Source organism: Rhizobium sp. SG2393 (genome assembly GCF_042610495.1).
Classification (GTDB): Bacteria; Pseudomonadota; Alphaproteobacteria; order Rhizobiales; family Rhizobiaceae; genus RU20A.
In genome coordinates this window covers 1-112937 of record NZ_JBHGAP010000001.1, presented here as the reverse complement: position 1 = coordinate 112937, position 112937 = coordinate 1, and the positions used below count along the sequence as shown (strand labels likewise).

105 protein-coding genes, 1 tRNA gene and 3 pseudogenes (1 of these 109 running past the window's edge) are annotated in these 112937 nt (G+C 65.3%); 41 read left to right on the top strand and 68 right to left on the bottom strand.

Translation table 11 applies throughout. From position 1 onward, the window contains the following. The 6 genes from pip to cysS form a co-directional block, all read right to left on the bottom strand. Positions 1–361, bottom strand: partial view of a prolyl aminopeptidase gene (gene pip, locus ACED18_RS00545; protein ID WP_377287983.1) — the start only. 599 nt of this gene lie to the left of the window's left edge; the window shows 361 of its 960 coding nt (coding positions 1–361); its start codon is at positions 359–361; its stop codon lies beyond the left edge, outside the window. 27 nt (positions 362–388) lie between these two features. Continuing rightward, entirely contained in the window at positions 389–898 is a 510-nt protein-coding gene (locus ACED18_RS00540; protein ID WP_377287981.1) for a GFA family protein, read from the bottom strand. Next, positions 895–1431: a GFA family protein gene (locus ACED18_RS00535; protein WP_377287979.1), complete on the bottom strand. Its 537-nt coding sequence runs from the start codon at positions 1429–1431 to the stop codon at positions 895–897. The genes ACED18_RS00540 and ACED18_RS00535 overlap by 4 nt, the downstream gene beginning before the upstream one ends. After that, positions 1428–1958 (bottom strand): GFA family protein, encoded by a 531-nt coding sequence (locus ACED18_RS00530; RefSeq protein ID WP_377287977.1) that lies wholly within the window; start codon positions 1956–1958, stop codon positions 1428–1430. The genes ACED18_RS00535 and ACED18_RS00530 overlap by 4 nt, the downstream gene beginning before the upstream one ends. Then, a complete protein-coding gene (locus ACED18_RS00525; protein ID WP_377287975.1) occupies positions 1955–2350 on the bottom strand; it encodes an endonuclease domain-containing protein in 396 nt (131 codons plus the stop codon). The genes ACED18_RS00530 and ACED18_RS00525 overlap by 4 nt, the downstream gene beginning before the upstream one ends. Before the next feature lie 605 nt (positions 2351–2955). After that, entirely contained in the window at positions 2956–4368 is a 1413-nt protein-coding gene (gene cysS, locus ACED18_RS00520) for a cysteine--tRNA ligase (RefSeq protein WP_377287973.1), read from the bottom strand. A gap of 421 nt (positions 4369–4789) precedes the next feature. Here cysS and ACED18_RS00515 point away from each other — a divergent pair, with 421 nt between their 5' ends. Beyond that, the gene (locus ACED18_RS00515) at positions 4790–4927 is read left to right on the top strand and encodes a hypothetical protein (protein WP_377287971.1); all 138 of its coding nucleotides are present in this window, start codon (positions 4790–4792) and stop codon (positions 4925–4927) included. A 137-nt stretch (positions 4928–5064) separates the two neighbouring features. Here ACED18_RS00515 and ACED18_RS00510 read toward each other — a convergent pair whose 3' ends face one another. After that, a complete protein-coding gene (locus ACED18_RS00510; protein WP_377287969.1) occupies positions 5065–5856 on the bottom strand; it encodes an SOS response-associated peptidase in 792 nt (263 codons plus the stop codon). 36 nt (positions 5857–5892) lie between these two features. On the opposite strand from ACED18_RS00510, the gene ACED18_RS00505 reads away from it, so the two are divergent. The 9 genes from ACED18_RS00505 (at position 5893) to ACED18_RS00465 (ending at position 13738) form a co-directional block, all read left to right on the top strand. Further along, positions 5893–6336 carry an NUDIX hydrolase gene (locus ACED18_RS00505; protein WP_377287967.1) on the top strand — a complete coding sequence of 148 codons (444 nt, stop codon included), beginning with the start codon at positions 5893–5895 and terminating at the stop codon, positions 6334–6336. Between the two features lie 38 nt (positions 6337–6374). Further along, positions 6375–6818: a TIGR02301 family protein gene (locus ACED18_RS00500; RefSeq protein WP_377287965.1), complete on the top strand. Its 444-nt coding sequence runs from the start codon at positions 6375–6377 to the stop codon at positions 6816–6818. 197 nt (positions 6819–7015) lie between these two features. Next, positions 7016–7285 carry a hypothetical protein gene (locus ACED18_RS00495; RefSeq protein WP_377290957.1) on the top strand — a complete coding sequence of 90 codons (270 nt, stop codon included), beginning with the start codon at positions 7016–7018 and terminating at the stop codon, positions 7283–7285. A gap of 142 nt (positions 7286–7427) precedes the next feature. Further along, complete coding sequence (locus tag ACED18_RS00490) at positions 7428–8129, top strand: hypothetical protein (protein WP_377290955.1); 702 nt, start codon at positions 7428–7430, stop codon at positions 8127–8129. Positions 8130–8674: 545 nt separating this feature from the next. Beyond that, complete coding sequence (locus tag ACED18_RS00485) at positions 8675–10516, top strand: methyl-accepting chemotaxis protein (protein ID WP_377287963.1); 1842 nt, start codon at positions 8675–8677, stop codon at positions 10514–10516. 172 nt (positions 10517–10688) lie between these two features. Next, positions 10689–11564 carry a YgfZ/GcvT domain-containing protein gene (locus ACED18_RS00480; protein WP_377287961.1) on the top strand — a complete coding sequence of 292 codons (876 nt, stop codon included), beginning with the start codon at positions 10689–10691 and terminating at the stop codon, positions 11562–11564. After that, positions 11561–12184, top strand: coding sequence for a hydrolase (locus ACED18_RS00475; RefSeq protein ID WP_377287959.1), 624 nt, complete (start codon positions 11561–11563; stop codon positions 12182–12184). Before ACED18_RS00480 ends, ACED18_RS00475 begins: the two co-directional genes overlap by 4 nt. Position 12185: 1 nt before the next feature. Continuing rightward, positions 12186–12728: a tyrosine phosphatase family protein gene (locus tag ACED18_RS00470; RefSeq protein ID WP_377287957.1), complete on the top strand. Its 543-nt coding sequence runs from the start codon at positions 12186–12188 to the stop codon at positions 12726–12728. Continuing rightward, a complete protein-coding gene (locus ACED18_RS00465) occupies positions 12725–13738 on the top strand; it encodes an NAD regulator (RefSeq protein WP_377287955.1) in 1014 nt (337 codons plus the stop codon). Before ACED18_RS00470 ends, ACED18_RS00465 begins: the two co-directional genes overlap by 4 nt. A 34-nt stretch (positions 13739–13772) precedes the next feature. On the opposite strand, the gene ACED18_RS00460 is transcribed toward ACED18_RS00465, so the two are convergent. The 9 genes from ACED18_RS00460 to recO all read right to left on the bottom strand — a co-directional run bounded on the left by ACED18_RS00460 (position 13773) and on the right by recO (position 26758). Then, positions 13773–15590: a hypothetical protein gene (locus ACED18_RS00460; protein WP_377287953.1), complete on the bottom strand. Its 1818-nt coding sequence runs from the start codon at positions 15588–15590 to the stop codon at positions 13773–13775. Between the two features lie 247 nt (positions 15591–15837). Then, on the bottom strand, positions 15838–16752 hold the full coding sequence (gene nadC, locus ACED18_RS00455; RefSeq protein ID WP_377287951.1) for a carboxylating nicotinate-nucleotide diphosphorylase: 915 nt from the start codon (positions 16750–16752) through the stop codon (positions 15838–15840). Positions 16753–16777: 25 nt separating this feature from the next. Continuing rightward, positions 16778–18376, bottom strand: coding sequence for an L-aspartate oxidase (locus tag ACED18_RS00450; RefSeq protein WP_377287949.1), 1599 nt, complete (start codon positions 18374–18376; stop codon positions 16778–16780). A gap of 88 nt (positions 18377–18464) precedes the next feature. Further along, positions 18465–19541 (bottom strand): quinolinate synthase NadA, encoded by a 1077-nt coding sequence (gene nadA, locus ACED18_RS00445; protein ID WP_377287947.1) that lies wholly within the window; start codon positions 19539–19541, stop codon positions 18465–18467. Positions 19542–19707: 166 nt separating this feature from the next. Next, positions 19708–20949 (bottom strand): MFS transporter, encoded by a 1242-nt coding sequence (locus ACED18_RS00440; RefSeq protein ID WP_377287945.1) that lies wholly within the window; start codon positions 20947–20949, stop codon positions 19708–19710. 180 nt (positions 20950–21129) lie between these two features. Continuing rightward, positions 21130–21975 carry an MOSC domain-containing protein gene (locus ACED18_RS00435; protein ID WP_377287943.1) on the bottom strand — a complete coding sequence of 282 codons (846 nt, stop codon included), beginning with the start codon at positions 21973–21975 and terminating at the stop codon, positions 21130–21132. A 77-nt stretch (positions 21976–22052) separates the two neighbouring features. Continuing rightward, positions 22053–22715 carry an HD domain-containing protein gene (locus ACED18_RS00430; protein WP_377287941.1) on the bottom strand — a complete coding sequence of 221 codons (663 nt, stop codon included), beginning with the start codon at positions 22713–22715 and terminating at the stop codon, positions 22053–22055. Then, positions 22708–25680 (bottom strand): DUF2339 domain-containing protein, encoded by a 2973-nt coding sequence (locus tag ACED18_RS00425; protein WP_377287939.1) that lies wholly within the window; start codon positions 25678–25680, stop codon positions 22708–22710. The genes ACED18_RS00430 and ACED18_RS00425 overlap by 8 nt, the downstream gene beginning before the upstream one ends. Positions 25681–25990: 310 nt before the next feature. Beyond that, positions 25991–26758, bottom strand: a complete 768-nt coding sequence (recO, locus tag ACED18_RS00420; RefSeq protein WP_377287937.1) for a DNA repair protein RecO — start codon at positions 26756–26758, stop codon at positions 25991–25993. A gap of 172 nt (positions 26759–26930) precedes the next feature. Between recO and ACED18_RS00415 the strand changes: the two genes are divergently transcribed. After that, the gene (locus ACED18_RS00415; RefSeq protein ID WP_377287935.1) at positions 26931–27941 is read left to right on the top strand and encodes an NAD-dependent epimerase/dehydratase family protein; all 1011 of its coding nucleotides are present in this window, start codon (positions 26931–26933) and stop codon (positions 27939–27941) included. 229 nt (positions 27942–28170) lie between these two features. Here ACED18_RS00415 and ACED18_RS00410 read toward each other — a convergent pair whose 3' ends face one another. The 11 genes from ACED18_RS00410 to rpoZ form a co-directional block, all read right to left on the bottom strand. Next, positions 28171–30498 (bottom strand): Tex family protein, encoded by a 2328-nt coding sequence (locus ACED18_RS00410; RefSeq protein ID WP_377287933.1) that lies wholly within the window; start codon positions 30496–30498, stop codon positions 28171–28173. Positions 30499–30820: 322 nt separating this feature from the next. Beyond that, positions 30821–31876, bottom strand: a complete 1056-nt coding sequence (locus ACED18_RS00405; protein WP_377287931.1) for an NAD(P)-dependent alcohol dehydrogenase — start codon at positions 31874–31876, stop codon at positions 30821–30823. A 119-nt stretch (positions 31877–31995) separates the two neighbouring features. Continuing rightward, positions 31996–33000, bottom strand: coding sequence for a glutathione S-transferase family protein (locus tag ACED18_RS00400; RefSeq protein ID WP_377287929.1), 1005 nt, complete (start codon positions 32998–33000; stop codon positions 31996–31998). A 303-nt stretch (positions 33001–33303) separates the two neighbouring features. Beyond that, on the bottom strand, positions 33304–34245 hold the full coding sequence (gene era, locus ACED18_RS00395; RefSeq protein ID WP_377287927.1) for a GTPase Era: 942 nt from the start codon (positions 34243–34245) through the stop codon (positions 33304–33306). Positions 34246–34320: 75 nt separating this feature from the next. Then, positions 34321–35031 (bottom strand): ribonuclease III, encoded by a 711-nt coding sequence (gene rnc, locus ACED18_RS00390; protein ID WP_377287925.1) that lies wholly within the window; start codon positions 35029–35031, stop codon positions 34321–34323. After that, entirely contained in the window at positions 35028–35771 is a 744-nt protein-coding gene (gene lepB / locus ACED18_RS00385; RefSeq protein WP_377287923.1) for a signal peptidase I, read from the bottom strand. Before lepB ends, rnc begins: the two co-directional genes overlap by 4 nt. A gap of 95 nt (positions 35772–35866) precedes the next feature. Continuing rightward, complete coding sequence (gene acpS / locus ACED18_RS00380; RefSeq protein WP_377287921.1) at positions 35867–36286, bottom strand: holo-ACP synthase; 420 nt, start codon at positions 36284–36286, stop codon at positions 35867–35869. 326 nt (positions 36287–36612) lie between these two features. Further along, positions 36613–36765, bottom strand: a complete 153-nt coding sequence (locus tag ACED18_RS00375; protein ID WP_149736559.1) for a DUF3563 family protein — start codon at positions 36763–36765, stop codon at positions 36613–36615. A gap of 166 nt (positions 36766–36931) precedes the next feature. Then, positions 36932–37525 (bottom strand): hypothetical protein, encoded by a 594-nt coding sequence (locus ACED18_RS00370; RefSeq protein WP_377287918.1) that lies wholly within the window; start codon positions 37523–37525, stop codon positions 36932–36934. 182 nt (positions 37526–37707) lie between these two features. Continuing rightward, positions 37708–39921 carry a RelA/SpoT family protein gene (locus ACED18_RS00365; RefSeq protein ID WP_377287916.1) on the bottom strand — a complete coding sequence of 738 codons (2214 nt, stop codon included), beginning with the start codon at positions 39919–39921 and terminating at the stop codon, positions 37708–37710. Between the two features lie 196 nt (positions 39922–40117). Further along, complete coding sequence (gene rpoZ, locus ACED18_RS00360) at positions 40118–40519, bottom strand: DNA-directed RNA polymerase subunit omega (protein ID WP_377287914.1); 402 nt, start codon at positions 40517–40519, stop codon at positions 40118–40120. 384 nt (positions 40520–40903) lie between these two features. Between rpoZ and ACED18_RS00355 the strand changes: the two genes are divergently transcribed. After that, entirely contained in the window at positions 40904–41482 is a 579-nt protein-coding gene (locus ACED18_RS00355; protein ID WP_377287912.1) for an NYN domain-containing protein, read from the top strand. Between the two features lie 150 nt (positions 41483–41632). Here the strand turns inward: ACED18_RS00355 and smpB are convergent, their stop codons facing one another. Together smpB and dapA are read right to left on the bottom strand one after the other, a co-directional pair. Continuing rightward, on the bottom strand, positions 41633–42112 hold the full coding sequence (smpB, locus tag ACED18_RS00350; protein WP_377287910.1) for an SsrA-binding protein SmpB: 480 nt from the start codon (positions 42110–42112) through the stop codon (positions 41633–41635). Continuing rightward, complete coding sequence (dapA, locus tag ACED18_RS00345; RefSeq protein ID WP_377287908.1) at positions 42112–42996, bottom strand: 4-hydroxy-tetrahydrodipicolinate synthase; 885 nt, start codon at positions 42994–42996, stop codon at positions 42112–42114. The genes smpB and dapA overlap by 1 nt, the downstream gene beginning before the upstream one ends. Positions 42997–43264: 268 nt before the next feature. On the opposite strand from dapA, the gene ACED18_RS00340 reads away from it, so the two are divergent. Together ACED18_RS00340 and ACED18_RS00335 are read left to right on the top strand one after the other, a co-directional pair. Beyond that, positions 43265–45361, top strand: a complete 2097-nt coding sequence (locus ACED18_RS00340; protein WP_377287906.1) for a transglycosylase SLT domain-containing protein — start codon at positions 43265–43267, stop codon at positions 45359–45361. Between the two features lie 72 nt (positions 45362–45433). Beyond that, complete coding sequence (locus ACED18_RS00335; RefSeq protein WP_377287904.1) at positions 45434–46333, top strand: alpha/beta fold hydrolase; 900 nt, start codon at positions 45434–45436, stop codon at positions 46331–46333. Between the two features lie 270 nt (positions 46334–46603). Here the strand turns inward: ACED18_RS00335 and ACED18_RS00330 are convergent, their stop codons facing one another. After that, on the bottom strand, positions 46604–47596 hold the full coding sequence (locus ACED18_RS00330; RefSeq protein ID WP_377287902.1) for a porin: 993 nt from the start codon (positions 47594–47596) through the stop codon (positions 46604–46606). Positions 47597–48173: 577 nt separating this feature from the next. Between ACED18_RS00330 and ACED18_RS00325 the strand changes: the two genes are divergently transcribed. Together ACED18_RS00325 and ACED18_RS00320 are read left to right on the top strand one after the other, a co-directional pair. After that, positions 48174–49181 carry a porin gene (locus ACED18_RS00325; protein WP_377287900.1) on the top strand — a complete coding sequence of 336 codons (1008 nt, stop codon included), beginning with the start codon at positions 48174–48176 and terminating at the stop codon, positions 49179–49181. A 343-nt stretch (positions 49182–49524) separates the two neighbouring features. Next, positions 49525–50409 (top strand): tyrosine-type recombinase/integrase, encoded by an 885-nt coding sequence (locus ACED18_RS00320; RefSeq protein WP_377287898.1) that lies wholly within the window; start codon positions 49525–49527, stop codon positions 50407–50409. A gap of 223 nt (positions 50410–50632) precedes the next feature. On the opposite strand, the gene ACED18_RS00315 is transcribed toward ACED18_RS00320, so the two are convergent. The 3 genes from ACED18_RS00315 to ACED18_RS00305 all read right to left on the bottom strand — a co-directional run bounded on the left by ACED18_RS00315 (position 50633) and on the right by ACED18_RS00305 (position 53970). Further along, entirely contained in the window at positions 50633–51424 is a 792-nt protein-coding gene (locus tag ACED18_RS00315; protein ID WP_377287896.1) for a pyrroline-5-carboxylate reductase, read from the bottom strand. A 104-nt stretch (positions 51425–51528) separates the two neighbouring features. After that, positions 51529–51618 (bottom strand) — tRNA-Ser (locus tag ACED18_RS00310). A 132-nt stretch (positions 51619–51750) separates the two neighbouring features. Next, on the bottom strand, positions 51751–53970 hold the full coding sequence (locus tag ACED18_RS00305) for a caspase family protein (RefSeq protein ID WP_377287894.1): 2220 nt from the start codon (positions 53968–53970) through the stop codon (positions 51751–51753). Positions 53971–54260: 290 nt separating this feature from the next. On the opposite strand from ACED18_RS00305, the gene ACED18_RS00300 reads away from it, so the two are divergent. The 4 genes from ACED18_RS00300 to ACED18_RS00285 all read left to right on the top strand — a co-directional run bounded on the left by ACED18_RS00300 (position 54261) and on the right by ACED18_RS00285 (position 57260). Then, complete coding sequence (locus ACED18_RS00300) at positions 54261–54611, top strand: PilZ domain-containing protein (protein ID WP_377287892.1); 351 nt, start codon at positions 54261–54263, stop codon at positions 54609–54611. A gap of 366 nt (positions 54612–54977) precedes the next feature. Then, positions 54978–55379 carry a DUF2177 family protein gene (locus ACED18_RS00295; RefSeq protein WP_377287890.1) on the top strand — a complete coding sequence of 134 codons (402 nt, stop codon included), beginning with the start codon at positions 54978–54980 and terminating at the stop codon, positions 55377–55379. Between the two features lie 203 nt (positions 55380–55582). After that, on the top strand, positions 55583–56023 hold the full coding sequence (locus ACED18_RS00290) for a PilZ domain-containing protein (RefSeq protein ID WP_377287888.1): 441 nt from the start codon (positions 55583–55585) through the stop codon (positions 56021–56023). Between the two features lie 112 nt (positions 56024–56135). Then, complete coding sequence (locus ACED18_RS00285; protein ID WP_377287886.1) at positions 56136–57260, top strand: pyridoxal phosphate-dependent aminotransferase; 1125 nt, start codon at positions 56136–56138, stop codon at positions 57258–57260. A 98-nt stretch (positions 57261–57358) separates the two neighbouring features. Here ACED18_RS00285 and ACED18_RS00280 read toward each other — a convergent pair whose 3' ends face one another. Beyond that, on the bottom strand, positions 57359–57625 hold the full coding sequence (locus ACED18_RS00280) for a sel1 repeat family protein (RefSeq protein WP_377287884.1): 267 nt from the start codon (positions 57623–57625) through the stop codon (positions 57359–57361). A gap of 526 nt (positions 57626–58151) precedes the next feature. Between ACED18_RS00280 and ACED18_RS00275 the strand changes: the two genes are divergently transcribed. The 7 genes from ACED18_RS00275 to ACED18_RS00245 all read left to right on the top strand — a co-directional run bounded on the left by ACED18_RS00275 (position 58152) and on the right by ACED18_RS00245 (position 61844). Further along, positions 58152–58493 carry a DUF2147 domain-containing protein gene (locus ACED18_RS00275; protein WP_377287882.1) on the top strand — a complete coding sequence of 114 codons (342 nt, stop codon included), beginning with the start codon at positions 58152–58154 and terminating at the stop codon, positions 58491–58493. A gap of 186 nt (positions 58494–58679) precedes the next feature. Beyond that, positions 58680–58850: a hypothetical protein gene (locus ACED18_RS00270; RefSeq protein ID WP_377287880.1), complete on the top strand. Its 171-nt coding sequence runs from the start codon at positions 58680–58682 to the stop codon at positions 58848–58850. A gap of 32 nt (positions 58851–58882) precedes the next feature. Continuing rightward, positions 58883–59029, top strand: coding sequence for a hypothetical protein (locus ACED18_RS00265; RefSeq protein ID WP_377287878.1), 147 nt, complete (start codon positions 58883–58885; stop codon positions 59027–59029). An 88-nt stretch (positions 59030–59117) separates the two neighbouring features. After that, positions 59118–59438: a YnfA family protein gene (locus ACED18_RS00260; protein ID WP_377287876.1), complete on the top strand. Its 321-nt coding sequence runs from the start codon at positions 59118–59120 to the stop codon at positions 59436–59438. A 66-nt stretch (positions 59439–59504) separates the two neighbouring features. Next, positions 59505–61007, top strand: a complete 1503-nt coding sequence (locus tag ACED18_RS00255) for an AMP nucleosidase (protein WP_377287874.1) — start codon at positions 59505–59507, stop codon at positions 61005–61007. 121 nt (positions 61008–61128) lie between these two features. Continuing rightward, positions 61129–61383: a hypothetical protein gene (locus ACED18_RS00250; protein WP_377287872.1), complete on the top strand. Its 255-nt coding sequence runs from the start codon at positions 61129–61131 to the stop codon at positions 61381–61383. Further along, positions 61380–61844 carry a type II toxin-antitoxin system VapC family toxin gene (locus ACED18_RS00245; RefSeq protein WP_377287870.1) on the top strand — a complete coding sequence of 155 codons (465 nt, stop codon included), beginning with the start codon at positions 61380–61382 and terminating at the stop codon, positions 61842–61844. The genes ACED18_RS00250 and ACED18_RS00245 overlap by 4 nt, the downstream gene beginning before the upstream one ends. A gap of 4 nt (positions 61845–61848) precedes the next feature. Here the strand turns inward: ACED18_RS00245 and ACED18_RS00240 are convergent, their stop codons facing one another. Then, the gene (locus ACED18_RS00240) at positions 61849–63222 is read right to left on the bottom strand and encodes an aspartate aminotransferase family protein (RefSeq protein WP_377287868.1); all 1374 of its coding nucleotides are present in this window, start codon (positions 63220–63222) and stop codon (positions 61849–61851) included. Positions 63223–63377: 155 nt separating this feature from the next. Here ACED18_RS00240 and ACED18_RS00235 point away from each other — a divergent pair, with 155 nt between their 5' ends. Further along, positions 63378–64727 carry a glutamine synthetase family protein gene (locus tag ACED18_RS00235; RefSeq protein WP_377287866.1) on the top strand — a complete coding sequence of 450 codons (1350 nt, stop codon included), beginning with the start codon at positions 63378–63380 and terminating at the stop codon, positions 64725–64727. 13 nt (positions 64728–64740) lie between these two features. Here the strand turns inward: ACED18_RS00235 and ACED18_RS00230 are convergent, their stop codons facing one another. Beyond that, on the bottom strand, positions 64741–65664 hold the full coding sequence (locus tag ACED18_RS00230; RefSeq protein WP_377290953.1) for a diacylglycerol/lipid kinase family protein: 924 nt from the start codon (positions 65662–65664) through the stop codon (positions 64741–64743). Between the two features lie 215 nt (positions 65665–65879). On the opposite strand from ACED18_RS00230, the gene ACED18_RS00225 reads away from it, so the two are divergent. Beyond that, positions 65880–66287, top strand: a complete 408-nt coding sequence (locus tag ACED18_RS00225; RefSeq protein WP_377287864.1) for a DoxX family protein — start codon at positions 65880–65882, stop codon at positions 66285–66287. Positions 66288–66732: 445 nt separating this feature from the next. Continuing rightward, a complete protein-coding gene (locus tag ACED18_RS00220) occupies positions 66733–67989 on the top strand; it encodes an MFS transporter (protein WP_377287861.1) in 1257 nt (418 codons plus the stop codon). A 14-nt stretch (positions 67990–68003) separates the two neighbouring features. Here ACED18_RS00220 and ACED18_RS00215 read toward each other — a convergent pair whose 3' ends face one another. After that, positions 68004–68411, bottom strand: coding sequence for a winged helix-turn-helix transcriptional regulator (locus ACED18_RS00215; RefSeq protein ID WP_377287859.1), 408 nt, complete (start codon positions 68409–68411; stop codon positions 68004–68006). A 107-nt stretch (positions 68412–68518) separates the two neighbouring features. On the opposite strand from ACED18_RS00215, the gene ACED18_RS00210 reads away from it, so the two are divergent. After that, positions 68519–69532, top strand: coding sequence for a zinc-binding alcohol dehydrogenase family protein (locus ACED18_RS00210; RefSeq protein ID WP_377287857.1), 1014 nt, complete (start codon positions 68519–68521; stop codon positions 69530–69532). Positions 69533–69719: 187 nt separating this feature from the next. Here the strand turns inward: ACED18_RS00210 and ACED18_RS00205 are convergent, their stop codons facing one another. After that, on the bottom strand, positions 69720–70334 hold the full coding sequence (locus ACED18_RS00205; RefSeq protein ID WP_377287855.1) for a L,D-transpeptidase: 615 nt from the start codon (positions 70332–70334) through the stop codon (positions 69720–69722). A 359-nt stretch (positions 70335–70693) separates the two neighbouring features. Here ACED18_RS00205 and mgtE point away from each other — a divergent pair, with 359 nt between their 5' ends. Next, positions 70694–72073: a magnesium transporter gene (gene mgtE / locus ACED18_RS00200; protein WP_377287853.1), complete on the top strand. Its 1380-nt coding sequence runs from the start codon at positions 70694–70696 to the stop codon at positions 72071–72073. Positions 72074–72246: 173 nt separating this feature from the next. Here mgtE and ACED18_RS00195 read toward each other — a convergent pair whose 3' ends face one another. Together ACED18_RS00195 and ACED18_RS00190 are read right to left on the bottom strand one after the other, a co-directional pair. After that, positions 72247–73908, bottom strand: a complete 1662-nt coding sequence (locus tag ACED18_RS00195) for an electron transfer flavoprotein-ubiquinone oxidoreductase (protein ID WP_377287851.1) — start codon at positions 73906–73908, stop codon at positions 72247–72249. Positions 73909–74192: 284 nt separating this feature from the next. After that, complete coding sequence (locus ACED18_RS00190) at positions 74193–76250, bottom strand: FIST N-terminal domain-containing protein (protein WP_377287849.1); 2058 nt, start codon at positions 76248–76250, stop codon at positions 74193–74195. A gap of 241 nt (positions 76251–76491) precedes the next feature. On the opposite strand from ACED18_RS00190, the gene ACED18_RS00185 reads away from it, so the two are divergent. The 4 genes from ACED18_RS00185 (at position 76492) to ACED18_RS00170 (ending at position 79571) form a co-directional block, all read left to right on the top strand. Then, positions 76492–77379 carry a uracil-DNA glycosylase gene (locus ACED18_RS00185; RefSeq protein ID WP_377287847.1) on the top strand — a complete coding sequence of 296 codons (888 nt, stop codon included), beginning with the start codon at positions 76492–76494 and terminating at the stop codon, positions 77377–77379. Positions 77380–77528: 149 nt separating this feature from the next. After that, positions 77529–77705, top strand: coding sequence for a hypothetical protein (locus tag ACED18_RS00180; RefSeq protein WP_377287845.1), 177 nt, complete (start codon positions 77529–77531; stop codon positions 77703–77705). 92 nt (positions 77706–77797) lie between these two features. Continuing rightward, entirely contained in the window at positions 77798–77944 is a 147-nt protein-coding gene (locus ACED18_RS00175; protein WP_377287843.1) for a hypothetical protein, read from the top strand. A 343-nt stretch (positions 77945–78287) separates the two neighbouring features. Beyond that, entirely contained in the window at positions 78288–79571 is a 1284-nt protein-coding gene (locus ACED18_RS00170; RefSeq protein ID WP_377287841.1) for an MFS transporter, read from the top strand. 3 nt (positions 79572–79574) lie between these two features. On the opposite strand, the gene ACED18_RS00165 is transcribed toward ACED18_RS00170, so the two are convergent. Beyond that, positions 79575–80513: a DMT family transporter gene (locus ACED18_RS00165; protein WP_377287839.1), complete on the bottom strand. Its 939-nt coding sequence runs from the start codon at positions 80511–80513 to the stop codon at positions 79575–79577. 367 nt (positions 80514–80880) lie between these two features. Here ACED18_RS00165 and pepN point away from each other — a divergent pair, with 367 nt between their 5' ends. Beyond that, the gene (pepN, locus tag ACED18_RS00160) at positions 80881–83529 is read left to right on the top strand and encodes an aminopeptidase N (protein WP_377287837.1); all 2649 of its coding nucleotides are present in this window, start codon (positions 80881–80883) and stop codon (positions 83527–83529) included. A gap of 300 nt (positions 83530–83829) precedes the next feature. Then, positions 83830–86190, top strand: coding sequence for a PAS domain-containing sensor histidine kinase (locus tag ACED18_RS00155; protein WP_377287835.1), 2361 nt, complete (start codon positions 83830–83832; stop codon positions 86188–86190). Between the two features lie 6 nt (positions 86191–86196). Here ACED18_RS00155 and ACED18_RS00150 read toward each other — a convergent pair whose 3' ends face one another. The 26 genes and pseudogenes from ACED18_RS00150 to ACED18_RS00025 form a co-directional block, all read right to left on the bottom strand. Further along, positions 86197–89175 (bottom strand): bifunctional [glutamine synthetase] adenylyltransferase/[glutamine synthetase]-adenylyl-L-tyrosine phosphorylase, encoded by a 2979-nt coding sequence (locus ACED18_RS00150; RefSeq protein ID WP_377287833.1) that lies wholly within the window; start codon positions 89173–89175, stop codon positions 86197–86199. Positions 89176–89321: 146 nt separating this feature from the next. Then, complete coding sequence (locus ACED18_RS00145; RefSeq protein ID WP_377287831.1) at positions 89322–90716, bottom strand: sensor histidine kinase; 1395 nt, start codon at positions 90714–90716, stop codon at positions 89322–89324. Positions 90717–90747: 31 nt separating this feature from the next. After that, positions 90748–91443 (bottom strand): response regulator transcription factor, encoded by a 696-nt coding sequence (locus ACED18_RS00140; RefSeq protein WP_377287829.1) that lies wholly within the window; start codon positions 91441–91443, stop codon positions 90748–90750. Between the two features lie 176 nt (positions 91444–91619). Then, positions 91620–93197: a Do family serine endopeptidase gene (locus ACED18_RS00135; protein ID WP_377287827.1), complete on the bottom strand. Its 1578-nt coding sequence runs from the start codon at positions 93195–93197 to the stop codon at positions 91620–91622. Between the two features lie 149 nt (positions 93198–93346). Continuing rightward, positions 93347–93817: a cytochrome c-type biogenesis protein CcmH gene (locus ACED18_RS00130; protein WP_377287825.1), complete on the bottom strand. Its 471-nt coding sequence runs from the start codon at positions 93815–93817 to the stop codon at positions 93347–93349. Then, complete coding sequence (locus ACED18_RS00125; protein WP_377287823.1) at positions 93814–95805, bottom strand: heme lyase CcmF/NrfE family subunit; 1992 nt, start codon at positions 95803–95805, stop codon at positions 93814–93816. Before ACED18_RS00125 ends, ACED18_RS00130 begins: the two co-directional genes overlap by 4 nt. Next, positions 95802–96314 carry a cytochrome c maturation protein CcmE gene (gene ccmE, locus ACED18_RS00120; RefSeq protein WP_377287821.1) on the bottom strand — a complete coding sequence of 171 codons (513 nt, stop codon included), beginning with the start codon at positions 96312–96314 and terminating at the stop codon, positions 95802–95804. The genes ACED18_RS00125 and ccmE overlap by 4 nt, the downstream gene beginning before the upstream one ends. Beyond that, entirely contained in the window at positions 96311–97495 is a 1185-nt protein-coding gene (ccmI, locus tag ACED18_RS00115) for a c-type cytochrome biogenesis protein CcmI (protein ID WP_377290951.1), read from the bottom strand. Before ccmI ends, ccmE begins: the two co-directional genes overlap by 4 nt. Before the next feature lie 106 nt (positions 97496–97601). Beyond that, positions 97602–98042, bottom strand: coding sequence for a hypothetical protein (locus ACED18_RS00110; RefSeq protein ID WP_377287819.1), 441 nt, complete (start codon positions 98040–98042; stop codon positions 97602–97604). A 137-nt stretch (positions 98043–98179) separates the two neighbouring features. Beyond that, positions 98180–99568, bottom strand: a complete 1389-nt coding sequence (locus ACED18_RS00105; protein WP_377287817.1) for an ATP-binding protein — start codon at positions 99566–99568, stop codon at positions 98180–98182. Next, entirely contained in the window at positions 99558–100229 is a 672-nt protein-coding gene (gene feuP, locus ACED18_RS00100) for a two-component system response regulator FeuP (protein WP_377287815.1), read from the bottom strand. Before feuP ends, ACED18_RS00105 begins: the two co-directional genes overlap by 11 nt. 98 nt (positions 100230–100327) lie before the next feature. Continuing rightward, complete coding sequence (locus tag ACED18_RS00095) at positions 100328–100579, bottom strand: hypothetical protein (RefSeq protein WP_377287813.1); 252 nt, start codon at positions 100577–100579, stop codon at positions 100328–100330. A gap of 102 nt (positions 100580–100681) precedes the next feature. Then, the gene (locus ACED18_RS00090) at positions 100682–100888 is read right to left on the bottom strand and encodes a hypothetical protein (protein WP_377287811.1); all 207 of its coding nucleotides are present in this window, start codon (positions 100886–100888) and stop codon (positions 100682–100684) included. Between the two features lie 36 nt (positions 100889–100924). After that, positions 100925–104797, bottom strand: coding sequence for a glycoside hydrolase/phage tail family protein (locus tag ACED18_RS00085; RefSeq protein WP_377287809.1), 3873 nt, complete (start codon positions 104795–104797; stop codon positions 100925–100927). A 36-nt stretch (positions 104798–104833) separates the two neighbouring features. Next, positions 104834–105289, bottom strand: a complete 456-nt coding sequence (locus tag ACED18_RS00080) for an NlpC/P60 family protein (protein ID WP_377287807.1) — start codon at positions 105287–105289, stop codon at positions 104834–104836. Then, positions 105279–106172, bottom strand: a complete 894-nt coding sequence (locus tag ACED18_RS00075; RefSeq protein WP_377287805.1) for a DUF2163 domain-containing protein — start codon at positions 106170–106172, stop codon at positions 105279–105281. The genes ACED18_RS00080 and ACED18_RS00075 overlap by 11 nt, the downstream gene beginning before the upstream one ends. After that, complete coding sequence (locus ACED18_RS00070) at positions 106169–106810, bottom strand: TIGR02217 family protein (RefSeq protein WP_377287803.1); 642 nt, start codon at positions 106808–106810, stop codon at positions 106169–106171. Before ACED18_RS00070 ends, ACED18_RS00075 begins: the two co-directional genes overlap by 4 nt. A gap of 336 nt (positions 106811–107146) precedes the next feature. Then, a complete protein-coding gene (locus ACED18_RS00065) occupies positions 107147–107722 on the bottom strand; it encodes a phage tail tape measure protein (protein ID WP_377287801.1) in 576 nt (191 codons plus the stop codon). 96 nt (positions 107723–107818) lie between these two features. Further along, on the bottom strand, positions 107819–108043 hold the full coding sequence (locus ACED18_RS00060; protein WP_377287799.1) for a rcc01693 family protein: 225 nt from the start codon (positions 108041–108043) through the stop codon (positions 107819–107821). A gap of 125 nt (positions 108044–108168) precedes the next feature. Further along, positions 108169–108546 (bottom strand): annotated as a pseudogene (locus ACED18_RS00055) (gene transfer agent family protein); the annotation flags it as partial. Continuing rightward, positions 108546–108953, bottom strand: coding sequence for a phage major tail protein, TP901-1 family (locus tag ACED18_RS00050; RefSeq protein WP_377287797.1), 408 nt, complete (start codon positions 108951–108953; stop codon positions 108546–108548). The pseudogene ACED18_RS00055 and the gene ACED18_RS00050, both read right to left, overlap by 1 nt. 116 nt (positions 108954–109069) lie before the next feature. Then, positions 109070–109417, bottom strand: coding sequence for a BrnA antitoxin family protein (locus ACED18_RS00045; protein ID WP_377287795.1), 348 nt, complete (start codon positions 109415–109417; stop codon positions 109070–109072). After that, complete coding sequence (locus ACED18_RS00040; RefSeq protein ID WP_377287793.1) at positions 109401–109733, bottom strand: BrnT family toxin; 333 nt, start codon at positions 109731–109733, stop codon at positions 109401–109403. The genes ACED18_RS00045 and ACED18_RS00040 overlap by 17 nt, the downstream gene beginning before the upstream one ends. 91 nt (positions 109734–109824) lie before the next feature. Beyond that, positions 109825–110223, bottom strand: coding sequence for a DUF3168 domain-containing protein (locus ACED18_RS00035; RefSeq protein ID WP_377290949.1), 399 nt, complete (start codon positions 110221–110223; stop codon positions 109825–109827). Next, on the bottom strand, positions 110220–110540 hold the full coding sequence (locus ACED18_RS00030) for a phage head closure protein (protein ID WP_377290947.1): 321 nt from the start codon (positions 110538–110540) through the stop codon (positions 110220–110222). The genes ACED18_RS00035 and ACED18_RS00030 overlap by 4 nt, the downstream gene beginning before the upstream one ends. Further along, positions 110524–111069 (bottom strand): annotated as a pseudogene (locus ACED18_RS00025) (phage head-tail connector protein); the annotation flags it as partial. The gene ACED18_RS00030 and the pseudogene ACED18_RS00025, both read right to left, overlap by 17 nt. A gap of 96 nt (positions 111070–111165) precedes the next feature. Here ACED18_RS00025 and ACED18_RS00020 point away from each other — a divergent pair. Together ACED18_RS00020 and ACED18_RS00015 are read left to right on the top strand one after the other, a co-directional pair. After that, entirely contained in the window at positions 111166–111486 is a 321-nt protein-coding gene (locus tag ACED18_RS00020) for a nucleotidyltransferase domain-containing protein (RefSeq protein ID WP_377287791.1), read from the top strand. Then, complete coding sequence (locus tag ACED18_RS00015) at positions 111473–111979, top strand: hypothetical protein (RefSeq protein ID WP_377287789.1); 507 nt, start codon at positions 111473–111475, stop codon at positions 111977–111979. Before ACED18_RS00020 ends, ACED18_RS00015 begins: the two co-directional genes overlap by 14 nt. Positions 111980–112114: 135 nt before the next feature. Here ACED18_RS00015 and ACED18_RS00010 read toward each other — a convergent pair. Then, positions 112115–112612: pseudogene (locus ACED18_RS00010) on the bottom strand (phage major capsid protein); the annotation flags it as partial. Positions 112613–112684: 72 nt separating this feature from the next. On the opposite strand from ACED18_RS00010, the gene ACED18_RS00005 reads away from it, so the two are divergent. Further along, positions 112685–112843, top strand: a complete 159-nt coding sequence (locus ACED18_RS00005) for a hypothetical protein (protein ID WP_377287787.1) — start codon at positions 112685–112687, stop codon at positions 112841–112843. The last annotated feature ends 94 nt before the right edge of the window (positions 112844–112937 follow it).

The window sequence follows — 112937 nt, the reverse complement described above, 5'->3', positions numbered from 1 at the left end:
GCGCCAGCGTCGAGCCCCAAGAGCCGCCAAAGACCAGCCATTTTTCGGCACCGGCCATTTCGCGCAGACGCTCGATATCGGCCACGAGGTGCCAGGTGGTGTTGGCCTCAAGCGCCGCATGCGGCGTGGACTTGCCGCAGCCGCGCTGGTCGAAGAGCATCACGTCGTAAAGGGCGGGATCGAAGAGACGGCGGTGGCTGGGCGAGATCGTGCCGCCCGGACCGCCATGCAGGAAGACGGCCGGCTTGGCGCCCGGCGTGCCGACGCGCTCCCAATAGATGACATGGCCATCGCCGACATCCAGGTGGCCGGAGGCGTAGGGCTCGATTTCCGGATAGAGGGTGCGAAGCGTCTCGGTCATGCTCGTGTCTTTCAAGGCTTGCCTGTCTCAGGACTTGTGCGGCGATGGCGGGAGGGACCAGTGGTCCGTCTCGTAATCGGGGTGCTGGCGATTGCTTTCGAAGATCGCGCCGCGGCGTGCATCGGGGTCGGCACTGTCGGCATTGCTGTCCTCGGCCGGCAGCGCGGCGAGCCGATTGAACCAAATGACGCGCGATTCCATGCCGGACTGGCGCACGGGCCTGACATCGTCAGGGGCATCCAGCGCGCCCAGCACGATGCCGATGATCGCCTCGCCCGGCATGTCGTAGAAGAGCGGCGTGCCGCAGGCGGCACAGAAGCCGCGCCGGGCAACGGCCGAGGAGGCAAACCAGGCGGGGTTGCCGCGAGTCAGTTCCAGCTTTTCCCGCGCCACCGTGGCGACGGGCATGAAGTAGTTGCCGGTTGCCTTCTGGCACATGCGGCAGTGGCACAGATGCGGATCGGCAAGCTCGCCTTCGACGCGGTAGCGCACCGCGCCGCACTGGCAGCCGCCGGTGTAAAGACGCTGGTAGCTCATCCCTCCACCCCCTCTCCCGACCCATGCCGGCCATGGCGGCGGCGCGGTGCCGGTTCACCATCGTCTTCCGGGGGCCAGACGGTCGTGTCGTGGTCGGGGTGCTGGTGCGAGACGATCGTGGCGAAGAAGGCGTCCGCCTCAGCGCTTTGCAGCACGGGCTTTTCAAAGAGACGGTCGATCCAGGGCAGGCGCTTGTCGTGATTGACCTGGATGGCCGGCTCCAGCTTTTCCGGGTGATCGAAGGCACCGATGGCGAGCTCGACGCCGCCGGGATGGTGATAGGTCAGCGGCGTGCCGCAGCGATTGCAAAAGCCGCGCAGGCACTGGTCGGAGGAGCGCCACAGCGTCGGCTGGCCGCGCGTCCACTCCAGATGCGCCCGATCGGCGGTCACGAAGGCGCCGAAGAAGGAACCGAAATGCTTCTGGCACATGCGGCAGTGGCAGATGGAGGGACGGCCGAGATGGCCGGCGCGAAAGCGCACCGCGCCGCACTGGCAGCCGCCGGACATCGTTTCGGGATGTGACGCACTCATACGCCTTGCTCCTTCGGGCGCCAGTGCTCGCGCTCCGCCTCGATCTTCGGGGTCCAGTCATCGGTATCGTGGTCGGGATGCTGGTAGGAGACGAGCGTTGCGAGAAAGGCGGCGGCACCTTCATCGGCCATGGTGTTCTCTTCCGGCAGCGTCGGCACCGCGTCGACGTAGGGCAGCTTCGCCTCGACGCCCCACTGCACCCCTGGGCGAAGTGCGCGCGGATCATCGAAGGTGCCGATCGCCAGCGCCACGCCATCCGGCGCCTCATAGGTCAGCGGCGTCCCGCAATCGGCGCAGAAACCGCGCCGCGCCGCATTGGACGACTGAAAATGCCGGACGCGCCCGCGCGTCCACATCAGCCGCGCCGTACCCAGCGAGACGAGCGGCATATAGAAGCCGCCGGACGCCTTCTGGCACATGCGGCAATGGCAGACGGAGGCATCGCCGAGGACGCCTTCGACACGAAACCGGATCGCACCGCACTGGCAGCCGCCGGCATGAAGGGCGTGGGGGGTGGGGGCGGTCATGGGGCGGGTTCCAGCATGTCCGTTGCCTGAACGGCGCGGGCATCGATCGTGCGAATGATATGCATGCAGACATCATCGAGATGACGGAGCACGTCGTCATTCCAGAAGCGCAGGACGATCCACCCCGCCGCCTGAAGGCGCGCGTCCCTCACGCGATCGCGGATGGCCTCCGCGTCGGCATGCTGGGATCCATCTATCTCGACGATGAGCCGATGGGTCGGGCAGGCAAAATCAACGATATAGCCGGAGATTGGCATCTGTCGGCGGAAGCCGAGCCCCATCAGGCGGTGAGCGCGCACCGCATTCCAGAAGGCCAGCTCCGCTTCGGTCAGGCTTTTGCGCATGCGCCGCGCGTTGCGCCGGTGACTTGGCGGAACGGGCGTGTGCGGCATGCGGACACTCCTCTCGATCGGGGACGCCCTGCGTGCTGCGGCCGGCGCATACCCCCCTCTGTCACTGCGTGACATCTCCCCCGCAAGGGGGGAGATCGTGGGAGTTTGCCGCATCGGATACGCAGAAGGCAACAGCCTCGAGTCGGAAAGCCTTCTCGTCAGCTTGATGCCTTGCGGACGGCTTTCGCGAGCGCTGCCATTGGAAACAGGCCGTGAGGCACCACCGATCTCCCCCCTTGCGGGGGAGATGTCACGAAGTGACAGAGGGGGGTGCTGCGGTGCGGCTTCACGAAGGCGAGCGAAACTTGATGGTGGCGACGCATTTTCATCGCAAGAGAGGCGAAACGCTCCGAGCGGTATGACCGTTGCATACCCCCCTCTGTCACTGCGTGACATCTCCCCCGCAAGGGGGGAGATCAGGGGCGTTCGCGGCACCGGCATGGCGAAAGGCAAGCTCCGTACTTGGATCATGCATCCGCCGCTGGCTGGTGAAACCGATCGATGCGCACGGCGAGCAAAACACAACGCGGACGACGAGGCACCACCGATCTCCCACCTTGCGGGGGAGATGTCACGAAGTGACAGAAGGGGGTGCCCCGCCACCCTCACCGCTTCACCTCCCAGGTCGTCACGCGCTCACCCGTTGCCGGGTCCTTGCCATCCTTCAGCTGCACGCCACGGGCCAGGAGGTCGTCGCGCAGGCGGTCGGCTTCGGCGAAGTTTTTCGCCTTCAGGAAGCCAAGGCGCTGTTCCACAATCGATTCAATCTCGGCCTGCAAGTCCCCGGAAACCTCCGCTTTTTCCCGCCTGATGCCGAGAAGCGCGGCGGTCGCCTGAAAGCTGGCGAGCGCATGGCTGTCGCTTGCCGCGCGGGCGGCGAGCGCGTGAAGGGCCTGCACGGCGGCGACCGTGTTGAGGTCATCGGAGAGGGCAGCGAGCACGGCCGGATCGACGGTCCCCTCGCCTGCGCCGTCTTCCGTTATCGGCCATTTGGCAATGAGCCGCTCCGCCTCCTCCAGCCGCTTCACGCTGAAGTCGATCGGTTCGCGGTAGTGGGTCATCAGCATGGCAAGGCGCAGCACCTCGCCCGGCCATTTGCGGCCGCCGAAGGTTTCGGTGTGGAGCAGGTCGTGGATGGTGACGAAGTTGCCGTCGGACTTCGACATCTTGCGGCCCTCGACCTGCACGAAGCCGTTGTGCATCCAGACATTCGCCATCACCTTTGTGCCGTGAGCGCAGCGCGACTGGGCGATCTCGTTTTCATGGTGCGGGAAGATGAGATCGAGGCCGCCGCCGTGGATGTCGAAGGTTTCTCCGAGGAAGGCGGCCGACATGGCGGAGCACTCGATGTGCCAGCCGGGCCGGCCGCGGCCCCAGGGGCTTTCCCAGCCGGGCTCTTCCGGCGAGGACAGTTTCCACAGTACGAAGTCGCCCGGATGCTTCTTGTGGGCATCGACCGCGATGCGGGCGCCGGCCTGCTGGTCTTCCAGGTTGCGCTTGGAAAGCTCCCCATATTCGGACCATGACGTATCGAACAGCACCTCGCCGGCGGCAGCGTAGGCGCGGCCATTGGCGATCAGCTTCTCGATGATCGCGATCATGCCGGCAATGTGCTCGGTGGCGCGCGGCTCGTGGCTCGGCGGCAGGGTGCCGAGCGCCGCGACATCAGCGTGGAACTGGTCGGCGGTCTTTTCGGTCACGCGGCGGATCGCCTCGTTGAGCGTCAGGCGGCCGGCCTCGATCTCGGCACCGAAATCGCGCAGCGCCCGGGCGTTGATCTTGTCATCCACGTCGGTGATGTTGCGGACATAGGTGACGTGATCCGCCCCGTAGATATGGGCGAGCAGGCGGAAGAGCACGTCGAAGACGATGACGGGCCTCGCATTGCCGATATGGGCGAAGTCGTAGACCGTCGGGCCGCAGACATACATCCTGACATGTTGCGCATCGATCGGCTGGAACGGCGTCTTGGCGCGCGTCAGCGTGTTGTAGAAGGTCAGGACCGGCTGGTCGGCCATTGCAGGAAATCTCCCAGAACGAAAATGCCAAAGACGGATCGTCCGGCGGCCGGGTCGTTTGTCATCTGGGGATGTCAGGAGACGAAAACGGCCAGGCCAGCGCGAACTAGCGAATAATGTTCCGGCAAAGGCAGGCGGCGGTTTTCATGGCTCACCTTATTGCGCGTCGTCCCATGGCGGTCAAGGGGTGCGTCGGGGCCTGCCTTTGCGCGCGATGCCATTGCCGCAGCGCAGCAACGCGGGCGCAACCATGGCTATTGCACCGCACCCTCACGAAAGCTTTCGCGCGACGACCATGCGTTACTTCCAAATAGTAATTATTTAGGCATATTATTCGATTTAATTGCCCATATTCGGACATGATTCCGCCTATGAGAGGCAACACACTAGGTTCAATCGGAAACATTGAGGAGCCCCCGCCGTGACCCCCGCAGATGCCGCCAAGCAAGCCAAGAAGCCGCTGTGCGACCTGATCACCCAGTATCGTCCGGTTGGCCTAAAGGCCGTGCTTGCTGCGGCCCTCCAGGCCAAGGCCAAGCCGGTGAAGCGCCCGGCCTAAGGATGGCCGCGGGCATGGCCGGCCGCGTCCGGTTGCCGTTGCTCCGCTGATCCGCCGCGCGACGACATTGCGAAAGGCCCTGCACGAGACCGTGCGGGGCCTTTCGCCGTTCCTGGACCGGCATGCCATGCTTGAGATCAAAACAGCGAGAGCTGGCCCCCGCCCTCACCACCCCTTTCGGGGTCGGCCTTGCGGCGCGCAGGCCTGGCGGCAGGCACGGCAGGAGCGTCGGTCATCGGTGCCTGGAGATCCGGACCGGTATTGGCCACCTTGTTGACGCGGTCGGAGACGGCGATGGCCTCGAACAGGTCTTCGGGCGGCGCGACCATGAGGTCGGCGACATGGCGCGGCTCGCCGGCGCGGCAGTCCAGCCAGCGGTCGAAATCCCCGGACTCGATGACGACGGGAGTTCGGTCGTGAATGCCGGCGATGACGCCGGTGGATGCCGTGGTGAGGATGGCGGCCGTATCGACCTCCGAGCCATCGGCGGACGCCCAGGTCTCCATGAGGCCGGCGAAGGCGACGATGCCGCCGCGCTTCGGGCGGATCCAGTAGGCCTGCGATTTCTCGCCGCTCTCCTTGGGCGGGCGATGCCACTCGTAGAAACCGGAGGCCGGCACGAGGATGCGGCGATGGCGCATGGCGGCGCGGAAGGAGGCCTTTTCGGCTGCCGTTTCGGCGCGGGCATTGATCAGCAGCGGAAAATCGCGGGGATCCTTGACCCAGGATGGCGTGAAGCCCCAGCGGACAAGCTGCGCACGACGGCGCGGCAGGTTGCTGCCGGGCGGCCCCTGCTCTCCCGCCACGATGACGAGGATCGGCTGGGTCGGGGCAATGTTGAAGCGCGGCGGAAAATCGTCGGCCTCGATGAGGCCGAACATTTCCAGCAATTCTTCCGGGGTTGCCGTCAGGGCGAAACGTCCGCACATGACAATGCAATCGCATCTGCCGTAGAGTGGGTCAACATGACGAGCGAATCTCCTCCCTCTCCCCGCCTGCGTTTCAAGCCTGCCTCCTCCGCGATCGTGGAGAAGGATGGTCGCTATCTGCTGATCCGCCGCGCCAATCCGCCGTCGGCAGATATGTATGCCTTTCCGGGCGGACGCGGCGAGCCGGGCGAAACGGCGGCAGAGACGGCGGTCCGCGAGCTTTTGGAGGAAACCGGGATCCGCGCCGGTTCGCCGGTGCTGTTTGCGACCTATGACCTGCCGGCACCGGGCGGACAGGTCGGAGGCTTCTTTCTCTCGGTGTTTCGGGTCACGGCAGACGAGGCGAGCTTTGCGGCTGCCGCCGCAGCCGACGATGCGGCCGAGATGGGCTGGTACACGGTGGAGGAAGCCTTGCAGTTGAATGCGCCCGAGAGCGTCTACGAGTGCCTTCGCCGGCTGGCGGCTGAGGCGCGCGAATAATGGCGCCGCAATGGACAAAGAGGGGCAGCAGGATGCGCATGGCGGCGCTCAGCGGCGCGATGGTCGCCGGTCTGTCTGCTCTGCCGGCCGGCGAACTCGCAGCCCAGACCGAAAAACAGGCCACCCCCGGGAGCGAGGCCGCGGTCACGGCGCCTGTCGAGGCACCGGCCGAGAAGGAAGCGCCGTACGACAAGCGGCTGCTGCGGTTTGCCGAGGTGGTCGGCGCGGTCGACTATCTGAGAACACTGTGCAAATCGTCTGACGGCGGCGACTGGCGAGGGCTGTTCCAGACGTTGATCGAAGCCGATGCCGGCAAGGAACCGCAGAGAAAGGCGCGCCTGACGGCCGCTTTCAACCGCGGTTACCGCAGTTTTGCTGCGGTGCATCGCAGTTGCACCCCGGCAGCGGCGGTGGCCGAGCAGCGCTACCGTGCCGAAGGCGCAACACTCGCCACAGAAATTACCGCCCGTTTTGGAAATTAGCGGGAAATTAACCTCTTTCGCCATGACCCCGTGTCGTTTCGGTAAAAGGCTGCTAAGCTTGTTAACGAAATGATCAGGAAGTGGCATCGGAGCGGGGCCTGCCCCGTGATGGACAGACCGGAATCCCGCTGCCCTCGGGTTTCGGTGCGGTGCACATGAAGGCGTAAAGCAGGGCAGGAATGAAGCGTACAAGCCGCATGGAACGTATGATGGAACCGAGCCTCACCGATATCGATGACATGATCGTCCACGAGAAGATGCAGGCGGCCCTCGAACACCAGACCGAGGCCTGGGCCGACGGGATGGCTGACGGGATCGAGCCCGAGATCATCGCGGATGCGGCGATCGCCTTTGCCATGCGCGAAACGATCCGCCTGCAAGGCGAAGACGGGGCCGAGGCCATGCTGACCTCGCTGCGCGAGCGCATGCTTGCGGGCGAATTCTCTCCGGCCCGGACGCTGCAGTAAGCGTGCAGGCTGGGCGGTCCTCGCTTCTCGTTGCTCGCCTGCCGCTCGTTTTGTCCGACGCCGTTCCTCAATGATGGAGCCGCCCCTGGCGGCCGACCTGCCCATGGCCCCTCACCGCTTGCGCCCGACAGCCCGTCTTGCCATGTTCCCGATTGCCGTGGCCAGCCTTGCCGCCGCTTTTGCGCAGCCGGCGATGGCACTCAACGAATCGCGCATCGACAGCAACCAGACGGTGGGCACGCGCCCCGGCCAGACCAATGTCTCGCCGCCGGATGACCGCGCCCCGATCCCCATGCCGGATGCGCTGATCGACAAGCCCCGCCCTGAACAGCCGGAGAGCACCGCGCCCGCCGGCGAGGATGCCAAGGCGCCGGCAATCGAGATCATCCGCGACCCCGCGCAATTGCCGGAACCAGTGCGGCGCATGCGCCAGCTGATCATGGATGCGGCGCTGACGGGCGATATCGAGAAGCTGCGCCCCCTGCTTGGAAAGGGCGACACGGCTACGCAGGTTTCCTCCTACGAGGAGGACCCGGCCGATCCGGTGGCAACGTTGAAGGGCATGTCCGGCGACCAGCAGGGCGCCGAGGTGCTGGCGATCATGCTCGACCTGCTTTCAACCGGCACGGCGCTGGTGGACAAGGGTACGGATGAGGCCGTCTACATCTGGCCCTACGTGGCCATGAAGCCCATCGACAGCCTGACGAAGCCGGAAGTGGTCGACCTGCTGCGTATCGTGACGGCCGGCGACATGGCCGAGATGCAGGAAGTGGGCGGCTACAATTTCTACCGCCTGGGCATTGCGCCCGATGGCCAGTGGAAGTTCTTCCTGACCGGTGACTGAGGCGCTGGCGGTTGCGGGCATTCGCTTTCGTCCCGCGCCTCCTCCCACACTCGCGCGTCGAAGAAGAGAATACAACCCGTCTCCTGACATTCGTCATTTCCACTTTGGCGGCCCCGCTTGCAGGTGCGGTTGGTGCGCCCGATGTCGTTTTCTTCGAAATTCCTGATATTAAATTTCTTTTTCCGCCTGTGGCTTTCCGGCGCCTTCTGAAAGATAGCTCGGCCGGTCGCTTGATAAGTCTGTCCTCACTCAATCAAAAATTAACTTCACACAGTCAATTCTTCGAATGTATCTGCATCTTGCATAGTGCCGGCCCTTGGTGGGGGCCAAGGCTGCGACGGGGGTCGCGGCAACGCTCGGTCCATGCAAACCCGGATGTCGCCGCAACGCCGATATGACATCGCGCGCTTCATACGCCTGATCCTTCCGCCGCTCCGGCAATCCCTGCTCGATCCCCTCGCAGAGGCGCCGGCCACCCCCTCCCAAAACCGCGCCCCGCCAACGGGCCCAATCCGCCAAGGGACCCACTGATGAGATTGCTCTCCATGAAAATCGGTACGAAGCTGACGATTGCTTTCACACTTCTCGTCGGAACGATGCTTGCAACTGCGGCCGCGAACTGGAACCAGGTCGGCACAGCCGACGAGGCAGCCGATGCCGCGCTTGCCGGCGCGGCCACGTTGCGCAAGGTCGATGGCCTGCTTTCCGCCAAGATCGACCAGGAAACGGGCCTGCGCGGCTATCTGATTTCCGCTGACCCGGCCTTTCTCGGGCCCTATGAGCAGGGTCGCAAGGCGCTTGAGAACACGATGAACACGCTGCGGCAGGAATGGGCGGGCCGTCCCGAGCATCTCGCCCGCCTCGACGCCTTCCAGGTCGCTTCCGAGGAATGGACCCGCACGATCGCCGAACGCGAGATCGCGCTGATGAAGGATCCGGCCACCCAGGCCGAAGCGCGGCGGATCGAGGCCAGCGGTACCGGCAAGGCGAGCATGGACGCCATGCGCCGCACCATTGGCGAGATGAACACGGCCGCGACCGCCGAGATGCAGAGTGGCTGGGACGCGCAGGACAATGCGATCTACGCAACCTATCGCATCCTTGGCAGCGCCAGCGCGCTCAGCATTCTGCTCGCCTTCGGCGCGGCACTCTCGCTGATCGTGTCGATCGCCCGTCCGATCCGTCTGATGACGGGCTATATGGACAAGCTTGCGACCGGCGACACCGCCGGCGACGTACCGGCCAAGGAACGCGGCGACGAAATCGGCGCCATGGCCAACGCCGTCGAGGTCTTCCGCCAGGCGGCCATCACCAACAAGCGCCTGGAAACGGAAGCCGAAGCATCCCGCCGCCAGGCAGAGGCCGACCGCATTCGCCTCGCCGCAGAAGCGGAAGCGGCCGCGCAGCAGCGCCTGACCGAAGCCACCTCGGGACTGGCCGCGGGCCTGAAGCGGCTGGCGGCCGGTGACCTCAGCGTGCAGATCGAGCAGCCGTTCGCGGCCGAATTCGAGGCGCTGCGCCACGATCTCAACAACGCCGTCACCCAGCTTGCGAGCACGATGGGCGACGTCGCGCAGGCGGCCGGCACGATCGACAACGGCTCGCGCGAGATCAGCTCCAGCGCCGACGATCTCTCCAAGCGCACGGAGCAGCAGGCGGCGTCGCTGGAAGAGACGGCAGCCGCGCTCGACCAGATCACGGCCAATGTCGCCAACTCCACGAAGCGCGCCATGGAAGCCCGCGAGGTTGCCGTGCAGGCCAATTCGAGCGCGATCGAATCGGGCAAGGTGGTGGCCAATGCCGTGGAGGCCATGCAGAAGATCGAGGCCTCGTCCGACCAGGTCGCCAACATTATCGGCGTGATCGACGAGATCGCTTTCCAGACCAACCTGCTGGCGCTGAACGCCGGCGTGGAAGCCGCACGCGCCGGCGAAGCGGGCAAGGGCTTTGCGGTCGTTGCCCAGGAAGTGCGCGAGCTGGCCCAGCGCTCCGCGACGGCTGCGAAGGAAATCAAGGATCTGATCCGCAACTCCTCCGTCGAGGTGAAGAACGGCGTCGAGCTGGTGGAACAGACCGGCAAGGCGCTGAAGACGATCGAGACCTACATCGTCACCTTCAACCATCACATGGACGCCATCGCAACCTCCTCGCGCGAGCAGGCCACCGGCCTTGCCGAGGTCAACACGGCCGTCAACCAGATGGATCAGGTAACCCAGCAGAATGCCGCCATGGTGGAGGAGACCAATGCGGCCGGCGCCTCGCTCGCCATCGAAAGCGCGCGCCTGCGCGAGCTGATGTCTCAGTTCCAGCTGGCGACACAGGCGGGACATGGCACGGGACACGGCGCCGGGCACGGGGCGCAGCGCGCCTACAGCCGCGCTGCCTGATGCCGGACGAAGTCCGAGAAAGACGGTGACTAACCGGGCCCGGACATCGGCTGCGATGTCCGGGCCTTTGTCTTGCGGGGCGCCATGCCTGCGTCCTGTCCCCCGGCGCTTTGGCCTTGCCCGCGGGCGGCAATGATCCTACCTGTTTGCGATCACATCCGGGGTCATCATCATGCCGCTCTACGCCCTTTCCGACCGTAGTCTCATCACGCTTCACGGCGCCGATGCCGCAAGCTTCCTGCACGGTCTCATCACAACGGACGTCGAGGGGATCGAGGCGGGCGTGGCGGAGGCCGGGGCGCTTTTGACGCCGCAGGGCAAGATCCTGTTCGACTTCCTGATTTCGCGTGATGACGCGGGTTTTACGATCGAGGTCGCGACAAGCGAGGCGGAGGCGCTCGCCAAGCGGCTGGCCATGTACAAGCTGCGCGCGGCCGTGACGCTCTCGCTGCCGGAGCCTGTCGCCGTCGTGCTCGGCCATGACGTGGCGGCGCCGGCGGGCGCGGTGATCGACGGTCGCTTCCGCCGTGCGGGTCTTGGCGTCTGGCGTGCGCGCGGCACCGTTGCCGAGACCATCGATGATCGCGCCAGCATCATCGAGGATTCGGACGCGCTCGATGCGCTGCACATCGCCGCCGGTATCGCGCGCGCCGGCTCGGATTACGCGCTGTCGGATGCCTTCCCTCATGATGTGCTCCTGGACCGCAATGGCGGGCTCTCCTTCCGCAAGGGCTGCTATGTCGGGCAGGAGGTCGTCTCGCGCATGCAGCACCGCTCGACAGCGCGGCGGCGGGTGGTGATCCTGTCGGCCGATGTTGCCCTTCCCGAAAGCGGAACGCCGGTGACGGCGGGCGGAAAGCCGCTCGGCACGCTCGGGACGGTTGCCGGCAACCGCGCGCTTGCCATCCTGCGCATCGACAAGGTGGCAGACGCCGTGGCAGACGGTGTTCCGATCCTCGCCGGCGAGGTGCCCGTTACCGCCGACCTTCCGGGCTGGACGGGCCTTGCCTTTCCGGCACCGAGCGAGGCCGGAGCGGAGGCGCCATGAGCGGACGCCTTGCCACGGCGCGCGCCTGGCAGCGCATGCTGTCCGGCCGGCGGCTCGATCTTCTGGACCCCTCGCCGCTCGACGTTGAGCTCTCCGACATCGCCCACGGGCTGGCGCGGGTGGCGCGCTGGAACGGCCAGACTTTCGGCGACCACGCCTTTTCCGTCGCGCAGCACAGTCTCTGCGTCGAGGAGATCTTCCGTCGGCAGAACAAATGCGGGCCGGAGGAATGCATGCTGGCGCTGCTGCACGACGCACCCGAATATGTGATCGGAGACATGATCTCGCCCTTCAAGGCCGTGGTCGGCGGAGGATACAAGACCGTGGAACGGCGGCTGGAGGGTGCGGTGAACCTGCGCTTCGGCCTGCCGCCCGTGCCGCCGGAAACGCTGAAGGCGAAGATCAAGAAGGCGGACAATACCGCCGCCTATTTCGAGGCGACGCTGCTTGCCGGCTTTTCTTCCGAGGAGGCGAAGAAGTTTTTCGGCCTGCCCCGCGGCATCACGCGCGAGATGCTGTTTCTCGATCCCGTGCCGGCGCACGAGGCGCAGGCGCGCTTCCAGGCCCGCTTCGACGCAATCGAGGCGGAGCGGCAGGCCGCACGGACCCGGAGCGCGTAAGATGCCGCTAATCGTCGTTTCCCCTCTTGCCCGGATTGCGGAACTTGCCGTGCGCCACGGGGCGCGCGACATGCTGAGCCTGCTTGCCAAGGGACAGGACTTTCATCGGCCGGGGGTTATCGCCGCCGACCGGCACCTGACCATCGACATGAACGACATCACGTTTGCGGCGAAGAACGAGCCGGGCTTGATCGCGCCGGACGCAGCCCATGTGGACCGCATCATCGACTTCGCCGATCGCTGGACGCGGGAGACGCCGCTGCTCGTTCACTGCTGGATGGGCGTATCACGCTCGCCGGCGGCCGCCGTGATCGCAGCGTTGACGGTGGCGCCCGACCAGGACGAGGGGGCGCTGGCCGAGCGGCTGCGGGCCGCCTCGCCCTTTGCGACACCCAATCCGCGGCTGATCGAACTCGGCGATGCCGCACTCGGACGCGGCGGACGGCTCGTGAAGGCCATCAAGGCGATCGGGCGTGGGGCGGATGCGGATGGTAACGCGCCCTTCGTCTTCTCCCCCTTTCCCGATGACGAGGGAACCCGATGACAACCGCAGGTGGCGTCGGACCGAGCGCGGGCGGCGCCGGGGCGACCGCGGGCGGCGCCGAGATCGTCGAAATCGGGCTGAATGCGGCGATCGTGGCGGTCGCCGGCGGATCGCCGCTGATCCTTGTCGTCAGCGCCGAGGGATCGCTGCAACGTGACGGCCTGCCCTTCGGTCCCTTCGACCCCGCGCGGCACCGCACCTTCGAAACGAGCCTGCGCGACAGCGTGGAAAAGCAGACGGCGCTGTCGCTCGGCTATATCGAGCAGCTTTACACCTTCGGCGATCGCGGCCGGCACCGGCTGCCGGGCGAAACCGCCAAGCACATGGTGTCCGTCGGCTATCTCGCGCTGACGCGCTCGGAGGCGGAAGACGGCGGACGGCTGGCGGCGCAGGGGGCGGCCTTCCGCGACTGGTATCGCTACCTGCCCTGGGAAGACTGGCGGACCGGACGGCCGAAGCTGATCGACGAGATCATCGTGCCAGCCCTGTCGCGCTGGGAGCAATCGGCCGCCGCGGGAGACCGCGCTGCGGCCCGCGCGGCCCGCATCCGGCTTGCCTTCGGCACCGGCGACCTGCCCTGGGACGAGGAACGCGTGCTGGAGCGCTACGAACTGCTCTACGAGGCGGGGCTTGTGGCCGAAGCCGCAGAGGACGGGCATGTGGCTGCGCGGCCGGACGTGGCGCTGGGGCAGACCATGCGCCACGACCATCGCCGCATCTTCGCCACCGCCGTCGCGCGGCTGCGCGGCAAGATCAAGTACCGCCCCGTGATCTTCGAGCTCATGCCGCCCGATTTTACGCTGACGGCGCTGCAGACGACGGTGGAGGCGATTTCCGGCCGGCACCTGCACAAGCAGAATTTTCGTCGGCTGGTGGAGGCCAACGCGCTGGTGGAGCCGACCGGCGACATGTCGATCGCCACCGGCGGCCGCCCCGCCGCCCTCTTCCGCTTCCGCCGCCAGGTCCTGGCGGAAAGGCCGTCGGCGGGTTTGAAGCTGGGCGGGCGGTGAGCGACCAGAAGCCGACCGCTTTTGACGTACCCGCTCAAAGGTTGGCGTGATCGATGCGGTAGAGCTTCAATGACGGGCTCTGCGTGTCTGCTTCGCGGACAAGACCCGGAACGACCCGACTATCGAGAAGGGCGGCGAAAAAGGATGCAGGATCAACGCTGATCTCGGCCTTCAAGGCCGCAGGGTAATCGCAAAATGCGATGTAATCGAAGGGAGCTAGCGCTGAGCGGCGAGCTTGCGGATCTGTGAAGTAGAGCGCATCGAACATGCGGCGCATGCCTGGTGCCCCCCGATGGAAATAGAGCACGCCCATCTCGGCCATTTCAGGTGCAGCATCGAGCATGTCGAGGCTGACCGTCGGTGTCACCATGTAACGTCCGGGCGGCAACTCGGCCATGGCTGCCCTGTCGGCCTCAGTGCAGAAATCCACCGTCATCAGATCTGCCGAGTTTGGACGCAGAAGACCTGGATCGAAGGGAGCGGCAGAACCGGCACCGATATAGCCGGCTGTCACGCACAAGGCAGCCAGACTCGTTCCGACGGCCACTTTCTTCTGGCCGCCGGGCTCCAGCGCCGAGAAGCGCGTCAAAAGGCATGGAATGAAAATCACCAGCAGAACCGTCGGGAATGGCGCAAAGCGGGACGCGGAGAACTGGCAGAGGAAGGCCATCAGACCCATGCCCAGCACGAGGGTCGGCGCGATGCGGCCTGCACCGGCCTCGTCCCGGCAATAGCGGAGCGACGCGAAGATCACCACGGTCTCAACCACGAGCGCCGGCAGATTGGACCAATCGCCGGCATGCAAGAGAAGAAGAATCGACCGCTCCTGATAAATTCGATCAAGCCACAGTGCACGCGACGTCGCGTCAATCATTGCGAACGGGCCAGAAATCACCGCAGGCATCGTTACTACAACCAGGCCGATAATACTGATACCAGTAGCGAAAAGAGCGAAGAATCGCGCAAAACGTGTTCCGGATGATGACATGATGAAGGTCAGCAACGACGAGCAAAATGCAAAGCCGGTGAAGAGCGCAACATAAGGCGCAGAGAAGATGTCGTTTTCGACGGAGAAGAGAACGTCCTGCCCCGCGACGAGGAGGGTGACGAGCGGCGCGAGAACGGCCATGGTTGAAGAAAAACTAGAGAAGACCGCCTGCGATCCTGGCCACCGCAAGACCCAGGTGAGAGCCAGCCCCGACCATAGCGCAGCGATGATCGGCAGGCATTCCAGCCCGACCGTCACCGACACGGTGACGGCCGCAGCCATGATGACCCCGCCCTGGCGCGACCACAGCAATGCCCCGAGCGCTATGACCACCAGGCAAAGCAGTTGCACGCCATGATGATCGATGCGGCCGGGCGAGAATTCGAGGACAGACGCGCCGAGAAGCAGGCCTGCAATCCCGATAAAGAGCGGGTTTAGCGGTCGTGCCTGTGGTGCCAGCCGCACCATCACGGCACCGAGAACACCCGCAAAGGCGAACATCATCACGACGGGCCAGACCATGAACGCGAAGTGCAACGCCGCGTCGGTCGTCATGAAAGACTGAAGGCCTTTCGCCAGGAGATAATAGGGCGCATCCACCAGGCGCGACCATGGCGATATGTAGGGCTCCGGCATGGACACGCCGTCCAGCGAGAGATCGTACCAACCCTTGCCCTCTAGGAACTGGCGGACCTGCATGGCCCGCAGCCTGTCATCCACGTCATTGGCGAAGCGCGCTCCGTCAACGAGGTCCATCACCATAATGGCAAGGAATGCGACAAGCAGACTTGCCGTTGCCCGCAGTGGGCGCAGCTTCAGCGGGAATGATGGCGCGGGCGGCGCTACAGGGAGCGTATGCCTCATACGTATTTTTCTCTCGCAAGAGTTGAAATACGTAGTTTCTATGATTCATATCATTTACATATCGTAATCAATTCAGAATTGCCTTTACGCAACTCAAAGATTTCCACGTTCTATCATCGCGGGCGAAAGGCCGGGACGTAGACAAGCGTGCGGAGCCTCGGGCCGGGCGCCGGACTGTTGAAAAGCAATTAGAGTGAGTGCGACCTTGCCGGATCGCACAACGGATCACGACTGCCGGCGCCGGACCTTAGGAGATCGAAATATCCAACCCGATATCCAGCGTCGGGGCGGCCATGGTGATCTTCGAGGTCGAGATGTAGTCCACGCCCGATCCGGCAATCGCGGCGATGGTCGAGATGTTGACGTTGCCGGATGCCTCGAGTTGCGTGCGACGCGGGTTTTGACGGTAGCTGTCTTCCGTCAGGCCCGCATGGGCGCGGTTAATGGCGACGGCTTCGGCCAGCGTTTCCGGTCCCATGTTGTCGAGCAGGATGACATCCGGCGACGCGGTCAGCGCTTCGCGCATCTGGTCGAGACTGTCCACCTCCACCTCGACCCGCACGAGATGGCCGCAATAGGCGCGCGCTGCAAGAACTGCGCCGGCCACGCTGCCGGCAACGGCGATATGGTTGTCCTTGATGAGCACGGCGTCATCGAGACCGTAGCGGTGGCTGGAGCCGCCGCCGAGGCGTACCGCGTATTTTTCGAGCGCCCGCAGGCCGGGCAGCGTCTTGCGGGTACAGGTGACGCGGGCCTGGGTGTGGGCGATGGCATCGGCGAAGCGCGCCGTATAGGACGCGACGCCCGAGAGGTGCATGAGGTAGTTGAGCGCCACGCGCTCGCCCGAGAGCAGGCCGCGGGCCGGGCCGGAGACGCGGGCAATCGCAGTACCCGCAGCAACGCGGGCGCCGTCTTCGACCAGCGGCTCGAAGGTGAGTGCGGGATCGACGAGGCGAAAGGCGAGCGCGGCGGGCACCAGGCCGGCAATCACGCCGGCTTCACGCACGTTGAGCTCGGCGGTGGCGCGCTTTTCCGGCCCAATGGTGGCGGCCGTGGTGATGTCGCCGGCGCGACCGAGATCTTCCTTCAGCGCGGCGCGCACCTGCTCTTCCACGAGAACCGGCGGCAGGAAGGGCGGGAAAGCGGCGGGACGGTCGGACATGGCGGGTTCCTTAAGTGGCATTTCCTCAGGCGGCGGCTGTCTCGGCAAGCTCGGCGATGATGCCGTCGGCTTCGTCCAGCGTCAGGTAGGTGCGGTGCCGGAGGGCCGGATCGCTGGCGGGATAATCGCTGCGATAGTGGCCACCGCGGCTTTCGGTGCGGACCCAGGCACCGGCGGTGATGAGCTTGGCGGTGGTGACGATGTTGGTGAAGCGCAGACGGGTGTTTTCCCGCTCCAGCTCCGCGATGCGGCGGATGGCATGGGCAAGCCCCTCGCGGTTGCGCACCACCCCGACATGGTCGGTCATCAGGCGGCGCAGCGCCTTGAGCTGCGGGCTGTCGGCCAGCGTGACGGGATCGTCGCTCTCGCCTTCGGTATTGCCCCAGCCGACAAGCTTGGCGGCGGGCATGCTGCCCTTGATGCTTTCGGCGATGCGCGCGGCAAACACCACGGCTTCCAGCAGCGAATTCGAGGCAAGCCTGTTGGCGCCGTGCACGCCGGTCGAGGCCACCTCGCCGGCCGCCCAGAGACCGTCGATGGAGGTGCGCCCTTCCGCATCCGTCAGGACGCCACCCATATGGTAATGCACGGCAGGTGCCACCGGGATCGGCTGCGTCACCGGGTCGATGCCGGCGCCGATGCAGGAGGCATAGACGGTCGGGAAGGCCTCCGGAAAGCGCTCGCCGAGCGCTTCCCGGCAATCGAGAAACGCACCGTTTCCGGCCTCGATGGAGGCGAAGACGCCGCGCGAGACGATGTCGCGGGGCGCGAGCTCGGCATCCGGATGGATGGCCGGCATGAAGCGCTGGCCGTTGCGATCCACCAGCGTCGCGCCTTCGCCGCGCAGGGCTTCGGTGGCAAGTGGCGCGGGATCGCGGCCGATATCGAGGGCAGTCGGGTGGAACTGCACGAATTCGGGATCGGCCACGATGGCGCCGATGCGGGCGGCCATGCCCACGCCCTGCCCGCAGGCCTCCCACGGATTGGTGGTGACGGCATAGACATGGCCGATGCCGCCCGAGCAGAGCACGACGGCGCGGGCCGGAAAGACGGCGCGCTTCTTCGACTGCCCGGCATCGGGCCGCGCGACGACGCCGGCGATGAAGCGGCCCTCGCGGATCAGTTCCTCCACCACATAGCCTTCGAGCACGCGGATGGAAGGCGTGGCGCGCACCGAGGCGATCAGGGCCTCCATGATGGCCTTTCCGGCCATGTCGCCCTTGACCCGCACGATGCGGCGCTCGGAATGGGCGGCTTCGCGCGAGAGAATGAGCTTGCCTTCGAGATCGCGGTCGAAGGGTACGCCGTAGCCGAGGAGATCGTGGATGCGGTCGGCGGCCTCGGAGACCATCAGGCGCGTGACCTTCTCGTCCACGATGCCGGCACCGGCCGCAATCGTGTCGGCCACGTGCTTGTCGACCGTATCCCCCTGCCCCATCGCCGCCGCGATGCCGCCCTGCGCCCAGGCCGATGAGGTGCCGAAGCCGATGGGGGCCGCGGCCAGAATGGTGACGGGCCGCGGCGCGAGCTTTAGAGCGCAGAAAAGCCCCGCGAGACCACCGCCGACGATGACGATGTCATCGACGCCGTTAAAACTCTGCGGGCGGAAATTGTCGGTCAGCATAGGCGTGGTCCTTCCCCGGCCCTCTCCCCGGGCCTTTCCACTTTCTGGCCCTGCGGCGCGGATTCATTCGCGCCGCAGGGCAAAAGCGTCAGATCTTCAGATTGATCATGCGCTCCACCGAGCCGCGGGCGCGCTCGGCGATGGCGGGATCGATGGTCACTTCCTCGGTCATCGAAAGCAGGCTGTCGAGGATCTTCGGCAGCGTGATGCGCTTCATGTGCGGGCAGAGGTTGCAGGGCTTGACGAAATCGACGTCGGGAAGCTCGGCCTGGATGTTGGAGGCCATGGAGCATTCGGTAACGAGGAGCACGCGGTTCGGCCGGTGATCGCGGACGTAGTTGATCATGCCGGAGGTGGAGCCGGCGAAATCGCAGACGGCAATGACATCCGGGTGGCATTCGGGATGGCCGATGATCTCGAGGCCGGGATGGGCCTCCTTGTAGGCCAGCAGTTCGGCCGCCGTGAAGCGCTCGTGCACCTCGCAGTGGCCCTTCCAGGTGAGGATCTTCTTTTTCGTCTGGCGGGCGACGTTCAGCGCCAGATATTCGTCGGGAATGCAGAGGACAGTGTCGCTCTCCAGGCTCTCGACAACCGACAGCACGTTGGCGGAGGTGCAGCAGATGTCCGTCTCGGCTTTCACGTCGGCGGAGGTGTTGACATAGGTGACGACCGGCACGCCCGGATAGCGCTGCTTCAGCAGGCGCACATCCGCGCCGGTGATCGATTCCGACAAAGAACAGCCGGCCTTGCTGTCGGGGATCAGCACGGTCTTTTCCGGGTTCAGGAGCTTGGAAGTCTCGGCCATGAAGTGCACGCCGCACTGGATGATGATCTCGGCATCCACCTTCGTCGCGTCGCGGGCAAGCTGGAGACTGTCACCTGCTATGTCGGCGACGCAGTGGAAGATATCCGGCGTCTGGTAATTGTGGGCAAGGATGACGGCGTTGCGCTGCTTCTTCAGCCGGTTGATGGCGTGAACATAGGGCGCATAGACGGGCCATTCGAAGGCGGGGATGAAGTCTTTCACCTTCTCGTAGAGATCGGCCGTCTCGCGGGCAATCTCGGGCGTGAAGGTGAGGTCGGGGCGCGCCAGCACGCCGAAACGGGCGGCGGCGCTGCCCTCGGCCGGCGTTTCCGGGACGATCGAACCGACGTTCATATTCATGGCACCCTCCTCGAACCTTTATGCTCAAAATGAGCAAAAGAAGGCCAAAAACAAAACCGGCTTTGCCGGCGGCATGGATTTAGAAGCTTTTGTGACGGAATTCAAGACTGCGAAATCTTGCCGGACGGCGACGGGTGCGGCCGCCCGGCAGGACGACGAAGGTGTTTCACGCGGCCGCCGGGCGGGCGATGGGGCGTTCCTGGATGGGCCAGTGGACGATGGCGGCGAAGACCCCCAGCGCCACGCCGACCCACCAGACCGGATCGTAGGAGCCGAAGTGATCGTAGAGGTAGCCGCCCATCCAGACGCCCAGAAACGAGCCGATCTGGTGGGAGAGGAAGACGATCCCGCCGAGCAGGCCAAGATGCCCAGTGCCGAACATGATGGCGACGAGGCCGTTCGTTGGGGGCACGGTGGAGAGCCAGAGCAGGCCCATGACGACGGCGAAGACGATGACGGAGGTCGGCGTCTGCGGCAGCAGCAGGAAGGCGGAGACGGCGATGGAGCGGCCGATATAGATCAGCGACAGGAAATAGGGCTTGGAACAGCGCTGGCCGATGATGCCGGCACTGAGCGAGCCGATGATGTTGAAGAAACCGATGAGGGCCAGCGCCAGCACGGCGTAGCGGGCATCGATGCCGATATCGCCGATATAGGCCGGGAAATGCGCGGTGATGAAGGCAACCTGATAGCCGCAGACGAAGAAGCCGGAGACGAGCAGGACGTAGCTCTTGTGGCCGAAGGCTTCCTTCAGCGCCTCACCGATCGACTGCTTGTAGATCGCCTCCTTCTGGCTGCCAGAGCAGGCGTTGCCGGCCAGCGGAATGGCAACGACCGGCACGAGCAGCATGAGGGCTGCGAGCACCAGCAGGCTGTCGGACCAGCCATAGGCGGAGATCAGCGCCTGCGAAAGCGGCGCAAACAGGAACATGCCGGCCGACCCCGCCGCCGTGCCGATGCCGAAGGCCATGGAGCGGCGCTCGGGCGCGACATTGCGCGCGAAGGCGGAGAGCACGATGCCGAAGGAGCCGGCACCGACCCCGAGGCCGACCAGCACGCCGCCGCCGATGTAAAGGGTGGCCGGCGCATGGCCGAGCGACATCAGGGCAAGGCCGCTCGCATAGAGCACACCCGCCAAGAGCAGCACGCGCCAGGTGCCGAAGCGGTCGGCGATTGCACCGAAGACGGGCTGGCCAAGGCCCCAGCACAGGTTCTGCACCGCCATGGCAAGACCGAAGGTGGTGCGGTCCCAGCCGGTGTCCTGCAACATGGGCAGCTGAAAGAAGCCCATGGCCGAGCGCGGACCGAAGGTCAGCATGGCGACGATGGAGCCGGCGGCGATGATCAGCCAGGGCAAGGCGGCCGGCCCTGCGCCGACCGTGCGGCTGGCGGTGGAGGAAAGCGACATCGGCGGATCTCCGTCCTGCGGGTGCAGCCCGCATGACCGTCGCGCGGGAATCCCTTGGCCTCGAAGATAGCGGCAGGGGATGCCCGGATATATCGAAATAAATTGAGCGACAGTTCACGCCATTTGATCGATCCCCCGGCCTTCCATCGACGCAAGAGATGGAAGCGACCGGGGATGCCGTCAGTTGCGGACCCGGAGCGGCCAGCGCTCGGCGCGACGGGACAGAACTGTGACGGTGTCGCCAACGCCGAGGCGCCCCTCGCCGCGCACGACGGCATTCCAGCCAAAGAGCACGCCGGACACGCGACGGTCTGCGGACATGCGCTTCACGGCCAGCGCCTCGACGGGGTTGCCGCCGATGCGCTCTCCGGTCATCTGGTCCTGGGTGGTCATGATGCAACGGGTGCAGGGTTTCAGCAGGTCGAAGCGCAGGCCGCCGATCTCGATCGCCTCCCACAGGTCTTCGTCCCAGGGAGTCTCGTTCTCAATGAGGATATTGGTGCGGAAGCGGTCCATGCCAACAGGCGGCTGGCCCTTCTCGGCGAGCGTGGTATTGAGATCGGCAAGCGAGGCCGTGGTGGTGACGAGGATCGGGTATTCGTCGGCAAAGCCGACCGCTGCATCCGCCCCGGCGCCGGGATCGTTGACGCCGCGCCGGGCCAGCGCATCCATATGGGCAAGTGCCACCGGACGGCCGAACCAGCCGGACAACGTGTCGTTGATCGCATCTTCGGCGAGCGCGGCGTCGATGGGCGTGCCCCAGACGGAGACGGCGCGGCGGCGGGCGGGATCGAAGGTTACCGTCAGGCGTCTTTCACCCAGCGTCAACGCGACGCCGCCCGGCACGGGCGTGGCTGTCACCTGCGCCAGCATCTGCAGCTCGCGCTGGGTGATGGCCGCGCCGTCGGGCTCGGTCAGGAGAAAGCGGCGGTCATCAGCAAAGCCGTCCAGCCGGCATAGGACGCTTTGCAGCGGAATGGCGCGGGCGCTCTTCAGCGGGTGAATGTTGAGGCCGGCGACCTTCATCGGATGTCCCCTTCAGGAACTGAATCAACAGCGTGAGAGACTGAATCCGGAAACGCCGGCAAGCGGCTGATCCGGAATCAGATTTCGTCGAGCAGAAGCTCGCGGATCAGGCCCAGGCGCTCGTGGCGTTCCTGCGCCAGCTTGCGGCCCGTGCCGGTCTGGAAACCGTCGGCGAGCTTGAAGAGCTTGGTTTCGAAATGATCGAGCGCAAAGGCCTTGTCGTCCAGCGGCCGGGCGCGCGCCATGGGATCAAGCGGATCGTAAAGACCGCTGCCGAAGCGGCCGGCGATGTAGAAGCAGCGCGCCGCCCCCACCATGCCGAGGGCATCCAGCCGGTCGGCATCCTGCAGGATCTTCGCCTCCAGCGTTTCCGGCGGAATGCCGGCGGAGAAGCTGTGGGCGAGGACGGCATGCGCCACCGCCATCATGTCGGTGCTGCGCCAGCCGTGCTGGTCGAGGATTTCGTAGGCGCGCTCGGCGGCGAGACGCGAGGCGTCGGCGCGATTTTCCGCGTTCTTCTCCACGGCCACGCAATCATGCAGGAGCGTCGCGGCGGCGAGCACACGGACATTGCCGCCCTCGCCGCGGCGGATGCGCAGCACGTTCTTCCACACGCGGATGAGATGGGCGGCATCGTGCGAGCCATCATCGCTGACGATGACGAGCGGCAGAAGCTGGGCGGCCAGTTCGTGCTCCGGGGCGAAGGCGGCGGCAAGCGCCTTCAGGCGCGGATCAGGCATCTGCATTCTTCTGTTCCTCAGCCGAATCGGCCGGCGGGGCGGCGGGTTCCTCGTCGGACATACGCGAGAGAATCCGCTGATAGAAGAGGCCAATGCCGATCAGCACCGCGCCGAGCCCGATGAAGGACAGCGCCCGCAGGAAGCCTTCGAGCTGCGCCATATCGAACAGGAAGACCTTGGCGACCGAGAGGAAGACGAGGACGGCAGAAGCGATGCGCACGACGCGCGAGCGCAGGCGCAGGCCGACGAGCAGCAGGATGACGCCGAGCAGAAGCCAGACGACCGAGTAGGTGTACATTTCCCCCTGCAGAATGCCCTTCCAGTCGGGGATCGTCTCGCCCTGCCAGAAGCGGCGCACCGAGAGCGTCGCCCAGGTGAAGGCGAGAACGGCGCCGGTGACGGCCAAGGCCGCTACATAGGGCTCCGGGCGCCGGTTGCGCGCCTCGCGGGCGAGCAGGACATAGCCCGCCGCCGGCAGGAGATAGCCGATGAAGAGCAGATCGATGACCGGCAGGCTGCCCAGCCGCTCGCCGGTGAAATAGGGATTGAGCCCGAAGAGATGGGCCGAGAGCACCGAGAGCATGGAGAGGCAGCCGACCAGCATGCCGCCGATGCGGAAGACCGGGCTCGGGGCCTTGAGGTCCAGCCGCAGGAAGACGGCGGAGGCGCCGATGGCGAGTAGCGTGTAGATCGACTGTTCGCCGAGCGTCGGCGTGCGGCTGTCGAGAACGCCGCCGGTGAGCCCGTGGCGAACGAGGATGGCGATCGTCAGCAGCACGAAGAGGCTCGCCAGTGCCTGGATAACCTGCACCACCCGCATCTCCGGCCAGCGGCGCAGCTCGAAGGCGGCCAGCGCCAGCAGCAGCGCGGGAACCCCGTAGCCGGCCAGAAGCTGGTTGAAGACCGGCGTGGTGGAGAGGTGTTCGGGGCCGACGATGGTGGGGTCGAACAGGATGCGCACGGCGACCGCGAGGCTTGTGGCGACCATAGCCCAGGGCAGCGCCCGCCAGGCGCGAAGCCGGGTGCCGGCCACGAAAAGCGCGCCGGCGAGAGCAATGCCGATGGTGGTGGCGAGGCCATCTGTCAGGGCATGAAGCGCGAGGATGACGAGATAGGTTGCGCCTGCGAGCATCCAGAAGATGGCGGTGTCGGTGCCCTTGCCGCCGATGCGCGAGCGGAGCTCCGCCAGACCGACGAGGGTGATGGCGGCCGCAAGCGCGAAGAGGCCATGCGGCCAATCGACGGAGTAGGTGCCGAGCGCGACGAAGGTGAGCGTTGTCAGTGCTGCCGGCGCCAGTGCCATGAGGACGGCCCAGAGGGTCGCGAAATCCGGCCGGGGTTCGGCGAAGCGGCGCTGCACGAGGCCGCCGATGAAGAGAAAGATGGCCGACAGCGCCATGCCGGTTCCGGTGACCGTCCACGGCCCGGGTCCGGGTGGCAGGAAGACATCCGGGCTGACGCCGGCAAAGACCGTCACGCCGATCAGCAGCAGGCCGGCGGAGGTCAGCACGGTCATGCCCCCGATGGCGGCGATCAGCGCTGCCGGCGCGGCGACGGCAAGGCCCGGACGCAGCGCGCCGGCCATGGCAAGCGCGATCGTCAGTGCCGCAAAGGCCGTCAGATTCGCGCCGGAGCGGGCCAGCCATTCCAAGGCGTCGGAACCGGAGCCTTCGGCAAGACCGGCAATGAAGAGAGCAGGGAGCAGCACGGCCAGCGTGGCCGTGATCGCGACGGCGACAAAGGGCGGCGCGAAAAGCCTCTCGCCGGCAGACAGCGTGCGGGAGACACCGTTCGTGGATACGGGTTCGGCGGGTTCGGTTTCCGATGCAGCGCCCGGCCACAGGAATGCCATGGCGGCGACGACCAGAAGCAGCGGCAGGCTGACCATGAGCGGATCGACGGGCTCGGCGACGGCGAGATAGAAGAGAGCCCACAGACCCATGCCGATATTGGCGATGGCCGGCGCCACCGTCCAGCGACGCAGGCGGCTGGCGGCAAGCGCTGCGACGAGGGTGACGGAGAGGTAGCCGAAGAGAATGGCGGCGGACGGGTTTTCGCTCGTGACCAGCGCGGGCGTCGCCATGGCGGCGACGAGGCCGAGGCCGGCGAGCGCCTGCCCGTGCAGCAGCGAAAGCGCGAGCGTGAGGAACGAGACGAGCGCGAGGGTGGCAAAGGTGGTCCCCGCACCGAGGAAGCCATAGAGCCCGTAGGCCGCATAGGTGGTGCCGAAGAGGGTGACGGCGCCGGCGGCCGTGAGGATCCCGGGGATCATCGCATTTTCGAATTCGGCGGCAATCGCCGGAACGGCGCGGCGACGAACGATTTCGCCGGCACCGATCAGCAGCAGGCCGAAGAGGGCCGCGAGCGCAAGCCGAACGGCGGGGCTCAGCAGGCCGGCATCGATCGAATATTTCACCATGAAGATGCCGCCGAGCGCCAGCGCCAGGCCGCCGACCCACACGGCCCAGCGGGCGCCGAGCGTGCTTTCGAGCGTTTGCGCCTTTCGCGGCTGCGGGGCGTCGATCGCGGCAGCCTCTGGGCGCGGCACCGGCTCGCCACGGGCGGCGCGCTCGACGGCCTGCTGATCGGCGGAAGCCGTGGCAGGCGTGCCGATGCCGGCGAAGATGCGGTCGCCGATCTCGGCTTCCGTGGGCCGGAGGCGCGCGGGCAGACGGGCCGCATCGCCTTCAGCCGTGGCAAAGCCGGGCGGTGTCTGCGGCGCGATCTCGGCGGGTGTCGTCTCGTCGGTCGCGAGGGGCTGCGCAAGGGTCGCCTGTTCCTCAGGCGGTTGCGTCACCTCCGTAACCGGCGAGGCCGCCGATACGGGCGCCTCGAGCATGGCTGCGGCTTCCCGCAGCGCCGTCACCTCCTGTCTGAGGGCCTGTACCTCGCCTGACAGCGAGCGGACGCGGGTGAGCGCCGTAAGGCCGGCGGCAAGGGCGACGAGAGCGAGGATGATCAGCAAGGACGACTCCGGACAAGAGGCGGTGGGGCGCTTGACCGGGGGACCGGGTTCGATCCGCGCACGGCTGGGCACCCCTCTTCAGGTGAGCGCGCCGCCGGCGGACGGGACTGCCGGATACGCGCTATGGGTTCAGTTTCGCAGCGGCGCGCCGGGTGGCCGCCTCGCCCGCCCTTCGCTCCACCGCTGGCGAAGAGAGCGCCCTCCGATCGTCCTTTGACGAGAGTGCGCTTCTAAGCCGTGGAACAACATATCCTTTTTCTCGCCCGCTCCAACCCCAGGCGGTGGATCGATACGGTATTGGACGGGTGGATCAGGCTGGACCTATCGGGGAAACAGGCGTTTCACTCCTTTGCTGCAGGGCTTTCAGCGCGGCGCGGACGAAGCCTTCGCGCGCATCGGAGGGCATGACGCCGCGCGGTTCATAAACGTGGCGGGCGAGGAAGAAGGCGGTCAGCCGGAAGGCGGCAGCAAGGGCGGCGCCATCGGCCGCGGTCGTGGCGCCGGGGGCCAGGAAGCCCGGCAGGGCCAGCATGCGGTCGGCATAGGGGCTTCCGGCATCGCGCGAGACGGCGCGGCCGCTTTTGGGGGAAACGAAGGCGAGATCGGTGGTGAGGCCGGTCGCTGCGCATTCCGTGAGATCAAGGCCGAAGCCAAGGTCGTTGAGCAGCGCCAGTTCGAAGCGCACGAAGAGTTCGCCGGCCGCGACGGGTTCGTCGAGATGGTCGAGGATCAGGTCCAGCGCCTCGTAGAGATGCGGATGCGGATCGCGCTCGGGCAGCAGGCGCAGCAGCGCCGCCATGGCCTGCACGCCGTTCACCGCCGTTGCCGTCTCCATCAGCTTTGCTGCCCGCAGGCGCACCGGCTCGATGCGGAACTCGCCAAGGTGATCCTCGATGCGGGCCCGCCAGGTGGCTTCCACGGCATTGCCGGGCTGCAGCACCGGCTGCATGGCGCGGGACCGCCCGCCGCGCACCAGCCCCAGATGCCGCCCGCGCGCGGCCGTCATCACCTCGGCGATGACGGAGCTTTCACCGTGCCGGCGCACCCCGAGAATGATGGCGTCTTCCGTCCATTGCATGGGCGCCTTTTATCGCAGCTTTCGCCGGTGCGGAACGGTCAATCGGGAGCGCGCAGGCCTGCGAGCGTGCAATTCCACGACCTGCGGGGTGGAAAGCCGGGCCGAAGAGGTTTGTCCCCTTGCAATTTGCGGCCGAGCCGATACCGGAAGGGCACGGAAAGGCAGGCCACCCATGCGCTACTTCATCACCGGAACCGCCGGCTTCATCGGCTTCCACCTCGCCCGCACCCTGCTCGAAAACGGCCACGAGGTGCTCGGCTTCGACGGGATGACGGATTACTACAACATCCACCTGAAGCACGGGCGCAATGCCGCGCTGGCGCAATTTCCCCGCTTCCGTTTCGTGGAGGCGATGCTGGAGGATTTCTCCGCCGTGCATGGGGCGATGAAGGATTTCAAGCCGGATGTCGTCGTCCACCTCGCGGCCCAGGCGGGCGTGCGCTACAGCCTCGAAAACCCGAAGGCCTATCTCACGGCCAATCTCGTCGGCTCCTGGCACATTCTCGATGCCGTGCGCGATGTCGGCACCGGGCATCTGCTGCTCGCCTCCACCTCCTCCATCTACGGCGCCAATCCGTCGATCCCCTTCCGCGAGAGCGACAAGGCCGACGAACCGCTGACCTTCTATGCCGCCAGCAAGAAGAGCATGGAGATGATGGCGCATTCCTATGCCCATATTTACCGCATCCCGACCACGGCCTTCCGCTTCTTCACCGTCTACGGCCCCTGGGGCCGGCCGGACATGGCGCTTTTCAAGTTCGTCAAGGCGATGATCGAGGGCACCGAGATCGAGATCTACGGCGAAGGCAAGATGAGCCGCGACTTCACGTATATCGACGACCTCGTCGCCTCCATCATCGACCTCTCCGCCGTCCTGCCGTCGGAGGACAACCGCGTCGCCGGGATCGACACGCTCTCGGCGCAGGGCCCCTTCCGCATCGTCAATATCGGCGGCGGCCAGCCGGTCGGGCTCATGGATTTCGTGGAGACCATCGAGCGCATCATGGGCCGGCCGGCACGGCGCAAGATGCTGCCCATGCAGACCGGCGACGTGCCGCGTACCTTCGCCGCGCCCGACCTGCTGGTGGCGCTGACGGGACGCAAGCCGGAGACGGGACTCGATGCCGGGATCCGGGCGTTTGTCGAGTGGTATGAGGCGCATCGGGGGGAGTTGCGGCTGTAGGGGGCGGGGCTGTCGGGAGGCTATGGGGGCACCCCCCTCTGCCCTGCCGGGCATCTCCCCCGCAAGGGGGGAGATCGGCTGGGCGCGGGCCCGCCATCCAGCTTAAGCTCGCAGGTTACCTAGACCCTTCTTTGAGGCAACGTCGGCGCTCCACACGATCTCCCCCCTTGCGGGGGAGATGTCCGGCAGGACAGAGGGGGGTGCCCCGATCACTGCCCCCACCCGCCTCTCACTTCCGCTTCAACGCTTCCATCAGCGCCGCGCCGAGCGCACCCTGCCCTGCCGCGCTGCCACCTTTCGCCGGCGGCGGGCTGGCCTTGGCGGGGCCCGACGGGCGGCGATCGCGCTCGCGGTTGTCGCGCGACGGCGGGGCATCGTTGCCGGCGGAGGCGCTGGAGCGCATGGAAAGGCCGATGCGCTTGCGCGGGACATCGACTTCGGTGACGCGGACCTTCACGACGTCGCCGGCCTTCACCACCTCGTGCGGATCCTTCACGAACCTATCGGCGAGTTGGGAGACGTGGACGAGGCCGTCCTGGTGGACGCCGATATCGACGAAGGCTCCGAAGGCGGCGACGTTGGTGACGGTGCCTTCGAGCAGCATTCCGACCTTGAGATCCTTGATATCATCCACGCCGTCGGCAAAGGTCGCGGTCTTGAAGCTCGGGCGCGGGTCGCGGCCAGGCTTTTCGAGTTCGGACAGGATGTCCTTCACCGTCGGCAGGCCGAAGCGGTCGTCCACGAAAAGCTTCGGATCGAGCTTCTTCAGCGCCGCCGTGTCGCCCATGAGCGAGCGGAGATCCCGGCCACAGGCGGCGACGATCTTCTTCGCTACGCCATAGGCTTCCGGGTGGACGGAGGAGGCATCGAGCGGCTCCTTGCCGTTCGGGATGCGCAGGAAGCCGGCGCATTGCTCGAAGGTGCGGGCGCCGAGGCGCGGCACCTTGAGAAGTTCCTGCCGGCTGGCGAAAGCGCCGTTCGTATCGCGGTAGCCGACAATGGCTTCGGCCGTCGTCTTGCCGAGGCCGGAGACGCGGGAAAGCAGCGGGGCCGATGCCGTATTGAGATCGACGCCGACGGCGTTCACCGCGTCTTCCACGACGCCGTCCAGCGAGCGGCCGAGCTTGCCCTGATCGACATCGTGCTGGTACTGGCCAACCCCGATCGATTTGGGCTCGATCTTCACGAGTTCGGCCAGCGGATCCTGCAGGCGGCGCGCGATGGAGACGGCACCGCGCAGCGACACGTCGAGGTTCGGGAATTCGGCGGCCGCCGTTTCCGAGGCGGAATAGACGGAGGCGCCGGCTTCGGAGACGATGACCTTGGTGGGCTTGGCGCTTGCCGCTGGGAAGGCAGCGAGCATGTCAGCCACCAGCTTTTCCGTCTCGCGGCTGCCGGTGCCGTTGCCGATGGCGATGAGTTCCACCCCATGCTTGCGGATGAGGCTGGCAAGCTCGGCCTGGGTGCCGCGAATGTCGTTCTTCGGCGGGAAGGGATAGACGGTGGTGGTTTCCAGCAACTTGCCGGTGCCATCGACCACGGCGACCTTCACGCCGGTGCGGATGCCGGGATCGAGCCCCATGGTGGGGCGGGAACCGGCGGGAGCGGCCAGAAGCAGATCCTTGAGATTTCGGGCAAAAACGCGGATCGCCTCCTCCTCCGCCCGTTCGCGCAGTTCGCGCATCAGGTCGAGCGAGAGCGACATGGAAAGCTTGACGCGCCAGGTCCAGCCGATGACCTCCATCAGCCACTTGTCGGCCGGGCCGGTGCCGATGGCGAGGCTTGCGGCGATGATGCGCTCGACCGGCTTCACAGGGCTCGTATCGCCCTCGTCCACCGTAATATCGACGCTCAGCACCTCCTCGTTCCAGCCGCGCAGCATGGCAAGCGCGCGGTGGCCGGCGGTGGTCGCCCAGCGTTCGGTGTGGTCGAAATAGTCGGAGAACTTGGCGCCCGCTTCCTTCTTGCCGTCCACAACGCGTGAGCGGAGCATCGCCACCTCGCGCATATGGGCCCGTAGGCGGCCGAGCAGGTCGGCATTCTCTCCGATGCCCTCGGCGACGATGTCGCGGGCGCCTTCGAGTGCTGCCTTCACGTCCGGCACCTCGGCCGTGATGAAGTCGGCGGCCTTCGTCGCCGGCACGAGGCTGCGGTCGGCGAGCAGCGCTTCGGCCAGCGGCCCGAGCCCCCGTTCGCGAGCGATCTCGGCCTTGGTGCGGCGCTTGGGCTTGTAGGGCAGATAGAGGTCTTCCAGCTCCGCCTTGGTGGTGACGGCGGCAATCTTGTCTTCCAGCTCGTCCGTCAGCTTGCCCTGCCCGCGGATCGAATCGAGGATCGCGGCGCGGCGAGCTTCGAGGTCGCGCAGATAAGTCAGGCGTTCGGCGAGCGTGCGCAGTTGCGTGTCATCGAGCCCTTCCGTAACTTCCTTGCGGTAGCGCGCGATGAAGGGCACGGTCGCCCCGCCATCCAGAAGCTCGACGGCCGCCGTGACCTGCTGGGGTCTGGCATTGATCTCGCCGGCAATGATGGCGGCGATCGGCAGGGGCGGTCTCTTCATGGTCGTCTTCCTCGGCTCGTTTGTCGGGCGGACCATAGAGGGTCAGCCGATCATGGCCAAGGCGAGGCGGGGGCGGCATCCACAGGCGGGGTGTAACGCATCACGGCGATATGCTGCGAGGATACCCCCCTCTGTCCTGCCGGACATCTCCCCCGCAAGGGGGGGAGATTAGATGGAGCGTGCTTCTTGCCACAAGCGAGCGTCGCGAAGACCGCTATTGTCGGCGATAGGAGGAGGAGCCCACCACCTGCGGATCTCCCCTTGCGGGGGAGATGCCCGGCAGGACAGGGGGGGGGGCGCCCCTCGCACACTCACCCCCGCCTCACGCCGCCTTCGGCAGGCTCGCCATGTCGATGACGAAGCGGTACTTGATGTCGCTCTTCAGCATGCGGGCATAGGCCTCCTCGATCTTGTCGATCGGGATGATCTCGATGTCGGCGGTGATGTTGTTCTTGCCGCAGAAGTCGAGCATTTCCTGGGTTTCGGCGATGCCGCCAATCAGCGAGCCCGCGAAGTTGCGGCGCTTGAAGATCAGGTTGAAGACGCCGGTTGCCAGCGGCTTTTCCGGCGCGCCGACCTGCACGAGGGTGGCATCGCGCTTCAGGAGGTTGAGGTAGGCATTGATGTCGTGCTGGGCGGCGACGGCATCGATGATGAGGTCCAGGCTGGCGTAGCGCTTGCCCATGGCATCGGCATCGGTGGAGAGCACGACTTCATCGGCACCGAGACGCTTGGCATCCTCCACCTTGGAGGCGGAAGTGGTGAAGAGCACGACATGGGCGCCGAGCGCCTTGGCGAGCTTCACCGCCATGTGGCCAAGACCGCCAAGGCCGACGACGCCGACACTCTTGCCGGGGCCGGCACCCCAGTGGCGCAGCGGCGACCAGGTGGTGACACCGGCACACAGCAGCGGGGCGGCGGCGGCGGGATCGAGGTTTTCCGGCAGGTGCAGCACGAAATGCTCGGTCACCACGATGTGGCTGGAATAGCCGCCATAGGTGTGGCCGCCGGAGATGGTGTCCGGGCTGTTATAGGTCCCGGTGAAGCCGTTTTCGCAATACTGCTCCAGGCCCTCGCCGCAGCTTTCGCAGTTCCGGCAGCTATCGACCATGCAGCCGACGGCGGCCATGTCGCCAACCTTGAAGCGGGTGACTTCAGCACCGACAGCCGTCACGCGGCCGACGATTTCGTGACCGGGGAGCGACGGGTAAAGGCTGCCTTCCCATTCGCCGCGCACCGTGTGCAGATCGGAATGGCAGACGCCGCAATAGAGGATTTCGATCGCGACATCGGTCGGACCGGGATCGCGACGGGAGAAGGTAAAGGGCGCGAGCGGCTTGTCGGGCGCTTCGGCAGCGTAACCGGTGCATTGAAACATGGCGGGATCCTGTCTCTGACGGGCGGAAGGGATGGACGGTCCGGCCGCGAGCGATGATCATCGCGGCTGTCGGACACGTTCGCCAATGTAGGGCAGTTCCCATCGCCAGCAAGCGGCGATCAATCCGCACGCTCGAAAATGCCGCGCGACGGCAGCGCATCCCGGCCATGCGGCGCATCCAGATCCTGCTCAGGGCCGAGTGGCACGATCCGCGTCGGGTTGATATGGGCTATTCCATAATAGCCGCGCTTGATGTGATCGATGCGCACCGTCGCCGAGAGGCCCGGCCACTGGTAGATCTCCTGCAGGTAGCCGGACAGCGCGGGATAATCGGTGAGACGGCGAATGTTGCACTTGAAGGCGCCGTGATAGGCGGCATCGAAGCGGATCAGCGTCACGAAAAGACGGATATCGGCCTCGGTGAAGGTGTCGCCGGCGAGATAGCGGCTTGCGGAGAGATGCGCTTCCAGCTGGTCGAGCATGGAAAAGACATCGGTGACGGCGGTCTCGTAGGCCTCTTGTGTCTTGGCAAAGCCGGCGCGGTAGACGCCGTTGTTCACCTTGTCGTAGACGGGCGCGTTCCACCGATCGATGATTGCGCGCAGGGCTTCCGGGTAGAGATCGCGGCGATTGCCGGTGATGGCGTCAAAGGCGGTGTTGAGGATGCGCAGGATATCGGCCGACTCATTGTTGACGATGCGGCCCTCCTGCATGTCCCAGAGCACGGGCACGGAGACCTTGCCCGTATAGCGGGCGTCGGAGGCGGTGTAGAGTTCGTGCTGGTAACGGATCTTGCCGACGCGCGGGCCGGCATCGACGGGCTCTTCATATTCCCAGCCATTTTCGCCGAGTTCCGGCAGCGACACGGAGAGGCCGACGACATCCTCCAGCCCTTTCAGCACCCGCATCATCAGCGTACGCGAGGCCCAGGGACAGAGGTAGGAGACGAAAAGCTTGTAGCGCCCGGCCTCGGCCGGCAGGCCACGCGCGCCATCGGGACCGGCGCTGCCATCCGGCGTGATCCAGTCGCGAAAGCGCGTGGGCTCACGATGGAAGGCCCCGCCCTTCATCTCGCTTGCGGCGACATCACCCTTTTCCCACTTCCCATCGACCAGTTGCGGCATGGATTTACTCCCGTAAACGGCGCCCGCAGGGGCTTCGCATGGCTTGTCGCATGGCACGATTGTTCACGGAAGACGGGGAGATAGCGACAGACCGTTCAGGGAAAGCGGACGGTGGCGGGAGGCGACCAAAGACCTGTCGTCATGCCGGACTCGATCCGGCATCCAGCGCGCGATGTCTATCGCGCGGTAGATTCGTCTTCATAACTAGCATCTCTTTTCAGCCCGCAGGCGCGAGCTGGCTGGATCCCGCACCAGGTGCGGGATAACGGAGGACGCGACGATCGCATCCTCCCTCAACGCCCCTCACCCCGTCGGGAAGTCGAGCCCCATTTCGCGGAAGCGTTCGGGGTCGTCGCCCCAATTTTCGCGGACCTTCACGAAGAGGAAGAGGTGGACGGGTTGTTCGAGGATCTCGGAGATTTCGCGGCGCGATGCCATGGAGATGGATTTGATCGCTTCGCCGTTCTTGCCGAGGGCGATCTTCTTCTGGCTGTCGCGCTCGACATAGATGACCTGCTCGATGCGCACCGAGCCGTCCTTGCGCTCTTCCCACTTTTCCGTCTCGACGTGGGAGGAATAGGGAAGCTCCTGGTGGAGGCGCAGGAACAGTTTTTCGCGGGTGATCTCGGCGGCGAGCTGTCGCATGGGCAGATCGGAGATCTGGTCTTCCGGGTAGTACCAGGGGCCCTCCGGCAGTTTGGCGGCGAGGTAATCCATGAGGTCCTTGCAGCCCGAGCCCGTGGTCGCCGAGATCATGAAGGTGCGCTCGAAGGGGACGGCCTCGTTGGCGGCGGCGGCGAGCTTCAACAGGTCTTCGGGGCGCACGCGGTCGATCTTGTTCAGCGCCAGGATCTTCGGCTGCTTGACCTCCTTCAGACCCTCGAGGATCTGCTGGACATCGCCGGTCAAGGCGCGTTCGCTGTCGATCAAAAGCAGGATGACATCGGCATCCTTGGCGCCACCCCAGGCGGTGGTGACCATGGCGCGGTCGAGGCGGCGGCGCGGCTTGAAAATGCCGGGCGTGTCCATGAAGACGATCTGGGCGTTGTCGTGGATCGCGATGCCGCGCACGATGGCGCGGGTCGTCTGCACCTTGTGGCTGACGATCGAGACCTTGGCGCCGACCAGATGGTTGACGAGGGTGGATTTGCCGGCATTGGTGGCGCCGATCAGCGCGACGAAGCCAGAGCGGGTCGGCGGATTGCTGGCGCCGGAGATTTCGGTGTTTTCGGTCATGGGGTCCATCTTATCAGGCCGGCGCGCCGGACGCACGCATCATTGCGGCGACGGGCAGCAGGTGGCCAAATCGTTGAAGGCTTTTCAGGCGCCGGGCTTCCAGACGCCTTCGCGCTCCAGAAGCTTCGTCGCGGCCTGCTGCTCAGCGGCGCGGCGGGAGCGATCGGTGCCGGTTTCGGGCGCGATGCCATCGACCTCGACCGTCACGGTGAAAACGGGGTCGTGGTCCGGGCCGCTGCGGTCGTCGATTCGGTAGCGCGGCGTGGTCGCGAATTTCGCATGCGTCCACTCCTGCAGCTCGGTCTTGGCGTCGCGGCGGGCATTGCCGGCCTTCAGGGCCTTGTCCGACCACATTTTGAGGACGAATGTCCGCGCAGCCTCCAGCCCGCCATCGAGGTAGATGGCGGCGATCAACGATTCCACTACGTCGGCGCGCACGTTCAGCATCGCCTTGCCGGTGAGCTTCTTCACATCGGCGCCGGTGCGGATGAAGGCGTGCAGGCCGAGATCATCGGAGACCTCGGCGCAGGTTTCGGCGCTGACCAGCTGGTTGAAGCGGACGGAAAGCTCGCCTTCGCGGGCCTGGCCGTAGCTGCGGAACAGGAGTTCGGCGATCACGAGGCCGAGCACCCGGTCGCCGAGAAACTCCATGCGCTCGTAGTTCGACCCCTTCTGGGGCTTGGCGCTGGAATGGGTGAGCGCCCGGTCGAGGCGCTCCTTGTCGGTGAATTCGTAACCGACCAGCGCCTCGACAGCGGCGCGAACCTCCGCAATCGGCGGCCGCGGCTTCTTCATTCGACGCCCTTGAAGATGCGGTCGTAACGCAGGTTCGCCGGCCACTTCCAGATTTCGCGGAACGAGGTACCGCCACCCAGCGAGAAGAAGATCAGGCTGGCACGGCCGACCAGGTTTTCGGCCGGCACGAAGCCGACGTCGAAGCGGCTGTCGGCGGAGTTGTCGCGGTTGTCGCCCATCATGAAGTAATGGCCCGGCGGCACGAGGAATTCGCGGGTGTTGTCGCCGCGGCTGTCGGGATACTGGTCGAGCGTGTCGAAGGAGACGCCGGTGTCGAAGGTCTCCTTGTAGACCGGCACGTCGGCGCCGGTGTCATATTGGTCGTCGGCGCGGAAGGCGCCGTCGGCGACGCGCGGAACCGGCTGGTCGTTGATGTAGAGAATGCTGTCGCGCACCTGCACGCGATCGCCCGGCAGGCCGACGACGCGCTTGATGTAGTCGATGTCGGGGTTCGGCGGGAAACGGAAGACAACGATGTCGCCGCGCTTCGGGTCCGAGCCGAACAGGCGGCCGGAGAAGATGTCGGGCGAGAACGGCAGCGAGTACTTCGAGTAGCCGTAAGCGAACTTGTTGACGAAGATGTAGTCGCCAACCAGGAGCGTCGGCATCATCGAGCCCGAGGGAATGGTGAAAGGCTGGAACAGCAGCGTGCGGATCACCACCGCCAGCAGGAGCGCCTGCACGATGACCTTCACATTTTCCCACAGACCGCTCTGCTTGGCTTGCGTCTTCTCTGTCACGCGCGTCGTTTCCTTCGTGATCTCAAAGGGCGAAAAACACCCGAAGGCGAACGGGCGCGGCAAGGCCGGCCGGTCCGCCAATGATGGATTTTGCTCTAACCGCTTCCTTCGGCCGGAGCAACGGGCAGCGCCTCAATAATCACGAAGGCCTGCGCGAGCGGAAAGTCGTCGGTGATGGTCAGGTGAATGCGGCTGACATGATTTTCCGGCGTCATTGCGGCAAGCCGCGCGGCCGCCCCACCCGTCAGCGCCATGGTGGGCTTGCCGCCCGGCAGGTTGACGACGCCCATGTCGCGCCAGAAGACGCCTTGCGAAAGGCCGGTGCCGAGCGCCTTGGAACAGGCTTCCTTGGCGGCGAAACGCTTCGCGTAGGAGGCAGCGCGGTTCTTGCGCGCCTCGGATTTGCGGATTTCGACCTCGGTGAAGCATCGGTGGGTAAAGCGCTCGCCGAAGCGTTCGAGTGACTTCTCGACGCGCCTGATGTCGATGAGATCGCTGCCGATGCCGATAATCATGCTGCAACTTGCCCCTGCCCGCCGGGCCTTTTCATCTTGCCTGCCGAATGCATGTGGGAGGAGGATGCTTCGGAAGGCCAGACATAGGCCGGCTTCGGGGCACTGGCTAGGGCCTGCGCACATTTGCAAGGCCCTGGGGCGCCACACGCCTTGTGTCGCGCCATTTCTGCAATGGGGACGGAGCGCTCGATGTCGTCGCGTTCCCCTCACCTGCCCGCCGATACCGTGCCCTCATGGCACACCGGTGAAACGGGCGGGACATTTCGTCTTTCATCTCCCGCCATGCACACAGCGCATGGCAGGCTTGCCGCTTGCGACCGTCCTGATCAGAACGTGTGGCGGAACATGCCGCGGTCGACCTGACGCTGGCGGTATTCCAGGTCGATACGGTCGGTGGCGCCGTTCAGGTAGGCAAGTTCGCGTTCTTCAGGCGACGGTACGCGGAGAGCGCGGCGGATCTTCTTGAGCTGGTCAAACATGGTAGCCTCTTTCGGTTACCTCCCGAGCCAGAAGATAGGTGCATCGCATCGATTCCACCAACGCCGATTGGCGGAACCAGCCCTGCGCCTTGCGCATGACGCCTTAACAAATTGCCCTCTTCTGCCCAAGAGTTATGCAATTCGGTAAGGAATGACGCCGACGCGATCAGGGTGCGGGTGGGCTGCGGGTCAGTTTGAAGCGCATGTCGTCGCCGGCCGCGATGCCGGCGCAGGATGCGGCCGGAACCGGCTCGAGCCGGAAACGCCTGTCATCGGCACCCATGCGCGCGCCGGGCGACGGCTCTTCTTCTCCTCCGCACAGCGCAAGATCGCGCCCCGGCACGAAATAGAGGCGTCCGGCCGCATCGCGTTCCAAGGCGAAGCTGCCGCCATCGCATTCGATGCCGCAGGAAAGGCGATCGGCCTTGCCGTCGACCGCACTGCAGGCGCCGGACAGTCGCACCGGCTCGGATGTCTTGCGGAAGGTCAGGGAGAGATCGAGAATCACGGGGGCGTCCTGCCATTCGTCGCGCGTGGCGAGGATGATGACGGCGGTGACATTCTGGCGGGGATGGGCGGAGAGATGCGCCTCGTCATAGCGGCGCTCGAAACAGGTGGCGGCGAGACGACCGGGGGCGAGCGGCGCGCCGAACAGGAAGGTCTCGTCGCCATCGGCCGCCATGGCGGGCGCGACGGCGGCGGCAACCAGCGCGGCGCCGAGGGCAATCAAAGTGCCGGACAGCCGGGCAGATGCCCGCACCGGGCCAGCCCTTTTGGCGATTGGCGTTTCAGATCCCATTGTTGTCCCTTCCCTGCCGAGCGCACCGCGTGCAAGCCGGAATGGCGAACAGCGACCCTACCGCCCGTCATCCCCTCGCCCAAGCTGTGCCACCGGGCGCCGGCGCTGCCTGTTCCCGCGGGAACCGGCAGCGTGCTGCCGCATCACGAAAAGACGCGCTTGACCCCGGAGATCGCTGGAAGTTCGCGCAACTGGGTGATGAGGTGGCTGAGCTGGCGCAAATCCCAGACCTCCAGATCGAACTGCATCTCGCTGAAATCGGCCGCGACGCGGCCCATGGACAGCGAGCGGATATTGACGTCGCTGGTGGCGATCGCCTGGGCGATCTCGGCGAGACTGCCGGGCTCGTTCAAGGCAGAGACGGCAACACGGGCCATGAAGCGGGTGTTGTTGGCCTCGTCCAGATCCCAGCGCATGTCGATCCAGCGCTCCGGCTCATCCTCGAAGGTTTGCAGGCTCGGGGACTGGATGGGGTAGATGGTGATGCCCTTGCCCTCTTCCATAATGCCGACGATACGGTCGCCCGGCACCGCACCACTTGGCGAGAAGGTGACCTCGGCATTGCCGGAAAGGCCGCGGATCGGCAAGGCGCTGGGGCCCGTGCCGTCCTTGGCCTGGTCCGGCAGCTTGAAGGCAATGCCGGCCGCGCTCGGCATGTTGAACCAGCCTTCCGTATTGGTGCGCTTGACGGTGACGCGCTCGTCCTGGTGATCGGGGAACATGGCGCGCAGAACATCCAGCGAGGAGAGTTCGCCGCGCCCGACGGCGGCGATCGCGTCTTCCGTATCCTTCTGGCCGAGGCGGTGCAGGACGGGCTTCAGCGCCTCGCGCGAGAAAGTCTTGCCGGAGCGTTCGAAGGTGCGCTCCAGAATGCGGTGTCCGAGGCCGGAATACTGCTTGCGGATGGCGGCACGCGTGGCGCGGCGGATGGCCGCGCGCGCCTTGCCGGTGACGACGATCTCCTCCCAGGCGGCGGGCGGCACCTGAATGCCGGAGCGGATGATCTCGACTTCGTCACCATTGTTGAGGCGGGTGACGAGCGGCATGATGCGGCCGTTGATCTTGGCGCCGACGCAGGTGTCGCCGATATTGGTGTGGACCGCATAGGCAAAGTCGATCGGGGTCGCGCCGCGCGGCAGCGCGATCAGCTGGCCCTTCGGCGTGAAGCAGAAGACCTGATCCTGGAAGAGTTCGAGCTTGGTGTGCTCCAGGAACTCCTCCGGATTGTCGCCTTCGGCCAGCGCCTCGATGGTGCGGCGCAGCCAGGAGAAGGCGTTCGACTGCGGCTTGGCGCGTCCGGTCTCGTCCACCGTCTTGTTCTCGCCGTCCTTGTAGAGCGTGTGGGCGGCGATGCCGTATTCGGCGATCTCGTGCATGTAGCGCGAGCGGATCTGCAGCTCGATGCGCTGGCGCGAGGGGCCGACGATGGTGGTGTGGATCGACTGGTAGTCGTTCTGTTTCGGCGTGGAGATATAGTCCTTGAAGCGGCCGGGCACCACGCGCCAGCGGGTGTGGACGATGCCGAGTGCGCGATAGCAGGACGGGACGTCATCAACGAGGATGCGGAAGCCCCAGACGTCGGAAAGCTGCTCGAAGGAAAGCGACTTCGACTGCATCTTGCGGAAAACGGAATAGGGCTTCTTCTGCCGGCCCTTGACCTGCGCCGTCACCAGTCCTTCGGCGCGCAGCAGTTCGCGCAGTTCGTCCTCGATCTTCTTGATGAGACCCTGGTTGCGCTCGGAGAGTTCGTCGAGACGCTTTGTCACGGTCTCGAAGGCTTCGGGGTTGATGTGGCGGAAGGAGAGGTTTTCCAGCTCCTCGCGCATGTCCTGCATGCCCATGCGGCCGGCGAGCGGCGCATAGATCTCCATCGTCTCCTCGGAGATGCGGGCGCGCTTTTCCGGCGACATATGGTCGAGCGTGCGCATGTTGTGCAGGCGGTCGGCAAGCTTGACGAGCAGCACGCGCACGTCGTCGGAAATGGCGAGCAGGAGCTTGCGCAGGTTCTCGGCCTGCTTCGCCTTCTTGGTCACGAGATCGAGCTTCTTGATCTTGGTGAGACCTTCGACCAGCGCACCGATATCCTCGCCGAAGAGTTCGTCGATCTCGGCACGCGTCGCGGTCGTGTCCTCGATCGTGTCGTGGAGAAGGGCGACCGCGATGGTCGACTCGTCGAGATGCATCTCGGTGAGGATCGCGGCCACTTCCAGCGGATGGGAGATGTAGGGATCGCCGCTCGCCCGCTTCTGCTGCCCATGCTTCTGCATGGCATAGACATAGGCCTTGTTGAGCAAAGCCTCGTTGACATCGGGCTTGTATTTTTGAACGCGCTCAACGAGCTCGTACTGACGCATCATCCGCGGGGGACTCCTTCGGCAAACGCCACATCCGCGACGCAGGCCTCTCATCTCTTTGGTTCATTTTGGCCATGCCCGCCGCCAGTGCAAGCGGCGAAGACGACAAAAACAAAGCGCGCCAGCCCCGGCAGGGATTGGCGCGCCCGATCAATGCACTGTCACGCCCGGCCGCCTCTCGTGCGGCCCCGGCTCCAGATCAGTAGTCGTCGCTCTTTTCCGGCGGAACGAGACCTTCGATGCCGGCAAGAAGCTCTTCTTCCGACATGCGGTCGAAGGTCATGGCTTCCGGCTGGTCGTCGTCTTCGGCGCCTTCGGCAACGGCGGAGGCCGCAGCGATCAGCGACGACGGATCGGGCTCGGGCTCGTCCACTTCCACGTGCTTCTGCAGCGAGTGGATCAGGTCTTCCTTGAGGTCGTCGGGCGACAGCGTCTCGTCGGCGATTTCACGGAGCGCCACGACGGGGTTCTTGTCGTTATCGCGGTCGATGGTGATCGGCGAGCCCTGCGAGATCTGACGGGCGCGGTGGCTGGCGAGCAGCACGAGCTCGAAACGGTTGTCGACCTTGTCGATGCAATCTTCGACGGTAACGCGGGCCATGAAACGTCCTTATCTAACTCCGGGCAACGCCTCTGGCGCCACCAGATCGGAAACGACTGCGCGACCGGCCGCAGGCAGGCACGCGGCTTGTCTGCTCCGGTCGCGAATGATTGATCAGGGCGATACAGGCAAAAACGGTGGATATCAAGTTTTTCTTCCAGCCGTTTTGCGGTCGAAAGCGCTCTGTCAGTCGCCATCCGGCCTCATCCAGTCGCAACATCCAAAGAATGGGGTCGGGAAATATGATGAATGCGCCTGTGCAAGGTGCCCGCAAATGGTGTAGTCAATGACGGGAAAGCACTTTTCGAAAATGACATATTTTGGGTGTTTCAATTTATTACAGGCTCCGGCTTCAGGAGCCATAGGCAGACGACAGGAAGACGGATGTTCGATCCCCGCGAAAAGATTGCATTGTTTATTGACGGGGCGAATCTCTACGCCGCGTCCAAGAGCCTCGGGTTCGACATCGACTATCGCAAGCTGCTGAAGGCCTTCCAGAAGCGCGGTTATCTGCTGCGCGCCTATTATTACACGGCGCTGATCGAGGATCAGGAATATTCCTCGATCCGCCCGCTGATCGACTGGCTCGACTATAACGGCTACAAGGTCGTGACGAAGCCCGCCAAGGAGTTCACGGACTCGCTCGGCCGCCGCAAGGTGAAGGGCAACATGGATATCGAACTCGCCATCGATGCGATGGAGCAGTCAGAGACGGTCGATCACCTCGTCATCTTTTCCGGCGATGGCGATTTTACCACGCTTGTGGAAGCTCTTCAGCGCCGTGGTCGCAAGGTCTCCGTCGTTTCGACCATGTCGACCCAGCCGCCGATGATTGCCGATGATCTGCGCCGCCAGTCCGACCATTTCATCGATCTGATCACGCTGAAGGCGGAAATCGGCCGCGACGCCACCGAGCGGCCTGCGCGCGTCCTTCATGAGACCGCCCATCAGGATCCGGTCTGATTCAGACTATCGCCCTGCCCCGCCACGTTTGACGGGTGCACGCATGCGCCGGCGGTGTGGCCGTTCTGCAGCGCGCCACGGCCTGGCGACGACGCTCGCCACACCCGCGCCTTCAGCCTTTCAAATTGGCAGACGATATCCGTGAAAGGGTCAGCCGCGCTCGCGCAGCAGGCGGCCCTTCTGGCGGTTCCAGTCGCGCTCTTTTTCCGACTCGCGCTTGTCGTGCAGCTTCTTGCCCTTGGCGAGCGCCAGCTCCAGCTTTGCCCGCCCCTTGTCGTTGAAGTAGATCTTCAGCGGCACGAGCGTCATGCCCTCGCGATTGATCGAGGCACGCAGGCGGTTGATCTCGCGCTTGGACAACAACAGCTTGCGACGGCGGCGCGGCTCGTGATTGAAGCGGTTGGCCTGGAGATATTCCGGCAGATGGGAGTTGATCAGCCAGATCTCCTCCCCCTCGTCGGAAGCATAGGATTCGGCGATATTGGCCTTGCCGTCACGCAGCGACTTGACCTCCGTGCCGGTCAGGACGAGACCGGCCTCGTAGGTATCGACGATCTCATAATTGAAGCGGGCCTTGCGGTTTTCCGCGACAATCTTCTTGATCGTGCGTTCGCTGCCTTTGGGTGCCATCAGTTCAACAATCCGGCGTGACGGAGCGCAGCGTCGAGCGCGGCTTCCGTGGAAGATTCAAGCGTCGGCAGAAGTGGCGAGCGGACTGTGCGGCTCATCCGGCCGAGGCGGTTCAGAGCATATTTGGCCCCGCACAGCCCGGGTTCAAGGAAGATGGCCTTGTGAAGCGGCATCAACGTGTCCTGCAGGCTGAGCGCCTTGGCGAAATCACCGGCAAGGGTCGCTTCCTGGAACTCGGCACAGAGCCGCGGCGCGACATTGGCCGTGACCGAAATGCAGCCGACGCCGCCATGGGCGTTGAAGCCGAGCGCGGTCGCATCCTCGCCCGAGAGCTGGACGAAATCGGGGCCGCAGGCGCCTCGCTGTTCGGAGACACGCTCGATCTTGCCGGTGGCATCCTTGACGCCAACGATGTTGGAATGGGCCTTTGCAAGCGCCGCCATGGTGTCCACGCTCATATCCACGACCGAGCGGCCGGGAATATTGTAGATGATGATCGGCAGCGTCACCGCCTGGGCAATCGCCGAATAATGGGCAAACAGGCCCTTCTGCGTCGGCTTGTTGTAATAGGGCGTGACGACGAGGATGGCGTTGGCACCGGCCTTTTCGGCATGGCGGGCAAGCTCGATTGCCTCGATCGTGTTGTTCGAGCCGGCCCCGGCAATGACGGGAACCCGGCCGGCAGCCGCACGGATGCAGAGCTCAACGACCTGCTTGTGCTCTTCATGCGACAAGGTGGGAGACTCTCCCGTCGTGCCGACCGGCACGAGGCCGTGGCTGCCCTCGCCGATCTGCCATTCCACATGGGCTACGAAGGCATCGACATCCACCGCACCCGTTTCGGTGAAGGGCGTTACGAGAGCGGGAATCGACCCCTTGAACATGCGTCACTCCTGAAGCGGCCGGAAAGCAGACCGTGACCCGCTTTGGCCTTATTCCAAACGTAGAAAATCCGGCGCACAATAATCATATGGGCCAGTGGCAGCAAGCGCGGAGTGACGGAACCGGACCGCGTTTACCCTGCTTTCCGATGCCGCGGAAATGACGGGGTCGTGAAGCCGGAATTTAAGACTTGGTTAAGCTTTCCGGGCGGTAAATTGATCGTAGAACGCAACGGCGAAAGTCCTTGAGACGGACGGACGTGGAAGGACGATGACGAAAACGGGGCTGACATTTCTTTGTCTGACGCTGGCGCTGGGAACGGCTGCGCCGGTGCACGCGATCGAGCCGAACGCGCTCGTGCCGGTGCCGAAGCTCCGTCCCGGCGCGACGGCGTTCGCAACGGGAGAACCCGGCGACATCACCGGCTCCATTCCGCGCAACCAGCCGCAGCCAGGTGCCGGCCTTCAGATCAGCCCCGCACCGCCGAGCCCGACGGCGATCCTTCTCAAGTCCGGCCTCGATGCGCTGTCGAACCGCAAGCCGCTCGATGCAATCGCTGTGCGAGACGGCCTGCCGGACGGGCTTGACCGGCATATTCTGACCTGGGCGATTGCCATGTCCGGCCAGAAGGGCGTGCCGTCGCAGTTCATCGCGAGCGCACAGCGCGAGCTTTCCGGCTGGCCTGGCCTCCAGGGCCTCAGGGCTCTCTCGGAAAAGGCATTGCTCGTCGAGAAGGCCGCGCCGCAGGATGTGGTGGCCGCTTTCGGCACATCACGGCCGGAAACCACGGAGGGCACTATCGCGCTCGCGCGCGCCGATATGGCACTCGGCAAGACCGCGGAGGCAGCGCGCCTGATTGCAGACCTCTGGCATGACGAGGGACTGGCGAAAGATCAGGAAGACGCGATTCTTGGTGAATTTGGCGGTCTTCTGAAGCCCGACGATCACCGCCGGCGGATGGAAATGCTGCTCTATCGCGGCCGCGCCGATCAGGCAAAGCGCTTCTCCGAACTCGGCCAAGCGCAGTCGCTTTACAAGGCGTGGGCAGCGGTCATCCGCAAGGCGGCCAATGCCGACCAGTTGATCGCGGCTGTCGATGCCTCCTGGAAGACATCGCCGGCCTACCTTTTCGTGCGTATCGAGAACCTGCGCAAGAAGGAGGATTACGAGGGCGCGGCCAGGCTTCTTGCGACACTGCCGTCCGGCCGCGACGGGCTCGTCAATCCCGGCGAATGGTGGAACGAACAGCGGATCGTCAGCCGCGGGCTGATGGATGCCGGCGATTTCGCTGCGGCCTACAAGGTGGCGGCACGCCACGTGGCACTCAAATCGACCGACGTGATCGATGCCGAGTTCCATGCCGGCTGGTATGCGCTGCGTGGCCTGAAGGATGGCAAGACGGCGGCGCGGCATTTTCAGGCGATGCTATCGCAAGCGAGCCAGCCGATCTCCATTGCGCGCGCCAATTACTGGCTGGGCCGGGCGGCCGAGGCCGGCGGCCCCGGCGATGCGCAGGCCTATTTCCGCAAGGCGGCTGCCCATCCCACAACCTTCTACGGCCAACTGGCGGCCGCACGTATCGGGCAGAAGCAACTGAACGTCGCCTATCCCCGGCCGACCGATGCCGACCGCGCGCGATTTTCAAGCCGCGAAGCCGTGCGCGCCATCGACCGGCTGGAAGCAGCCGGCCATGCCTGGCGGGCGGACGCGCTCTACCGGGCGCTTGCGACCCAGATCGACAGTCCCGGCGAACTCGCGATCCTCGCGACCCGGGCGGAGAAGGCGCGCGGCCATTCGCTGTCGCTGCAGATCGGCAAGCTCGCCTATGGGCGCGGCATCGATGTCGCGGCCTTGGCCTTTCCGGTCGGCGTCATTCCACCGACAGCCAATATTTCCGCTGCCGGCAAGGCGCTCGCCTACGCGATCGCGCGGCAGGAAAGCGCGTTCGATCCGAGCGCCATTTCCCGCGCCGATGCGCGCGGGCTCCTGCAGATCCTTCCCGGCACGGCGCGCGGCGTGGCGAGCCGGATCGGGCTCGCCTATTCCGCTGACAAGCTGACAAGCGATGCCGGTTACAACGCGACGCTCGGGGCGCATTATCTCGGCGAGCAGATCGCAGACTTTGGCGGCTCCTACATTCTGACCTTCATTGCCTATAATGCCGGGCCACGCCGCGTTCCCGAGTGGATCAACCGCTATGGCGATCCGCGGGGCCGACCGATCGACGAAGTCGTCGACTGGATCGAGCGCATTCCCTTTGGCGAAACACGCGGCTATGTTCAGCGCGTGATGGAGAATTATCAGGTCTACAAGGCACGTCTCGGCCAGCCCGTGGACATTGTCGCAGACCTCAGACACGGTCGCTGACAGTTGCTGCCCTCCCCCGCCGCCGGCACGAGGCGGTATCGCGATCGCAAGGCAAAGCGGGAGGCATAAAGCATGGATCAGGGGCAGGCTCTGCGCGGAGAGGACATCCTGTTTGCCGCAAACGACGGTCTTGCGCTTTACGCCCGCGACATCCGGCCGGCCGCCGAAACGACGCTCTGCCCCGTCATCTGCCTGCCGGGACTGAGCCGGAACGGACGAGACTTTGACGGCATTGCGCGGATGATTGCCACGGCACCGAAGGGCGCACGACGTGTAATCCTGCCCGACAGCCGCGGCCGGGGCCGCTCCGCGCGGGACCCTGATCCCACCCACTATACGGTCGGTCAGGAACTGGCCGATCTCGTGAGGCTGATGGAGGTTCTTTCGCTGCGGCGGGCGGTCTTCATCGGCACGTCGCGCGGTGGCATCCTCCTGCATCTGCTCGCCAGCCAGGCCCCGGACACGATCGCCGCCTGCGTTCTAAACGATATCGGCCCCGTGATCGAGACCGGCGGCTTGCTGGCGATCCGGGATGCGTTGAAACCGGGGCGCACTTTCATCGACTTCGCGGCGGCGGCAGAGGCCTTGCGGGTCCGCTACGGCAGGCAGTTTCCAGGCCTTTCAGAGGCTGACTGGGCGGAGATGGCACGGGCCATCCATACGGAACAGGACGGCGTGGTGGTCCCCGACTTCGATCCGGCGATCATGGCACCCTTTGCGACGCTGACGGCTGAGACCGTGCTGCCGAGCGCCTGGCCCAACTATGAGGCGCTGGCCCGGAAACCCGTCCTCGTCGTTCGCGGCGCCCTGTCCGACATTCTCTCTGAGGAAACGGCGAGCGAAATGGTCCGCCGCGGCGAAGGACGGGCCAGGCTCGTGACGGTTCCCGGCCAGGGGCATGTGCCCCTCCTCCACACTGAACCCGCCGCCTCGGCAATCCTCAGCTTCCTGGCCACGAACGCAATCGATTGACGCCCTCCGCATCGGACGGTCGGCGGGGACGGCGCTTTTTGTTCCTCGCGGCGAGACCGGGGCCTGTCCGCGGCATGCGCGTGGGCGGCGCCTGACGCCTGACCTTGAGCACACCCAGCCCAAACCGGATCAATTCTGATAGGCCCATCTTGTTGTTCTGACGCAGTCCGGGCGCGAGACCGCTCGAGGTGCTGCGCCGGGCATCGTCAAACGCAAAGAACCCGGCTCGATGAGCCGGGTTCTCTCTTCACTGACGTATGTCAGATCAGATTAGAAGTCACGCTGCAGGCGGATGAAGCCGGTCGTTACGTCGCCCGTACGGTCGTTGTCCGTGTAGTTGACGGTTGCGAGGGTCTTCAGGCCGTCCGTGATCTGGTAACCAACGGTCACGCCAGCGCGCCACTGGTCAACATTGTTCACGAAAGCAACGTCGCTCCAGTACTGAGCAGCCGGGGTGATCGTGAGCTTGTCGGTTGCCTTGATGGCGAACGAGCCGGCAACGGTCCATTCGGCGTCAGAGTAGTAGGCGTTTACGCCGGAAGCGTAGATACCAGCGAGCTGGAAGGTGCCGAAGGAAGCAACGTCAGCCGAGAGCAGAGCGCGGACAGCGCCTTCTTCGGTTTCGGTGTCGTAGCCGCCGAGCAGGTCGAAGGATACGCCGCCGAGCGAGGCGGAAACGATACCGGCAACGCCGATGCCGTTCGGACGGGTCGTTGCAGCTTCGAGTTCGTCAACCGAAACGCCGGCCTGGAAGGAACCGCCGTCGTAGATGTAGGCGATCGAGTTGAACTCGGAGTTGGTCGACAGCGAGTCGGTTTCGCCGTTGATGCCCTTATCCCACCAGCTGTAGAAGAAACCGGTCTTCAGGCCACCGATCTGGATGTAGGCTTCATCAACGTCGATGAGCGAGTCGCCAACGGCGCTGTCGTTGTCGGCGTTGAATTCAGCGGCGAAGAAGCCGGTCAGCGTGCCGTACTCGGTGTCAGACTTGGCGTCGAACGAGATGTAGGCGCGGGAGAAGGAATCCCAGTCAGACGTACCCGAAGCGTTCGGAGCGAAGTTCGTCTGAACGCGGATGAAGCCGCCGATCTTGAGGCAGGTTTCGGTGCCCGGGATGTAGAAGTAGCCGGTGCCGAAGGCGTCGCAAACGCGAACGTATTCTACGGGTTCCGGCTCAGCAGCGACGATGGCGTCGGCAGCCTGAGCGCCGGAAACTGCTGCGAGAGCTGCAGCGGAGCCGAGAAGAAGGCTCTTGATGTTCATTTCTGACCTCCAGTCAAAGTTTCAAACGGGTCTGGGTATCTTGCTGAAGGACAGCGTTCCCTGCCCCATCCCCAACGTTTAAGAAGTCGGACGATCAACCGCCCTCGCTTCCGAAGTTGAAAATACAAGACGCCGCCGGTCACGCAATCACCAACTTGATTGTTCCCTTCCTTTCACTCCCCCTTCTGATCGGTCTGTTGCCCAAACGACACAAAAACGCCCTCCAGGGGTCAAGGTCTTAACAATAGCTTAATAAAATCCGAGGGATGCGAGAGGCCTCCGCCACATTTCAGACCGGTCGCGGCGCCGCAATTGTGGCGTTTCCGGCCGTTTCCACGCCCTGGACAACACGCGCCCTCTCGTCGGGGCGCAGCCGCGCAGGACGGAATTGCGATCCGTCCGTTCGGTTCCGGGCGCGAATCCAGGCGCGGATTCGGCGTTTCGAATCGCAAGCGATGGAATCACGGTGGAGGTTTGGGCCGGTGTTGGCGCCGCACGAAAGGTGATGGCGACGGGCGATTTTTCTCCGATCCAGCGATTTCAGGGCTTTGGCCAGAAACCTGACTGGAGGTCAGAAATGAACATCAAGAGCCTTCTTCTCGGCTCCGCTGCAGCTCTCGCAGCAGTTTCCGGCGCTCAGGCTGCCGACGCCATCGTCGCTGCTGAGCCGGAACCCGTAGAATACGTTCGCGTTTGCGACGCCTTCGGCACCGGCTACTTCTACATCCCGGGCACCGAAACCTGCCTCAAGATCGGCGGCTTCATCCGCGTTCAGACGAACTTCGCTCCGAACGCTTCGGGTACGTCTGACTGGGATTCCTTCTCCCGCGCCTACATCTCGTTCGACGCCAAGTCTGACACCGAGTACGGCACGCTGACCGGCTTCTTCGCCGCTGAATTCAACGGCGACTTCGACGGCGGCATTGCCGGCACCGGCGACTCCATCATCGACCTCGATGAAGCCTACATCCAGATCGGCGGCCTGAAGACCGGTTTCTTCTACAGCTGGTGGGATAAGGGCATCAACGGCGAAACCGATGATCTCTCCACCAACTCCGAGTTCAACTCGCTCGCCTACATCTACGACGGCGGTTCCTTCCAGGCCGGCGTTTCGGTTGACGAACTCGAAGGCGCATCCTCGACCACCCGCCCGAACAACATCGGTGTTGCCGGTATCGTTTCCGCTTCGCTCGGCGGCGTATCCTTCGACCTGCTCGGCGGCTACGACACCGACCGTGAAGAAGGCGCTGTCCGCGCTCTGCTCTCGGCTGACGTTGCTTCCTTCGGCACCTTCCAGCTCGCTGGTGTCTACGCTTCCGGCGTAAACGCCTACTACTCTGACGCCGAATGGACCGTTGCCGGCTCGTTCGCCATCAAGGCAACCGACAAGCTCACGATCACCCCGGCTGCTCAGTACTGGAGCGATGTTGCCTTCGTGAACGGTGTCGACCAGTGGCGCGCCGGTCTGACCGTCGACTACAAGATCACCGACGGCCTGAAGACCAAGCTGACCGTGAATTACACGGACAACGACCGTACGGGCGACGTCACCACCGGCTTCATCCGCCTGCAGCGCGACTTCTAATAAAAGACGCCCCTCACACGGGGTGCCTTTCACACTTGTGACACCCGCGCAATCTATGGATTGCGCGGGCGTTACCCATTTGCAACACGAATGCAATTTGTGCTTGAGGGGGCCAACGCAGAGATTGAGTTCTGAAATCCTCATGAATTAGTTTCTGAATTAGCAAGATTGAGTTGGGGCTCTGCGGTGTGTCGGGGCAGGTATAGCGTCCTAGTGGCGCTTCTGCTGTCGGCCGCGCACATCTCGCTAATCGAACTAACGGTTGAGGATGGGAAGATGGTGAGGCTTTTCAATGCCATACAAGTCCATGGAAGCAGCTTCACGAAGCGCTTTTGACACCGCCGTGCTGACGACGAGGATAGCGGCCGGCGGCAGCGACGATGTGGAGGCGACCGACCTTCTTGAATTGCTCGACCGCTACGGCGCCGTGCTTTGGGAAGACGGGCGCCACCGGTCCAATGTGACCGCCTTCATCACCGACATCCATATGAAGCTGAGGGCCCCGCGGTTCCTGCAGTTTTCGCAGCGCATGCTGGATGATGCGGTGTCGCGCCTGAAGGAAGCCGGTAACAGCAATGCGACGGTCAATCGCAAGCTGAGCGCGCTGAGTAAGCTTTTGCGCAAGGCCTATCGCATGGGCGATATCGGGCCTCTGCCGGAGTTTACCCGCCAGAAGGAGCGGCAGGGCCGGATCCGGTTTCTGGAGCAGGAGGAGGAAGAACGTCTGTTTTCCGCCATCGGCGCGATGTCGGATATCTTCCGGCGCCTGTGCATCTTTCTGGTCGATACCGGCGCGCGCTTCGGCGAGGCGCTCGGGCTTCGCTGGAACGACATTCACGGCCGGATGGCGACCTTCTGGATCACAAAGTCCGGGCGCAGCCGGTCCGTGCCGCTCACCGAGCGGGCACAAAAGGCGATTGCGGCGTCCGGCGGCCGCTCGCTTGGCCCCTTCTACGGGATCGATAGGCAGCAGTTCCGAAAGACCTGGCTGAAGGCACGCCAGCAGATCGGGCTGTCGCATGACAAGGATCTGGTGCCGCACGTGCTGCGCCACACCTGTGCCTCCCGTCTCGTGCGCGGCGGAATCGACATCCGCCGCGTCCAGATGTGGCTTGGCCACCAGACGCTGACGATGACCATGCGCTATGCCCACCTCGCCTCCGGCGATCTGGCAATCTGCATCCCGGTCCTCGAAAAGGCGAGCCAGCGGGAAATCCGGCTGTCCTGAGCTCAGGCTGCCGGATCGCTCCAGCAGCCGACGAGTGCCCGGCAAAACGTGTCAGGGCGGAGGTGCGCCGAGCACCCCCGCCCACACGGCGGTGTCGGCCGGCGTGTCACGCGCTCCGTCGGCGCATCGCAAGGGCGAGGCCAGCCGGTGCGATCGCCATTGTGGTCTGTGAAGTGTTCGGTTTGAACCGATGGCGAGGTCGCCCGCCGCTTCGGCCTTCCCTTCAGAAGGGCTCGCCCTTGATACGTGCCAGCACCCGGTCCAGCGCGGCCGTCAGCGCCGCCGCGCCTCCGTGGCGGCGAAAATCGGCGTGAGCCTGCTCGTTCAACCCGCCTTTCGTGGCGTAGTCGCGGCTGAGTTCGGCAAAGGACGGCATGTCGGTCTCGCGGGCAGACACCGAAAGATCCGAAAAGAGCGTGCTCACATAGGTGCGCGCCGCCGCATCCGGCAGGCCTTTGGCGCCGAGCCAGCGGACCGTCTCGTCCATGATGCCGAAATACGTTGCCATGAGCGCACTTGCGGCCGCGAGCAGCTGGTACTCGTCGCGCGTCGTACACTCGACAGGCGTTCCGATCGCCGCGAAGAGCTGCGCGGCCTGATCATCCGGGGGGAAGATTGCCGTCGCGCCGCTGCGGCGGGCGACGAAGGGAAGCGGAATCGCCTGGGTCAGTCGAACGGGCGTTCCGATCCAGCTTTGAACAGTCTCCCGATCGACGGCCGCCACCAGACTGACCACGGATTGGCCAGGGCGAAATCGAAGGCCGCGCACAACGTCTGCAGCGACTTGCGGACGGATTGCCAGCACGACCATATCGGCGGCATCAACGATCGCCTGGTTGTCCGGCGCGATCTCCACGGCGGCGAAGTCGGCCGCAAGGCGCGCTGCGGTCTCGGCATTGCGTGGCGACACCAGAATGCGCGCGGCGGCCGGCGGATCAGCCATGAGACCGCGCACCATGGCGTCGGTGATGGCTCCCGTGCCGATGAAGCCGATCGTCGAAAAGGATGTCGTCATGGCAGGCCCATGCAAGCCGGCGGGCAAATCGGCGACCTTCCGATCACGATCGCCATCGGGCAATTTGGATGTCACACATTCAGAAGGGTGGAGAACATTCGGAGTGGCGGAGAAGAAGGGATTCGAACCCTCGATACCGTTTCCGGTATACTCCCTTAGCAGGGGAGCGCCTTCGACCACTCGGCCACCTCTCCGTCCGGGTCTGAACTAGTTGCGTCGCGCCGGCTTTGCAAGGAAATTCTGGTGCATTTCCCCGAAAAGGTGGCAAGGCGCCGATCGGGCGGCGGGGCGGCTCTGCGTCCGCCCTGCCCCACGGCGCGGTTTCGTCAGCCTCTGTTCTTCAGGCGGTCGATGGCGTTGAGCGTGGAGGCCCCGAAATCGCCGTCGATGGGGCCGGTGTAATAGCCACGTTCCTTCAGCAGCGCCTGCATTTCGCGTCGGAAGTCGGGGGTGAAATTGTTGGGCTGGCCCTTCAGTTCGTCATATTTGCCCTGGTCGCCGCCCTCCACGCTCGCGGCTGCCCAGCGGGCTGCCTCCTTGGCGTCGGACTGGATGCCCAGGCCGAAATCATAAAGACGGCTGAGATTGCCCATGGCATAGGCGCTGCCGGCATTCGATGCGGCCTCGTACCAGCGGCGCGCCTCGGCATAATCCTGCTCCACGCCGTTTCCGACATCGTAGAACCAGCCGAGCAGGGCCATGGAGTAGGCGTCGCCGACATTGGCGGCGCGCTCGTACCAGACCTTGGCCTGCTTGTAGTCCTGGGTGATGCCGAGGCCGTTCTGGTAGGCCCAGCCAAGCGACGACATGGCGCTGACATCACCGGCTTCGGCCGCCTTCGTATACCAGGCGAGCGACTGGGCGTAGTCCTGCGGAAGGCCGAGGCCTTCGCGGTAGAACCAGCCGATGGTGGCCATGGCATTGGCATAGCCCTGATCGGCGGAGAGACGGTACCACTTCACCGCTTCCTCATAGTTCTGCGCGATGCCGCCGTAGCCTTCGCGGTAGAGCCAGCCCAGCGAGGCCTGACCATAGGCATTGCCGGCATTGGCGGCCTGCTCGAACATGGAGCGGCCCTTCTCGACATCGACGGCGCCGTCCGTGCCGTAGACGGAGAACCAGGCGAGGTTGGTCAGCGCCCACATGTTTCCGCCATCGGCGGCCTTCTGGTAGTTCTGGCGGGCATCGGCATACATGCGGCCGGCATCCTGGGAACGGCCGAGCAGGTTGACGAGCATCGTGTCATCGGGATTTTCGTTCACCGCCTGGGCGCAGGCGACCATGGCGCGCTGGGCATCGATCTTCAGGAAGTTGACGCCCTGGAAGCCCGGCATGGATTGCGGCTCGCCGGCCAGCAGATAGCAGTCGCGCGAGGCCTGGGTGTCCTTGCCGGTCGGCGAAATATTGATTCCCTTGCGCGGTTCGAGGGCGGCGATCTGCTGCTCGGCCTCGGCGCGGTGGCGGCTTTCCGGGTAGCGCTCGATAAAGCGCGTCAGCGCAGCGCCGTCCGTCGATTGCTTCAGCGCCTCCCAGGCGATGTCATCGGGGCTTGCCGTGGCGTTCGCCTTCGCCTCGTTGAGCAGTTTCAGCTTCTTTTCGGCCAGCATGCGATAGACCGGGTCGCTGCCATGCTTCTGGATGAAAAGGTTGAGAAGGTCGGCATCGGCGAGGTCGCGGATGTTCTGCCAGTCGGCGGCGGCCTCCGATTGGCCGTTCGGCGCCACCTGCTGGTCCTGGTTGATGGTGATGTTGACTTCCTTGATGTTGAGGAAGATCTGCGCACCGCCGAGCGAGCCGTAGACGAAGGGTTCCTGGCCGCGATTCGTTTCCGCCACCACCTGATCGCGCACCTTGCCCAGCGCGATACGCACATCGACGCCCGGCTCGACCAGATACTTGGACAGGGCGGTGGCGAAGGGGCTGTTCTTGCCATCGCCATCCAGCGCCACGGTGCCGGCCTTGGACGCAAAGGCGATCAGCAGATCGGCGCTTTCCGGCTCGACGCGGGCAAGACCGCGGCTGACCGCACGCGTGGAAATGGAGCGCGTCATCGACTGTTCGAAGGGGTTGTTGCGGCAGGCATCGAGAATGATGAGCTTCAGCTTGCTGGCCCCTTCCAGCGAGCGCTGGACGCGATCAAGCGGAATTGCCTCGTCTTCCACATCCTTGTCGGTCTTCAGGCGCACATCGACGGGCAGCAGATAGTTGGTGCCGTTCATTTCCATGCCGTGGCCGGAATAGTAGACGATGGCGACTTCCGCGCCTGTGGCGGCATCCTCGAAGTCGCGCAAGGCCTTGACCATATCCTGCCGCGTCACGTCGACAACGGTCGTGATGCTGTCGAAGCCGGCCGCTTCGAAGGAGGCCTTCATCAGGCCGACGTCGTTGGCCGGATTGTTGAGTTGCGATGTGGCCTGATACTTTTCGTTGCCGATCAGCAGCGCCACGCGCTTGGCTGCCCAGGCATCCACACCCATTACCACCACGACGGAAACAGACAGAACGGCGAGCGAGGCCGCACGCTTCACGAAACCGCGGATCATCATCTCTTTACCCCCTGGACGCGCGGTCATCGACCACGCCTCAACATGCCACTTTTCTAGCGCCATTCGACCGGCAGCGCGCAGCGACGCGCCGCATCGGCCCGGGCCGCCCTTTGCACAAAGTATTACGTATGGCGGGGGGAGTTTCAATCTCGGCCGAAGCGACAAGATCGGGTGAGACCGAAAATGGAGCAGGTCGTTAAAATGCGAGACAAGTGTTTTTGGAAATATCAAAGCCGGCGCGCCATGATCGCCCCAGGAAACAGGCCAGCGAGAGACAGGAGCCGACGACGATGCTGATGCATGTGGCCCAGGGCAAACCCGGCGAAACCGCGACGCGCTACAAGCATTTTCCCATCGAGCGTCCGTGCCGTATCCTCATCATCGGCCATCATCTGAAGCCCAAGCAGAAATATCAGGCGCTGCTGCGCGAAATCTCGGTCGGCGGCGCGCTGCTCGACTGCAATCCCGGCCTGCAACTGCCCAAACAGTTCTTTCTCCAGGTGGATGGCTTCAACGACGAGATGGGGTGCTCGCAGGTGTACCGGAAAGGTGCCGCCCTCGGCATTCGTTTCAACATGCTGATTTCGCCGGAATTCATCAGCCGCCTCATCCGCCTGCAATTTGCAAGCGGTTGCCTCTAAGCAACTGCTCTGTCGGGGCAGGCCTTCTGCAAGATCACGTTCAACTCCGGGTCGGCGGATCGGCCGACTGAGGGCGAGCAAAGCTCGACAGTGCCCCAAGCCTCGCCTTTCACCGATTGACGACCCCTCGCCCCTTAACAGTTCACCGATCCTGATTGGATTTGACACTGGGGATGTCGAACTCCGCTTCGAAACGCGCCGCGCAGGCCCCTCTCCGTGGTGCTCTCCCCTTCCGAAGACGCGTGGTCCCCGCTTACCACCCTGCGCCCCGGCCTGAAAAATTCCGTGATCGGAGCGAATTCTTCGGCCACTGCACGATCCGGTGCGTTTACCCTCGCGTAACGAGCACAAACGAGGGATGCACCGATGAAGACCGCACTGATTGCCTATGCCGGAACGTTCACGACGCTGCTTGTGGCGGATGCCATCTGGCTCGGCATCGTCGCCCGCAGCTTCTACCGGGACCAACTGGGATCGATGATGCTGCCGCAGCCGAACTTCACGATCGCGGCCCTCTTCTATCTCTTCTATGCCGTCGCCATCGTCATCCTTGCCGTGATGCCGGGGGTCAAGGCCGGCTCGATCTGGATGGCGATCGGCTATGGCGCCGTGCTCGGCCTTGCGGCCTACGGCACCTACGATATCACCAATCTCGCGGTGCTGAAGGGCTGGCCGGTGATCGTGACCGTGGTGGACATGGTCTGGGGTACGCTGATCACCGCGGCCTGTGCCGGTGCCGGCTACGCAGCCGTGCGTCAGTTTTCCTGACAACTGCCGGTGTTGCGACGACCACCTGAACCCGTTCGACGCAGTTTTGCACAGATCCGGTAAAGCTTTAATTTTTTGCTTCACCCGGATGAAACGCGTCTATCCCAGAATTGGCGCCAGGACCAAAGGCGGTCCTGGTTGTCGATGCCAGCCCTTGTGCATGATGCGCCGGGGCTGGCTGCGAAGCGTCAGGGAGATGGCGAATGAAAAAATCGGAAAACGAGGCCGCCGTCTATGCGAGGGTCCGCTCCGAATTTTACGAACGCAAGTATGAGCGTTTTGCCCTGAGCCGCGCCGGAACACTCATGTCGGTCCAGCCCGGGCTTTCCCAGGTCAGCGTGCGCAGCTGCCAATTGATGGAAATTTCGCGCGGCGGGGCCTCGTTCACCGTCCACACCACGACCGGACTTCCGACGCACTACTATCTGTCAATCGTCGGTTTCACACGGCGAATCGGCTGTGCGGAAATCTTCCGGCGAGACAATCGGCTGTCGGTCGCCTTCATCAAGCCGATCGACGAGTTGTTGCTGCGAAAGATCCTGCGCGCGGACTTCTTTACCGGTGTCGCGCCGGAGCCCAAGGCCAAGGCGCGGCCGAAGACCCTGCCCGGCATGGGACGCATCGACGCCGCGGATCTGTTCTGATCCGCAGCGCACCGGATGCAGGATCCGGAAGACGCGCCCAAGAGGCTTGTCTCGCACTACAGTCGGATTATGTTCGGCCTCCCGCCGACCCCCATGTCCGACAGGTGCCACCATGTCCGCCTTTTCCCGCCTCACGCCGCTTGCCGAAAGCCTGCCGTCCACCGTGCCATTCGTCGGTCCGGAAGCGATCGAGCGCCTGCGTGGCCGGCCGGTGCAGGCTCGGATCGGGGCGAATGAAAGCGGCTTCGGGCCCTCGCCCCGCGTGATCGACACCATTGCGCAGGCTGCTGCGGAAACCTGGAAATATGCCGATCCCGAAAATTTCCGCATCAAGGAAGCACTTGGCCGGCATCTCGGCATCACGCCGCAGCATATTGCCGTCGGCGAAGGCATTGACGGGCTGCTCGGTCAGATCGTGCGGCTCGTCATCGAGCCAGGGCGTACCGTCGTGACGTCGCTCGGCGGGTATCCGACCTTCAACTATCACGTGACCGGCCATGGCGGCCGCCTGGTGAGCGTGCCCTACACGGGCGACGACCGGGAAAATCTCGAGGGGTTGCTGGAAGCGATCATCCGGGAGAAGGCGACGCTTGCCTATTTCGCCAATCCCGACAATCCGATGGGAAGCTGGTGGGATGCCGAGAGCGTGGTGGCCTTTGCCCGCGCAGTGCCGGAGACTTGCCTGCTCATTCTCGACGAGGCCTATTGCGAGACCGCACCGGCCGGCGCCCTGCCGTCGATCGAGAGCCTGCTCGACCGCCCGAACGTGATGCGGACACGCACCTTTTCAAAGGCCTACGGGCTGGCGGGGGCGCGGGTCGGCTATACGATCTCCACGCCGGAAAATGCCGTGCTCTTCGACAAGATCCGCAACCATTTCGGCATGAACCGCATCGCGGTCGAGGCTGCGATCACGGCGCTCGTGGATCAAGCCCATCTTGCCGACGTCATTGCGAAGATCGCGGCGTCGCGTGCCGAGATTTCGCGGATTGCCCTGGAAGCAGGTCTACGGCCCCTGCCCTCGGCCACGAATTTCGTGGCAGTGGATTGCGGCCGCGACGGTATCCATGCCCGCGCCATCGTTGACAGGCTGATGGCAGACCACGGCATCTTCATCCGCATGCCGGGCGTTTCACCGCTGAACCGCTGCATCCGCATCAGCACGGGTCCGGCCGCGGAGATGGGGATGCTGGCGGGGGCGTTGGGTGATGTGGTGCGGAAGGCGACGAGCGACTAGCGAATGAGGGCCGGGCTCGGGCGGGCAGGCAATTGCGCCTCAACGCCTGTCTCCCCGTCTCGCCATTCGCTCTTCGCAAATCGCAACTCGTCCACTTCTCAGTGCATGGTCATCCACTCGCGGGCGGCGCGCAGCGCCTTGGCGAGATCGGACTTGCTCATGGACTGTGACAGGTCGGCGCGCAGCGCTGCGGCGCGGTCGGAGCCCTTGATGGCGGCGATGTTCAGCCACTTGTGGGCGGAGACGAGATCGATCTCGCAGCCGCGGCCGGTGGCGTACATCAGCCCCATTTCGCACAGCAGTTCGGCCTGGTTTTCGCCACCCATCGTGGCATTCGAAGCATTCTGAATGTCAAAGCGTGCCATGATTTCTGTCCCTGTCGTTGTCGGTGTCTTGCGACGATCTGGTCCCTGTTTGAAACTCCGGGGGGCTGCCGTCTTCTGCGGCTCGCTCCCCCGGAGCGTGGCGGTTTTGTCCGCTCGTCTTATGGGTCTGACTATCGCACGGGCCTTTCAACGGGCGCTTAAAATGCGTGATTAATTTGCTGAAAACAAAGTACAAACAAGCCGTAAACGCAGGTTTTCGTTAAACATCGCAAGGTCCGGATTACAGGCATTTCGGCTCAAACTTTACGTTTCTTTCAGCAGGTCATTTCAACCCTTCTCTAACCACGACAGACGGTGCTCTTTCTTCATTGTGGAAAAGCAGGCCGGCAAACGTGCCCCGACCGTCGTTTCGACGCATGCGAAAGGTGGGCGGAGACCCCGTTTACCTTTACGTCCGCGTAAGATATTGTCACATCATGGACAGGGTGGAGCCTGCCCTGCCGCCGCGCGCCCCTTTGACAATTGGGTGCACGGCGCCTGACATGGATGAGGAGGAGACGTTTCCATGATCGCCAGACTGACTGTTGCCATTGCCCTTTCCGCGCTGATGAGTGCCAGCGCCATGGCTGCCGAGCCCATCGTGGGCAACTGGAAGACCCAGAGCGGTGCGACAGCCGCCATTGCCGGCTGCGGCGGCGCCTATTGCATCACGCTGAAGACCGGCAAGCATGCCGGCAAGCAGATCGGCAAGGTTTCTGGCAGCGGCGCAAGCTACACCGGCGAGGTGACCGACCCCGACACCGACAAGACCTATAGCGGCTCGGCCAATGTCAGCGGCAATTCGCTGAAGCTGAAGGGCTGCGTGCTCGCGGTTCTTTGCAAGTCGCAGACATGGTCCCGCCTCTGATCGGCAAAACGCCAGATCAGGCAGGAAATTGACAGGGCGGGCGCCGGATCGGGGCCCGCCTTTTTCGTGGCGGCTTTGCGGCTGAACGAAGATGAACGGGAGATGAACCGTGCTCTCAGAACGCGTTCAGTTAGCGTCCTGTAAAACGACATCATCGTCGAACCCCACCGGAATGGACTGGACCACATGGACACGCTCGCTCGCCGCCTCACCATCATCAGCCTGATGATGGTCGTCTTCGCCATGATGCTTGGCGCTGCCGTCAGCGCCGACACCGAACGCCGCGCCAAGACCTATGTCGGTTCGCTGTCCGACTGCACGGCGCATACCGCGCAATTCTGCCAGGCACGGCTCTAAGCCGCCTGGCCAAGGAGGAAGGACTCGCGCAGATGCTGACCCGGATCATCGTACTCGCCAGCCTGCTTGCCGCGCCCCTGATGGGTCTGGCAGCGCAGAGCGCGAACGAGTTCGGGATCGCATCGCGCGGCCCCGGCCTCATCCTCTTCGTGACGCTGCAGCGCAACGCCATGACGTGACAAGGGCGCGGACATCCCGCCCTGGCCCAAGGCGGGTTGCACCCGGCCCGCGAATCCGGTGTCGTGATTCCTCACGGAGCCGGAAACGATGCCTTCCCTTCTCATCTATACGCTTGCCGCACTCGCCGAAATCGGCGGGTGTTTTGCTGTCTGGGCCGTCCTTCGCCTGCACCACTCGCCTCTCTGGCTGTTCCCAGGCCTTGCGGCGCTGGCCATCTTCGCCTGGCTGCTGACGCTGGTGGATACGCAGGCAGCAGGGCGCGCCTATGCGGCCTATGGCGGTGTCTACATCGCCGCATCGCTTGCCTGGCTGTGGGTGGTCGAAGCCGTGCGCCCGGACCGATTCGACCTCATCGGTGCGGCGGTGGCGCTGTCGGGAGCGGCGATCATCCTGGCTGCGCCGCGCTGATCGCGCTCTTGTGCAGCGCATTCATCTTGTCGTTTGCCTGCCATGATGGCGCTTCTATAATGCGCCATGACCCAGCGAATCTATCCCTTCTCCATCCTCTCCGTCTCCACCCCCGAGCCCTTCGAGCCGCAGGTCTTCGACGACCCGGTTCAGGCGGTCGATTGCCTCGAGGCGCTTTACGAGCGCAACACGCGCTTCCTGTGCGATGCCTTCCGCACTCTCGGCCGTGACGGGCCGGCAACGGCCCGCTTCCGGGCCTGCTATCCGCAGGTAAGCATCGAGACGAGCAGCTTCGGCCATGTCGATTCGCGCCTTTCCTACGGCTATGTCAGCTCACCCGGCGTCTACACGACGACGATTACCCGGCCGAAACTCTTCCGGCACTATCTCAAGGAACAGCTGGGCCTCTTGATGCGCAATCACGGGGTGACGGTCACCGTCTCGGAATCGGCGACGCCCATTCCGCTGCACTTTGCCTTTGACGAGGGCGCCCATGTGGAGGCCGGCGCGGCGGAAGCGAGCGACCTGCCGCTGCGCGACCTCTTCGACGCACCGGACCTGACCACCACGGACGACGAGATCGCCAACGGGAGTTATGAGCCGGGGCCCGGCGAGCCCTCCCCGCTTGCGCCCTTTACCGCCCAGCGCATCGACTATTCGCTGGCCCGCCTCAGCCATTATACGGCGACGAGCGCGAACCATTTCCAGAACTTCGTCCTCTTCACCAACTACCAGTTCTACATCGACGAATTCTGCGCCTGGGCGCGCCAGCAGATGGCCGAGGGCGGCAATGGCTACACGCATTTCGTCGAGCCCGGCAACATCATCACGCCGGCGGGCGCGACGCAGCCGGAGACGGACAGCGTGCTCGGCCGCCTGCCGCAGATGCCCGCCTACCACATCAAGAAGAAGGGCCATGGCGGCATCACCATGGTCAATATCGGCGTCGGGCCTTCCAACGCCAAGACGATCACCGACCACATCGCGGTGCTGCGCCCGCATGCCTGGCTGATGCTCGGCCATTGCGCCGGCCTGCGCAACAGCCAGCGGCTCGGCGACTATGTGCTGGCGCATGCCTATGTGCGCGAGGACCACGTCCTTGACGACGACCTGCCGGTCTGGGTGCCAATCCCGGCGCTCGCCGAAATCCAGGTGGCTCTGGAAGAGGCCGTGGAGGAGGTAACGGGCTACGAGGGCTATGACCTCAAGCGCATCATGCGCACCGGCACCGTCGCCACCATCGACAACCGCAACTGGGAACTGCGCGACCAGCGCGGGCCGGTCAAGCGCCTCTCTCAGTCCCGCGCCATCGCGCTCGACATGGAATCCGCCACCATCGCCGCCAACGGCTTCCGCTTCCGCGTGCCCTACGGCACGCTGCTCTGCGTCTCCGACAAGCCGCTGCACGGCGAACTGAAACTGCCGGGCATGGCAACGGCCTTCTACCGCACCCAGGTGAACCAGCACCTCAGAATCGGCATCCGCACCATGGAAATCCTCGCCGGCATGCCCTCGGCTGAGCTGCACTCGCGCAAGCTGAGGAGCTTCTTCGAGACGGCGTTTCAGTGACGGTTTGAGATGGGGCGTGCGTTGGAGGATGCGGCCGACCGATACGGGTGAGTCATGTTCAAAACCGCTACGCTTTGGACTATACTTCTCTTGAGTGGAATAGTCGGCGAGAGGGCTGATCGTGAACACCATCCAGCTTCATCTGTCGGAGAGGGCCGCTGCGGTCCTTGACGATCTTGCAAGGGCACGGCAGCGCCGGCCTGAAGATGTGGCAAGCGAGGTTCTCTCGCATCAGCTGGAGGCGATGAAGGCCGAAGGAGAGGCTGTGATCGACGGCCGCTATGCCGTGTTGCGGCGCAGGGCGCTGGAGGTCGGTGGCGGCCGGGCGCCGGAGGAGATCGACCGGGATCTGCGAAACCTGCGAGGCGACCGGTGAGCCTGGATGCACCCGGCCCGCGCGTCTACATCGACACGAATATCTTCATCTATCTCCTGGAAGACGGCGGTGATCTCGGGGGAACGGCCGAGGCGCTGCTGTCGAATCTTCGCGACCGAAGCATTCCAATTGTCTGCAGCAGCCTTGTCTATGCCGAGTGCCTCACGGGGGCGAGAAAGCGCAAAAGCGCAGCGCTCGCCGAGATCTACAGGGCAATGTTTCTGGAGGACGGTGCGCCAACGTTGCTCCCGCCGACGCTTGCCATTCTGGAGCGGGCGGCGGCTGTTTCGGCCGAGCTTGGCCTGAAGCTCATAGATGCGATTCATGTCGCGACAGCCGTTGACGCGGCGTGCACGCTCTTCATCACCAATGACGGCGGCATCCGCGTGCCGCCGCCTTTGACCTTATGCAGATTTTCGGAACTGCTCGACCAACACGCGGCGGAATGGCCGTTGGCCTGACGGCTCACCGCTCCAGCACAGCCCACGCATGATCCAGCCCGGCGCGCAGCTTGGTGACCACCTCGTCCACTTCCGCTTCGGAGATGACGAGCGGTGGGGAAGCGAGCATGCGGTCGCCGGTGGCGCGCAGCACGAGGCCGTTTTCGAGGCAATGGTTGCGCACGGTGACGCCGGCCTTTTCCTTGTCGGCGAAGCGGGTGCGGGTCGCCTTGTCGGCGGCGAGCTGGACGGCGCCCATCAGGCCGACGGAGACGGCTTCGCCGACCATCGGGTGGTCCTGCAAAGACGCCCATGCCCTGGCGAAATAGGGGCCGATCGTGTCGCGGACGCGATCGACGATGCCTTCGTCCTCGAGGATGCGGATGTTTTCAAGCGCGGCGGCGGCGCAGACCGGGTGGCCGGAATAGGTGAAGCCGTGGTTGAAGTCGCCAACCTCGTTCACCAGCACGTCGCCGACGCGGTCGGAGACCAGAACGCCGCCGATCGGCAGGTAGCCGGAGGACAGGCCCTTGGCGATCGGCGCCAGATCCGGCGTCACGCCGTAATGCTGGTGGCCGAACCACTGGCCCGTGCGGCCGAAACCGCAGATGACCTCATCGCAGACGAGCAGGATGTTGTGCTCCCGGCAGATGCGGGCGATCTCCGGCCAGTAGGTGTCCGGCGGGATGATGACGCCACCGGCCCCCTGGATCGGCTCGGCCACGAAGGCGGCGACATTGTCCTCGCCAAGTTCGTCGATCTTGGCTTCCAGCTCGCGGGCAGCCTTCAGGCCGAATTCCTCCGGCGAGAGCTCGCCGCCCTCGGCGTACCAGTAGGGCTGGCCGATATGGACGATGCCGGGAATCGGCAGATCGCCCTGCTCGTGCATCCACTTCATGCCGCCGAGCGAGGCGCCTGCCACCGTGGAGCCGTGATAGCCGTTGACGCGGGAGATCACCGTCTTCTTCGTCGGCTTGCCCATGGCGCCCCAGTAGACGCGCGCCATGCGGAACCAGGTGTCGTTGGCCTCGGAGCCGGAGCCGGTGAAGAAGACGCGGTTGATGGTCGGGCCGGCATGGCTGGTGATCTTCTCGGCGAGCAGGGCGGCCGGCGTCGTCGTCGTGCCGAAGAAGGTGTTGTAATAGGGCAGCTCGTTCATCTGCCGGGTGACCGCATCGGTGATTTCGTGACGGCCGTAGCCGATATTGACGCACCACAGGCCCGCGAAGGCATCCAAATAGCGCTTTCCATGATTGTCGAAGATCAGGCACCCCTCGCCGCGCGCAATGATGCGGGCGCCGGCTGCATTCACCTTCTTCGTGTCGGAGAAGGGATGCAGGTGATGGGCGGCGTCGAGCGCGCCGATGTTGGAGGGCGAGGCGGCGGGGAAGCTGGACATGGATGGCACCTTTGGCAATGATCAGCGCCGCGGCCGGACATTGCGTCCGGGTCACGGATGCGGCGAGGTTGCCGAGGCGGCCGGCTTTTGGCAAGGTGGCCTGACCATTTGGTCCAATCTTTCTTTGCATCCCTCCAGAACCCCAGAGTGCCTTCATGACAGCTCCCTCCCCCACAGACGATGCCGGCCTTCCGCCCCGCATCGAGATCATCCTCGTCGGCATGAACGGCGATCTCCGGGGAAAGCAGATCCCGCTGGAGGCGGAAAAGAAGGTCTGGGATGGCACGGTGCGCCTGCCCGCCTCCACCCAGTCGCTCGATATCTGGGGCGACGACAATGACGACATCACCGGTCTCTCGCTCTCGGTCGGCGACCCCGACGGCCTGTGCATTCCCGACAGGCGGTCGCTCGCCGCCATGCCCTGGGCGCCGGCCGGGTCGAAACAGGTGCTGGCCACCATGCACGAACTTGATGGCACGCCCTCCTTCATGGATCCGCGCGCCATCCTCAAAAACCTGCTCGACCGCTTCGCCGAGCGCGGCCTGACCCCGGTGGTGGCGACGGAGCTCGAATTCTACGTGGTGGAAGGCGACTGGCTGGAGACGGGCGTGCCGCGTCCGCCGAAGACGCTCACCTGGCGCGGCGAGCCGAATGGCTTCCAGCTCTACGACATGGGCGCGGTGGACGCGCTCGACGGCTACCTCCAGACTGTGCGGGCCTGGGCAAAGGCACAGGATCTCCCGGCCGACGCGACGACCGCCGAATTCGGCCATGGCCAGTTCGAGATCAACCTTCTGCACCGGCCGGATGCGCTCGCGGCGGCGGATGACTGCATCTATTTGAAGCGCATCGCCGAACAGGCGGCGCGGCGCTTTGGCCTGAAATCCACCTGCATGGCGAAGCCCTATGCCGACCAGGCAGGTTCCGGCCTGCATGTGCATGCCAGCATCATCGACCGCGACGGCAAGAACATCCTCGACGCAAAGGGCGGCGATCCGAAGCGGCTGAAATCCGTCGTGGCCGGCATGTTGCAGACCATGCGCGATGCGCAGCTGATCTTCGCGCCCTTTGCCAATTCCTACCGCCGCTTCCAGCCGGGTTCTTTCGCGCCCGTCGATCTCACCTGGGGCTTCGGCCATCGCGGCACGGCGATCCGCATTCCCGACGCCAACGGACCGGCGGCGCGCGTGGAGCACCGCGTGGCCGGCGCCGACGCGCATCCGCACCTGCTGCTGACCGCCATCCTCGGCGGCATGCTGCTCGGCCTCGACAACGACCTCGATCCCGGCCCGGCAACGGAACCGGGACAGGATGCGCCCGACGCCCGGCGCCTGACGCACGATTTTCTGACAGCGGTCGAGGAATTCTCCGCTTCGCCCTTCATCGCCGATGTCTTCGGCGAGCGCTACCGCAAGCTCTATGGCGACACGAAGCGCAAGGAGGCGATCACCTACCTGCGCACCGTCTCGGATTTCGACTACCGGACCTATCTGCCGCGGATCTGATCGATGGCGCCGGTCAGGCCGCTGCTGCGGTTTGCGCCGGCGGCTTCGGCACGATGACCTTCAACTCGCCGGGATGCAGGCGGATCGAGACATCGCGGCCCATGGGCAGAAGCTCGCCGTCGATGACGCAGTTGATCTTGCGATCGACGCGCGGAAAATGCAGGTCGATTGCCGTGCCCTTCATTTCGGTCACGTCCTCATTGTCCTTCAGGCGGCCGCGCAGGATGTCGAAGGTGAGCTTCGCCACGCCGCGCGGGCTGAGCGGCTTTGAGGTGTAGAAACCGAGATGGCCGCCCGTGACGTCGTCGGCGTAGAGCAGACCGTTATCACCGAAAGCATTGTTGGAGACGTTGATGGTGGAGACCTTGCGGCGCTCGTGACGGCCGTCGATATCGTATTCCACATCGAAAACCGGCGGATCGAGCATGACGCCGAAGGCGGCGCGCACATTGGCGGCGATCTTTCCGGAGCGGGACTTGAAGCTCATAGTGTTGCGCATGCGCACCATGCGGGCGTGCAGGCCGGCGGAAAACTGGTGCACGAAGGCCCGCCCGTCGACGCTGCCAATATCGGCAGCCGAAATCTCGCCATCGGCCAGCGCGTCCAGCGCCTGCCAGATATCAAGCGGCACCTTCAGCGAGCGGGCAAAGAGGTTCATCGTGCCGGCCGGGATGATGCCGAGCGGCATGCCCTGCCGCCAGGCGACACCGGCGGCCGAGGAGATAGTGCCATCGCCGCCGCCGGCAATCATGCCGTCGAGATCGTCGCGCCGCGCCGTCTTTTCCAATGCGTCCTGCATCTCGTCGCCCGCGACGACTGCGCAGTCTAGCTCGTGGCCGGCAGCCGCAAAGACCTCCTCGGCCTTGGCCACATAGGCATCCATATCCGTGGTCCGAAAGGTGCCGCCATCGCGGTTCAAGATCGCCTGAAGTCGCATCATATCCGTTCCACAACCGGCCAAGCGCCGGCAGGGAGTAGATAGTCAAGGGAAACGGGAAAAACAGAGGGACCGCAGGCGCTCTTTGCGGCGGGCATCGTCCCGCTTGACCAAATAGCTATGCGCGACACGTGGGGGTCGATGCTTTCCAGGCGCGCGCCCGGCTGCATTCGGATATATGGGAGGTGATGATGACTGAAGCGAGCAGCAACTGAATGACCGTGAGGCGCCGACACTGCCGAGCCGGACTGGCGATTCTCTATACTCTGGCTGGCATTCTGCATATTGCCCTGCCAGGACCGTTTCTGAACATCACGCCGGCATGGGTCCCCTATCCTCACCATGTCATTCTGTTCACGGGCGTCTGCGAACTTCTTGGTGCAGCGGGGTTATTCCTGCCGGCGCTGCGCGCTTCTGCTGGGATCGGGCTGGCGCTCTATGCGATCTGCGTCTATCCCGCCAACATCAAGCACGCGATCGACAATCTTTCTGGGGGCGATGCCTCGCTTTGGCTGTGGCTGTATCACATCATCCGCTTACCGCTCCAGCCAGTTCTAGCCTGGCTGGCTCTTTACGCCGGACGGGTGATCACCTGGCCATTTTCCGCGCGTGCGCGCGATTGAAACTACGAAGGACGCGGGCAGAGGCCTCATTCTTTGTACGCGCCCCACACGAACTGGCGCATGACCGATCAAATGACATCGACCTTCAGGAGATCCCCATTGAGCAGGACAGCGGCTCGCCGCCGGCCCGCTTCTCCTGAAAGATCTGGCGCAGTCGCGTCAGTAACCGACCATACAGAGGCGTTGCCCGAAGACGGCAAAATACCCTTTCGTGAATCGACAGTGAGCTGTCACCGCATAATCGCGGCACACCACCGTCCTTTCCCACCCTCAACTTTCGATTGGCTCCAGCCTGATTTCTGTTAATGTTGCACCTGCGAAGCATTGATGCTTCGGCGATATTACAGGACGATCAGCCAGAGTGACGATTTCGGGGTGCGACGACCGGCAGGAGGAGGCCGGGCGGCGGTTTCCGTGGTTTTCTGGCGCTTACAGGAACAAAGCCTTGTCCCATTCTCCCCTTGTCGAGGACGGTGCCTCCTCCGGCCGGCCGTTTCCCGCCTCCCCCGTTTCCCTATCGCCGGCCCGCGTGGCGCTGATCATCTTCGCGCTCGCCGTCGGCAGTTTCGGGATCGGCACCGGCGAATTCGCCATCATGGGGTTGATCCCGGATGTGGCGAAGAGCTTCGGCGTCTCCAATGCGGATGCGGGGCATGTGATCAGCGCCTATGCGCTCGGCGTCGTCGTCGGCGCGCCGCTGATTGCGATGTTCGGCGCGCGGTTCCGGCGGCGTGACCTGCTGATCGGGCTGATGGGGCTGTTTGCGGCCGGCAACCTCGCCAGCGCCTTTGCGCCGGATTTCTGGAGCTTCACTCTCCTGCGCTTCATCACCGGCCTGCCGCATGGGGCCTATTTCGGCGTCGCGGCGCTGGTGGCGGCCTCTATGGTGCCGGTCAACAAGCGCACGCAGGCGGTCGGGCGCGTCATGCTCGGCCTGACGGTCGCGACGCTGGTCGGCACACCACTCGCCGCCTGGCTGGGCCAGGTGCTGGACTGGCAATATCTCTTTGCCGCCGTGGGCATGACGGGGCTTGCCTGCATGCTGCTGATCGCGCTCTTCCAGCCGCGGGATGCACGGCAGGCGCGGCGCGGCATCTGGTCGGAGCTTTCGGCGCTGAAGCGCAAGCAGGTGTGGCTGACGCTCGGCATCGCCGCCACCGGCTTCTGCGGCATGTTTGCCGTCTTCACCTACATCTCGCCAATCGTGACCGACGTGGCCGGCATGGGTGTGGGCATGGTGCCCATCGTGATGGCCCTCTTTGGCGCCGGCATGATCGTCGGCAATATCTTCGGCGCGAAGCTTGCGGACATGTCGCTGATGCGCACCATCGGCTGGGTGACAGTGGTCTACATCGCCGTGCTCGTCGGCTTCTCGGCCACCGCGCACATGCCGGCGATGCTGCTTGCCTTCTGCTTCCTGCTCGGCTGCAGCTTCGTGATCGGCCCCGCGCTGCAGACGCGGCTGATGGATGTGTCCGGCGATGCGCAGACGCTGTCGGCGGCGCTCATGCATTCGGCCTTCAACATCGCCAATGCGCTCGGCGCTTTCCTGGGCGGGCTCGCCATCAAGGCCGACTATGGTTACGGCGCGATGGGCTATGTCGGCGCGATCATGGCCGTTCTCGGCCTCGGCGTCTTCGCCGTCTCGCTGCTTCTCGACCGGCTGGACCGGGAGGCTGCGCTTGCCTGCCCGGCGGAGTGATCGCTTAAGACCGCTCAGGCGGCCTTGATCGCCTGCGCCTTGTCGGCAAGCCCGTCCAGCCCCTCCCTGTCGCCGCTGGCGTCCGTTGCCGGCTGCAGATGCCGGTCGCCCCAGTCCTTCATGGCAAGAAGCACGGGACGAAGACTTTCGCCCCTCTCGGAGAGGGCATAATCGACACGCGGCGGCACGACGGCGAAAACCGTCCGGGTGATCAGCCCGTCCTCTTCCAGCTCGCGAAGCTGCTTGGTGAGCATGCGCTGGGTGATGCCCTTCAGCTTGCGGCGCAATTCGCTGAAACGCAGGGTGCCGCTGAGGAGGTGATAGAGGATCACGCCCTTCCACTTGCCATCCAGAAGATCGAGCACGCCTTCCACCGGGCAATTGGGCGACCGTTCCAGAAGCGTCTGGCGGACACGGGCCATCACGGTATCCTTTTGGGTACTATATACAGGAAATGTGCATTCTTGCGCATTGCGAGAATAGTGCGCATCTAGCGGGCAGACAAGTTTCCGCGAGCAAGGAGAGAGCCATGCGTGCCGTCGCCTATCAGACACCCCAACCCATCACCGCCGACACATCGCTTGTGGACGTGACGCTGCCGGACCCGGTCGCCACGGGGCGCGATCTGCTCGTCTCGGTGAAGGCGATCTCCGTCAACCCTGTTGATACCAAGGTGCGCATGCGCGGCGGTGCGGAGGACGGGGGCTGGAAGGTGCTGGGCTATGATGCGGCCGGCATCGTGACCGCCGTCGGGCCGGATGTGACGCTGTTCAAGCCGGGCGATGCGGTCTTCTATGCCGGCGCGCTGAACCGGCAGGGCACCAATAGCGAGCTGCATCTGGTGGACGAGCGGATCGTCGGGCCGAAGCCCGCCTCGCTGGATTTCGCGGCGGCCGCCGCCCTGCCGCTGACGGCGATCACGGCCTGGGAAATGCTGTTCGATCGGCTGAAGGTGCAGGATGCCGTGCCGGGCGCGGCACCGGCCGTGCTGATCATCGGCGGCGCCGGCGGCGTCGGCTCCATCGCCATCCAGCTGTTGCGGGCGCTGACCGATCTCACCGTCATCGCCACGGCGTCCCGACCGGAGACGGCGGAGTGGGTGCGCACGCTCGGCGCCCATCACGTCATCGACCACGGCAAGCCGCTTTCGGCAGAGGTGACCGCGCTCGGTCTCGGCGCGCCCGGCTTCGTCTTTTCGACGACCCAGACGGACAAGCACTTCAAGGAGATCGTGGAGTTGCTGGCGCCGCAGGGCCGTTTCGGCCTGATCGATGATCCCGGCACGCTCGACATCATGCCCTTCAAGCGGAAATCCGCTTCCGTGCACTGGGAGTTCATGTTCACGCGGCCGGTGTTTGCCACCGCGGACATGGCCGAACAGCACCGGCTTCTTGGCGAGGTTTCACGCCTCGTGGACAGCGGCCGCATCCGCACCACGCTCGGCGAGAGTTTCGGGACGATCAACGCGGCCAATCTGAAGCGCGCGCATCAGCAGATCGAGAGCGGGACCACGAAGGGCAAGATCGTGCTGGAAGGGTTCTGAGATGGAGGGCTGTCGTTCGGCGCTTCGCGCTGGCGGTGCCCCTCTCCGCCGTCGTCCTCGGGCTTGACCCGAGGACCCATGCGGCCTTGCCGCGCCCCAGGCGTGGATCCTCGGCTTGGGGGCCGAGGATACAGAGTGTGTTGAGCCGCCCAGCCTCAAGACGTCGGCAAAGCGCCCGGGCGGGCCTTTACGCCTGCATCACCACCACGCGGGCACCGACGGTGACGCGTTCGTAGAGGTCGATGACGTCGTGGTTCATCATGCGGATGCAGCCGGACGACATGGCGAGCCCGATGGACTGCGGCTGGTTTGTGCCGTGGATGCGGAAATGGGTGTCGTTGCCGCCGCGGTAAAGATACATGGCGCGGGCGCCGAGCGGGTTGTTGGGCCCGCCCGGCATGCCGCCGGCATATTTCAGGTTGCGCGGGTCGCGGCGCATCATGTTGGCGGTCGGGGTCCAGCTCGGCCATTCGGCCTTGCGGCCGACCGTGGCATTGCCGGCCAGCGCCAGGCCATCGCGGCCGACGCCCACGCCGTAGCGCATCGCCCTGCCCTCGCCCAGCACGTAATAGAGCCGGCGGGCGGGCGTATCGACGATCACGGTGCCGGGCTTCTCGTTCGTCTCGTAGGCGACCTCGGTGCGGCGCAGCTCCGGCTTGATCTTGTGGATCGGCACGGCCTTCAGCGGAAACGGCTCGTCGGGGCGCGCGGCATAGTTTGCCTGATGGTTGACGGCGGTCGTGGAGCAACCGGCCAGCAGGGCCGAAACCCCGATCAGAAAGCCGCGGCGCGAGATCGACATGGAGCAATCCTTCATGTTTCGTGAATGCCGCAGACCTTAGGGAAAACATGGTTAACGCCCGGTAAAGACAGGGCTGCAACGATCAACGGGTGTGGCGAAATCAGGGCCATTCGCGGCTGCGCGAGGGGGTGCGACAGGGTGCGACACTGCGCGACTTGACATCTGGCAAAAGCAGGCGCACCCCTTGCTTCACGCGCCGCAATTTTCCTTCGGGGCGGATATCAACGGAGCCATCTTTCAGATGCCAAGCGACAGTGACAGTCGATTGAGAACGCCTCGCGTGGCCTCCGTGCTCTGACGCCTGCCGTCAGCTCGCCCGGTCGATCCCCGCGAGGTTTCGATCGACGGAAAGGCGAGACATGAATATCCAGGACTTTCCCGTTCGGGCAGGCCGCGCCGCCCGCTATCTTCTCAACACACGCACCGATGCGCCCAGCACGTCTGATCGTATCGATGAGCTCAACGCGCTCGACACGGCAGAGGCCGCACAGCTGCTTGCCTCTCTTCCCGAGAGCAAGGCGCTTGCCGTGATCGCACGCCCCGAGCTGCATGATGCTGCGGACATCGTGGCCGCCCTGCCGACGGCCCAGGCCGTGAAGCTGCTGAAGGGCACGGCGCACGACCGCGTGACCGACCTCTTCCAGTCGATGGGCGATGTCGGCCGGCGCAACCAGATCTTTGCCCGGCTGGACCCCGCCACGGCGCGTGCGGTCGAACATCTGATGAGCTATCCGCGCCGCACGGCGGGCGCCATGATGACGACGGAATTCGTCAGCGTTCCCGCCGGCTTCACGGTCGGGGAAACGCTGGCGCATGTGCGCCGCGTGGAGCGGGCCAGCGAAACCGTCTATGCCATCTACGTGCTCGACGAACGCCACGACAATCTCGTCGGCGTCGTGACGCTGCGCCGCCTCATCACCGGCGATCCGGAGGCCGATATCCTCGATCTCGCCCGCAAGGATGGCGTGGTCAGCGCAACCCCGCTGATGGGTCAGGATGAAGTGGCCCGGCTGATCCGCGCCAACAACCTGCTGGCCCTGCCGGTGCTGGACGATTACGGCCGCGTGCTCGGCATTGTTACCGTGGACGACGTGATCGACACGATGATCGCCGACACGACCGAAGACGCCCAGAAATACGGCGGCATGGAAGCGCTCGGAAAGCCCTACATGCAGATCGGCATCGGCGGCATGATCGGCAAGCGCGCCGGCTGGCTCGCCGCCCTCTTCCTCGGCGAAATGCTGACGGCGACCGCCATGCAGCATTTCGAAACCGAGCTGGAAAAGGCGATCGTGCTGACGCTTTTCGTGCCGCTGATCATGAGCTCCGGGGGCAATTCCGGCTCGCAGGCCACCTCGCTCATCATCCGGGCGCTAGCCGTCGGCGAATTGCAGCTGAAGGACTGGTGGAAGGTGGCGCTGCGCGAACTTCCGACCGGGATCGCGCTCGGCTCCATCCTCGGCGCCGTCGGCTTCGTGCGCATCGCCGTCTGGCAACTGGCCGGCTTCTACGACTATGGCAGCCACTGGATGCTGGTGGGCGCAACCGTCTTCGCCGCGCTGATCGGCATCGTCACCTTCGGATCCATGGCCGGATCGATGCTGCCCTTCCTGCTGCAGAAGCTGAAATTCGACCCGGCCAGCGCTTCTGCCCCGTTCGTCGCCACGCTGGTGGATGTCAGCGGTCTGGTGATCTACTTCACGGTGGCGCTCGCCATCTTGAGCGGGACACTGCTGTAGGGCATCCACTTCGCCCCGTCTTGCCCGGGCTTGACCCGAGCATCCATAAGGCACGGAAAACGCTTGCGAAATGGATCCTCGGGTCAGGCCCGAGGATGACGGCGCGGGTGGTTTGGCGGGTGCGCCGTAAAACAGGGCCTTGGCGGGGCGGACATCGCGCCCCGCCTGCCACATCACATATTCGGATAGACCGGCCCCTCGCCGCCCTGCGGGGGCACCCAGTTGATGTTCTGGTTGGGGTCCTTGATGTCGCAGGTCTTGCAGTGGACGCAGTTCTGGGCGTTGATGACGAAGACGTCCTTGCCGTCCTTCTCCACCCATTCATAGACACCGGCCGGACAGTAGCGCGTGGAGGGGCCGGCATAGACGTCGAGTTCGGAGGTCTTCTGCAGTTCCGGGTTCTTCAGCTGCAGGTGGATCGGCTGGTCTTCCTCGTGGTTGGTGTTCGACAGGAACACCGAGGAGAGACGGTCGAATGTCAGCACACCATCCGGCTTCGGATAGTCGATCTTCTGGTGCTTGGCGGCCGGCTCCAGCGAGGCGGCGTCGGTCTTGCCGTGGCCAAGCGTGAAGGGCGAGGTGCCGAAGATCTGGTTGATCCACATGTCGATGCCACCGAGCGCCACGCCAAGCGCCGTGCCGAACTTCGACCAGAGCGGCTTGACGTTGCGCACCCGCTTCAGGTCCTTGCCGATGAGGCTGGCGCGCCAGTCATTTTCGATCTCCACCGGCTCGTCATTGGCGCGGCCGGCGGCGATGGCCGCAGCGAGGCGGTCAGCGGCGAGCATGCCGGAGAGCACGGCATTGTGGCTGCCCTTGATGCGGGGCACGTTGACGAAGCCGGCCGAGCAGCCGATCAGCGCGCCGCCGGGGAAGGAGAGCTTCGGCACCGACTGGTAGCCGCCCTCGGTGATGGCGCGGGCGCCGTAGGACAGCCGCTTGCCACCCTCGAACGTGCCACGGATGGCCGGATGCGTCTTGAAGCGCTGGAACTCCTCGAAGGGGAAGAGATAGGGGTTCTTGTAGTTGAGGTGCACGACGAAGCCGACGGCGACCATGTTGTCTTCGAGGTGGTAGAGGAAGGAGCCGCCGCCGGTCTTCATGCCGAGCGGCCAGCCGAAGGAGTGCTGGACGAGGCCCTGCTTGTGGTTCTCGGGCTTCACCTGCCAGAGTTCCTTGAGGCCGATGCCGAATTTCTGCGGCTCGCGATCCTTCTGCAGGTCGAATTTGGCGATGAGCTGCTTGGCGAGCGAGCCGCGCACGCCCTCGCCGATCAGCACATACTTGCCCATCAGCGCCATGCCGCGCGTGTAGTTCGGGCCGGGCTCGCCATTGCGCTCGATGCCCATGTCGCCCGTGGCGACACCGATCACGGCACCGGAATCGTTATACAGCAGCTCGGTGGCGGCAAAGCCCGGATAGATCTCGACGCCGAGCGCCTCTGCGTGGCCGGCGAGCCAGCGACAGACATTGCCCAGCGAGACGATGTAGTTGCCGTGATTGTTCATCAGCGGCGGCATGAAGGCATTCGGCAGGCGCACGGAACCCGCCGGGCCGAGGAACAGGAACTGGTCGTCCGTCACTTCGGTCTTGAAGGGGTGGTCGGCCTCCTCGCGCCAGCCGGGCAGCAGCGCATCGATGCCGACTGGATCGACCACGGCGCCGGACAGGATATGCGCGCCGACTTCGGCGCCCTTCTCCAGCACGACGACCGCCAGGTCCGGATTGACCTGTTTCAGCCGGATCGCGGCCGAAAGCCCGGCCGGGCCGGCACCGACGATGACAACGTCGAATTCCATGCTTTCGCGTTCGGGAAGGTCGGTGGCGTCGCTCATCGTCTCGTCTCCCGCCGCGTGTCGCGGCCTTTCTCTGTCGGTTGCAGACCGGCTTACGCCGGCCCTCTCGCTCTCGTCGTCTCAAATCCGTCATGGCAAATGGCAAACGCCTTGTCGAGCCGGGATGCGACAGCAACGTTTCGCAATGCGCATGGGGTGATGACAGCGAATAATATTGACATTGACGTAAACGTCAATATGGCCGCACGAAACAGGGGCGCGACGACGCCCGAAACCGGCCTTGACCACGACCGGTCCCGCGCGCCACCGCGCCCTGAAAGATCTCAGGCTTCGATGCGTTTCAGCCGCTCCATGTCCTGATCGACCTGCGCCATCATGTGGCGCTGTTGGCGCGACATCTGCTCCACCTGCTGCATGACTTCGGAGATGCGCTCGAAGCCGCCGAAGAGATCGCCGAGACGGGTGAAAATGTCGGAGTAGCCCTGCTGGGCGCTGTCGATCTGTTCTTCCGATGTCTGGATATGCTGGCCCAGCACATTGAGGCTGCCTTCGACCTGCGCCAGCGAATCGCGGCTGCGGTCGAGCGTGGACTTGGTGTCGGTGGCCAGCCCGCGCACCTCGTTGGCGACGATGGCGAAAGCGCGACCCGCCTCCCCCGCGCGTGCCGCTTCGATCGTGGCGTTGAGGGAGAGGAGGTTGGTTTGCATGGTGATCTTATCGATGATGCCGACAATGTCGTTCAGGCGCTGCACCATGGTGGCCACCTTGAGGAATTCCTCCTTCAGGACACCGCGGCTTTCACCGGCGGAGACGCCGGCAATGCGGGTTTCGAGTTCGCCGCGCATGCCCTCCACCCGCCGGCGCACGCCTTCAGTCTGGCTGACGACCTGGTCGAGCTCGCTGGAAAGGCCGCTGGACTGATCCACGAATTCCTTCAGGCGGCCGATGACCTTCTTGCGTAGGCCGTTGATCAATTGCTGCTGGCTCAGCCGGCATTCCGTGAAATAGCGGGCAAAGCGCGCGTAATGGGCCGTGAAGCCGTCGACATAGGGATCGTGGAAGGGCGTGCCGTCCGGCACCTCGAAGAAAATGACGGCGGTCAGGGTCTGGTTGACGTTGATCCCCAGCAATTCGCCGAAGGTGGAAAAGCCCGCTGCCGGAATGTCCCAGGCGTGGTCGAGGCTGGAAAGGGCGCGACCATTGTTGAGGCGGCGCAGGATACAGTCGTTGAGAACGGCAGCGACGGGCTTCGGCTTGTTTTGAAAGAAGGCCCGCATGTCGGAGGTCGTCTGGCCGGCGAAATCGGTGGCGCGGACGAGGTGAAGCTCGTCGCCCGGATTGACGTCGCAATAGAAATTGACCGTCCCGCGATCGACATCGATGCCAGCCACGGAGCGGATGAAGAGATCGCCGCCCATCTTCAGGGCGAAAGTATAGCCCGTGAGGCGGTCGTTCAGTTCCTGTGGGCGGCAGTTCATCATGCGCGCCATGGCATCCACGATCGGCACGACCTCGACGGTGTCGGGATCGACGGCCGCGCGAACCTGGCGCGTTTCGACGGAGGCTTCCAGCACGACGAGCGATTTGCCGGTGGGGGTAAAGTTCTGGCTTTTCAGCACGCCGTAGCGGATGCCGGGTGCGGTCTTGGCGAAAACGATGACGGCATGGTTCTGAAGCAGGCGCCCGTCGGCGGCCAGAAGCGTCTCGCGAAAATCGAGCTTGCCGCCGGCCGAGCCGCCGACGAACAGGCAGGGGAAGCGGCCCGATTCATAGATCGCTTCCATGAAATAGTTTTCGCTGGCCGAGAGGCCGTCGATCAGGGTGAAGGCCACCGTATCGCGCGCATCGACGCTGAACGGCAATCGGATGCGCGACAGGGCGCCGGCCATTTCGGCAACACGCTGCGCCTGCGTCAGCCGGATCTGGCCCGAGCGGATATCGGCATTGCTGAGCGGCACCGTCTGCACGGAGACGGCGCTGAGGAGGTCGGGGCTGAAGATCTGGACGATGACGTTGTCCCAGCTTTCGCCGCCCTTGCAGTAGAGCGGACCGGGCGCCTGCGGTCCGCCGCAGAGTTCGCCGGCGGTCGTTGCCGCCACGAAGGGCACGGCGCCGGCGCGCTCGCGCACCAGCTTGCAGACACTGGCAAAGTCCAGATGTGGCGAGACGTAGACGAAAGCAAAGCGCGCCGGCCGTCCGGCAAAGAGGAAGGCGGAGGCATCGACCCCCGTCAGGCGCGCATCGGTGCGCAGCACGCGCATCGGATCGCCCGCAGCCCGCGCGGCGGACACATCCTGCTCGCCCGCCCTGGCCTGTGCGGCATTCTCTTGCCCTGCCCTCAGTCCATCCACCTCAGCGGCGACGGGATGCGCGGGCTTCATTGCCGGCAATGCCGCCGGTTCGGCCGCTGCGGACCGTCGTGTCCTCAAACGTGCAAACATCCCTCGATCGCCCTCCGCTAATTTAAGTCGAACGCGACGCTAGGAGCGCATTTTTAACAAGGCTTTAAGGACGTTGACCAAAAACCGTGCGAGGGGCTCCAGCCTTAGCAAGCGTCAAATGCGGGCTCAAAAAAGTTTTCGACCCTGTTCTTTCCGACCCTGCTTCGGCTAAGATGCGAGCATGACCTCCGACACTCTCGCCCATTTTTCCGCTGCGGAACTGGCAGCCCTTCTCGCGTTCAACGCGGATGCGGGCGTCGAGTGGCTGTTGGAGGAAAGCCCGCTCGATCGCTTCGTGGCGCCCCGCGCGCAGGCCCGTGAGGCGGGCATGCCGGCGGCACAGGGCCTTGCACAGACGGGGCCACAGACGGGTGGCGCGGCGCGCGCAGGCGAGGGTCGCGCCGCATCGCAGAGAGGGCAAAAGGCCGCCCCCGTCGCGAGCGCCCCTGCCGGGCCGGTCACCATACCCGACGAGCAGGCGGTGGCGGAAGCGCGGCGGCTTGCTGCCGGCGCGGCGACGCCCGAGGCGCTTCTGGAGGTCATGCGCGGCTTTGCCGGCTGCAACCTCAAGAATTCGGCTCGCTCTACCCTGTTTGCGGAAGGTGAGCCGGGGCGCGCCCTGATGATTGTGGGGCCCATTCCGCTTGCCGATGACGATCGCGACGGCAGGCCCTTTTCGGGCCGGACCGGCGCGATGCTCGACCGGATGCTGGCCGGCATCGGGCTTACCCGCGAGGCGGTGACATTGACGACCGCCATTGCCTGGCGTCCGCCGGGAAACCGCATGCCGACACCGCGGGAGGCCGACATCTGCCGTCCTTTCATCGAGCGGCAGATCGCACTCTATCGCCCGCAGAAACTGCTGCTGCTTGGCAATTTCACCGCACGCCTGTTCTTCAACAGCAACGAGACGATCCATGACCTCAGGGGCCGCTGGCAGGCGATGACGTTCGACGGCCATGCCGTCGCAGCACTTGCCACCCATCATCCGCAGGACATGGCTGCGACGCCGGAAAAGAAGAAACAGGTCTGGGCCGACCTCCTGGCGCTGAAAGCCGGCCCGGTCTGAGGCCGGCCAGGCCAAACCTGCCTCAAACATGAACAATCGATGAAAAAAGCCATGCAAATTGCGCATGGCAGCGCCGCCGCGCGCGGCCTTGTCGAATCCATGCTGCAACGCAATATGTACGAACGGGAGGAATGGATAAGGAAACCGCCATGACTGCCCGCTTTCGCCCGATTCACAGCAGCTTCGAGACGCTCCGCCAGGTTGGCGGCGTGCGTCGCGCGCCTGTCTTTGCCGCCGGCAGCGCAGCCAACGAGCAGATGACCGCGATCGGCTACGCCCGCATTTCCCGTCCCTGCCCGATCTTTTCCGAAGCAATCGTCCGCTAAGGCCTGCGCGGAGACGTATTCGTCGCCCCCGCGCCCTGCCGCCTGACGTCACACGTCCCGACCCGCCATACCTGAGAAAGACACAGCCAGCCATGACCACCGTCCTTTCGCCGATCCGCACGCTTCTCTCCGGCGTCGCCGATATCCGCACCGCCGTCAGCGCCTCGCGCGAGTATCGCCGCCTGGCCGGACAGCCCCTGCCCCGCAAGCCCGTCATCAGCAATCTGCTGCCGCAATAAACAGCCGAAGCGCGGCTCTCAGGTGTCAAAGCCGCCATCACCCGTCTGGCCGGCACTTTCCTGACCGGAACGACGGGACGCGACACAGGCACGGTCGCTTCTTCGCAACCGTTCGGATTTTATCGGCCCCGGCCTTTTCGCCGGGGCCGCTTGCGTTTTGAGGGCAACGCCTCGGGGGGAACGGAAGGCGGGGGCGTGTGAGCGTGCCCCGTTCCTGCGCCATCATCTGTCGTTTTCCACGGGACAGGCATTGGCCGCTTGGCGCAGATTAGGGCGGTTCGGGCCATGCGTCGGGCGTTGCCACCGCCGGACGGTCGTCGGCGGTGTTGTCAGGGAGGCGTTGATGTTTGCTAGCCTGGGTTCGGTTCTGAGCCTGATGCTCTCGACGCTGCTGATGATGGTGGGTTTCGGGCTGCAGAGCTATGTGCTGCCGGTGCGCTCCGTCGCCGAGCACTGGTCCACGCTCAGCATCTCCTGGTTTGCGACGGGCTATACGATCGGCTTCACGCTTTCCTGCTTCGTCACCTCGCGGCTCATCTCGCGGGTCGGGCATGTCAGGGTGTTCACGGCGCTGATCACGCTGCTTTCGGTGGCCGTGCTGCTCTGCGGCCTCGTGGTGGACTGGCGGGCCTGGATCGTTTTCCGCTTCATCTCCGGCTTTGCGATCTCCGGCAGCTACCTCGTCATCGAAAGCTGGCTGAACGAGCGGGTGACGAATGACAACCGCGGCATGCTGTTTTCGCTCTACCTGATCACCACCATGGTCGGCACGATCGGCGGGCAGTATCTCGTGCCGCTCGGCGATCCCACCAACACGTCGCTCTTCATCCTCTGCGGCATCATCTTTTCGCTGTCGCTTCTGCCGACGGCGTTGACAGCTTCGCCGCTGCCGGCGGCACCGTCAAAGGTGCGCTTCAACATTGTCGGCCTCTACCGGCGCTCGCCGGCGGCTGTCGTCTGCGGCTTTCTGGCCGGTGCGCTGTCGGGCGCCTGGCTCAATCTCGGCGGTGTCTACACCCAGAAGACCGGCCTTTCCACGGCGGAGGGCGCGACGCTTCTGGCAGCACTGCTCGCCGGCAGTTCCATCGCCCAGATCCCGATCGGACGGGCGTCCGACCGGATGGACCGCCGCATCGTCATGGTCGGCTGCGGCATTTTCGGTGTCATCGCCTGCATCGCCATGGTGCTGGTCACCGGCAGCGAGCCTTCGGTACGCTATGTCGTGGCGGCCTTGGTCGGCGCCGTGATCTTTCCGATCTACGGGCTCAACGTCGCCCATGCCAACGACCTCGCGGCACCGACCGATTATGTCGAGGTCTCTTCGGGCATGATGATCACCTATGGCATGGGCACGATTTCCGGGCCGCTGATGGTGGCGCCCGCGATGGATACGTTCGGGCCCTCGGCGCTCTTCATGGTGCTGGCGGTCTATTTCGCGCTTTATGGCGGCTATGCGGCCTGGCGGATTTCGCAGCGCCATGCGGCCGACGGGCTGGTGGCAAAGACCGATTTCCAGCCAAGCCCCATGCCGCAGCCGGGCCTCGATCCGGCCGGCACGCTGCAACAGGCGGCCGGCGACGCGGACATGGTGCCGGATGATACGGCTCCCAGACCCGCCTCCCCTTGACCGTCACCCCTGCGGGGTCATCGCCCTGGGTGCGGCACGGCGTTCCAGGCCCAGCCGGTGCTCTCGAAAGATGATGAAGATGCCGGCTGCGATCACGATCAGGGTTCCCACCAGCATGTGTATGGTCGGCACGTCGTCAAACAGCAGGTAGCCGATCACCGTTCCGAGCAGGATCGATGTGTATTCGAAGGGCGCGATGGTCGACATATCCGCATGGCGGTAGCTTTCCGTCAGCAGGATCTGCGCAATGCCGCCGCAGATGCCGGCCACCGCCAGCAGCAGGAAGGCATGGAGCGAGAGAGGCGTCCAGCCGAAGGGCAGCGAGACCAGCGAAAAGAGCGAGGCGCTGAGGGAGAAGTAGAGCACGATCGTCTCGGTGCGCTCGGACTGCACGAGCTTGCGCACCAGCACCATGGCGGTGGCGCCAAGCGTTGCCGATGCCAGCGTGGCCAGCGCGCCGAGCGCTTCCTTCGCGCCGAAACCGGCCTCGGAAAACAGCGTAAGGCGCGGCCAGACGATGATGAGGACACCGACGAGACCGACCGCAACGGCCGACCAGCGATAGAGCCTGACCGTCTCCTTGAGAAATACGGCGGCGAAGATCACCGTCAAAAGCGGCATGGCGTAACCGATGGCGATCGCCTCCGGCAGGGGCAGGTGCACCAGACCGTAGAAGCCGAAGCTCATGGCAACGATGCCGACGAAGCCGCGCAGAAGATGGCCGCTGATATCGGCCGTGCGGAACGCCGCCACCAGCCGGCCGCGGACGGCGAGATATCCCATGATCGGCATGAGCGCGAAGGCAGAGCGGTAGAAGGTGATCTGCCCGGTGGCGATCTCGTCGCCAGCCGCCTTGATGCAGGTGGACATGACGAGAAAAACGATGACGGAGGTGATCTTCAGCGCGATGCCGCGCAGCGGATTCGGGTGGGCATCGTGCATGGCGGGCTGCAATCCTGTCGGCGCGTCTCAAGACGCCCTCTTAGGACTCGGCTTTTACGGCAATTCGCTGGCGGGCGAGATCAATTCTCGTGATGCATTGCGCCATTTTGCACATAGGACAGACATGCCGGCTATAGTCATGATATCCTCAGTATTTAAGGGCGCTCTTGTGTCAGAAAACAGCACAGTCTTTAGCGATTGTTAGTGGGATCGCCGTAATGATCGGCAGCCTTGCCCTTGACGCTGCCGTCCGGCCGTCCCTCGGTGGGCTCCGCAAGACATGCACCGAGGCGTGCAGCAGTGCGGACAGCAGTTCAGGACCGGCGTCTCCCCCTGACGGGTATGCCGGCCGCAAGCGGGAAGCACTATGCGAACACAGACGGGCCAGATCGTTCACCTCGCCGACTACAAACCGTTCGATTTCGTTCTTGAACGTGTGGATCTCACCTTCGAACTGGATCCGACGGCGACGAAGGTCGAGGCTCGACTGATCTTTCACCGGCGCGAGGGCGCCGATCCGGCCGCCCCTCTCATCCTCGACGGTGACGAGCTGGTTCTGAAGGACCTTCTGTTTGACCAGATGCCGCTGGAACCCGGCCGCTTCACCGCCACCGATACGAGCCTCGTGATCCGCGATCTGCCGGCGGAAGTGCCCTTCGAGATCACCATCGTCACAGAGCTTTCGCCCGAGACCAATACCCAGCTCATGGGTCTTTACCGCACCAGCAATGTCTATTGCACCCAGTGCGAGGCGGAAGGATTTCGCCGCATCACCTATTTCCCCGACCGTCCCGATGTTCTCTCGGTCTATACGGTCAATATCATCGCCGACAAGGCGAGCTCCCCTCTGCTTCTCTCCAACGGAAACTATCTCGGCGGCGCCAGCATGGGCGATGGGCGGCACTTCGCCGCCTGGTTCGATCCGCATCCCAAACCGAGCTATCTCTTCGCGCTGGTAGCCGGCGATCTCGGCACGGTGGAAGACCGTTTCGTGACGATGTCGGGCCGCGAGGTGACGCTGCGCATCCATGTGGAGCACGGCAACGAGCCAAAGGCGGCCTACGCGATGGATGCCCTGAAGCGCTCGATGAAGTGGGACGAGGAGGCCTTCGGCCGCGAATACGACCTCGATATCTTCATGATCGTCGCCGTTTCCGACTTCAACATGGGGGCGATGGAGAACAAGGGCCTCAACGTCTTCAACGACAAATACGTACTGGCCGACCCCGAGACCGCCACGGATGCCGACTACGCCAATATCGAGGCGATCATCGCGCATGAATATTTCCACAACTGGACCGGCAACCGCATCACCTGCCGCGACTGGTTCCAGCTGTGCCTGAAGGAAGGCCTGACGGTCTATCGCGACCACGAGTTTTCCGCCGACGAACGCTCGCGCGCCGTCAAGCGAATCGCTGAGGTGCGGCATCTTAAGGCCGAGCAGTTTGCCGAGGATGGCGGCCCGCTGGCCCATCCGGTTCGCCCGAGCACCTACAAGGAAATCAACAACTTCTACACGACGACCGTCTACCAGAAGGGCAGCGAAGTGACGCGGATGATCGCGACGCTGCTCGGCCGCGACGGTTTTCGCAAGGGCATGGACCTTTATTTCGACCGGCATGATGGCCAGGCGGTGACGATCGAGGATTTCGTGCGCTGCTTCGAGGAGACGAGCGGGCAGGATCTGACACAGTTCTCGCTCTGGTACCGGCAGGCCGGTACGCCGCTCGTCACGCTGTCGGGCAGCTACGATGCCGGACGCCAGACCTTTACGCTCGATCTGGAGCAGATGGTGCCGCCGACGCCGGGACAGACCGCCAAGGAGCCGATGCATATTCCGCTGAAGCTTGCGCTGCTCATGGAAGACGGCAGCGAGGCGCCGCTCTCCGCGGTCGAAGGCTCGCGGGTCACGGGTGACGTGCTGCACCTGACGGAGCGGCGGCAGACGGCCGTGTTCCACGGCATTCCGTCCCGACCGGTGCTCTCGATCAATCGCGGCTTCTCCGCGCCGATCAATCTGCAGTTTGCTCAGGGCGCGGCCGATCTTGCCCATATCGCACGCAACGAAAGCGATCTCTTCGCCCGCTGGCAGGCGATCAGCGATCTTGCCCTGCCGAACCTCGTCGCAGCCACGCAGGCAATCCAGGCGGGTGCCGAACCCGATTGGGATCCGGTCCTGGTGGATGCGCTGATCGACATTGCCGGGGACCGTCACCTGGAGCCGGCCTTCCGCGCCATGGCGCTGACCCTGCCGGCGGAAGCCGACATCGCCCGCGCCATCGGCGCCAACACGGATCCGGACGCGATCCACGCGGCGCGCCAGCATCTCTTCACCACGCTCGCCATCGCAGGTCTTTCGGTCTTTGCCGCCCTTGTCGAGACGCTGGAAGCCACCGGTCCCTTCTCGCCGGATGCCGACGGTGCCGGCCGGCGCGCGCTGCGCGGCGTGGCGCTGTCCTATCTCGCGGCGGCAGAACAGGCGCCGGGCCGTGTCAAGGCGGCCTTCGATGTCGCCGACAACATGACCGACCTGTCGCAGGCCCTCTGCATTCTCGCCCACCGCTTCCCCGATGCCGCCGAGACAACCGCGGCCCTTGACGCTTTCCGCGCGCGCTTCGGCGACAATCCTCTCGTCATGGACAAGTGGCTTGGCATTCAGGCGACCATTCCCGGCGACGGTGCCCTGCCGCGCATCGAGGCGCTTCTTTCAGACCCCGTCTACAACGCCCAGAACCCGAACAGAGTGCGCGCGCTGATCGGCAGTTTCGCCTTCCAGAACGGTACGGGCTTCAACCGGAAGGATGGCGCCGGATACCGGCTGCTGGCGGGCCAGGTGCTCGATATCGATCCGCGCAATCCGCAGCTTGCCGCCCGCCTGCTCACCGCCATGCGCTCCTGGCGCTCGCTGGAGCCGGTGCGCGCCGCTGCAGCAAAGGCGGCGCTGGAGACGATCGCAGCCGCCTCGCCGCTCTCGGCCGATGTCGGCGATATCGTTGAGCGCATGCTGAAGGGCTGATCGCGTCGAAGCCATGGCTCCGGTCGGCCTTGAAGGCATTCCGGAGCCCGTTTTTCTTTCCTGTGCATGCGGTCTGGCGGCGCTTTGCGACCCCTTGCAGATGCGTGGCAGGCGTGATCCGCAGCACCGGCAAGGCGTGTCGGGACGGCTCCCGGTGTTGCATCCGAGTCGCGCCAATCGCCGCGCGGAATCAACCCCTTAACAATTCCTTACTTTTCCGCTGGACAAGGCGAATCGCCTTTGATTCATTGGCGGCAGATTCGGGCGAGCGGCGCGGCGAATCATCAAAGGGTGACACCATTGGCAAAGTTTGCGGACGCGCAGCGAGGGCGCGCAGCCGGAGAGGCGACGCGTCTCCGCTTTCCGAATTTCCGAGCGGGATCTTCGAGCTTCGTTGATCACGTGCGCGTGTTCGTGGGGCCAACGGCGGCACGCTTCTCGCGAGCAGAGCCGATCCTGAAACGGTCCATCCCGGTTCTCATCATCGCCTTTCTCATCGTGGTGGCGCTTGCGCGGGCCAGCAGCATCATGCTGGAACATGAGCGCATGGAGACACAGACGCGGCAGCAGGATCTTCTTGCCGTGAACCTGGCGGCCGCCCTGTTTGCCGGAGACGGCGTCGATCTCTTTGCATCCGCTGCGCGCAACGACGTGGAAACCCGTCTCAATGCGGCCCTGCCGTCCACCGTTCTGCCACCGGGAAGCTTCATGCTGGCCGTGCGCGCCGATGGGCGCGTCTTTGCCGGGACGCCAGAGGGCGCTGCCTATGTGGGCCGCAACCTGGCCGATCTCGCGCCCGAAGTGGCCGTCCTGCACTTCTTTGGCGAGAACGCTGCATCGGCCCTGACGGCCACGCTCGATGGCGAGCGCCACATCGTGGCACGAGCCGAAATCGCCAAGGGCAGCGGCTTCATGATCTCGGCCACGCCGCTGCTGATCATCGACAAGGTCTGGCGCGACGAGGTGTCCCTGAACGTCACGCTGTTTGCCGGCATCTCCTCTATCCTGCTGGTCATTCTCTACGCCTATTACATCCAGGCGAAACGGGCGCGGGATGCGGATGCGATCTTTGCCGAATCCAACCTGCGGGTGGAGACGGCGCTGTCGCGCGGACGCTGCGGCCTCTGGGACTTCGATCTCGCCAACCGGCGGCTCTTCTGGTCACGTTCCATGTATGAAATGCTCGGCATGGCCGCGCACAACAGCGTGCTGTCCTTTGCCGATGCGGCGCGCCTCATGCACCCCGAAGACAACGCCATTTACCGCGTGGCGCGGGCCATCGCGCGCGGCGATGTGCGCCATATCGATCATGTCTTCCGCATGCGCCATGCCGAGGGTCATTTCGTCTGGCTGCGCGCCCGCGCCCAGTTGATCCGCACGGCATCGGGCCGCCTGCATCTCATCGGCATCGCCATGGACGTGACCGAGCAGCACCGTCTGGCGCAGCGCTATGCCGAGGCCGACCAGCGCCTGGCAGACGCCATCGAATGCACCTCCGAAGCCTTCGTCCTCTGGGACAAGGCCGATCGTCTCGTCATGTGCAACACGCATTTCCAGCAGGCCTACAAGCTGCCGGACGACGTGCTGGTGCCGGGCGTGGAGCGCGGCGCGGTGCAGGCCGCCGCCGCGCGGCCGATCATCGAGCGACGCATTGCGGATGCCGATTCCGCCAATCATTCCAAGACGACGGAAGTGCAGCTTGCCGACGGGCGCTGGCTGCAGATCAACGAGCGGCGCACCCGCGACGGCGGCCTCGTTTCCGTCGGGACCGACATCACCGCGCTGAAGCGTCACCAGGTGCGCCTGCGCGAAAGCGAACGCCGCCTGATGGCGACCATCGGCGATCTCTCCGCCTCGCGCCAGACGCTGGAGCGCCAGAAGGCCGAGCTTTCGATCGCCAATGCCAATTACCAGGCCGAAAAGGAGCGCGCCGAGGCCGCCAACAAGGCGAAATCCGAGTTCCTGGCCAACATGTCCCACGAACTGCGCACGCCGCTCAACGCCATTCTCGGCTTCTCGGAAATCCTGCAGAACCAGATGTTCGGGCCGCTGGGCTCGGAGAAGTACCATGAATACTCCCGCGACATTCACGACAGCGGCAAGCACCTCCTGAATGTCATCAGCGACATTCTCGACATGTCGAAGATCGAGGCAGGCCACATGCGCATCACGACCGAGGTGATCGACCTTGCGCCGCTGATCGACGAGACGCTGCGCCTCACCTCCATCCCGGCCGAGCAGAAGAACATCCATGTGGAGGCGGCCATCGACAACGGCCTCACCCTCGTCGCCGACCGGCGCGCCATGAAGCAGGTCCTGCTCAACCTCATGTCGAATGCGGTGAAGTTCACCAATGACGGTGGCAGCATCCGGCTGCGCGCCCGCAAGGTCGCCGGCGCCGTCACGCTCACCATCGCCGACACCGGCATCGGCATTCCGCGCGCCGCGCTGCGCAAGATCGGCCAGCCTTTCGAGCAGGTGCAGAGCCAGTACGCCAAGAGCAAGGGCGGCTCCGGCCTCGGGCTCGCCATCTCCCGCTCGCTCACACACCTGCATGGCGGGCGCATGAAGATCGTCTCCACCGAAAATGTCGGCACGATCATCACCGTCCGCATCCCCGACCGCGAGGCCGACCGCCTGCAGGTGACGGCGGCGGCGTAGGACGCCTTACGCCCCCTTCGCCCGCCCCGCCTTCTTCTCGCCCACCAGCGCGCGAAAGATCGTCCGTGTTGCCGTCGAGAGGCGGCGAATGTCGGCTTCTGTGGCGCGCAGGTCCGGCGCGTCGGCGGCGCGGCAGACGAGGTCGATGAGACCGGCTGGCGCCTCCTTGGGGTCGAAGGGCCCGTCGATGCACAGTCGAATGATCTGCGAGATCTCGGTGAAGAGCTGCAGCGTTTCCAGCACCCGATCCGTATCGTCCTGCATCATCCGCCGCGGTCCGAGCCGTGCGATGACCTCGGCGGTGGAAGGCGTGCCCTCCTCCCAGATCGCAGCGCTGCCGGCGGAAAGCGCCAGGAACTGGGCGATGAACTCGATATCGACGAGGCCACCGGCGATCAGCTTCAGGTCCCAGAGGTCGCGCGGGGGCTTTTCCGTTTCGATCAGGGCGCGCATCTCGGCCACATCGCTCGACAGCGTGGCGGGATCGCGTTCGGCCGAAAGCAGTGTCGCCACCGTGGCGCGGGTCTCGGCGGCCAGACCGGCATCCCCGGCGATCACACGGGCGCGGGTCAACGCCATGTGCTCCCAGGTCCAGGCTTCCTCCCGCTGGTACTTGGCGAAGGCACCGAGACGGGTCGCGACCGGGCCCTTGTTGCCGGACGGGCGCAGGCGCATGTCCACGGCATAGAGCACGCCTTCGGCGGTCGGCGCCGACAGCGCGGCGATCAGGCGCTGGGTGATGCGGGTGAAATAGCGCAGCGCATCGATCGGCTTGGCGCCATCGGAATCGCCCGCCGCATCGTCGTGGTCGTAGAGCAGGATGAGATCGACATCGGAACCGGCGGTGAGTTCGTGGCTGCCGAGCTTGCCCATGCCGAGCACGGCGACACGCCCGCCCTCGATCCGGCCATGGACGGCCTCGATCTCGCCAAGCACGGCCTCGAGCGCCGCTTCGATGACGAGATCGGCGACGGCGGTGAAGGCGCGGCCGGCCCGCGCGCCCGTGATGGCGCCCGTCAGCAGGCGGACCCCGATCAGGAAGCGCTGTTCGGCGGCGAAGATGCGCAGACGGTCGAGCTTTTCCTCGTAGTGGCGCGCACCGCTGACAAAGGCCGCCATCCGCTTGCGCGTGTCCTCTCGCGTCGGCAGTTCCGCCAGCAGGCGCGGGTCCAGCATGCCGTCGAAGACATGCGGGCGGGAGGCGATGATGTCGGCCAGGCGCGGCGCGGCCGACATGATGTTGACGATCAGCTTGAGGAGCGGCGGATTGCTGGCGATCAGCGAGAAGAGCTGGATGCCGGCGGGAAGGCCGGAGAGGAAGCTGTCGAAGCGCGCCAGCGCCTCGTCTGCCCGCTTGCTCTGCCCGAAGACACGCAGCAGCTCGGGCGTCAGCTCCGTCAGCCGTTCACGTGCCTCGACCGATTGCGTCGCGCGGTAACGGCCATAGTGCCAGGTGCGGATGATGCGGGAGATATCGGCAGGGCGTTCGAAGCCGAGGGTGGCCAGCGTCTTCAGCGTGTCCGGGTCATCGCTCTGGCCGGTGAAGACGAGATTGCCCGCCTCCCCGGAAAGCTTGCGCTCCTGCTCGAAAAGCTGCGCATAGCGCCGCTCCACCGTCTTCAGCACCTTCGACAGCGCGGCCGAAAAGCCCGCCGTGTCGGCAAAGCCCATCATATAGGCGATGCGCTTCAGCTCGGCTTCCGTCTCCGGCAGGGTGTGGCTCTGCTCGTCGGCCACCATCTGGATGCGGTGTTCGACATTGCGCAGGAACCAGTAGGCCGTCGTCAGCTCGCGCGCCGTCTCCTCGTCGATCCAGCCGGCCTTGGCGAGTGCCGCCAGCATCGCCTCCGTGCCGCGCAGGCGCAGTTCCGGCATACGCCCGCCGGCAATCAGCTGCTGGGTCTGCACGAAGAATTCGATCTCGCGAATCCCGCCGCGGCCGAGCTTGATGTTGTGGCCTTTGACAGCGATCTCGCCATGGCCCTTGTGGGCGTGGATCTGCCGCTTGATGGAATGGATGTCGGCAATCGCGGCATAGTCGAGATATTTGCGGAAGACGAAGGGCACGAGTTCGCGCAGGAAAGCCTCGCCTGCCCTGATGTCGCCGGCGACCGGCCGCGCCTTGATATAGGCGGCACGCTCCCAGTTCTGGCCGCGCCCCTCATAATAGATCAGCGCCGCCTCGACGGGGATGGCAAGCGGCGTGGAGCCGGGATCGGGGCGCAGGCGCAGATCGGTGCGGAAGCAGTATCCGTCACCGGAGCGCTCCTGCAGGATGCGCACCAGCCGCCGCATCAGACGCGCAAACATCTCCGGCGCCTTGTCCTGGTCGAGGATCACGGGCGCATCCGGATCGTAGAAGACGACGATGTCGATGTCGGAGGAGTAGTTGAGCTCACGCGCGCCATGCTTGCCCATGCCGAGGACCACGACACCGGAACCGGCGGCGGGATCGGCGGGATCGGCAAGGCGCACCTGTCCCGCCTCATGGGCACCGAGCAGCAGGTGGTCGATGGTCGCGGCCACCGCCGCATCGGCGAGATCGGAAAGGGCCGCCGTCGCCTGCCGGCCGTCGATCAGGCCGGCGAGATCGCAAAGGCCGACGGCAAAGGCCACCTGCCGCTTGGCGCGCCTCAGCCTCGCCATCACCTCGCCGTCACTTGCCGCCCTGCCCTCCGCCGTCTTCCAGGCGTTGCGGGCGGCGACGAGCGCTTCGGCCAGCACGGCATCGAGTGGCCGCGTCAACAGCGCGTCGAGCGTTTCCAGGCAGGGCAGCGCCAGATCGCGCAGGTAGGAGGAAAGCGAGCAGGCCGCCACCAGCACGTCGCGCACCGACGCTTCAGCGTCCAGCGCGGCCTTCAGCGCCGGAGCCGATTTCGCCAAGTCCCTGAGATCGGCCAGAATGCCCCTGACATCGCCCTGCTTCAGCGGGCGGATGGGGCACGACGCCAGCGCGCCGAGCACGGCGCCTTTCTCGTCCTGCATGGTGTCTCCCGTCATGGCGGCGCTGCTGCCGCTCTGTCTTGTCGCGGATGCGGCGCCGGTTGGTGGACCACGCCGCATGGCGAAAGGCTAACCCATCGCGCCGGAAGAGGAAAACGATTTCCGGATGATGGGATGGGCGGCTGCGGTCAGACAGAAGACGGGAAGATCAGGCTGGCGGTCAGCCCGCGGTTTGCTGCCTGCGGCTCGGTATCGTCAAGTTCCAGCCGGCCGTGATGCAGCTCCATCACCGCCTCCACCAGCGACAGGCCGAGACCGGTGCCCGGCTTGCTGCGGCTTTCATCGAGCCGCACGAAGCGTTTGACGACATCGACGCGGCGTTCGCTCGGCACGCCCGGGCCGTAATCGGCGACGGAGAGCCGCGCCGTTCCCCCTTCGGATCTCAGCGTGACGCGGATGATCGGATCGAGCGCCCCTTCCGCATATTTGATGGCATTGTCGAGCAGGTTGCCGATCGCCTGGCCCACCAGCTCGCGATTGCCGGTAATGGTGATGCCGGGTGCGATGTCGGCGACGAGCCGAAGCCCCCGATCCTCCGCCAGCGCCTCGTAAAGCTCGGCGCTGTCGGCCACGATGCCGCTGAGGCCGATCGTGCTCATCTCGGCCACGGCCGAGCCCGCCTCGACACGGGAGATCATCAGGAGCGCATTGAAGGTGCGGATCAGCTGGTCGGATTCGCCGATGATCTGCTCCAGCGTCGTCTGATGGTCCATTTCATGGCCGGCAAGTGCGGCCTCGGCCCGGTTGCGCAGGCGCGTCAGCGGCGTCTTGAGGTCATGGGCAATGTTGTCGGAGACCTGCCGCAGCCCCTCGTTCAGCTTCTCGATGCGCTCGAGCATGGCGTTCAGCGACTCCGAGAGGCGGTCGAACTCGTCGCCCGTGCCGCTGGTCGGCAGGCGCTGCGAAAGGTCGCCCTCCATGATGCGGGTGCTCGCTTCCGACATGCGGTCGATGCGTTTGAGCGCATTTCGCCCGATCGCGAACCAGATGATCAGCGCGCCCAGCCCCATCGTGCCCAGCGCCACCATCAGGGCCCGGCGGATCAGCACGCGGAAATTCTCCGGCTCCTGCAGGTCGCGCCCCACCAGCACGCGCAGGCCGTTCGGCATGAAGAAGACCTGCGCGATCGCCACGTGCCGCGCCTTCCCCTCGTCGGTGAAGCGCGTGTAGGTGAACGGGTCGTCCGTCCAGCCCTCTTCTTCCAGCAGGCCGGGTGCAAGCGAGGCCACGTTGCCGGCAAGGATTTCACCGGTCGGGCCCGCAATCACATAGAGATTGGCGCCCGGCTGGCGGGCGCGCCGCTCCAGCGTGCGAAGCAGCCCGTTGACGCCGTTGCGATCATAGACCGCCTGGATTTCTGAGACTTCACTTGCCACCGCGTCACGCGTCTGCTGCTCCAGCAGGCGTTCCGACATGGCGGTGACGTAGATGACGAGAATGCCGGCGCAGATCGCAAAGAGCAGCAGGAACAGCGCGGAGAGACGAACGGCCGTGGAGCGCAGCAGAACCCTGAGACGCTTCATGTCCGGACCGGTATCGCGCGAAAGGCTGGCCTCATTCGGATCGTTCGTCCTTGATCATGTAACCGGCGCCGCGCACGGTGCGCAGCAGCGGCTGGTCGAAATCCTTCTCGATCTTCGATCTGAGGCGCGACACATGCACGTCGATGACGTTGGTCTGCGGGTCGAAATGGTAGTCCCAGACGTTTTCGAGCAGCATGGTGCGGGTCACCACCTGTCCGGCATTCTTCATGAGATATTCGAGAAGCCGGAATTCTCGCGGCTGCAGCGGAATTTCGCGGCCCTGCCGGCGCACCGTATGCGAGAGGCGGTCGAGTTCCAGATCGCCGACGCGGTAGACCGTGTCCTGATCCGGCGTGCCCTTGCGCCGGCCGAGCACCTCGATGCGGGCCAGCAGCTCGTTGAAGGCATAGGGCTTCGGCAAATAGTCGTCGCCGCCGGCTCTCAGACCCGTCACGCGGTCGTCCACCTGGCCGAGGGCGGAGAGGATCAGCGCCGGGGTGTGGATGTTCTTGCGCCGCAGTTCGGAGATGACGGCCAGCCCGTCGCGGCGCGGCAGCATGCGATCGACCACCAGCGCGTCATAGCTGTTTTCGCTGGCCATGAAGAGGCCGCTGTCGCCGTCGCTGGCATGGTCGCAGACGATGCCGGCCTCGCGAAAGGCCTTCACGAGATAGGCGGCGGCCTCGATATCGTCCTCGATGATCAGAATCTTCATGTGCGCGACCATAATCCGACTTCCCTCATCGTCACAACTGCTTGATTGCGCTTTGCATTGCGGGGGGAGTGGCAGGGGCGCGGACGTCCGGGTCCGGCCTGCCGTAAGAAAGCGGGGCGCCGCGAATGTGTTTTTCGCGGCGCCCCGAACCATCAGCCGGGCGGATCATCCACCCGGCATCCGGCTGATCAGCCCTGGTTGATCGGCAGTGCCACGAAGCGGCTGCCGCTCTCCGACTGGATCTGGAACAGCGCCTTGGTGCGGCCGTCCTTGCGGGCGGCATCCAGAACCTTGGCGACGTCCTCGGCCGACTTGACCGTCTGGTTGTTGACGGTGACGATCGTCTCGCCTTCCTTCAGCCCCTTGTCGCTGGCGTCGGAGTCCGGATCGACCGAAGCGATCTTCAGGCCCGTGCCATCGTCGGAGGGCGTCACGGTCACGCCGAGGTCGGCGAGCGCCTTTTCGCTGGCGGGCTGCTGCGTCTCGGCGCCGTCGCCGTCATTGTCGTCGGCCGAAGCCTGCTTTTCATCGGCCGGCAATGCGCCGATCGTCACCTTCTTCACCTCGGACTTGCCGTCGCGCCAGATGGTCACTTCGGCTTCGGAGTTGGCGCGCAGCATAGCCACCTTGCGGGCCAGTTCACGCGGGCTGGCGATTTCCTCGCCGTTCAGCGCGGTCACCACGTCACCCTTCTTGATGCCGGCCTTTTCGCCCGGCGAGCCCGCCTGCGGCTCCACGACGAGCGCGCCCTTGGCTTCCGAAAGGCCGAGCGAGTCGGCGATGTCCTGCGTCACCGGCTGGATCTGCACGCCGAGCCAGCCGCGCGAGACGCTGCCGTCCTTGATCAGGTCTTCCACGACCGTCTTGGCGACGGAGGCGGGAATGGCAAAGGCGATGCCGACGCTGCCGCCCGACGGCGAGAAGATCGCGGTGTTGATGCCGACGACCTGACCTTCAAGATCGAAGGTCGGACCACCGGAGTTGCCGCGGTTCACCGCGGCATCAACCTGGATGTAGTCGTCATAGGGGCCGGAGCCGATATCACGGCCAAAGGCCGAGATGATGCCGGCCGTCACCGTGCCGCCGAGACCGAAGGGGTTGCCGACGGCAACGACCCAGTCACCGACACGCACCTTGCTGTCGTCGGCGAAGCTCACATAGGTGAACTTGCGCTTGGCATCGACCTTGAGGACTGCGAGGTCGGTGCGGCTGTCCTTGCCGACGAGCTTGGCGTCATATTCCGTGCCGTCGTTCATCACGACCTTGAAGGCAGAGCCGTCGGAAACGACGTGGTTGTTGGTGACGATGTAGCCGTCTTCCGAGATGAAGAAGCCGGAACCCTGGGCCGTCGGGCGCAGGCGGCCTTCGCGCGGGCCGGCCTTCGGGCCGTTCTTCGGGCCGCGCTCGGCATGGCGGTCGCCACGCATCTCCGGACCGCCGAATTCGCGGAAGAAGCGCTTCAGCGGATGATCGTCCGGCAGTTCATCGAAGCCGCGGCCGCCGAAGTCGAAGCCGTAGGAGCCGTCATCGGAGACCGGCTTGACGCGGCTTTCGACCCGTACCGACACGACGGCCGGGGATACCGCGCTGACGACGTTGGCGAAGCTCGGAACCTGCTGCGGGCTGTCGACCTTCACCGCTTCGGCAAAGGACGACGTCACGGCAGCGGGAATGCCCGTGGCCAGCATGACGGCTGCAATACCGGCAACCGCCGACGTCTGGAGAACCATCTTGAGGGGGGAGCGCTTGGGAGCGTTGGTCGACATGGTCTGGTGCCTTCTCTCGTGGTTTGAAGCTCAAAGCCGCATCAGCAGCCTGTGCCTAGAGAGATAGTCGGTCCGACCTTAACTGCACCTGTCTGCCAGATGAATTCTTGGTAATGTTTGCCTGGCGCGCAGAACAGGATTGGGCGCAATCAACCGCGCTCGCGGTCCGAAAGCAGTGCCGACAGGCGCTTGGCCTCGGCATCCGAGAGCGCAACGCCCGTCACGCGGCCGGCCCGGCGCCGGGCAGCAAAGGCCATGGCCGTGCCGCCCAGCAGCAACAGCACGACGGGCGCGCCCCACAGGATCAGCGTTTTGGTCTCGAAACGCGGCTTCAGCAGCACGAATTCGCCATAGCGCGAGACGACGTAGTCGATCACCGCCTGGTCGCTGTCGCCATTGGTGAGGCGTTCGCGCACCAGCACCCGCAGGTCCTTGGCCAGTTCGGCATTGGAATCGTCGATCGACTGGTTCTGGCAGACCATGCAGCGCAGTTGCGCCGACAAGGCACGGGCACGGGCTTCCAGCGCCGGATCGGCCAGCACCTCGTCGGGATTGACGGCAAGCGTCGGCAGGGCCGATGCGGCGAGAAGCAGGGCGGCGATCAGCGTGCGGCGGATCATTCGGCCGGCTCCGGCATCGAGGTTTTCACCGGGCGGCGCGCCTTGGCGGGCGCACCGACGCGCAGGCGACGGTCGGTGAGCGAGATCGCGCCCCCGGCCATCATGAAGAGAGCGCCGAACCAGATGCAGAGAATCACCGGCTTCCACCAGACGCGCACGACGATGCCGCCATCGGCCATCGGGTCGCCCAGCGACACGTAGAGCTGGCTGAGGCCGAAGGTGCGGATGCCGGCTTCCGTCGTCGGCATGCGGCGGGCGGTGTAGAGCCGCTTGGAGGACCAGATGTCGGTCACCTGCACGCCGGCCTTCGACACGGTGAAGTGGGCGGATTGTTCGGTGTAGTTCGGTCCCTGCCCGCTGCGCATGCCATCGAAGGTCAGCGTATAGCCGCCGGCTTCCGCCGTCATGCCGGGCTTCATTTCGACGACGATCTCTTCCTGAAAGGCCGTCACGGCAATGATGCCGATCAGTGTCACGCCGAGGCCGGCATGGGCAAGCGCCGTGCCATAGGCCGAGCGCGGCAGGCCGGAAAAGCGCCGCCAGGCGACCGACGGCGCGACTTTGCCGATAGCCGAGCGCATCCAGAGATCGGCAAAGGAGCCGACGATGAGGTAGAAGCCGAGCGCCAGCCCCGCATAGGCGAGCACCGGCGCGCCGGTCTCCACATAGGCCCAGACGAGCGCCGCGACGATGCCGATGCCGGCGGCGGCAAAGAGGCGCTGGCCGGCGGCCAGAAGGTCGCCGCGCTTCCAGGCCAGCAGAGGGCCGAAGGGCACGGCAAACAGAAGCGGCAGCATCAGCAGCCCAAAGGTCATGTTGAAGAAGGGTGCGCCGACCGAAATCTTCTCGCCCGTCAGCCCTTCCAGCACCAGCGGATAGAGCGTGCCGGTCAGCACCGTCGCCGTCGCGGTCGTCAGAATCAGGTTGTTGAAGACCAGCGCGCCCTCGCGCGAGATCGGCGCGAAGAGCCCGCCCGCCTTCAGCCGCGCCGCCCGCAGCGCAAAGAGCGAGAAGGCGCCGCCGATGAAGATGCAGAGGATGGCGAGGATGAAGACGCCGCGCGTCGGGTCGGTCGCAAAGGCATGCACCGATGTCAGCACGCCGGAGCGCACCAGGAAGGTGCCGAGCAGCGACAAGGAGAAGGTGATGATGGCGAGCAGCACCGTCCAGATCTTCAGCGCCTCGCGCTTTTCCATGACGAGGGCCGAATGCAGCAGCGCCGTACCGGCGAGCCAGGGCATGAACGAGGCGTTCTCGACCGGATCCCAGAACCACCAGCCGCCCCAGCCGAGCTCGTAATAGGCCCAGTAGGAGCCCATGGCGATGCCGGCCGTCAGGAAGGACCAGGCGGCGAGCGTCCAGGGGCGCACCCAGCGCGCCCAGGCGGCGTCCAGCCGGCCCTCGATGAGCGCGGCGACGGCAAAGGAGAAGCAGACCGAGAAGCCGACATAGCCGAGATAGAGCAGCGGCGGATGGATCGCGAGGCCCACGTCCTGCAGCACGGGATTGAGGTCGCGCCCCTCGCCGGGTGCGGGCGTCAGCCGGATGAAGGGATTGGAGGTGAGCAGGATGAAGAGCGCGAAGGCGGTGGCGATCCAGGCCTGCACGGCGAGCACCGTCGCCTTCAGCCGTTCCGGCAGGTTGCGGCCGAAGATGACGACGAGCGCGGAGAAGAAGGTCAGGATGAGCAGCCAGAGCATCATCGAGCCCTCGTGGTTCCCCCACACGCCCGAGATCTTGTAGATCATCGGCTTCATCGAGTGGGAGTTTTCCCACACGTTGCTCACCGAGAAGTCCGAGACGATGTAGCCATGCGTGAGCGCGGCAAAGGAGATCGCGACGAGCAGGAAGGTCGCGAGTGCGGCCGTCGAGCCGACCGACATGGTCGCGCTGTCACCACGCAGACTTCCGATCACGGGCAGGATGGACTGGATGATGGCGGTTGCCAGTGCGAGCACCAGCGCATAATGCCCGATCTCGATGATCATTGCGTCGCCCCGCTCCCGGTAGTGGCATTTGCGCCTTGATTCGGCGCGCCCTGATTGGCCGCACCCTCAGCCTCGCCGCCCTGCCACACGCCCTGTTGCTTCAGGCGGTCGGCGACTTCCTTGGGCATGTATTTCTCATCATGCTTTGCCAGCACCGTATCGGCAACGAAAACCGGATTGCCCGGCTCGAACCTGCCTTCGGTCACCACGCCCTGCCCTTCGCGGAAGAGATCGGGCAGGATGCCGGTGTAGGTGACGGGAACCGTGTTGTGGTTGTCGGTCACCGAGAAGCTGACGGTCGAGCCTTCGCCGCGCTTCACCGAGCCTTCCGCCACCAGCCCGCCGAGACGGATGCGGGTCTCCGGCGGGATCGGGGTCTTGGCCAGATCCTCCGGCATGTAGAAATAGGCCACCGCCTGGCTGAAGGCGAACATCACCAGAAGCACTGCGGCCAGCAGGAAGCTGACCCCGCCGCCGATGATTGCCAGTCGCTTCTGCTTGCGTGTCATTGGCCGTTCCCCTCGCCCGGTGCCGGCAGGCCGAGATCCTTGGCCAGCGCCAGCAGTTGCTGCCCTTCCGCGCCGTCGGCCGGGAAGGTCTTCAGCCCCGTGCCTAAGGCATCGGCGGCCTTGTCCCTTTGATTCAGCACAACATAGGAACGAATAAGGCGGGCCCAGCCCTCGATGTTCTTCGGATCGTCCTTCAGCTTGGCGGCAAGCCCGTCCACCATGCCCTGGATCATCTGCTGGCGATCACCGCTCGCCATGCCGGAGGCGGCCGCCACGTCTTCGGCGGTCGGGTTACCGGGCGCTTTCGGATCGGTGTTGGCCGTGCCGTTGGCGCCGGCCGTCTGCTGCGGCGCCTCGCCGCTCTTCAGCAGCGTCACGTGATCGTTGACGGCGCCCAGCCACGGCGCATCCTTGGGAGCCTGGGCGGCCAGCGCTTCAAAAGCCTTCAGGGCCTCTTCGCGCTTGCCTTCCTGCTCAAGCCCGAGCGCCAAATAGAACTGTGCGCGGGCATCTTTCGGATCGATCACGAGCGCCTTCTGCAACGCTTCCTGCGCATCGGTGGTCACGAGACCGCCAGAAAGCGCAATCTGCGCTTCGGCATAGCCGCCGAGACGGTCGGGGGTCGAGCCGAGAATATCGAGCGCCTTGGCATAGGCGTTGGCGGCATCGTCGAACCGTCCGGCACGCATGTAGATCGGCGCCAGCAGATCCCAGCCGGCGCCGTCACCGGGGTTGGTCGCCAGATGGTTTTCGGCGCGTGCGACGAGCACGTTCATGTCGTCGCCGGGATTGGCAAGACGCGCCGCCAGCGGCTGGTCGGGCATTTCGGGGCTGCCGGTCCTGAGGTAGAAGCCGAGCCCGATGGCGGGAAGACAGAGGAAGATCAGCGCGAAACCGATGCGGCGCACCAGCGGCGATCCGCCGACGGCCGTGGCCTTGGCCGCGGCGTCCGTTGCAGCAAAGAGGCGGCGGGCGATTTCGGCCCGCGCCAGTTCCGCCTCGCTGGCTGTGATGAGCCCCGAGGCCCGGTCGCGTTCCAGCTCGTCCAGCTGGTCGCGATAGACGGAGACATCGTGCCCCACGGCGGCTGCAGCCGAAGCGCGGCCGGCCCGCAGAAGCGGCAACATCAGAAGGGCGGCGGCTGCGGCCGTCAAGGCCGACACGATGATCCAGAAAAGCATACCGCTCAATTACTATGCGGCCCTGCCTATTCCAACATCAAAGACAGGCCACACCGAAATTTGAGGCGTTTCGCCGCAAGTCCAGATTGCCGCATGGCATGCGCCGTCAGCCGAGCGGCGTCCAGCTGCCGTCCGGGTTGCGGCAGGCCGAACCGCGCGCGGTCTGGGTCTGGCTGCCGGAAACGATCGTGTGGCTGTACTGGCGGCAGTTCTGCGACCCCACCTGATAGGGTGCGGCGGCCACCACTTCGCCGGAGATGTCGCTGCCCTTCCAGGCCACGGGCTGGCCGCCGGGTGCGGCTTCCAGGGCGCGATATTCGGCTTCGAGTGCCCGCTGGCGGTCGGCCTTGCTGATATCGTCGACCGGCAGGCGGCCGATGATGCCGCCCTGCAAGGCGGCGAGATAGGCCTGCGACCCCGTCGGGGCTGCGGCACCGGCACCGAGCGTTCCGCGTCCCGCCGTTGTGCAGCCGGCCATGGCCATGCATGTCAGCGCCACGCCCAAAGCCTTCGCCCCAACATCCAGCCGCTTCACCGCCGTGACCATGATACCCCTTCCATCCAACCACGCATCGACCGGGTGACGAAAGCCGCTGTCCTTCGGCCCGGCACCCTGCTCGCCTTTTGACACTCACCGGCCGGCGACGCAATCGCAAGCCCCGGTTTTCGATCGCTTTCCGCAGATCAGGTCGCCACCGGCAGCACGAGATCGGCCTTCAGCCCGCCAAGGGCACTGCGCGACAGGCTGAGCGTGCCCTGATATTCGGAGACGATCTCTGACACGATGGAAAGGCCGAGACCGGTGCCCGGCTTGCTTTCGTCCAGCCGCCGGCCGCGCTTCAACGCATAGGCGATCTCGTCCGGCTCCAGCCCCGGTCCGTCATCCTCGACATCGATCGTCGCCCAGTGCTTGCGCGCCGCATCCGGTCCGCTGACACCCTCCTGCGCCGGCCTTACGGTGATCCTGACCTCGTTCACCGCAAAGCGAGCGGCGTTTTCGAGCAGATTGCCGACCGTCTCCTCCAGATCCTGCTGTTCCATGGCGAGAATCAGCACCGGCGGGTCGATGTCGAGCGTGAAGACCCGCTCGGCATGCAGGCGGCGCATCACGCGGATCAGCCGTTCCAGCGTCGGCTCCACATCGGTTCGCGCGAGAACCGTTTCGCGCTGGGCGGCGATGCGGGCACGGTTCAGATAGGATTGCACCTGCGACTGCATGGCCTCGGCCTGCATGCGGATCACGTCCGAATGCGGCGCCTCCAGAACCCGTGCCTCGTTGAGGAGCACCGCGATCGGCGTTTTCAGCGAATGGGCGAGATTGCCGACCTGCATGCGGGCGCGTTCCACGATGCGCCGGTTGCTTTCGATCAGCGCATTCATCTCGGTTGCCAGCGGCATGATTTCGCGCGGGAATTCGCCGTCCAGACGTTCGCTCTCCCCGCCCCGGATCTTCTCCAGCGAGCGGCGCGCGCCATCGAGCGGGCGAAGGCCGAAGAGAATGGCGAGCGCGTTCATGCCGAGACCGCCGAGGCCGAAGATGGAGAGCGCGATCGTCAGGTTGCGGTCGAAGGCGTTGACGTCGGCTTCCAGCACCGCGCGGTTGCCGGCAACGCGAAAGCGCGCCGTGCGCCCGTCAATGTCGAGCACCACTTCGGTCTCGGCCACCTCCACCTCGTTCCCGAAGCTGTCCTTGGTGGTGTAGAAGCGCTCGTAGCGGAAGTCGAAGGGCACCTCGTCGACGCTGACGATCGGCAGGGTGCCGGAGCCGAGCGAGGTTGAGACGAGCGGCGTAGTCTTGAACTCGCCGATCGGCTCCACGATCCAGTACCAGCCGGTCTGCGGCTGCGAGAACCTGAGGTCGCCGAGCTGCGGGCTGCCCGACAGGGCCGCTTTGTCGTTGACGGTCACGGAGTTGATGACGTTGTAGAGCTGCGCGCGCAGCAGATCCTGGAAGCCGCGTTCCGAGCCGCGCCGGTAGAGCGTCGAGATTGTGACGCCGGTGACGACCAGCGCCAGCGCCGCCCAGATGGTCGAGACCAGGAGAACGCGGACCGTGAGGGATCTAATGGCCATTGCCGGGTGCTTGCATCCGGTAGCCGAGGCCGCGCACGGTCTCGATCAGGTCGTTGCCGATCTTCTTGCGCAGCCGCCCGACGAAGACCTCGATCGTGTTGGAATCCCTGTCGAAATCCTGGTCGTACATGTGCTCGACCAGCTCGGTGCGGGAGACCACCTGTCCCATGTGGTGCATGAGGTAGGACAGGAGCCGGAACTCGTGCGAGGTCAGCTTCAGCGCCACGCCGTCCACGGTCGCCTTGGAGCCCTTGGTGTCGAGGCGCACGGGGCCGCAGACAATCTCGGAGCTCGCATGGCCGGCCGCACGGCGGATCAGCGCGCGGATGCGGGCCAGCACCTCCTCCACATGGAAGGGCTTCGTCACATAGTCGTCGGCGCCGGCGTCGATGCCGCTCACCTTGTCGCTCCAGCGATCGCGGGCCGTCAGGATCAGCACCGGCATGCGCTTGGCCGCAGCACGCCATTTTTCGAGCACGGTGATGCCATCCATCTCCGGCAGGCCGATATCGAGGATCACGGCATCATACGGTTCGGTATCGCCAAGAAAATGGCCTTCCTCGCCGTCATGGGCCTGATCGACGACATAGCCTGCTTCCTTCAGGGCCTCGGCCAGCTGCCGGTTCAGGTTTTCGTCGTCCTCGACCACGAGTATGCGCATCGTCTCAAAGCTCCCTTTCGGCCGCCTGCGGGTGGCCGGTCTGTTCATCCTGACAGCCGATCATGATGAAAATGCAGCCTCTCGGCGCATCGATCCGATCAGGGCTGTTCGCGGCGGATGATCTTCTCGCGCCGCTCGCCGTCCTTGTTCTTGAGCACGATGACCTCGCAGGTCCCGTCGCTTCTGGGAATGGCAGAGAGCAGGATGCCGCCCGTTTCGGCAACGACCCGGGCGGCGGCGGCGGCGCAGTCTTCGGCAGCCACGAGCACGGCCCCGCCATCCGCACGCGGCGGAGCGCTCTGGCCGGACAGTCCGACAGCAAGCATGGCTATGAGGATCGGTGACGACATGGTTGCACTTTCGACAGGGATGCGATCGTGGTCAAGGGTTTATCCCATTGCGGCTGAATGCGGAATGAATGTTGGCCGCCTCCTTCGCATCCGCAGCATTTCTCACTTCAGGCGCTTGTCGGCGGAAATCCGGCCGTAGACGGCAACGAGGCCGCCGATCGCGCCCGCGAGCGCCGTCAGCGCCTCCACGAGATCGTGACCGGCGCCGTCGGGCAGATCCACTCCCAAGAGCCCTGCCAGCGAGGCCCCGGCTGCGACGATGCCGCCCCAGACCGCCTTCGATTCGTACCAGTTCTTCATGTCCGGCATGTGCCTCTCCTTTGCTGTTGCGGGTAAAGCTCTGCGTTACGGCGACACGAGCGCGGTCGCTGCCACGCCATTGGCGATGCGCGCGCCCACCTGGCGCACGCGAATGGCGATCCCGGCCTGCGGAGAGCCGAAATCAGCGGCTTCCTCGGCCGCCTCGTAGGTCCAGCCATTGGTGGCTGTTTCGGCGCTGCGCAGCACCGTGGCGCCCGAGAGGATGTCGATCCGGTAGCGCTCCTCCGGCTCGTCCAGCGGCACCTCGCCGTCGAACCAGCCATCGGCATCGATCCGGGCCCTGCGCAGCCAGGTGAAGCGTACGGCGCCGTCGGCCTGCCGGCGCGCTCTCAGATGCACCGGCGAAAGCGGCGTAACCGCCCTTTCCCCACCGGAAAAGCGCTGCGGCCCGGCCGGCGGCAGACCGCGCCCGGCCGCTTCCGCAATCCAGTTGAAAGCCCGCCCCATCTCGTCGGCGCCGAGCGAAAGCGAAGTCACCGCGCCATCCAGCAGGACGAAGCGGTCGCCCGCGGCAAAGCCCGCCGCACCCTGATCCTCCGTGCCGAAGAGGCCGCGCAGCAGACCCGTCAGCCGGAAGCGCCCGGCCGCCACTTCCTCCGCCGTCGTGAAAGCGATCACCTCCAGCCGCCCGTCTTCGGCCACCAGCGCGGCCCGGTTCGCGCCGCCCAGCACCTCGGCCGGCGTCACGGACGAGAGCCCGCCGAAGGAGAGATCCACCAGAAGCGCCCGCCGCCGGTCGAACCGCCCGGAAATGCCCGGCCCCAGCCCGTCTGCCAGCCGCCCCATCCGCGCCGGCCGGTCCACGCGGCAGCGCAGCCGGTAGCCTTCGGTCGTCGCGGAGGAGGAGAGCACCGTCGCCTTCCACGGCCGCGCCAGAATGGCCGCGCTCGCGAAGCTTTCCGGCGTGCCCGGCCCGATCACCGGCAGGTCCATCAGGAGCACGGCCGGCTGATAGCCATCGGAGGCCGCCCGGCCGCCGCCCGAGGTCACCGTCTCGCCCGCCGACGCCGAAATCGCGGCGCCGCCCGCAAAGGCCCGCGCCTCGATGCGCCGCATCGCCCCGTCCTCGATCCGCTCTACCAGCCATTCGCCCATGGGCCAGTCCCCCATGGATCCGTCACCGCCTTGACCCTCGCCCGAAAGCCGCAGCCGGTCGCCCGGCTCCACCGCGATCTCCGATGGCGGCAGAGAGAAGCTCAGCCGCCGCCGCGCCAGTTGATGGTCGGCGAGGGCCGCCTCCATCGCCGCCTCCGCCGCCGTCTCGTGCAGCGTGCCGGGCAGCGCGAGGCTCAGCGTGCGCTCGCCCGGCGGGCCGAGACGGCGAGACCGCAGGGTGCGGCGCTCGTAATCCCTGTTGGCGTCGTAGAGGTCGAGGACCGCGCCGCTGGCGAAGTCGGCGGCATGGCCGATCGTCTCCTCGATCCGCCCACCCTCCTCCGGCTCCGCGAGAACGCTCACCATCCGCGCCGGAGCTGCAAGCCGCGCCGGCACCGACAGCGTCAGCCGCCCGCCGCTTTCGGCCGCGACAATGCCGTGGAGCGCCATCAGCGGCTCCAGCAGGCTGCGCGCCGAGGCCGGCCCGTCCTGCACGATGCCGTCGAGATCGCCAGAGAGGGCGGTGAGATCCGCATCCGTGACGCCATGATCGGAAAGGATCGCCGCCACGATGTCCCGGAGCGTGCCGCCCCCCAGCCGCCCGTTCAGCCAGTGCCCGGTCGCCCAGTTGGCGGCATCGGCAAAGAGCCTCCGGTTCAGCGGAAAGGCCGGCAGGGGCCGCGCATCCCAGGTCCAGACGAAGATGTGGGCGGGATCGACCGGCCCGCCCGCCTCAGCCCAGTGGGAGAGCATCGCATCCAGGTAGCGCCGCTGCATGGCATCGCTGCGCCGCCCGCGCGAGAAGTATGGCCGTGCCGATTCGGCCGATTTCGGATCGACGAAGACGTTCGGCTGGTTGGCGCCGTGGTCGATGGCGGGGCAGCCGAGTTCGGTGAACCAGACCGGCTTCATGCCGGGCAGCCAGGCGGTCGGCACCGCGCTTTCGCCGGAAGCCGTCCGGTCGTAGTGCCGGTTTGCCCACCAGTTTGCGATGTCCTTGACCCGGTAGACCCAGGGCTTGCCCGCCAGCCCGTCCGTGATCGGTGTGCGGATGCGCGCCGTCCGGTCCGCATCGCTGGCATAATACCAGTCGTATCCCTCGCCGCCGGCGACCATCGCCCGCATGGCCGCATCGTCCTCGGCATGGGCAAAACCGTCCGGGTTGCCGTTGCCGATATCCCTGTCCCGCCAGTCGGCGAGCGGCAGATAGGCATCGATCCCGACCGCATCGATCGCGGGCACGGCCCAGAGCGGGTCGAGATGATAGCGGAAGGCCCCGCCGCCGAGGTCGAGGCCGGCATATTCGCTCCAGTCCGCCGCATAGGTCAGCTTCGTCGCCGGCCCCAGCGCCGCCCGCACGTCACTGGCCAGCGCCGCCAGCCCCTCCACGAAGGGAAAGGCGCCGGCCTGATCGCGCACCCGTGTCAGCCCGCGCATTTCCGAGGCGATGATGAACCCGTCCACCCCGCCCGAGAGTGCGGCGAGCTTGGCATGGTGCAGCACGAAGCGGCGATAGCCCTCGTCGCCGGCAGGCGCCACCGGCAGACCGCCTGAAACACCGAAATCGGCAAAGACGGTGCTGCCGAGAAAGGCGGCAACGGCCGTTCGTCCGGCTGCCGTCCCGTCCACCGTGCCCGGGCGGCCGGGTGCCGGATGGCATGTCAGCCGCCCGCGCCAGGGATAGGCCGCCTGTTCGGATGCGCCATAGGGGTCGGGCAGGCCGTTGCCGGGTGGCACGTCCATCATCAGGAAGGGATAGAGATAGACCTTCAGCCCGCGTGCCCGAAGGTCCGCGATCGCCGCCATCACGCCGGCATCCGAGGGCGTGCCCCCATAGGCCGGCGCACCCGCCGTGCCACTCACCAGATGCGCGCCCGCCCGGTCGATCCCCGCCACCTGCCATTCCCGGCTTTCGTCGCGGCGTTCGCGCACCTCCACGCTCGGCCGGATGCGGCAGGCACCGGCGCGCAGGTCCGTCCCGAACCACGCCACCACAAGCGCCACGCGCTCCAGGTTCGGGCACAGCGCCTGCAGTTCGTCGATCGAGGCCTCCCAGTCGCTGCCGGCATGGAAGATGTTGCGGTTGATCAGCCGGCCGGCCCCGTCGCCCGTCGTCTCGCGCACCACGGCGGGGTCGTAGCCGTGCTCGCTCGCGCCCGGAATGATCGTGACGGCGCGGATGTCGCGCTCGAGCCTGCCCACCGGCCGCAACACTTCCGCATGGATCACCGGAATGCGGTTGCCGAAACGGTCGAGCGGAAAGCGCTCGAAGACGAGATAGGCAAGCCCGCGATAGGCCGGCAGCGCCGCCGTGCCCTGTTTCGCCGCGATCAGCGGATCGACCGACTGGTCCTCGCCTCCGCGATGCAGCCGCATCTCGATCTCCGTCAGGTCGAGTTCCCGCCCGTCCGCCCAGACGCGACGAATGCCGGCGATCGGCCCCTCGCAGAGCCCCAGCGCGAAATTGGCATAATAGGTGAAGGTCTCCACCCGCGTGCCGCCGCCGCCCTTGCCGCCGGCCCGCTCCACGGTCACCTCTTCCTCGAAGCGTGTCGCCCAGATCAGCGTGCCCGCGACCCGCGCCGTGCCATAGACCCGTGCGACCGGCGCGCCCTCCTCGGCGCCCGGAATGCGCGCCGCCGACAGCCGACCGCGTTCCACCGTGCCACCACCCTGACCAAACAGGCTGCGGTCGATGGCACTGCCCGCCAGCGCGCCCGCGGCCCGCCCGAGGATGGCACCGGCCGGCCCGAAAACAGAACCGAGTGCGGCGCCTGCCGCCTGCAGGATGATCGTTGCCATGCCGGCATCCTTCCCGTGATATCGTGATCTAGGCCCTCAGGCGGACCGGTCCTCTACCGGCGGAAACCGGAAGACGCCGGCAATCCGCCGCCGCCAGGCGCGCACCAGCGGTGATTCCACCACCGCCGCCTGCTCGTAGGCATGGATGAAGCCGTCCGGCGCCGACAGGATACCCGCATGCTTGGCGATGGCGCCGGCCTTCCAGCGCAGCACGATCACGTCGCCTTCCCGCGCCTCGGCCAGCGGCAGCGGCGCGCCGAAATGCCGGAAGGCCGCCATCAGCAAGCGTTCCTCGCCGCCTCGCTCGGCCCAGTCGGCGCTGTAGGGCGCCGGTTCCTCCGGCTCCTGTCCATAGAGCTCCCGCCAGATGCCGCGCACCAGACCCAGACAATCGCAGCCCACGCCCTTGCGGCTCGCCTGGTGGCGATAGGGCGTGCCGATCCAGCCGCGCGCGGTCGCGACGATCCGCTGTCCCTGATCCTCAGTCGTCATAGAGCGGGCTCCCGTCATGCACGCTGTCGCGGTCCGCATAGCCGAAGGCGAAGTCGCCGCCGGGCATGTGCGGAAAGCCGCGAAAGTTCAGCGCATTGGAAAATCGGTCCCGGCAGGTCTGGAACCGCTTGTTGCAGCCGACCGTCGCCGCAAACGCCGTCCCGACGGAAAGCGGCACCGGCGGCGGCAGCCACAGCGTCAGCACATCCGCGCCGCCGGTGCGTGCGTGATCGGCGATGTCGAGCCCAACGCCTTCAAGACCACCGTCACCCGGTGTCAGCACACCCAGCGAAAACGCTCCCGCCGCAGCGCCGGAGAGTCCCGACACCGTCAGCCGCCGGCCGTCTTCCACGGCAAGAACGGTCCCCGTGAGACGGCGTCCGGCCGCCGCCAGATCGACACGGCAGCGCCCGTCGCCCAGCACCGCATCGCAGCGCCGCCCGTAGATGCGTCCCTTGACGGCATCCAGCCGGTGCGTCAGCCGCCTCAGTTCGGCACGGAACGCCCCGCCGGACAGCGCGACCTCGCCGATCTCCTCGCGCCGCAGCAGCAGGTGATGGTCGGGCGCGGCCCAATCGACCAGGAAGGTCTCGACCCCCGCGCCGTCATAGCGCCCCGCCACCACGTCCTCCTGCGTGATGGCAAGGCTCGAAAAGCCCCCGGCCACCGCATTGGCCTCCACCGCAAGCCCCGCCGCCGCCTCGCTTTCGCTTCCCCGGAAGCCGCTCGCCGCCAGAAAGGTCGTGCCGGCAAAGACGAGGTCGCGGTCATGCTCGGTAAAGCCCAGCACCGTCCCGTCGCGCCGCGTCACCCGCCAGGCCAGCGCCAGCGTCGTCGCGTCACCCTCGAGGCGTGCCGCCAATCCCGTGGGAATCGTCCTCATGGGCGGATCTCCACCAGCGGCACGCTCGGAATGCTGCCCGCCTTGAAGCGCGACAGATCGACCTCGATCCGGTCGGTGTCGAAACGCACCGGTACGTCGAAGGCAAAGCCGGCCGTCACCACTGCGCCCACGGCCGGCACATGGCCGGGCTGAAACGTCACCATGCCGGTGATCGTGTTCACGGCAAAGCTCGTGGCCGCCTTCACGGTGCCGTTGACCGCCACCACCACGCTGCCTGCCACGGGCTTTGTGATTTCGCGGCGTGTCGCCCCGCTGGCATCGGCATAGGTCTTGACCAGCTGGAAGGCGCAGCGTGTCCCGTCCCCCGTGCCGATCACCTGGTCGCCCGGAGCCGGCGTCGCACCCGGCGCGCAGGACTGGAAATCGACGGGATCGCGAAACCGGAACCCGTAGAGCTGCCCGGCGCGGGCCTCGAAAAAGGCGACGACCGCATAGAGATCGTCGATGCTCCGCAGGCCCGACCCCGCATCGTAGCGCCGTCGCGCGTCCTGCCAGCGCCGGTTGCGCGTTTCCCGCCCATTCGAGAGATCGACGATGTCGGTCCGCCGCACCGGCCCGCCGCTGGCGCCAAGCGCCAGCCGCAGCGGAAACCGCACCTCGTGAAACCCGTCAGCCATTGCCCGATCATCCTTTTCGTCCACGCGCAATCCGTCGGCGGAGAACCATCCGGCTCGCCGTTCTCAATCACCCAACCTGTCCGTCGATCCGCCGCCATCGGACAATCAGCGAGGCTCACCCTCAGCCGGCGCGCAAGCGCCGCCTTGCAACCATCCCCCGGCCAGAGACGAACACGCAGCCCTCCCTTCCAGGTCTCTTCTCCCCCGCGGGGAGAAGATGCCGGCAGGCAGATGAGGGGGTGCGAAGCCCGTCAGCCCATGCCTTCCGCCAGAGCGCCCACGTCGGCACGGTCCGCAGCCGGCCTGCCCCCTCCGGCTCCCCCCCCCCGGCAGCCCTCAAAGCCCCCGACGGCCCCGCGCCACGGTGCGTGCCAGCATGGCGGCGATCTGGCCTTCCGACTTGCGGAAGCTCGCCGCATCCTGCGCCGTCACGTTGAACACCACCTGCACCGGCTGTCCGCCGCCATCGGTCGCAACGCCCAGCGCGCCATCGCTGCCGCGCTTCAGCGGCAGGATCGCCTCCGCCCCCGCCTCGCCCATCAGCCCCATGCCGCCACCCATCGGGAAATAGGCGGGTGCCGCCACGACACCGCCCTCGGCGAAGGGCGTCACGGTGGCAAGGCCGGCCCCGCTTTTGGCCCCGCCCGCCAAGGTTCCGGCAAGACCGGAGATCGCAGTGCCGAGCGCCGACTCCAGCGGCTTCAGCCCGGCCGACAGCGCCACGTCGGACATTCTGAGCGCGATGCTCTTCAGCACGGTCTCCAGCCCCTCTCCGCCGCGGGTGGCCGAGGCAAGGGCGCCGGTGATCGCCGCCCCGAAGGCGCGCGAGCGATCCTCGAGATCCGACAGCACCCGCTCCAGCGCCTCCGCATCCTCGCGGTGCGCTGCGAAATCCATCGGTTCCGTCGCCATGGTCTTTCCTTTCATCATCGTTGCGCTGGAGCATGCCTCCTGAAAGTGTGTCGCGGCTTCAGGCAAAAGACATGCTGTCGAACTGACGTTGGTCCGTCAGCCGGTCTCGTCGGGAAACGCCGCCATCATCGCCGAGAGCGCGCCGCGCGGCAGCGCCTCACCGTGCGGCCGACAGGCGCCCATCGATGCCGCCAGTTCGCGCGGCGTCATTGCCCAGAAATCGCGGGGAGAAAGCCGCGACAGGCAGAAGCCGTGATGCAGCGCGAGCCCCCAGGGAAAGGCCCGCCGCGCACCCTCGCTCCCGCCCGGCGCGGCCCTCAAGGGTCCGCGGCAGCGCCTCCGCCTTCGCATGGCCCGTGGTCGGTTCCCGCCGTCGATGCATCTGCGCCTTCGCCTGGCTTGGAGCCCGTTCCCGCTGTCGCTCCGGACGCCGCCGCACCCTGCCCGGGGAGCGACTGTCCCTCGCCGCCGTCGATGCCGAAGGTCACCGCCAGCAGTTCGGCCACCAGCCGCGCCGCGCCTGCCAGTCCGCCATGGACCGTCATGGCCGCCACCTCGTCATCGTCCATCAGGTTGCCGCCGCCCCTCAGGCCTGCCGCGAGGATGCGGATGATGTCGCCAGCCGACAGCCGCCCGCCGGCAAACCGCGCGGCGAGCGCCATGAGGTTGTCGGCCCCGAAGGCCGTTTCCAGCTCCGCCAGGCTCCCGAGCGTCAGGCAGAGGATGCGTCGTTCGCCATCGATGATCGCCTCCACCTCGCCGCGATGCCGGTTGGCACGGCCGGGGCGGACGCTCCTGCCCGAAACCTGTTGCGTTCCCGTCATCAGAGCACCGTGAAGGTCAGGGCGCCGGCCGATTCCAGCGCCATCTCGAACTGCACCTCGCCGTCATGCCGGCCGGAATAGTCGAGCGCGGTCACCTGAAACGGCCCTTCCAGCGTCCCGAAGGCGGGGATGACGAGTTGCAGCGTCAGGAGCGTCCCGGCAAAGAGCGCACTGCGCAGCGTTGCATCCGAGGACTGGTCCTTGAAGATGCCGGCGCCCGAAATCGAGGCGCGCTGCACGCCCGCCCCGCCCAGAAGCTCCCGCCACCGCCCGCTCGATTCCGCGTCCGTCACATCCACAGCCTGCGCATTGAACGACACTTTCCGCGCCCTCAGCCCCGCCACGGTCACATAGCCACTGCCGCCATTGACCTTGACGAGCATGTCCCTGCCCTTCTGCGCCACCATCACCCGCTCCTTCCGCCAAAACGAAAAGGCGCCCCCCAAAGAGGACGCCTTTTCAGGAAATCAAAAAATGTCTGCCACAGGGCTATCGCAGCGCCGCGTATGTGACGGCATCCACTCTATCCCGCCTTCTTCTGCGCCTCCATGTAGCGCCGAAGCACCGCGTTGATGCGCGTCTGGTAGCCCTTGCCGTTGCCACGGAACCAATCCAGTACGTCGCTGTCGAGCTTCATGGTCATGGCGACCTTGGCGGGTTTTGCGACCTCGGCCGCCGCCCAGTCGTCGTCGCTCATTGTCAGCGCGTCCGCGTCCGATACCGCCCCGGACTCGATCTCCTCTGCGCTCATCGCGTCGAGCCGTGCGAAATCTGTCCGTCCCACCGCCGGCACCTGAGAGCCGTCGGCGGCCCGCACATAGGCCTTTCCGTCGATGAGGACCGCCCGTCCCCTTTTAGGCTTGCCGCTCATAGCGCTTCTGCTCCCTGTCATTCGCCTTTCGTGCCGAGATGATCCAGGTCACCGGATCGCGCGGCGTGAAGGTGATGTGAAAGACGCGGCCGTCGAGCCTGGCGAGCATGTTATAGCGTTCCTCGCCATAGTCCCTGCTCCCGTCTCGAACGATCTTCCGGCCGGGGTCGGCAAACGCCGCCAGCACATCGATGAAATCGACCCCGTGCTTTGCGAGGTTGCTGGCGTGCTTGCCGTCATCCCAATCGAATTCCGCGGAGGTATGATGCGTCCGCATGTCGATGGCGTCAATATTTTCGTCAATACTTTTTGCCATGATGGAACCCGAACCAGTCGCTAACCTGACTGTCACCGGGCGGACTAGACCACTTATAAGGGCTTCCTACAACCTGGAGTGCGTCATGCTGTCACTCCGTCACCGCCCGAAACACCATGTCCGCCACATGTCCCTTCAGCGCGGCATCGCGCCGGCACACCGTCCGGCGATGAAACATCGACACCAGCACGGCGCCCGAAAGCACCAGCCCTGCATTGTCGAGCAGGCGGCGCACATAGCTGGCGATCGCCTGCACCGTCTTCATGCCGCCTTCGGCGCTTAGCGCCTGCAGCGTCACCAGATGTTCCTCGCCGGCCTCCGTCCCGGTCGAAACATCGCGGCTGTCGATCTCGACGATGACGATGGCCGGGCCGTCGCGCCGGTCGATGCGCCGTTCGCGGATGCCGCCGGGGCCGATCTTTGCCGAGAGCGCCGCATCGCCCGCAAGCCGCGCGACGATCGCCGCCTGAAGTGCGGAGGCCGCGCTCATCGTCCCTCCTCCGTGCAGCGGCAGACAAGGTAGCGCCGCGTCTCGTCGGGGTCGCGGAAGGAGTGGATCGCCAGCGCCCGCCCGGCGAGCAGAAGCCGCATGCCGGCGACGATGTCGGTGCGGTGGCGCAGCCAGACGGCATGGGTCACCTCGAAGCGCGCCTCGCCCGCCGCCTCGAGCACCGGCATGGCCAGCGGCTCGATCAGCGCCCAGAGGTCGGCGACGGCGGCAAAGGCAATCGATGCGCCGCCCGGGGTCGAGGGGAAGCCGCATGGGGCAGAGCCTCCGGATGCGATAGGGGGCGACGAGCCGGTCATAGCCCGGCGGCACGATGGCCGGCTGGTCGCCGGCATCGATCCCGCCGCGCAGCTCGTACATCGCGGCCACATGAGTCAGCATGGCGCGCCGCAGCCCATCCGGCACCTCAGCACCCGTCTCGCCGAAACCGGCGGTGAAGTCGATCTCGATCCCGCTCATCTCCCTCAGCGGTGCCGGGCGCGAGGGCAGGAAAATCCGCGGCGGCAGCGCGCGCCCCGCCAGCACGAAGCCCGAAAGGTTGACGGCCACCGGCAGGCCCGCCGCATCATGAAGCGTCACCGCCTCGATGCTCGTCACGGGAAACCGCCCGATCTCCAGCGTCTTCTTCGCCGGCCAGTCGTCGAGATAGAGCCGGAAGGGCCGCGTGAGCGTCACGACACCCGTCTCCCGCTCCAGATGGTCACGCGCGGTGCGGATCAGCGAGAGGATCAGTTGATCCTCCGCGCCGTCCTCCACCCGCAAAAAGGCCTTCGCCTCGGCAAGCGAGATCGCCTCGCCGCCCGCAGGCGCCAGTTCGGTAATGGTCATGGTGGTCTCCGGGAAAGAGAGCGTTCAAAACACAGCGGCCCGGCCTTCCGGCTTGGGCGCCCTTGCGATACCCTTGCGACACCCGTGGAGAGCCGCATGAACAGAATGGATGCCTTGATCGCCCAACGCCGCCGAAGCCGGCATGCCATGGCCTCCACGGCTGCGGCCGCGTTCGTTGCAGCCGCCCGCGACCATGGTATCGCCGTCACCCTCGTCGGCTCGCTGGCGCGAGGCGATTTCGGCAGTCATTCGGATGTCGATGTCCTTGTTGACGGGCCTCAGGACCGTCAGGCCCGCTGCTTGCTGGAGCGTCTCGCAGCCGGTTGTTTCCGGCAGCCAGGCCTCGATTACGATCTGATCTTCGCCGAGGATCTGACAGCCGATCGGGTCCAGGAGTTCCTGCATGACGCCGTTTAGGTTGCCAGCCTTTGCAAAGCTTTCGCCACGGCTCGCCCGCACGGCCCGCGAATTCGCGCAGATGGAAGACTACTATGCCCGCCATGCCGGGGAGGTCGCGGCCGGCGACTGGGGCGCAGTCTCGGCCGTTTCTTCCGGTATCCACAACATTTACAACGGCATAGAGGATGCCCTGCTCAACATCGCGAAGGACGTGGACGACTATGTGCCGACGGGTGGTTCCGCCCACCAGGATATTCTCGACCAGATGGCGGCGGAGATCGCCGGCATCCGTCCTGCGCTTCTCGACGCTGCGCTCTACGATGCGCTTTTCGAGCTGAAAGGCTTTCGCCACCTCGTCCGCCACAAATACGGGATCGACCTGAAGCCGGAACGGGTGATCGAAAATCTCACCCGCCTGCGCATGGTCTTTCCCGCCTTCCTGGAGGCCATCGCCCGGTTGGAAGCTTTGCTCAGCTCGGACGAAAGCGAGAGCATCATCCGACCGGAGTGAAGCGAGGATCGACACGATCATGCTTCCAACAAGGGAGCCTGGAGCGCCGATCTGAGTGAACAGGATCGGCGCTCCAGGGGCGGCGTTACACGCCCCTATTCGCTACTCGCCATTCGCCAGTCGCGACTCACGCACTCAACTCCCGAACTTCACCAGCTTGATCGCCTCGAAGTTCTGGATGCCGCCGCCGACGCGTTTGGTGGTGTAGAAGAGCACGTAGGGCTTGGCGGAATAGGGGTCGCGCAGAACGCGCACTCCGGTGCGGTCCACCACGAGATAGCCGGAGCGGAAGTCGCCGATGGCGATCGAGAGGCTGCCGGCGGCGATGTCGGGCATCTCCTCCGCCTCGGCGAGCGGATAACCCATCAGCGAAGCGGGCTGGCCGGGACCGGCCGGTGCGCGCCAGAGATAGTTGCCGTCGGCGTCCTTGAACTTGCGGATCTCCCCTTGCGTCTTGCGGTTCATCACGAAGGTGGCGTTCTGGCGGTAGCCGGCCTTCAGCGCATAGACCGCGTCCATCAGCGTGTCGGAAGGGTTGGCCGCCTTGAAGCCGGCCGAGACGCCGGTTGCAATCGCGCCCACATTGCCCCAGCTCCAGCTGGCATCGGCCACGACCGGATAGGACAGAAATCCCAGCATTATCCTTCACACACCCACGAGAGAATCAGGTAAGATGCGTCCCCTGGGTTGAGTGAGGAGGTTGGCATGAAGCGTTTTCTGGTTATTATTCAACTGGAGGCCAACTTGCCATTAGCCCGGATAACCAAGGACATGCCAGACATTGTGAAAATGCTGACGAGGCACTCTCAAGAGCAGCCACTACCTGCGTTAAGATTGTGTTTCGGCGTGGAATATTGGCTCTGACGCAATTTTGGTGGTCAGAGTTCTATCCGGCACCAATGACGCGGGCCTGAAGGAGGTCGATTTTCCCTCGGCCGTACATCTGGCGTTTTACAAG

What these genes read in the sequence shown, in the direction of transcription:
- ACED18_RS00230 (WP_377290953.1), bottom strand. Translation starts at nt 65,664, where the DNA reads ATGCGACTTCAGGCGATCTTGAACCGCGATGGCGGCACCTTTCGGACC.
- ACED18_RS00085 (WP_377287809.1), bottom strand. Translation starts at nt 104,797, where the DNA reads ATGGCAACGATCATCCTGCAGGCGGCAGGCGCCGCACTCGGTTCTGTT.
- pepN (WP_377287837.1), top strand. Translation starts at nt 80,881, where the DNA reads ATGCGAACACAGACGGGCCAGATCGTTCACCTCGCCGACTACAAACCG.
- ACED18_RS00430 (WP_377287941.1), bottom strand. Translation starts at nt 22,715, where the DNA reads ATGCCTGATCCGCGCCTGAAGGCGCTTGCCGCCGCCTTCGCCCCGGAG.
- ACED18_RS00335 (WP_377287904.1), top strand. Translation starts at nt 45,434, where the DNA reads ATGGATCAGGGGCAGGCTCTGCGCGGAGAGGACATCCTGTTTGCCGCA.
- nadA (WP_377287947.1), bottom strand. Translation starts at nt 19,541, where the DNA reads ATGAATATGAACGTCGGTTCGATCGTCCCGGAAACGCCGGCCGAGGGC.
- smpB (WP_377287910.1), bottom strand. Translation starts at nt 42,112, where the DNA reads ATGGCACCCAAAGGCAGCGAACGCACGATCAAGAAGATTGTCGCGGAA.
- ACED18_RS00020 (WP_377287791.1), top strand. Translation starts at nt 111,166, where the DNA reads ATGAACAGAATGGATGCCTTGATCGCCCAACGCCGCCGAAGCCGGCAT.
- ACED18_RS00125 (WP_377287823.1), bottom strand. Translation starts at nt 95,805, where the DNA reads ATGATCATCGAGATCGGGCATTATGCGCTGGTGCTCGCACTGGCAACC.
- ACED18_RS00140 (WP_377287829.1), bottom strand. Translation starts at nt 91,443, where the DNA reads ATGGTCGCGCACATGAAGATTCTGATCATCGAGGACGATATCGAGGCC.
- ACED18_RS00195 (WP_377287851.1), bottom strand. Translation starts at nt 73,908, where the DNA reads ATGAGCGACGCCACCGACCTTCCCGAACGCGAAAGCATGGAATTCGAC.
- ACED18_RS00180 (WP_377287845.1), top strand. Translation starts at nt 77,529, where the DNA reads ATGACTGCCCGCTTTCGCCCGATTCACAGCAGCTTCGAGACGCTCCGC.
- ACED18_RS00415 (WP_377287935.1), top strand. Translation starts at nt 26,931, where the DNA reads ATGCGCTACTTCATCACCGGAACCGCCGGCTTCATCGGCTTCCACCTC.
- ACED18_RS00015 (WP_377287789.1), top strand. Translation starts at nt 111,473, where the DNA reads ATGACGCCGTTTAGGTTGCCAGCCTTTGCAAAGCTTTCGCCACGGCTC.
- ACED18_RS00050 (WP_377287797.1), bottom strand. Translation starts at nt 108,953, where the DNA reads ATGGTGGCGCAGAAGGGCAGGGACATGCTCGTCAAGGTCAATGGCGGC.
- ACED18_RS00080 (WP_377287807.1), bottom strand. Translation starts at nt 105,289, where the DNA reads ATGACGACTGAGGATCAGGGACAGCGGATCGTCGCGACCGCGCGCGGC.
- ACED18_RS00045 (WP_377287795.1), bottom strand. Translation starts at nt 109,417, where the DNA reads ATGAGCGGCAAGCCTAAAAGGGGACGGGCGGTCCTCATCGACGGAAAG.
- ACED18_RS00435 (WP_377287943.1), bottom strand. Translation starts at nt 21,975, where the DNA reads ATGAAGGTCGCCGGCCTCAACATTCACCCGCTGAAGAGCGCCCGCGCC.
- ACED18_RS00150 (WP_377287833.1), bottom strand. Translation starts at nt 89,175, where the DNA reads ATGCAGGACGAGAAAGGCGCCGTGCTCGGCGCGCTGGCGTCGTGCCCC.
- ACED18_RS00290 (WP_377287888.1), top strand. Translation starts at nt 55,583, where the DNA reads ATGAAAAAATCGGAAAACGAGGCCGCCGTCTATGCGAGGGTCCGCTCC.
- ACED18_RS00540 (WP_377287981.1), bottom strand. Translation starts at nt 898, where the DNA reads ATGAGCTACCAGCGTCTTTACACCGGCGGCTGCCAGTGCGGCGCGGTG.
- rnc (WP_377287925.1), bottom strand. Translation starts at nt 35,031, where the DNA reads ATGAAGAAGCCGCGGCCGCCGATTGCGGAGGTTCGCGCCGCTGTCGAG.
- ACED18_RS00065 (WP_377287801.1), bottom strand. Translation starts at nt 107,722, where the DNA reads ATGGCGACGGAACCGATGGATTTCGCAGCGCACCGCGAGGATGCGGAG.
- feuP (WP_377287815.1), bottom strand. Translation starts at nt 100,229, where the DNA reads ATGCGCATACTCGTGGTCGAGGACGACGAAAACCTGAACCGGCAGCTG.
- ACED18_RS00105 (WP_377287817.1), bottom strand. Translation starts at nt 99,568, where the DNA reads ATGGCCATTAGATCCCTCACGGTCCGCGTTCTCCTGGTCTCGACCATC.
- ACED18_RS00510 (WP_377287969.1), bottom strand. Translation starts at nt 5,856, where the DNA reads ATGTGCGGACGTTTCGCCCTGACGGCAACCCCGGAAGAATTGCTGGAA.
- ACED18_RS00485 (WP_377287963.1), top strand. Translation starts at nt 8,675, where the DNA reads ATGAAAATCGGTACGAAGCTGACGATTGCTTTCACACTTCTCGTCGGA.
- ACED18_RS00165 (WP_377287839.1), bottom strand. Translation starts at nt 80,513, where the DNA reads ATGCACGATGCCCACCCGAATCCGCTGCGCGGCATCGCGCTGAAGATC.
- ACED18_RS00340 (WP_377287906.1), top strand. Translation starts at nt 43,265, where the DNA reads ATGACGAAAACGGGGCTGACATTTCTTTGTCTGACGCTGGCGCTGGGA.
- dapA (WP_377287908.1), bottom strand. Translation starts at nt 42,996, where the DNA reads ATGTTCAAGGGGTCGATTCCCGCTCTCGTAACGCCCTTCACCGAAACG.
- ACED18_RS00365 (WP_377287916.1), bottom strand. Translation starts at nt 39,921, where the DNA reads ATGATGCGTCAGTACGAGCTCGTTGAGCGCGTTCAAAAATACAAGCCC.
- ACED18_RS00185 (WP_377287847.1), top strand. Translation starts at nt 76,492, where the DNA reads ATGACCTCCGACACTCTCGCCCATTTTTCCGCTGCGGAACTGGCAGCC.
- ACED18_RS00170 (WP_377287841.1), top strand. Translation starts at nt 78,288, where the DNA reads ATGTTTGCTAGCCTGGGTTCGGTTCTGAGCCTGATGCTCTCGACGCTG.
- cysS (WP_377287973.1), bottom strand. Translation starts at nt 4,368, where the DNA reads ATGGCCGACCAGCCGGTCCTGACCTTCTACAACACGCTGACGCGCGCC.
- ACED18_RS00030 (WP_377290947.1), bottom strand. Translation starts at nt 110,540, where the DNA reads ATGACCGGCTCGTCGCCCCCTATCGCATCCGGAGGCTCTGCCCCATGC.
- ACED18_RS00460 (WP_377287953.1), bottom strand. Translation starts at nt 15,590, where the DNA reads ATGAGGCATACGCTCCCTGTAGCGCCGCCCGCGCCATCATTCCCGCTG.
- ACED18_RS00400 (WP_377287929.1), bottom strand. Translation starts at nt 33,000, where the DNA reads ATGCCGCAACTGGTCGATGGGAAGTGGGAAAAGGGTGATGTCGCCGCA.
- ACED18_RS00300 (WP_377287892.1), top strand. Translation starts at nt 54,261, where the DNA reads ATGCTGATGCATGTGGCCCAGGGCAAACCCGGCGAAACCGCGACGCGC.
- ACED18_RS00005 (WP_377287787.1), top strand. Translation starts at nt 112,685, where the DNA reads ATGAAGCGTTTTCTGGTTATTATTCAACTGGAGGCCAACTTGCCATTA.
- ACED18_RS00235 (WP_377287866.1), top strand. Translation starts at nt 63,378, where the DNA reads ATGACAGCTCCCTCCCCCACAGACGATGCCGGCCTTCCGCCCCGCATC.
- ACED18_RS00330 (WP_377287902.1), bottom strand. Translation starts at nt 47,596, where the DNA reads ATGAACATCAAGAGCCTTCTTCTCGGCTCCGCTGCAGCTCTCGCAGCA.
- ACED18_RS00190 (WP_377287849.1), bottom strand. Translation starts at nt 76,250, where the DNA reads ATGAAGCCCGCGCATCCCGTCGCCGCTGAGGTGGATGGACTGAGGGCA.
- ACED18_RS00070 (WP_377287803.1), bottom strand. Translation starts at nt 106,810, where the DNA reads ATGGCTGACGGGTTTCACGAGGTGCGGTTTCCGCTGCGGCTGGCGCTT.
- ACED18_RS00490 (WP_377290955.1), top strand. Translation starts at nt 7,428, where the DNA reads ATGTTCCCGATTGCCGTGGCCAGCCTTGCCGCCGCTTTTGCGCAGCCG.
- ACED18_RS00305 (WP_377287894.1), bottom strand. Translation starts at nt 53,970, where the DNA reads ATGATGATCCGCGGTTTCGTGAAGCGTGCGGCCTCGCTCGCCGTTCTG.
- ACED18_RS00035 (WP_377290949.1), bottom strand. Translation starts at nt 110,223, where the DNA reads ATGAGCGCGGCCTCCGCACTTCAGGCGGCGATCGTCGCGCGGCTTGCG.
- ACED18_RS00130 (WP_377287825.1), bottom strand. Translation starts at nt 93,817, where the DNA reads ATGATCCGCCGCACGCTGATCGCCGCCCTGCTTCTCGCCGCATCGGCC.
- ACED18_RS00505 (WP_377287967.1), top strand. Translation starts at nt 5,893, where the DNA reads ATGACGAGCGAATCTCCTCCCTCTCCCCGCCTGCGTTTCAAGCCTGCC.
- ACED18_RS00225 (WP_377287864.1), top strand. Translation starts at nt 65,880, where the DNA reads ATGACCGTGAGGCGCCGACACTGCCGAGCCGGACTGGCGATTCTCTAT.
- ACED18_RS00275 (WP_377287882.1), top strand. Translation starts at nt 58,152, where the DNA reads ATGATCGCCAGACTGACTGTTGCCATTGCCCTTTCCGCGCTGATGAGT.
- ACED18_RS00535 (WP_377287979.1), bottom strand. Translation starts at nt 1,431, where the DNA reads ATGAGTGCGTCACATCCCGAAACGATGTCCGGCGGCTGCCAGTGCGGC.
- ccmE (WP_377287821.1), bottom strand. Translation starts at nt 96,314, where the DNA reads ATGACACGCAAGCAGAAGCGACTGGCAATCATCGGCGGCGGGGTCAGC.
- ACED18_RS00175 (WP_377287843.1), top strand. Translation starts at nt 77,798, where the DNA reads ATGACCACCGTCCTTTCGCCGATCCGCACGCTTCTCTCCGGCGTCGCC.
- ACED18_RS00525 (WP_377287975.1), bottom strand. Translation starts at nt 2,350, where the DNA reads ATGCCGCACACGCCCGTTCCGCCAAGTCACCGGCGCAACGCGCGGCGC.
- ACED18_RS00375 (WP_149736559.1), bottom strand. Translation starts at nt 36,765, where the DNA reads ATGTTTGACCAGCTCAAGAAGATCCGCCGCGCTCTCCGCGTACCGTCG.
- ACED18_RS00265 (WP_377287878.1), top strand. Translation starts at nt 58,883, where the DNA reads ATGCTGACCCGGATCATCGTACTCGCCAGCCTGCTTGCCGCGCCCCTG.
- ACED18_RS00450 (WP_377287949.1), bottom strand. Translation starts at nt 18,376, where the DNA reads ATGCTGACCGACAATTTCCGCCCGCAGAGTTTTAACGGCGTCGATGAC.
- ccmI (WP_377290951.1), bottom strand. Translation starts at nt 97,495, where the DNA reads ATGCTTTTCTGGATCATCGTGTCGGCCTTGACGGCCGCAGCCGCCGCC.
- ACED18_RS00090 (WP_377287811.1), bottom strand. Translation starts at nt 100,888, where the DNA reads ATGCCGGACATGAAGAACTGGTACGAATCGAAGGCGGTCTGGGGCGGC.
- ACED18_RS00325 (WP_377287900.1), top strand. Translation starts at nt 48,174, where the DNA reads ATGAACATCAAGAGCCTTCTTCTCGGCTCCGCTGCAGCTCTCGCAGCA.
- ACED18_RS00270 (WP_377287880.1), top strand. Translation starts at nt 58,680, where the DNA reads ATGGACACGCTCGCTCGCCGCCTCACCATCATCAGCCTGATGATGGTC.
- ACED18_RS00110 (WP_377287819.1), bottom strand. Translation starts at nt 98,042, where the DNA reads ATGGTCACGGCGGTGAAGCGGCTGGATGTTGGGGCGAAGGCTTTGGGC.
- ACED18_RS00410 (WP_377287933.1), bottom strand. Translation starts at nt 30,498, where the DNA reads ATGAAGAGACCGCCCCTGCCGATCGCCGCCATCATTGCCGGCGAGATC.
- mgtE (WP_377287853.1), top strand. Translation starts at nt 70,694, where the DNA reads ATGAATATCCAGGACTTTCCCGTTCGGGCAGGCCGCGCCGCCCGCTAT.
- ACED18_RS00255 (WP_377287874.1), top strand. Translation starts at nt 59,505, where the DNA reads ATGACCCAGCGAATCTATCCCTTCTCCATCCTCTCCGTCTCCACCCCC.
- ACED18_RS00465 (WP_377287955.1), top strand. Translation starts at nt 12,725, where the DNA reads ATGACAACCGCAGGTGGCGTCGGACCGAGCGCGGGCGGCGCCGGGGCG.
- ACED18_RS00315 (WP_377287896.1), bottom strand. Translation starts at nt 51,424, where the DNA reads ATGACGACATCCTTTTCGACGATCGGCTTCATCGGCACGGGAGCCATC.
- ACED18_RS00280 (WP_377287884.1), bottom strand. Translation starts at nt 57,625, where the DNA reads ATGGCACGCTTTGACATTCAGAATGCTTCGAATGCCACGATGGGTGGC.
- era (WP_377287927.1), bottom strand. Translation starts at nt 34,245, where the DNA reads ATGGACCCCATGACCGAAAACACCGAAATCTCCGGCGCCAGCAATCCG.
- ACED18_RS00075 (WP_377287805.1), bottom strand. Translation starts at nt 106,172, where the DNA reads ATGAGGACGATTCCCACGGGATTGGCGGCACGCCTCGAGGGTGACGCG.
- ACED18_RS00215 (WP_377287859.1), bottom strand. Translation starts at nt 68,411, where the DNA reads ATGGCCCGTGTCCGCCAGACGCTTCTGGAACGGTCGCCCAATTGCCCG.
- ACED18_RS00495 (WP_377290957.1), top strand. Translation starts at nt 7,016, where the DNA reads ATGGAACGTATGATGGAACCGAGCCTCACCGATATCGATGACATGATC.
- nadC (WP_377287951.1), bottom strand. Translation starts at nt 16,752, where the DNA reads ATGTCCGACCGTCCCGCCGCTTTCCCGCCCTTCCTGCCGCCGGTTCTC.
- ACED18_RS00355 (WP_377287912.1), top strand. Translation starts at nt 40,904, where the DNA reads ATGTTCGATCCCCGCGAAAAGATTGCATTGTTTATTGACGGGGCGAAT.
- ACED18_RS00470 (WP_377287957.1), top strand. Translation starts at nt 12,186, where the DNA reads ATGCCGCTAATCGTCGTTTCCCCTCTTGCCCGGATTGCGGAACTTGCC.
- ACED18_RS00440 (WP_377287945.1), bottom strand. Translation starts at nt 20,949, where the DNA reads ATGTCGCTTTCCTCCACCGCCAGCCGCACGGTCGGCGCAGGGCCGGCC.
- ACED18_RS00145 (WP_377287831.1), bottom strand. Translation starts at nt 90,716, where the DNA reads ATGAAGCGTCTCAGGGTTCTGCTGCGCTCCACGGCCGTTCGTCTCTCC.
- ACED18_RS00260 (WP_377287876.1), top strand. Translation starts at nt 59,118, where the DNA reads ATGCCTTCCCTTCTCATCTATACGCTTGCCGCACTCGCCGAAATCGGC.
- ACED18_RS00095 (WP_377287813.1), bottom strand. Translation starts at nt 100,579, where the DNA reads ATGTCGTCACCGATCCTCATAGCCATGCTTGCTGTCGGACTGTCCGGC.
- ACED18_RS00135 (WP_377287827.1), bottom strand. Translation starts at nt 93,197, where the DNA reads ATGTCGACCAACGCTCCCAAGCGCTCCCCCCTCAAGATGGTTCTCCAG.
- acpS (WP_377287921.1), bottom strand. Translation starts at nt 36,286, where the DNA reads ATGATTATCGGCATCGGCAGCGATCTCATCGACATCAGGCGCGTCGAG.
- ACED18_RS00475 (WP_377287959.1), top strand. Translation starts at nt 11,561, where the DNA reads ATGAGCGGACGCCTTGCCACGGCGCGCGCCTGGCAGCGCATGCTGTCC.
- ACED18_RS00240 (WP_377287868.1), bottom strand. Translation starts at nt 63,222, where the DNA reads ATGTCCAGCTTCCCCGCCGCCTCGCCCTCCAACATCGGCGCGCTCGAC.
- recO (WP_377287937.1), bottom strand. Translation starts at nt 26,758, where the DNA reads ATGCAATGGACGGAAGACGCCATCATTCTCGGGGTGCGCCGGCACGGT.
- ACED18_RS00040 (WP_377287793.1), bottom strand. Translation starts at nt 109,733, where the DNA reads ATGGCAAAAAGTATTGACGAAAATATTGACGCCATCGACATGCGGACG.
- ACED18_RS00285 (WP_377287886.1), top strand. Translation starts at nt 56,136, where the DNA reads ATGTCCGCCTTTTCCCGCCTCACGCCGCTTGCCGAAAGCCTGCCGTCC.
- ACED18_RS00530 (WP_377287977.1), bottom strand. Translation starts at nt 1,958, where the DNA reads ATGACCGCCCCCACCCCCCACGCCCTTCATGCCGGCGGCTGCCAGTGC.
- ACED18_RS00295 (WP_377287890.1), top strand. Translation starts at nt 54,978, where the DNA reads ATGAAGACCGCACTGATTGCCTATGCCGGAACGTTCACGACGCTGCTT.
- ACED18_RS00500 (WP_377287965.1), top strand. Translation starts at nt 6,375, where the DNA reads ATGGCGGCGCTCAGCGGCGCGATGGTCGCCGGTCTGTCTGCTCTGCCG.
- rpoZ (WP_377287914.1), bottom strand. Translation starts at nt 40,519, where the DNA reads ATGGCCCGCGTTACCGTCGAAGATTGCATCGACAAGGTCGACAACCGT.
- ACED18_RS00405 (WP_377287931.1), bottom strand. Translation starts at nt 31,876, where the DNA reads ATGTTTCAATGCACCGGTTACGCTGCCGAAGCGCCCGACAAGCCGCTC.
- ACED18_RS00205 (WP_377287855.1), bottom strand. Translation starts at nt 70,334, where the DNA reads ATGTCGATCTCGCGCCGCGGCTTTCTGATCGGGGTTTCGGCCCTGCTG.
- ACED18_RS00210 (WP_377287857.1), top strand. Translation starts at nt 68,519, where the DNA reads ATGCGTGCCGTCGCCTATCAGACACCCCAACCCATCACCGCCGACACA.
- ACED18_RS00480 (WP_377287961.1), top strand. Translation starts at nt 10,689, where the DNA reads ATGCCGCTCTACGCCCTTTCCGACCGTAGTCTCATCACGCTTCACGGC.